The 115343-nt window shown below is 36.2% G+C and carries 100 protein-coding genes and 1 tRNA gene (1 of these 101 running past the window's edge); 59 read left to right on the forward strand and 42 right to left on the reverse strand.

All coding sequences use genetic code 11. From position 1 onward, the window contains the following. Positions 1 to 130: 130 nt before the first annotated feature. The gene (gene lnt / locus AC27VX_RS15760; protein WP_488696571.1) at positions 131 to 1765 is read right to left on the reverse strand and encodes an apolipoprotein N-acyltransferase; all 1635 of its coding nucleotides are present in this window, start codon (positions 1763 to 1765) and stop codon (positions 131 to 133) included. A 55-nt stretch (positions 1766 to 1820) separates the two neighbouring features. Here lnt and AC27VX_RS15765 point away from each other — a divergent pair, with 55 nt between their 5' ends. After that, on the forward strand, positions 1821 to 2234 hold the full coding sequence (locus AC27VX_RS15765) for a VanZ family protein (RefSeq protein WP_300690956.1): 414 nt from the start codon (positions 1821 to 1823) through the stop codon (positions 2232 to 2234). On the opposite strand, the gene proC is transcribed toward AC27VX_RS15765, so the two are convergent. The 4 genes from proC to AC27VX_RS15785 all read right to left on the reverse strand — a co-directional run bounded on the left by proC (position 2224) and on the right by AC27VX_RS15785 (position 5871). Beyond that, a complete protein-coding gene (gene proC, locus AC27VX_RS15770) occupies positions 2224 to 3027 on the reverse strand; it encodes a pyrroline-5-carboxylate reductase (protein ID WP_488696573.1) in 804 nt (267 codons plus the stop codon). The two genes, AC27VX_RS15765 and proC, sit on opposite strands and share 11 nt — an antisense overlap. A gap of 123 nt (positions 3028 to 3150) precedes the next feature. Beyond that, complete coding sequence (murB, locus tag AC27VX_RS15775; protein ID WP_488696575.1) at positions 3151 to 4164, reverse strand: UDP-N-acetylmuramate dehydrogenase; 1014 nt, start codon at positions 4162 to 4164, stop codon at positions 3151 to 3153. A 3-nt stretch (positions 4165 to 4167) separates the two neighbouring features. Then, positions 4168 to 4653 carry a hypothetical protein gene (locus AC27VX_RS15780; RefSeq protein ID WP_300690952.1) on the reverse strand — a complete coding sequence of 162 codons (486 nt, stop codon included), beginning with the start codon at positions 4651 to 4653 and terminating at the stop codon, positions 4168 to 4170. Positions 4654 to 4665: 12 nt separating this feature from the next. Continuing rightward, a complete protein-coding gene (locus AC27VX_RS15785; RefSeq protein ID WP_236855917.1) occupies positions 4666 to 5871 on the reverse strand; it encodes a pyridoxal phosphate-dependent aminotransferase in 1206 nt (401 codons plus the stop codon). Between the two features lie 215 nt (positions 5872 to 6086). Here AC27VX_RS15785 and AC27VX_RS15790 point away from each other — a divergent pair, with 215 nt between their 5' ends. The 4 genes from AC27VX_RS15790 to AC27VX_RS15805 all read left to right on the forward strand — a co-directional run bounded on the left by AC27VX_RS15790 (position 6087) and on the right by AC27VX_RS15805 (position 11107). Further along, positions 6087 to 7877, forward strand: coding sequence for a T9SS type A sorting domain-containing protein (locus AC27VX_RS15790; protein WP_488696578.1), 1791 nt, complete (start codon positions 6087 to 6089; stop codon positions 7875 to 7877). A gap of 133 nt (positions 7878 to 8010) precedes the next feature. Next, positions 8011 to 9195, forward strand: coding sequence for a hypothetical protein (locus AC27VX_RS15795; RefSeq protein WP_488696580.1), 1185 nt, complete (start codon positions 8011 to 8013; stop codon positions 9193 to 9195). Between the two features lie 10 nt (positions 9196 to 9205). Further along, on the forward strand, positions 9206 to 10627 hold the full coding sequence (locus AC27VX_RS15800) for an SET domain-containing protein (protein ID WP_236855914.1): 1422 nt from the start codon (positions 9206 to 9208) through the stop codon (positions 10625 to 10627). 24 nt (positions 10628 to 10651) lie between these two features. Then, positions 10652 to 11107, forward strand: a complete 456-nt coding sequence (locus AC27VX_RS15805; protein ID WP_300690948.1) for a DUF1801 domain-containing protein — start codon at positions 10652 to 10654, stop codon at positions 11105 to 11107. Positions 11108 to 11268: 161 nt separating this feature from the next. Here AC27VX_RS15805 and AC27VX_RS15810 read toward each other — a convergent pair whose 3' ends face one another. The 5 genes from AC27VX_RS15810 to AC27VX_RS15830 all read right to left on the reverse strand — a co-directional run bounded on the left by AC27VX_RS15810 (position 11269) and on the right by AC27VX_RS15830 (position 20373). Beyond that, on the reverse strand, positions 11269 to 12537 hold the full coding sequence (locus tag AC27VX_RS15810; protein ID WP_236855912.1) for a TolC family protein: 1269 nt from the start codon (positions 12535 to 12537) through the stop codon (positions 11269 to 11271). Then, entirely contained in the window at positions 12527 to 15622 is a 3096-nt protein-coding gene (locus AC27VX_RS15815; protein ID WP_300690945.1) for an efflux RND transporter permease subunit, read from the reverse strand. Before AC27VX_RS15815 ends, AC27VX_RS15810 begins: the two co-directional genes overlap by 11 nt. 76 nt (positions 15623 to 15698) lie before the next feature. Next, the gene (locus AC27VX_RS15820) at positions 15699 to 16802 is read right to left on the reverse strand and encodes an efflux RND transporter periplasmic adaptor subunit (RefSeq protein WP_488696583.1); all 1104 of its coding nucleotides are present in this window, start codon (positions 16800 to 16802) and stop codon (positions 15699 to 15701) included. Between the two features lie 176 nt (positions 16803 to 16978). Then, positions 16979 to 19651 carry a magnesium-translocating P-type ATPase gene (mgtA, locus tag AC27VX_RS15825; RefSeq protein ID WP_488696585.1) on the reverse strand — a complete coding sequence of 891 codons (2673 nt, stop codon included), beginning with the start codon at positions 19649 to 19651 and terminating at the stop codon, positions 16979 to 16981. Between the two features lie 23 nt (positions 19652 to 19674). Then, positions 19675 to 20373 (reverse strand): MgtC/SapB family protein, encoded by a 699-nt coding sequence (locus tag AC27VX_RS15830; protein ID WP_236855908.1) that lies wholly within the window; start codon positions 20371 to 20373, stop codon positions 19675 to 19677. A gap of 331 nt (positions 20374 to 20704) precedes the next feature. Between AC27VX_RS15830 and AC27VX_RS15835 the strand changes: the two genes are divergently transcribed. After that, positions 20705 to 21550 (forward strand): EamA family transporter, encoded by an 846-nt coding sequence (locus tag AC27VX_RS15835; protein ID WP_488696587.1) that lies wholly within the window; start codon positions 20705 to 20707, stop codon positions 21548 to 21550. Positions 21551 to 21670: 120 nt separating this feature from the next. On the opposite strand, the gene AC27VX_RS15840 is transcribed toward AC27VX_RS15835, so the two are convergent. Both AC27VX_RS15840 and AC27VX_RS15845 read right to left on the reverse strand, forming a co-directional pair. Continuing rightward, the gene (locus tag AC27VX_RS15840; protein WP_236855906.1) at positions 21671 to 23032 is read right to left on the reverse strand and encodes a HAMP domain-containing sensor histidine kinase; all 1362 of its coding nucleotides are present in this window, start codon (positions 23030 to 23032) and stop codon (positions 21671 to 21673) included. 27 nt (positions 23033 to 23059) lie between these two features. After that, a complete protein-coding gene (locus tag AC27VX_RS15845) occupies positions 23060 to 23764 on the reverse strand; it encodes a response regulator transcription factor (RefSeq protein ID WP_488696589.1) in 705 nt (234 codons plus the stop codon). Positions 23765 to 23973: 209 nt separating this feature from the next. On the opposite strand from AC27VX_RS15845, the gene AC27VX_RS15850 reads away from it, so the two are divergent. Next, on the forward strand, positions 23974 to 24534 hold the full coding sequence (locus tag AC27VX_RS15850) for a YiiX/YebB-like N1pC/P60 family cysteine hydrolase (protein WP_488696591.1): 561 nt from the start codon (positions 23974 to 23976) through the stop codon (positions 24532 to 24534). Positions 24535 to 24686: 152 nt separating this feature from the next. Further along, entirely contained in the window at positions 24687 to 24998 is a 312-nt protein-coding gene (locus AC27VX_RS15855; RefSeq protein ID WP_236855903.1) for a cysteine methyltransferase, read from the forward strand. A gap of 154 nt (positions 24999 to 25152) precedes the next feature. Here AC27VX_RS15855 and murA read toward each other — a convergent pair whose 3' ends face one another. Together murA and AC27VX_RS15865 are read right to left on the reverse strand one after the other, a co-directional pair. Further along, positions 25153 to 26460: a UDP-N-acetylglucosamine 1-carboxyvinyltransferase gene (gene murA, locus AC27VX_RS15860; protein WP_236855902.1), complete on the reverse strand. Its 1308-nt coding sequence runs from the start codon at positions 26458 to 26460 to the stop codon at positions 25153 to 25155. After that, positions 26460 to 27149: a DUF4290 domain-containing protein gene (locus tag AC27VX_RS15865; RefSeq protein ID WP_488696594.1), complete on the reverse strand. Its 690-nt coding sequence runs from the start codon at positions 27147 to 27149 to the stop codon at positions 26460 to 26462. Before AC27VX_RS15865 ends, murA begins: the two co-directional genes overlap by 1 nt. Before the next feature lie 185 nt (positions 27150 to 27334). Here AC27VX_RS15865 and AC27VX_RS15870 point away from each other — a divergent pair, with 185 nt between their 5' ends. Continuing rightward, complete coding sequence (locus tag AC27VX_RS15870) at positions 27335 to 28774, forward strand: alpha-amylase (RefSeq protein WP_236855900.1); 1440 nt, start codon at positions 27335 to 27337, stop codon at positions 28772 to 28774. 63 nt (positions 28775 to 28837) lie between these two features. Here the strand turns inward: AC27VX_RS15870 and AC27VX_RS15875 are convergent, their stop codons facing one another. The 5 genes from AC27VX_RS15875 to AC27VX_RS15895 all read right to left on the reverse strand — a co-directional run bounded on the left by AC27VX_RS15875 (position 28838) and on the right by AC27VX_RS15895 (position 36486). Beyond that, positions 28838 to 30355 carry a RagB/SusD family nutrient uptake outer membrane protein gene (locus tag AC27VX_RS15875; RefSeq protein ID WP_488696596.1) on the reverse strand — a complete coding sequence of 506 codons (1518 nt, stop codon included), beginning with the start codon at positions 30353 to 30355 and terminating at the stop codon, positions 28838 to 28840. A gap of 33 nt (positions 30356 to 30388) precedes the next feature. After that, entirely contained in the window at positions 30389 to 33157 is a 2769-nt protein-coding gene (locus AC27VX_RS15880; protein WP_488696598.1) for a SusC/RagA family TonB-linked outer membrane protein, read from the reverse strand. A 30-nt stretch (positions 33158 to 33187) separates the two neighbouring features. Continuing rightward, positions 33188 to 35200 carry a kojibiose hydrolase gene (locus tag AC27VX_RS15885; RefSeq protein ID WP_488696600.1) on the reverse strand — a complete coding sequence of 671 codons (2013 nt, stop codon included), beginning with the start codon at positions 35198 to 35200 and terminating at the stop codon, positions 33188 to 33190. A 403-nt stretch (positions 35201 to 35603) separates the two neighbouring features. Then, positions 35604 to 36014, reverse strand: a complete 411-nt coding sequence (locus tag AC27VX_RS15890; RefSeq protein ID WP_236855896.1) for a thiol-disulfide oxidoreductase DCC family protein — start codon at positions 36012 to 36014, stop codon at positions 35604 to 35606. A gap of 4 nt (positions 36015 to 36018) precedes the next feature. Next, entirely contained in the window at positions 36019 to 36486 is a 468-nt protein-coding gene (locus AC27VX_RS15895; protein ID WP_236855893.1) for a heme-binding domain-containing protein, read from the reverse strand. 647 nt (positions 36487 to 37133) lie between these two features. On the opposite strand from AC27VX_RS15895, the gene katG reads away from it, so the two are divergent. The 3 genes from katG to AC27VX_RS15910 all read left to right on the forward strand — a co-directional run bounded on the left by katG (position 37134) and on the right by AC27VX_RS15910 (position 41867). Beyond that, complete coding sequence (katG, locus tag AC27VX_RS15900; protein WP_488696603.1) at positions 37134 to 39407, forward strand: catalase/peroxidase HPI; 2274 nt, start codon at positions 37134 to 37136, stop codon at positions 39405 to 39407. 464 nt (positions 39408 to 39871) lie between these two features. Beyond that, positions 39872 to 41173, forward strand: coding sequence for a hypothetical protein (locus tag AC27VX_RS15905; protein ID WP_488696605.1), 1302 nt, complete (start codon positions 39872 to 39874; stop codon positions 41171 to 41173). Between the two features lie 52 nt (positions 41174 to 41225). After that, on the forward strand, positions 41226 to 41867 hold the full coding sequence (locus tag AC27VX_RS15910) for a hypothetical protein (protein WP_488696607.1): 642 nt from the start codon (positions 41226 to 41228) through the stop codon (positions 41865 to 41867). 634 nt (positions 41868 to 42501) lie between these two features. On the opposite strand, the gene AC27VX_RS15915 is transcribed toward AC27VX_RS15910, so the two are convergent. Continuing rightward, positions 42502 to 42572 (reverse strand) — tRNA-Gln (locus AC27VX_RS15915). Positions 42573 to 42945: 373 nt separating this feature from the next. Between AC27VX_RS15915 and der the strand changes: the two genes are divergently transcribed. Further along, a complete protein-coding gene (gene der / locus AC27VX_RS15920) occupies positions 42946 to 44256 on the forward strand; it encodes a ribosome biogenesis GTPase Der (protein ID WP_236855889.1) in 1311 nt (436 codons plus the stop codon). 132 nt (positions 44257 to 44388) lie between these two features. Here the strand turns inward: der and AC27VX_RS15925 are convergent, their stop codons facing one another. Both AC27VX_RS15925 and AC27VX_RS15930 read right to left on the reverse strand, forming a co-directional pair. Beyond that, the gene (locus tag AC27VX_RS15925; protein WP_488696609.1) at positions 44389 to 44871 is read right to left on the reverse strand and encodes a GNAT family N-acetyltransferase; all 483 of its coding nucleotides are present in this window, start codon (positions 44869 to 44871) and stop codon (positions 44389 to 44391) included. Positions 44872 to 45004: 133 nt separating this feature from the next. Further along, a complete protein-coding gene (locus AC27VX_RS15930) occupies positions 45005 to 48925 on the reverse strand; it encodes a Pls/PosA family non-ribosomal peptide synthetase (RefSeq protein WP_488696611.1) in 3921 nt (1306 codons plus the stop codon). Positions 48926 to 49070: 145 nt separating this feature from the next. Between AC27VX_RS15930 and upp the strand changes: the two genes are divergently transcribed. Then, positions 49071 to 49721: a uracil phosphoribosyltransferase gene (upp, locus tag AC27VX_RS15935; protein ID WP_236855886.1), complete on the forward strand. Its 651-nt coding sequence runs from the start codon at positions 49071 to 49073 to the stop codon at positions 49719 to 49721. 1 nt (position 49722) lies between these two features. Here the strand turns inward: upp and AC27VX_RS15940 are convergent, their stop codons facing one another. The 3 genes from AC27VX_RS15940 to AC27VX_RS15950 form a co-directional block, all read right to left on the reverse strand. After that, positions 49723 to 50409 carry an alpha/beta fold hydrolase gene (locus AC27VX_RS15940; protein WP_300690915.1) on the reverse strand — a complete coding sequence of 229 codons (687 nt, stop codon included), beginning with the start codon at positions 50407 to 50409 and terminating at the stop codon, positions 49723 to 49725. Positions 50410 to 50583: 174 nt separating this feature from the next. Beyond that, a complete protein-coding gene (locus AC27VX_RS15945) occupies positions 50584 to 51237 on the reverse strand; it encodes a ComF family protein (RefSeq protein ID WP_488696614.1) in 654 nt (217 codons plus the stop codon). 139 nt (positions 51238 to 51376) lie between these two features. Next, on the reverse strand, positions 51377 to 52861 hold the full coding sequence (locus AC27VX_RS15950) for a helix-turn-helix domain-containing protein (RefSeq protein WP_488696616.1): 1485 nt from the start codon (positions 52859 to 52861) through the stop codon (positions 51377 to 51379). Positions 52862 to 52988: 127 nt separating this feature from the next. Between AC27VX_RS15950 and aceB the strand changes: the two genes are divergently transcribed. From aceB to AC27VX_RS16015, 13 genes are all read left to right on the forward strand, one after another. Continuing rightward, positions 52989 to 54563, forward strand: coding sequence for a malate synthase A (aceB, locus tag AC27VX_RS15955; RefSeq protein WP_488696618.1), 1575 nt, complete (start codon positions 52989 to 52991; stop codon positions 54561 to 54563). 161 nt (positions 54564 to 54724) lie between these two features. Next, positions 54725 to 56005, forward strand: coding sequence for an isocitrate lyase (gene aceA / locus AC27VX_RS15960; protein ID WP_488696620.1), 1281 nt, complete (start codon positions 54725 to 54727; stop codon positions 56003 to 56005). 224 nt (positions 56006 to 56229) lie between these two features. Next, positions 56230 to 56805 (forward strand): OmpH/Skp family outer membrane protein, encoded by a 576-nt coding sequence (locus AC27VX_RS15965; RefSeq protein ID WP_236855880.1) that lies wholly within the window; start codon positions 56230 to 56232, stop codon positions 56803 to 56805. Between the two features lie 139 nt (positions 56806 to 56944). Further along, a complete protein-coding gene (locus tag AC27VX_RS15970; protein ID WP_236855879.1) occupies positions 56945 to 57331 on the forward strand; it encodes an acyl-CoA thioesterase in 387 nt (128 codons plus the stop codon). A gap of 80 nt (positions 57332 to 57411) precedes the next feature. Next, a complete protein-coding gene (locus AC27VX_RS15975; protein ID WP_488696622.1) occupies positions 57412 to 58584 on the forward strand; it encodes a hypothetical protein in 1173 nt (390 codons plus the stop codon). Positions 58585 to 58683: 99 nt separating this feature from the next. Beyond that, positions 58684 to 59061: a hypothetical protein gene (locus AC27VX_RS15980; protein ID WP_488696624.1), complete on the forward strand. Its 378-nt coding sequence runs from the start codon at positions 58684 to 58686 to the stop codon at positions 59059 to 59061. 44 nt (positions 59062 to 59105) lie between these two features. Further along, positions 59106 to 59774, forward strand: coding sequence for a DUF6624 domain-containing protein (locus AC27VX_RS15985; protein ID WP_236855876.1), 669 nt, complete (start codon positions 59106 to 59108; stop codon positions 59772 to 59774). Between the two features lie 84 nt (positions 59775 to 59858). After that, complete coding sequence (locus tag AC27VX_RS15990; RefSeq protein WP_488696626.1) at positions 59859 to 61301, forward strand: serine hydrolase; 1443 nt, start codon at positions 59859 to 59861, stop codon at positions 61299 to 61301. A 72-nt stretch (positions 61302 to 61373) separates the two neighbouring features. Further along, a complete protein-coding gene (locus AC27VX_RS15995; protein ID WP_236855874.1) occupies positions 61374 to 61817 on the forward strand; it encodes a 6-pyruvoyl trahydropterin synthase family protein in 444 nt (147 codons plus the stop codon). A 26-nt stretch (positions 61818 to 61843) separates the two neighbouring features. After that, complete coding sequence (locus AC27VX_RS16000; protein WP_236855873.1) at positions 61844 to 62614, forward strand: UDP-2,3-diacylglucosamine diphosphatase; 771 nt, start codon at positions 61844 to 61846, stop codon at positions 62612 to 62614. A gap of 193 nt (positions 62615 to 62807) precedes the next feature. After that, positions 62808 to 63800 carry a LuxE/PaaK family acyltransferase gene (locus tag AC27VX_RS16005; protein ID WP_488696629.1) on the forward strand — a complete coding sequence of 331 codons (993 nt, stop codon included), beginning with the start codon at positions 62808 to 62810 and terminating at the stop codon, positions 63798 to 63800. Positions 63801 to 63987: 187 nt separating this feature from the next. Next, complete coding sequence (locus tag AC27VX_RS16010) at positions 63988 to 64533, forward strand: hypothetical protein (protein WP_488696631.1); 546 nt, start codon at positions 63988 to 63990, stop codon at positions 64531 to 64533. A 273-nt stretch (positions 64534 to 64806) separates the two neighbouring features. Next, a complete protein-coding gene (locus AC27VX_RS16015; RefSeq protein ID WP_488696633.1) occupies positions 64807 to 65850 on the forward strand; it encodes a S41 family peptidase in 1044 nt (347 codons plus the stop codon). 153 nt (positions 65851 to 66003) lie between these two features. Here the strand turns inward: AC27VX_RS16015 and aqpZ are convergent, their stop codons facing one another. Beyond that, a complete protein-coding gene (aqpZ, locus tag AC27VX_RS16020) occupies positions 66004 to 66714 on the reverse strand; it encodes an aquaporin Z (RefSeq protein WP_300690962.1) in 711 nt (236 codons plus the stop codon). 217 nt (positions 66715 to 66931) lie between these two features. Here aqpZ and AC27VX_RS16025 point away from each other — a divergent pair, with 217 nt between their 5' ends. The 13 genes from AC27VX_RS16025 (at position 66932) to AC27VX_RS16085 (ending at position 83487) form a co-directional block, all read left to right on the forward strand. Continuing rightward, positions 66932 to 67552, forward strand: a complete 621-nt coding sequence (locus AC27VX_RS16025; protein WP_236855869.1) for a DUF5715 family protein — start codon at positions 66932 to 66934, stop codon at positions 67550 to 67552. Between the two features lie 65 nt (positions 67553 to 67617). Further along, positions 67618 to 68397: a hypothetical protein gene (locus tag AC27VX_RS16030; RefSeq protein ID WP_488696635.1), complete on the forward strand. Its 780-nt coding sequence runs from the start codon at positions 67618 to 67620 to the stop codon at positions 68395 to 68397. A gap of 15 nt (positions 68398 to 68412) precedes the next feature. Continuing rightward, positions 68413 to 69036, forward strand: a complete 624-nt coding sequence (locus tag AC27VX_RS16035) for a hypothetical protein (RefSeq protein ID WP_236855867.1) — start codon at positions 68413 to 68415, stop codon at positions 69034 to 69036. A gap of 17 nt (positions 69037 to 69053) precedes the next feature. Beyond that, positions 69054 to 69818 carry a sensor histidine kinase gene (locus tag AC27VX_RS16040; RefSeq protein WP_300690887.1) on the forward strand — a complete coding sequence of 255 codons (765 nt, stop codon included), beginning with the start codon at positions 69054 to 69056 and terminating at the stop codon, positions 69816 to 69818. Then, on the forward strand, positions 69787 to 70464 hold the full coding sequence (locus AC27VX_RS16045; protein ID WP_236855865.1) for a response regulator transcription factor: 678 nt from the start codon (positions 69787 to 69789) through the stop codon (positions 70462 to 70464). The genes AC27VX_RS16040 and AC27VX_RS16045 overlap by 32 nt, the downstream gene beginning before the upstream one ends. A 152-nt stretch (positions 70465 to 70616) precedes the next feature. Continuing rightward, positions 70617 to 71969, forward strand: a complete 1353-nt coding sequence (locus tag AC27VX_RS16050; RefSeq protein WP_488696638.1) for a T6SS phospholipase effector Tle1-like catalytic domain-containing protein — start codon at positions 70617 to 70619, stop codon at positions 71967 to 71969. A 425-nt stretch (positions 71970 to 72394) separates the two neighbouring features. After that, on the forward strand, positions 72395 to 74326 hold the full coding sequence (locus AC27VX_RS16055) for an ABC-F family ATP-binding cassette domain-containing protein (RefSeq protein WP_236855863.1): 1932 nt from the start codon (positions 72395 to 72397) through the stop codon (positions 74324 to 74326). 146 nt (positions 74327 to 74472) lie between these two features. Further along, positions 74473 to 74829, forward strand: a complete 357-nt coding sequence (locus tag AC27VX_RS16060; RefSeq protein ID WP_236855862.1) for a hypothetical protein — start codon at positions 74473 to 74475, stop codon at positions 74827 to 74829. 265 nt (positions 74830 to 75094) lie between these two features. Then, entirely contained in the window at positions 75095 to 77479 is a 2385-nt protein-coding gene (locus AC27VX_RS16065; protein WP_488696640.1) for a TonB-dependent receptor, read from the forward strand. 52 nt (positions 77480 to 77531) lie between these two features. After that, positions 77532 to 78104, forward strand: a complete 573-nt coding sequence (locus AC27VX_RS16070; RefSeq protein WP_236855860.1) for a hypothetical protein — start codon at positions 77532 to 77534, stop codon at positions 78102 to 78104. 136 nt (positions 78105 to 78240) lie between these two features. Next, on the forward strand, positions 78241 to 79575 hold the full coding sequence (locus AC27VX_RS16075) for a trigger factor (protein ID WP_236855859.1): 1335 nt from the start codon (positions 78241 to 78243) through the stop codon (positions 79573 to 79575). Between the two features lie 210 nt (positions 79576 to 79785). Next, positions 79786 to 80472, forward strand: a complete 687-nt coding sequence (locus AC27VX_RS16080; protein ID WP_236855858.1) for a hypothetical protein — start codon at positions 79786 to 79788, stop codon at positions 80470 to 80472. Between the two features lie 153 nt (positions 80473 to 80625). Next, entirely contained in the window at positions 80626 to 83487 is a 2862-nt protein-coding gene (locus AC27VX_RS16085) for a M16 family metallopeptidase (protein WP_236855857.1), read from the forward strand. Between the two features lie 52 nt (positions 83488 to 83539). On the opposite strand, the gene AC27VX_RS16090 is transcribed toward AC27VX_RS16085, so the two are convergent. Together AC27VX_RS16090 and AC27VX_RS16095 are read right to left on the reverse strand one after the other, a co-directional pair. After that, a complete protein-coding gene (locus tag AC27VX_RS16090) occupies positions 83540 to 84124 on the reverse strand; it encodes a DUF3109 family protein (RefSeq protein ID WP_236855856.1) in 585 nt (194 codons plus the stop codon). Between the two features lie 6 nt (positions 84125 to 84130). Beyond that, the gene (locus AC27VX_RS16095; RefSeq protein WP_236855855.1) at positions 84131 to 85036 is read right to left on the reverse strand and encodes a DUF6427 family protein; all 906 of its coding nucleotides are present in this window, start codon (positions 85034 to 85036) and stop codon (positions 84131 to 84133) included. 42 nt (positions 85037 to 85078) lie between these two features. Here AC27VX_RS16095 and AC27VX_RS16100 point away from each other — a divergent pair, with 42 nt between their 5' ends. Beyond that, entirely contained in the window at positions 85079 to 85312 is a 234-nt protein-coding gene (locus AC27VX_RS16100) for a DUF6341 family protein (RefSeq protein WP_236855854.1), read from the forward strand. Between the two features lie 83 nt (positions 85313 to 85395). Here the strand turns inward: AC27VX_RS16100 and AC27VX_RS16105 are convergent, their stop codons facing one another. From AC27VX_RS16105 to AC27VX_RS16125, 5 genes are all read right to left on the reverse strand, one after another. Further along, positions 85396 to 85833: a universal stress protein gene (locus AC27VX_RS16105; RefSeq protein WP_236855853.1), complete on the reverse strand. Its 438-nt coding sequence runs from the start codon at positions 85831 to 85833 to the stop codon at positions 85396 to 85398. A gap of 58 nt (positions 85834 to 85891) precedes the next feature. Then, positions 85892 to 86497 carry a fumarylacetoacetate hydrolase family protein gene (locus AC27VX_RS16110; protein WP_236855852.1) on the reverse strand — a complete coding sequence of 202 codons (606 nt, stop codon included), beginning with the start codon at positions 86495 to 86497 and terminating at the stop codon, positions 85892 to 85894. Between the two features lie 196 nt (positions 86498 to 86693). Beyond that, positions 86694 to 87095, reverse strand: a complete 402-nt coding sequence (locus AC27VX_RS16115; protein WP_236855851.1) for a putative signal transducing protein — start codon at positions 87093 to 87095, stop codon at positions 86694 to 86696. Between the two features lie 3 nt (positions 87096 to 87098). Then, positions 87099 to 87863, reverse strand: coding sequence for a 3'-5' exonuclease (locus AC27VX_RS16120; RefSeq protein ID WP_236855850.1), 765 nt, complete (start codon positions 87861 to 87863; stop codon positions 87099 to 87101). A gap of 85 nt (positions 87864 to 87948) precedes the next feature. After that, positions 87949 to 88662, reverse strand: a complete 714-nt coding sequence (locus tag AC27VX_RS16125; RefSeq protein ID WP_300688608.1) for a CDP-alcohol phosphatidyltransferase family protein — start codon at positions 88660 to 88662, stop codon at positions 87949 to 87951. An 89-nt stretch (positions 88663 to 88751) separates the two neighbouring features. Here AC27VX_RS16125 and AC27VX_RS16130 point away from each other — a divergent pair, with 89 nt between their 5' ends. From AC27VX_RS16130 to AC27VX_RS16170, 9 genes are all read left to right on the forward strand, one after another. Then, positions 88752 to 90680 carry an LTA synthase family protein gene (locus tag AC27VX_RS16130; protein ID WP_488696646.1) on the forward strand — a complete coding sequence of 643 codons (1929 nt, stop codon included), beginning with the start codon at positions 88752 to 88754 and terminating at the stop codon, positions 90678 to 90680. Positions 90681 to 90857: 177 nt separating this feature from the next. Next, positions 90858 to 91274 carry a DUF2147 domain-containing protein gene (locus AC27VX_RS16135; RefSeq protein WP_488696648.1) on the forward strand — a complete coding sequence of 139 codons (417 nt, stop codon included), beginning with the start codon at positions 90858 to 90860 and terminating at the stop codon, positions 91272 to 91274. A gap of 268 nt (positions 91275 to 91542) precedes the next feature. Further along, on the forward strand, positions 91543 to 92523 hold the full coding sequence (locus tag AC27VX_RS16140; protein WP_236855845.1) for a pyruvate dehydrogenase complex E1 component subunit beta: 981 nt from the start codon (positions 91543 to 91545) through the stop codon (positions 92521 to 92523). A 113-nt stretch (positions 92524 to 92636) separates the two neighbouring features. Continuing rightward, positions 92637 to 94631: a KUP/HAK/KT family potassium transporter gene (locus tag AC27VX_RS16145; protein ID WP_236855844.1), complete on the forward strand. Its 1995-nt coding sequence runs from the start codon at positions 92637 to 92639 to the stop codon at positions 94629 to 94631. Positions 94632 to 94698: 67 nt separating this feature from the next. Then, positions 94699 to 95172 carry a Fur family transcriptional regulator gene (locus tag AC27VX_RS16150; protein ID WP_002976876.1) on the forward strand — a complete coding sequence of 158 codons (474 nt, stop codon included), beginning with the start codon at positions 94699 to 94701 and terminating at the stop codon, positions 95170 to 95172. Positions 95173 to 95175: 3 nt separating this feature from the next. Continuing rightward, a complete protein-coding gene (locus AC27VX_RS16155; RefSeq protein WP_488696652.1) occupies positions 95176 to 96915 on the forward strand; it encodes an OstA-like protein in 1740 nt (579 codons plus the stop codon). Positions 96916 to 97012: 97 nt separating this feature from the next. Next, on the forward strand, positions 97013 to 98188 hold the full coding sequence (locus AC27VX_RS16160; protein ID WP_236859527.1) for an aspartate aminotransferase family protein: 1176 nt from the start codon (positions 97013 to 97015) through the stop codon (positions 98186 to 98188). A 188-nt stretch (positions 98189 to 98376) separates the two neighbouring features. After that, positions 98377 to 98763 carry an START-like domain-containing protein gene (locus AC27VX_RS16165; RefSeq protein ID WP_034696870.1) on the forward strand — a complete coding sequence of 129 codons (387 nt, stop codon included), beginning with the start codon at positions 98377 to 98379 and terminating at the stop codon, positions 98761 to 98763. Positions 98764 to 98841: 78 nt separating this feature from the next. Beyond that, positions 98842 to 99657 carry an aminotransferase class IV gene (locus tag AC27VX_RS16170; RefSeq protein ID WP_236855842.1) on the forward strand — a complete coding sequence of 272 codons (816 nt, stop codon included), beginning with the start codon at positions 98842 to 98844 and terminating at the stop codon, positions 99655 to 99657. 79 nt (positions 99658 to 99736) lie between these two features. Here the strand turns inward: AC27VX_RS16170 and AC27VX_RS16175 are convergent, their stop codons facing one another. Both AC27VX_RS16175 and AC27VX_RS16180 read right to left on the reverse strand, forming a co-directional pair. Further along, on the reverse strand, positions 99737 to 100321 hold the full coding sequence (locus AC27VX_RS16175) for an N-acetylmuramoyl-L-alanine amidase family protein (RefSeq protein WP_236855841.1): 585 nt from the start codon (positions 100319 to 100321) through the stop codon (positions 99737 to 99739). 101 nt (positions 100322 to 100422) lie between these two features. Next, a complete protein-coding gene (locus AC27VX_RS16180) occupies positions 100423 to 100971 on the reverse strand; it encodes a YqgE/AlgH family protein (RefSeq protein ID WP_236855840.1) in 549 nt (182 codons plus the stop codon). 24 nt (positions 100972 to 100995) lie between these two features. Here AC27VX_RS16180 and pdxH point away from each other — a divergent pair, with 24 nt between their 5' ends. Then, positions 100996 to 101637 (forward strand): pyridoxamine 5'-phosphate oxidase, encoded by a 642-nt coding sequence (gene pdxH, locus AC27VX_RS16185; RefSeq protein ID WP_236855839.1) that lies wholly within the window; start codon positions 100996 to 100998, stop codon positions 101635 to 101637. A gap of 401 nt (positions 101638 to 102038) precedes the next feature. Here the strand turns inward: pdxH and AC27VX_RS16190 are convergent, their stop codons facing one another. Next, positions 102039 to 102329: an HU family DNA-binding protein gene (locus AC27VX_RS16190; RefSeq protein ID WP_034748416.1), complete on the reverse strand. Its 291-nt coding sequence runs from the start codon at positions 102327 to 102329 to the stop codon at positions 102039 to 102041. Between the two features lie 399 nt (positions 102330 to 102728). On the opposite strand from AC27VX_RS16190, the gene panD reads away from it, so the two are divergent. From panD to AC27VX_RS16230, 8 genes are all read left to right on the forward strand, one after another. Further along, positions 102729 to 103079: an aspartate 1-decarboxylase gene (gene panD / locus AC27VX_RS16195; protein WP_029294648.1), complete on the forward strand. Its 351-nt coding sequence runs from the start codon at positions 102729 to 102731 to the stop codon at positions 103077 to 103079. 3 nt (positions 103080 to 103082) lie between these two features. Further along, positions 103083 to 104165 carry a lysylphosphatidylglycerol synthase transmembrane domain-containing protein gene (locus AC27VX_RS16200; RefSeq protein WP_488696657.1) on the forward strand — a complete coding sequence of 361 codons (1083 nt, stop codon included), beginning with the start codon at positions 103083 to 103085 and terminating at the stop codon, positions 104163 to 104165. Positions 104166 to 104401: 236 nt separating this feature from the next. Beyond that, positions 104402 to 104977: a TerD family protein gene (locus AC27VX_RS16205; RefSeq protein WP_488696659.1), complete on the forward strand. Its 576-nt coding sequence runs from the start codon at positions 104402 to 104404 to the stop codon at positions 104975 to 104977. A 26-nt stretch (positions 104978 to 105003) separates the two neighbouring features. After that, on the forward strand, positions 105004 to 105678 hold the full coding sequence (locus AC27VX_RS16210) for a TerD family protein (protein WP_236855836.1): 675 nt from the start codon (positions 105004 to 105006) through the stop codon (positions 105676 to 105678). A gap of 89 nt (positions 105679 to 105767) precedes the next feature. After that, positions 105768 to 106406, forward strand: a complete 639-nt coding sequence (locus AC27VX_RS16215; protein WP_488696660.1) for a vWA domain-containing protein — start codon at positions 105768 to 105770, stop codon at positions 106404 to 106406. A 19-nt stretch (positions 106407 to 106425) separates the two neighbouring features. Continuing rightward, positions 106426 to 107469, forward strand: a complete 1044-nt coding sequence (locus AC27VX_RS16220) for a TerY-C metal binding domain-containing protein (protein WP_488696662.1) — start codon at positions 106426 to 106428, stop codon at positions 107467 to 107469. Positions 107470 to 107503: 34 nt separating this feature from the next. Beyond that, complete coding sequence (locus AC27VX_RS16225) at positions 107504 to 108772, forward strand: PP2C family serine/threonine-protein phosphatase (protein WP_488696664.1); 1269 nt, start codon at positions 107504 to 107506, stop codon at positions 108770 to 108772. Positions 108773 to 108777: 5 nt separating this feature from the next. After that, entirely contained in the window at positions 108778 to 110289 is a 1512-nt protein-coding gene (locus tag AC27VX_RS16230; protein ID WP_488696666.1) for a helix-hairpin-helix domain-containing protein, read from the forward strand. 96 nt (positions 110290 to 110385) lie between these two features. Here the strand turns inward: AC27VX_RS16230 and AC27VX_RS16235 are convergent, their stop codons facing one another. From AC27VX_RS16235 to AC27VX_RS16260, 6 genes are all read right to left on the reverse strand, one after another. Next, positions 110386 to 110826, reverse strand: coding sequence for a GNAT family N-acetyltransferase (locus tag AC27VX_RS16235; protein ID WP_488696668.1), 441 nt, complete (start codon positions 110824 to 110826; stop codon positions 110386 to 110388). A gap of 52 nt (positions 110827 to 110878) precedes the next feature. Next, positions 110879 to 111661, reverse strand: coding sequence for a hypothetical protein (locus tag AC27VX_RS16240; RefSeq protein ID WP_488696670.1), 783 nt, complete (start codon positions 111659 to 111661; stop codon positions 110879 to 110881). Between the two features lie 28 nt (positions 111662 to 111689). Beyond that, entirely contained in the window at positions 111690 to 112226 is a 537-nt protein-coding gene (locus AC27VX_RS16245; RefSeq protein WP_488696671.1) for a hypothetical protein, read from the reverse strand. 129 nt (positions 112227 to 112355) lie between these two features. Further along, positions 112356 to 113555, reverse strand: a complete 1200-nt coding sequence (gene tyrS / locus AC27VX_RS16250; protein ID WP_488696673.1) for a tyrosine--tRNA ligase — start codon at positions 113553 to 113555, stop codon at positions 112356 to 112358. A gap of 475 nt (positions 113556 to 114030) precedes the next feature. After that, positions 114031 to 114621 carry an NAD(P)H-dependent oxidoreductase gene (locus tag AC27VX_RS16255; RefSeq protein ID WP_300686284.1) on the reverse strand — a complete coding sequence of 197 codons (591 nt, stop codon included), beginning with the start codon at positions 114619 to 114621 and terminating at the stop codon, positions 114031 to 114033. 75 nt (positions 114622 to 114696) lie between these two features. Next, positions 114697 to 115343, reverse strand: the 3' portion of a protein-coding gene (locus AC27VX_RS16260) for a helix-turn-helix domain-containing protein (protein ID WP_488696675.1). 172 nt of this gene lie beyond the right edge of the window; only the last 647 of its 819 coding nucleotides appear in the window; the start codon falls outside the window, past its right edge; its stop codon occupies positions 114697 to 114699.

Here is a 115343-nt window from a genome sequence, read left to right on the forward strand (position 1 = left end):
ATCATTCTATCTTTAGAAAAGCCAGACGTCCAGCTGGCTTTTCTTTTTGTTATTCTAAAATATTAAGACTCTTTGTGATCTGTAAATGATCTGAATTTTTGTGACCTGTTCAGTTTTATTTACTTCTAAGTTATGCCTTATTGGTCTTTCTCTTGAACCATTCAATCAAAAAATAAAATAGTAAAAAGCCCAATGCAAATATTGAAAACCTTGAAAGAAGATCACCTGCTCTGGTATAGAATGTCATCGTGTCGTAAAGATTTACCTTTGCAAATAATGCAGTCTGATCTCCATAAAATGTATCAGCTGTAACTTCCCCTTTAGCGTTGATATGGGCAGATATACCACTGTTGGCAGCGCGCGCAATTTCTCTCCTGGTTTCAATGGCTCTAAGTCTTGCATATGATAAAAGCTGTTTGTGACCTTCGGAAACACCCCACCAGGAATCGTTTGTCATGATTCCAAGGAAATTAGCGCCTTTTTTCACATAGTCTGTGACAAATTCACCGTAGATACTTTCATAACAGATAATAGGAGCCATTTTTCCTTTGTTGTAAGGATTTGAGAAAGCCATTCTCTCTTTGTCTATACTTAAAGATGCAACTGTCCCTCCCAAATTGAGCATTGCATCTCCTAAAACGGGCTTTAAAACCGTCATATAAGGGAATATCTCAACGCCTGGCACAAGTTTGCCTTTATGATAAACCTGAACCTTCTGATCAGGGGCCAGCTGAATAGCTGTATTGTAGCTGGTAACCCAAACTCCGTTATTGATTTGGTAAGCTTCTGCAGGTGCTTTTGCAGCATCAAAATAAAAGCGGTGCGATGAAATTCCTGTTGCAAAAACTGAACCCGGATGTCTGGATAAAAATCCTTTAATATTGTTTAAAAGTAAACTCTTTTCAAAACCGGTTTCAGAAATAGAGCCTCTGCCGGGAAGAGCGGTTTCCGGAGCGATATAATAATCAATTTTTACTGTTGAATTTTTCTCGGCAAGAGCTAATAAATCCTGTTCAATCGTTAAGCTGTCTTTGGAATACTTTTCCGCATAAGGATCAAGATCCGGCTGCAGCATTAGGACATTGACCTGTCCGGAAGGTTTTTCATCAAAATTGTTATACTTGATAACAGAAATAATCATTGGAAAAACAATTAAAGCTGCTACTATAGAAGTGTTTCTGATCAGATCTTTTTTCTTTCTTCCGGCTTCCCAGGTTCTTATGGTATAAAAAATCAGGATATTGATCAGAAGAATCCAAAAGCTTCCACCCGTTGCTCCCAGAGTATCATACCATTGAATCAATTTTGGATATTCAGAAAATGCATTCCCTAAATTCAGCCACGGCCATGTAAGCTCCCATCCCAAATGGAATTTTTCAAAACTCATCCATAGGGCTATAAAGAACCCCAGTCCCCAATAAGTTCCCTGCGCATTTTTATACCAGTGATAGCATTGGAATACCAACGAGTATAAAAGAGAATTAACCAGTACTGGAAATACAACGGCCATCATAGAATGACTTCCGTCTGGATTTTTTGACCCATACAGCCATCCTGTAGTCACTACATTCCAGATGATAAAACAGAGATAAGAAAGTCCGAAAATAACCCATCCTTTCTTTTTATAATCTGAAAATTTTGAAATGCCGTGTTCCATCATTAAAAGCGGAACAAGCGCAAAAAATATAAAAAACGGAACCCCATAAGTTGGCCATGAAACCGACAGCAGCATTGCTGAAATAAGTGTAAGTAGAACGTATTTCATTAATTTATTTTAATACACAAATTTAATGTTTTTGAAATGAATATATTAGCAACCGATGTTAAAGAAAATATATAAAATCATTATTGTGCCCTATGGTCTGTTTTTGCTCTACCTGATGCTTTTGGGGATGGGCAGATTTCAGTATAGAGATCATCTGGTCAGAATAGAACCTGTGTTTTCAACGATAAAATTTATTCAGAATAATATTAATTGGCGATATGCGGTCATGATTACTTTTGGAAATATTATTATGTTCGTGCCTTTTGGTTTTTTGGGATGGCTTTTTCCAGAGCTTAAAAAATTGCAGCCGCTGATATTTAATTTTGTTTCGGCAATTGTCATTATTGAAGCACTCCAGTATTTTACGAGAATGGGAGTGTTTGAATTGGATGATATTATTCTGAACACTTTTGGAGTGTACTTAGGCTGGATACTTTTCAGATACACTGAAAAAACATTTACTGATTAAGTTCTTTCGCACGCTTTTCAGCATTCAGAATTCCCTGTTTCAGAATTTCTTTGAAATTGTTTTCTTCAAATGTTTTTAAAGCCGCTTCTGTAGTCCCGCCTTTAGAAGCTACGTCTTTAATTAACTCTTCAAGGTTTTTTTCAGAATTATTGATAAGATGATAAGCGCCCAGCATGGTCTGTTTTACAAAAAGTTTAGAAAGATTTTCTTCAATTCCCATCTCAACACCCGCTTTAATCATTGCGTCAATGATGTAGTAGAAATAGGCGGGCCCACTTCCTGAAAGGGCAGTTACCCCATCCAAAAGGTCTTCATTTTCCATATAAACCGATCTTCCGGTGCTGTTCAGTAATCTTTCTATATTGATCAGCTGACTGAAAGAAATTCCATCAGCTGCGGTATATCCTGTGATTCCCATTCCCAGAAGCGTAGGAGAGTTAGGCATGGCTCTTACAACGAGTGAGTGGTTTAATGATTTTTGAATTTTCTTAATATTGATTCCTGCCATAATAGAGAGAACCATCTGATTTTCCTTTAAAGTAAATTGAAAGTTTTGAGCTGCCGTCTGGAAATCCTGGGGTTTTACAGCAATAATGATCAGATCGCTATCCAACTCTTTAACTTCATCAAAGGTAGATACTTTAGATTTTGGAAATTCTTCCGCTATTTTGGAAATTTTTGAAGAGCTTCTGATAATAAGATGAAGGTTCTCAGGTTTAATAAGCTCATATTTCAAAAATGATTTTGAAAAGGAAAGTCCCATATTTCCGGCTCCGAGAATAGTTATTTTCATACGATGGTGTTTTTTTAAAAAAGTATTTTATGCTAAAATATCGCTTTTTGTTGAAATAGAGTAGTTTTTAAGATGTGTGATAAAAAAAGACGATTACTGAAATGTAACCGTCTTTTATGTATTTTAAATAATATTGACCTCTCTTTCAAGTTCTATTCCGAACTTTTCTTTGACAGAATTAATGATGTCTGTGGAAAAATCAAAAATTTCTTTTCCCGTTGCATTTCCTGTCGCATTGATGATGACCAGAGACTGAAGTCGATGAGAAGCGACGTTACCAATCTGCTTTCCTTTCCATCCGCATTGCTCAATCAGCCATCCTGCAGGAACTTTTACCACATCTCCATTAGGATATCCCTGTATATTTTCAAAGTTCTGTTTTAAATCCTGGAACTGAGCTAATGGAATAGTAGGGTTTTTGAAAAAGCTTCCGGCATTTCCTATTTCCTTAGGGTCCGGCAGTTTGCTTTGTCTGATGTTGATCACTGCATTTGAAACATCCTGAATGCTTGGGGTATTAATTTTAAGATGCTCCAGTTCGTTTTTAATAGCTCCGTATTCGGTTTTGATGTGGTGATCCTTTGTAGTCAGTTTAAAAGTGACCTCCAGGATTACATATTTTCCTTTTCCTTCCTGCTTGAAAATAGAATCTCTGTAGCCGAACTTACATTCTTCAAGGTTAAATGTTTCTAGTTCAAGAGTCTTTAAGTTCAGAACATGACAGTTTACAAAAATATCCTTGATCTCGGTGCCGTAAGCTCCAATGTTCTGCATGGGAGAGGTTCCTACATTTCCGGGAATTAAAGAAAGGTTTTCCAGTCCGCCATAGTCTTTCTGTAGGCAGTATTTCACGAATTCATGCCAGTTTTCGCCTGCTTTTGCAGTAACAAGAACTTCATGGTTACTGATGTTTTCCTCAGAAATCCCTTTTAAATTAAGCTTAATGGCAAGGCCCTCAAAATCTTTTGTCAGCAGAATATTACTTCCACCTCCTAAAAGTAGTAGAGGAAGACCATGGTTTTTTGAAAAAGTAAGAGCCTCTTTTAGTTCGTCAGTATTGCTGACTTCAATAAAGTATTTTGCTTTGGCATCAACACCGAATGTATTGTAAGGCTTTAAGGAAAAATTTTCTTGCATATTTTATTGGTATTCTTTTGGAAGAATTAGGTCTAGATGTTCTTTAAGCTTTTGCAATTGCTTATAATGTATTGTGTCTGCAAAAGAGTTAACATAGATATGTGACTTTTTCGGGGTGCGGATCTGAAAAGTTTCATCTATTCCGTCTACTGATTGCTGGCTCGGAGAACTCTTTATATAATCAAGATCTTTACTGTTGATATAGGACGTCAATTGTTTCCAGGTATCTGTATTGATAGATGATGCCCATTCTTTGTGAGTATGGTTGGCCGTTGCACCTATTTCTGTAAAGATGGAGTCTTTTTTGACTTTGATGATCCTGTATTCACCAAGTGTACCTCCGATATGTGATACGCTGATAAATGTGATTTCATCCGGATTCTTGTGAAGAACAGTTTGTTTCTGTTTCTTGGAGTCACAAGAAAAAAATACCGACAGCAAAAAGATCGAAAACAGAATTTTCAGATGTATATTTTTTGTTGTCGGCATTATGATATAATTTTACAGGTTAAAATCTGCTCTGTACTTTTTTAAAGCTTCTTTCAGAATTTCAACACTTCTTTTTAAATCGTCTTCTTTCAGAACGTAAGCAATTCTTACCTGTTTTTTTCCTAATTCCGGGTCACTGTAGAATCCTCCTGCAGGAGCTACCATGATGGTTTCGTTATTTAGAGAGTATGTTTCAAGCAGCCACTGTGCAAACTTTTCAGTGTCATCTACAGGAAGTTCAGCTACGCAGTAGAAAGCTCCTCTAGGCTTAGGGCAAATTACACCCGGGATCGCATTTAGAAGGTCTACCAATATATTTCTTCTGTGGGTATATTCTTCTCTTACCGCTCTGATATAAGGCCCGTCATTCTGGTGTGCTGCTGTAGCTGCAATCTGTCCAAGAAGAACAGGGCTTAATCTTGCCTGTGCAAAAAGCATTGCTGCATTACGTATTTTTTGAGAACGGGTCACCATGCAGCCGATTCTTACTCCACACATAGAGTAACGTTTTGATTCAGAATCAATGATGATACAGTTTTCGCTTAATTCCGGGAAATCAAGCATTGAAATCTGCTGTTTTCCGTCATATACATATTCTCTGTATACTTCATCAGAAATAATAACGATATCATATTTTAAAGCAATTTCTGCAAGCTTTTGAAGCTCTTCACGAGTATACAGATATCCTGTAGGATTTCCTGGGTTGCAGATGATAATTGCTCTTGTTTTTTCTGTAATTTTCTTTTCAAATTCTTCTATCGGAGGTAAGGCAAACCCTGTATCAATAGTTGAATGAACCGCCACTACATTCACGTCAAATGTGCTGGTGAAACCATTGTAGTTTGCGTAATAAGGTTCAGGAATAATCACTTCATCACCCTCGTCACATAAAGTGGAAATGGCAAAGTTAAGCGCCTCAGAACCTCCATTGGTAACCATGAAATTGTCCGGAGTTAAATCAGAAAAACCTAATGAATGATAGTATTCTGTAAGGGCTTTTCTGTATTCTATGTTCCCTTCAGAAAGTGCATATTCCAATACTTTTAAATCGATGTTTTTTAAAGCATTTAAAGCCGTTTCCGGAGTTTCAATATCAGGCTGCCCGATATTAAGGTGATATACTTTTATTCCTTTCTGTTTTGCTTGTAACGCAAAGGGAACCAGTTTTCTTACCGGCGACGGCGGCATATGAAGTGCTCTGTTTGAAATATTCGGCATTGTTCAAAAAATTTGTATGACAAAAATAGGATTTAATTTCTCAATAATAAAATTAAGGATTGATAAGAAGTGCATCATTAATTGTATTAATTCAATTAAATTTTGATTCATGAACTGTTGATATTTAATTTGTTTTTGATTTATACTGTATTTTTGTTAAAATAATCTTTTTTGTATTGTTATTTTTCTTAATTTTCGGGTCAAATGTGATTAAAATGATAATAAATTTATTTTCTAGAGTACTGCCTGCAGTTGCTCTAATCTCCGCCTCCGCCTTGATGGCTCAAAATTTTCAAACAATGCCGGTTTCTTCGGGCTTTACAGCTGACGTTATTGCCAATGGCACAGGATCTTCTTCAGTCTCAACCAATACAGATGTTGACGGAGTATCTTTTGCTTTTGTAGCCAGAGATTTTAAGCTTACCTCATCCAGTTCATCAATTGATTATGGTATTCCAGTAGATGGAATCATCAATTCGGTGGTAGGCACCACACCCGGCCTCAGCTATCAATTGGCAGATTTAAACTCCAATAATTCATTGAAGTTATCTGCAGCAGGACAAAACGGGACGCTTGTGTTTACTACACCAACAGCTGCTTTTAAACTGTATATGCTTTCAACCAGTGGGAGTGGCACCTCTGTAGTAAATGTAACAGTAACGTTTACGGATAATACAACACAGTCATTTTCCGGCATTAATCTTTCTGACTGGTATGGAGGATCTAATTATGCTATTCAGGGAATCGGAAGGATTAACAGAGGAAATGATGTTTTAGAGTCCAATACTTCCAATCCAAGATTGTATCAATCTGTTCTGAACATTGATACGGGCAATCAAACTAAACCTATACAAAGTGTTACAGTCACAAAAAGTTCAGGAGCTGGTATTCCTAATATTTTTGCTTTTTCAGCAGAGGCATATACCACTTGTATAGCACCGGTACTGCAAACTGTAGCGGCCCTTACGTCCAATTCAGCTCAGGTTTCATGGACAGTGCCCACAGGTACACAGGCAGCAAGTCATGATATTTATTATAGTACAAGCGGTACTCTTCCAAACAGCAGTACTGTACCTAATTATTCTGGGGTAACAGGTACTTCTTATACAATCAGTAATTTATCATCAAGCACTACTTACAACTATTGGGTACGCACAAACTGCAGCAGTGGAACAGGCCAAAGTGCATGGTCATTTGCGGGATCATTTACAACTCTCTGTGGAACTGTAATACCTTCCTATACCAATAATTTCACAACCTTTCCCGGTAATTGCTGGACGGTTGCTCTTTCCGGAGGTGCTCCTGCTACAGGATCTACTGGAACTACCGCTTACTGGGCACAGCGTAATTTTTTAAATACATCAGCTAACGGACCTTCCGCCAACATGAATCTGTATTCTGTCAATAGGGTAGGTTGGCTTAAAACAGTACCTTTTGATCTTTCAGCAGGTGGATATAGAGTGAAATTTAAGTATGGGGTAACAACTTATTCCGGTACGACTGCTTCTGCAATGGGTAGTGATGATATTGTTCATTTTATAGTTTCCGATGATGGCGGAAGTACGTGGACAATATTGCAGACCTGGAACTCAAGTAATGGCCCATCCAATTCATCTAATGACTATATCTATAATCTAACGGCTAATACAAGTGCCAATACAGTATTTGCTTTTTATGGAAGTTCAGGAACGGTAAATGATTCTCAGGATTACAACTTTTATGTAGATGATTTTACGGTAGAAAGTGCACAGCTAAGCACTTCAGAAGTAGGCCGCCAGGCAAAGACTGCAGCAGTTCATCCTAATCCTTTTAAAGATATCCTGTATTTATCAGATACGAAAGATTTGAGAAAAGTAACGGTAGGAGATGCTTCAGGCAGAATTGTAAAAACTTTTGAAGGTTCTGTGAAAGAACTTAACCTGAGTGAACTGAATTCAGGGTTGTACTTCGTAACGCTTTATTTTAAAGATGGATCGCAATCTACAGTGAAAGCGATTAAAAAATAATTTTTTGAGTTAATAATTTCTGAAGGCAGCTATACACTTTATAGCTGCCTTTTTATTTGGAAATGCCAGGGAATTTATTTCTTCTTGATGTTGATGAAATTGTTATAAATTTGCGCTGAAAAACTAATAACATATGAATAATTTAAAACTACTTTTTTTAATACCCTTATTTTATTCTCAATATTCCAAAGCTCAGAGAATTGATAAAGAAATCATCAGCTTTCAGCTTTTAAAAGATCCTGTTTTTCCCAGCGATATTGCCAACAGAAATTATACAATCACGGTGAAATCACCTTATAATATTTCAAAAGATGATGTTGTAAGAGGGGCAAGAGAAGATTTCCAAAGGCAGGTAGATAACTATCAGGCGAATGTGGATGCTGCTAAAATAGAACATGGAGAACGATTGAAAGACTATGATGCTGAGGTGAAAAAACTTCAGGAAAAATACAAATTGGAGTCCGCGGAATATAATAAATTATCAGCTGTTGAAAAGATTGCAGCCACCAACGGTGCTCCGGTTTTAAGAATCCCTGCAAGACCTGTTCTTCATATTCCTCCCACACCGGTTTATCAGCAGCCTGACTTGAGGGATGCTTTAATTGTAGACAACAAAATTCTTGCTTCTCAAATGGATGTACTTGGCTTCTCAAAAGGGGGAAGCTATCTTGATATTGTCATTGAAATGGAAAGAACAAATTTTCAGGATAACCAGGGTAAAACTTTTGCTAATCAGCCTACTAGAATTATTGGTAAGCAGGATGGTACAGTAAAATTAGATAAAACTTACTTCTCAGATTTTGTAGAAATTGCCAGCGTTCCTTCTAATGAAATAAATCTTAATGCTCAGGAAAAAAGATATTTACAGAGAATAATGGACCGTACAAGGAATATTATTAACGAAAACTTCGGATATCACAGCATCAATTCTACAGTGACTTTGGCAACGGTAAAGAATAAAGGCGACTATGACGATCTGGAAAAAGCATATATCAACGTTACAACCAATTTGAAAAAGCTTCAGGCAAAGTCTGATTATGCTCCGAATAAGGTGGCTATGGAAAATATGCAGAAAGGGACTGACCTTTGGAAAAGCGCTTTGACAAAAATAAATTATAATGACAAGAAAGCACTTTACAATCAGAAGATTGGTGAATATATTTATTTTAACCTGATAAGACTGAATATTGCTTTAGGTAATTACCAGGAAGCGGAGAAATATTTAAATGAACTGCAGGAGCATTTGGTAGATATTAAATTGTCTTATGATGCCAATCTTGAACTGAAAAAATTAGAAGAAAAAATTTATAATAACTAAGGAAAATACTATGATTAAACAAATTATTGTTTCGGCATTACTTACAGCTTCGATATACTCGTATGCACAGACGAAAGTGACAGAGGGAACAAAATTCACAGTGGATGCTAATCTTGAAACTGATGATAAACTGGTACTGGCAGATGATTATAATTCTTATATGTTCAGTGCGATTAATATTGACGGACTTATGAGAAATGTTTTTCCTCATAAGAAATTATTGATGAGAAAGCTTGATCAGAACGGTAGCCTTGTGGATACTTACGTGAAAGATTATGCTAATAAAACCAATGGAGTTCTTCACAATTATCTGGGATCGCAGCAGATTGATGATGACAAATTTGTTGCCTTTACAGAAGAATATTTTGGTAAAGAAAACAGAAAAGAAGTTTTTCAGCATGTTTTCAGCAAAAAAGAAGGCGCATTTACTACAAAAAGTATTGCAAAATATAATATTGAATCTACCAACAAGTCCGGTACAACATATGTAGTTTTTTCTGAAAACGGGAAATATGCTGCTGTTTTCAATGACAGATATTCAAGTAAAAAGACGGATAATATCAATGATGTTCAGGTAATAGACCTGAGAACACTTTCTGTAGTATGGAACAAAGAGATTACATTGAGCAGTGATTATGTAGAGAAATCTTTGACCTTAACGAACTCAGGAAAAATAGTTGTATTGCGTAAGGCAGCAGGCTGGAAAGAATCTTATAAGCTGGAACTGCTTTCTAATAATGAAGATAAAGATCTTGCTTTTGATGATAAGTATATTCCTGAAAAATTATATGCAATCAGCAAAAATGACAATGATTATCTGGTAGCTTTTGGTAGAAAAAATGCTGCGGTTACTATAGGATCAAGTACTTTCGGAACAGTGATGTTCTACGATATGAAAACAGGAAAAGCCGTGATCAGCAACACGAATCTTGCAGGAAGTAAAGATATGAGTGATGTGAAAGTGATCAAAACAATTGTAAAAGGAGATGAGGTGCTAATGGCTGTTCAGCAGGAAACTGTGACAAGACCTATGCCTTCCGGAATGAACCGCTTTCCTGATCCTGTATACACTTTGGATGCCGGTATGCTGATAAAGTTTAACAAAGAAGGAGAGGTGAAGCAGTTTGTTGCAGCCGGAGCATCTACAGGAAAAAGAATTCATGTGGTGGAGGCCGGAGACAAGCTTTATATTTCGGCATTTTACCCTAAAGGAGCATTCGGGAATACAGGTTTTTCTATGAAGACTTTTGATTTTGCTACTTTAAAATCTCAGGAAGTAAGTCTTGATTATAAAGGAAGGAATTTTTTCCAGAATTATGGTTTTGCAGACGGAAATATGATTCAGTATGTACCTAATGTAAACAAAATGATGTTCTTACAAAAGAGCAGCAAAGAGGTGCAGATGTACAGTGTATATAATTTTATAAAATAATCGTATTTTAGAAAAAATTAAAATATGCAGATTCAGGCAGTTTCCATAGAAGATTATATTTCAAAGATTCCTGAGGAAAGACAGGATGCTTTTAAAAAACTTTTTGATACCATCCACAGTAATCTGCCAGATGGTTTTGAAGAAAATCTCAGCTATGGAATGCTGGGCTGGGCAGTGCCGCTGAAAACTTATCCGGAAGGGTATCATTGTACTCCCGGTACCGCTTTGCCATTTATTAATCTGGCTTCACAGAAGAATTTTATTGCATTGTATCATATGGGGCTCTATTCCAGACCGGAAATACTTAATTGGTTTGTGGAGGAATACCCAAAACATTCCAGGAAAAAACTGGATATGGGCAAGTCCTGTGTTCGTTTTAAAAAAGTGGAAGATATCCCTTTCGAGCTGATTGGTGAACTAAGCCGGAAAATGACCGTGGAAGACTGGATTGCTATTTATGAATCTAAATATAAGAAATAAAAAGCTCCGAAATCAATTTGATTTCGGAGCTTTTTTATGTAAAGAAACCGGAGGAATGAAGGAAAAAATAATTTCCGGATGAGTTGAGGGTTAGTTGAATTGGTATTTAAATAGTATACTACTCACTCAAAAAAATCTTTTTCCAACTTCCTGCCTCTATTTTAAAAATTAATATCCCAGATTCCGGCTCTGCGTTCCAGTTCTACTAAAGCTGCCGCATTATCTGCAAGAGCCTGGTAATAATCTTTTCTTATTCCATTGTAGGTTCTTTGGGCATTCAGTACTTCCAGAATAGAGCTTTCTCCTCTTTTGTAGCTGTAAGTGATCCCTTCCAGGATACTTTGGGCTTCTGTAAGCATTCCATTATGAAATTGCTTCACCTGTTTCTGGGTCGCTATATATTGTTGGTAAGCCTGCATTACCTCAGCCCGAATACCTTGTTCTATCTGCTGGTATTCAACTTCTGCCTGAGAATGTGCCATTTCTGCTATTTTCAATCCTGCATTTCTTCTGTTTGAAAATTTGAGTGGAATGCTGAGTCCCAGTTTTACAGCGTTTACAGTAGGAGAAGGGGCGATTTCGTTAGTGGCTTCTGTATGACGTTCAGCACCCGCATTGATTCCCAAATCAATCATACGGTTGGCTTTTTCAAGGCTGATCTGGCTTTTGGCAACTTGTGTATTCTGTTTGGCTGCCAATAAATCAGCCCGTTCGTTGAGCGCCTGGAGAATAATATCATCAATATTAAAATCCCTGTTGAAAGCAGTAAAATCTCCGGAAACATCCCGCCCCGTTATTTTATTATCACTAAGAAATACAGACAGGTTGGTAAGAGACTGCTGTTGGGCACTTTCCGCCTGATACACTTCATTAAGGAGAGACGCTGCCTCTAATTTACTCTGTTTTGAAGTGACTAATGATATGGTTCCCAGCCGATATCGGATGCTATCAGACTTTGCCAGCTGCAGGATGTTTTTATAAGAATCCTGCTGTACTTCCAAAATAGCTTTAGACCGCAAAGCATCAATATATCCTAAGCTGGCATCTGCCCTAAGGTTTCTGAAAAAATCCTGCAGCTGTATTTTACTTAGCTCAGACTGATTTTTAGCCAGGTTTATTCTTGCTTTTCTTTTTCCGCCTAATTCCAAAGTCCAGCCAATAGACGTTCCGTATACGTAGCCCATATTTTTATTCACTCCGTTGTTGGTGGTCTCCACATCCAATTGAGGATCCGGAAACATACCTGCGGTCTGAATAGCTGCTTCAGCCATACTTACATTGTATTTCTGAGAGGCATAGCCAAGATTCTTCTTTCCGACAATACTTAAATATTCTTCAAAACCTAAGAGTTCTTTTTCCTGCGCTTTTATCACGCCTGCCATACTGAAGAATGTTGCAGTTATTATGATATAATAAACTCTAATTTTCATCTGATTCCAAATTTTGTTTTTTGTTACCACGCTCAGCCATGAAATAAATGGCAGGCAGAACAAACAGGGTTAAAATAGTAGAGAACATCAAGCCATATACAATCACTGTTGCCAGAGGGCGCTGTACATCTGATCCGATTCCCGTGGCCAGGGATGCCGGAAATAATCCGATTACTGCAACGGTTGCTGTCATCAGTACCGGTCTGAAACGGTCTTTTGCTCCTTTTGTTACAGCAGTTTTCAGGTCATATCCTTTTTTACGGAGATCGTTGATATGAGAGATCATGATCACTCCATTCTGAATGGCCACTCCGAAGAGCGCAATAAAGCCCACAGCAGAAGATACATTAAGGGACATCCCACGGATATTAAGTGCCAGCATTCCTCCAAATAAAGCCAACGGAACAATAGACATCAGTACCAAAGCCTGCTTGAAATTACCAAATGCACCGTACAGGAGCAGGAACATAATCGCTAAAGCCAGCGGAACAATAAATGCCAGTCGGGAGTAAGCTCTGTTCTGATTTTCAAACTGACCACCCCATTTGATCTGATATTTTTCATGGTCGTATTTGATGTCTTTTTCAATCTTATTCTGCGCTATTTTCAGGAACGAAGAAAGATCGGTACCCCTTAAATTTAATTTTACGGTAAGGTGGCGTTTGTTCATCTCACGGGTAATAGTACTTTCTCCGGTACTTAATTTTACCTCTGCCACCTGTGATAATGGAATTTTGGCTCCGGTAGCTGAAGTCAGCATCAGGTTTCCTATTTTATCAGGAGTATCACGGCTGTCTTCGGTGTAGCGGCACGAAATATCATAAACTTTATTCCCAATGAAGATTTGAGAAATGGCCTTTCCTCCTAAAGCTACTTCAATAAGATCTGCCACATCTGCTACATTGAGTCCATACTGAGCAATTTTATCTCTGTCAGCAATAATCTGCAGCTGAGGTAAAGGAGGTTCCTGATCTATGGCAAGGTCTGCCGAACCTGGGATTTTATTTAAAGTAGATAAAATGCTTTCAGCAATTCTTCGGGTTTCTTTGAAATCTTCTCCATATACTTTTACCACCAGCTCACTGTGGGCTCCCGATATTTTGTCCATTACTCCGTCGATCATTGGTTGTGAAAAACCTACAGTGAAGCCCGGCATTTCTTTATAGTCTGCTGCCAGTTCTTTAATTAAATCTGCTTTTGTCTTTCCGGAAGGCCACTCGTCATAAGGTTTTATTCCCACAGAAACTTCAAAGTGGGAGGCTGTCCAGGGATCGGTTCCATCGTCATTACGGCCTGCCTGGACCATCATATAGGTAATTTCAGAATGTTTTAAAGTTCTGGCTCTTAAAGTGTCGCTCATTTCTTTAGCTTTAGCCAGAGAAATACCGGGTGGTAGCTGTACCTGCAGCCAGATAGAACCTTCATCCAGCTCAGGAAGGAAGTCTTTTCCAACGGTATAAGACAGGATTCCTGCGGATAGTAAGACAATGATTATCGGAATCATTACTCTTTTAGGAGCCTGCATGATTTTGTCAACTCTTTTTCCATACGCGTTACTTATTTTTTCCAGCCATTTATTGTGATATATTTTCTGAGGTTTACGATAGATCACATATGCTAATCCCGGAATCAGAAGCAATGCCACTGCCAGTGCGCCAAATAAAGCATAGCCCACCGTGAAAGCCATTGGAGTAAACAGTTTTTTCTCCACCCTTTCAAAAGCGAATAAAGGAAGATAGGCCGTAATGATAATAATAGTGGAAAAGAAAATAGGTTTAGCTACCTCAATTACCCTTTTCGTAATCGTTTTTTCTTCCAGCGGCTCTTCCGGATTTTCTTCTCTTTTTTTCAGAATAGTTTCCAGCATTACAATGGCGCCATCTACAATGATACCGAAATCAATAGCTCCCAGAGAAAGAAGATTGGCAGGTATATTGGTAAAATGCATCAGGATAAAAGCAAACAACAGAGAAAGTGGAATTGTAATTGCTACCAGTAATGCACCTCTCCAACTCCCCAGAAATACAATCAGCACGAAAATAACCAGTACAATTCCTTCTGTAAGAGTATGAGAAACGGTATGTAAGGTGGTATTGACAAGATCTGTCCTGTCCATGAAAGTATGAATCTTTACGCCGGGCGGAAGTGTTTCATTATTCAGTTCATCGATAGCTTCATGAACCCCTTCAAGCACCTGTGAAGGATTTTGTCCTCTCAGTAAAAGCACGATCCCTTCTACACTTTCAGGATAATTACGTTTCCTGTCGGTATACCCAAGAATTCCTTTTCTTTCAAGGTTTCCATATTTTAAGGTACCTACATCATTCAGGAATACAGGAACTCCGTTTTCGGTTTTAACTACAATTTTTCCAAGATCATCTAAATCTTTTACCAGACCTATTCCCCGGATTACATAAGCGAGATTTCCCCGGGGAAGCATACTTCCTCCCGCACTCACATTATTTTTGGAGATCGTTTCGGTGACCTCTGATAATGAAAGACCATATTGTTCCAGTTTGTGAGGATCAAGTTCAATCTGAAACTGAGTGGTAATTCCTCCGAAGTTGGTAACATCGGCAATCCCTGAAACCTGTTTGATACGGGGGATAATTAGAAATTTCTGCAAATCGGTGAGTTCCCGTAAGCTGTGGTTGTTACTTTCGATAATATATCGGTATACCTCGCCAATAGGAGAAGTAAGAGGATCCAGACCCGGCTGTGCACCATAAGGGAGGGTTACATCAGACAGTCTTTCCTGAATACGCTGTCTTGCCCAATAATCATCAATACCATCATCAAAAACGATTGTAATAATGGAAAGTCCAAAGGTACTTTTGCTTCGCATCACGTGCATTCCCGGTAGGCCGTTCAGAGAACGTTCCAAAGGAATGGTGATCTGTTGTTCTACTTCTTCGGCAGCCAGTCCCGGAACCTGGGTTACCACCTGTGAAGTGACATCGGCAATGTCAGGATAAGCTTCTACCGATAACTTGGTCCAGGAATAATAACCGAAAAACCCCAGTAAAATGAAGAGTGCCAGCATCAGCCACCTCTTCTGTATAGAGAGTGTAAGTAATTGCTTCATTGTTCTTAATTTTTGTATAAAGTGAAATATCTTTTTACATCAGATACTCTATGCCTTTTTCATTGTACATTCTACATTATTTTGCATCCAACATATAAATTCCACCTTCAGTCATAATGGTATCTCCGGTTTTTAATCCTGAGAGAACTTTTGTTGTTTTCTGATCTGTTTCTCCTGTGGTGACTGAACGTTTAGCAAATTGATTTTTACCTGTTTTTATCCACACATATTGAGAACTGTCATTCTGCATTAAAGCGGTAACAGGGATCATAATTGTTTTTTCAGGAGTTGTAGAGAAGTTGACGGTGGCATACATTCCGGGTTTTAATCTTCTGTCCGGATTGTCACATTCGATAAGTACCTTTATGCTTCGGGTGTTTTCGTCGACAATTTCATTGATGTGATAAACTTTTCCGGTAATATTACGATCAGGGTAGGCACTTACTTTTACTGAAACATGATCTCCAATATTCACAAAGCGGATGTCTTTTTCTTTCACATCTCCGGAAATCCATACTTTAGAAAGCTCTGCAATGATAATGACAGGGTCGGAATCATTTTTTAGATATTGGCCATTTACAATTTTGTTAGAAATAATTTCACCGTTTATGGGAGCTCTCACAATCAGCGGGCTTCCGATGCCTCCTCCTTTACTGTTGTAAACTTTTAGGGCCGAAGAAGCATTAGAAAGTGAAGTTTTTTTATTTTTAAAATCTGTTTCTGCTTCATCCAATTCTTTCTGAATTCCTACCCCGTGTTTTACAAGATCCTGCTGGCGTTTGTAATTTTTCTCCGCAAGCTGTACATCATTTAAGGCATCAGTATAATCTTTCTGAACCGAAAAATAATCTGAAGAAAGGATCTCAAAAAGAGGACTGTTTGCTGAAACATTTTGTCCAAGCTGGATAAAGGATTTTGTAATTCTTCCGGAAAACGGACTGGCGATTTCTGCATAATGATTGGGTATTGCCTGAATAGTTCCTGCTGAAATTACACCATCACTGTGTTCCTGTTCGGTAACTGTTTCAGTTTTAATTTTTTTGAAAACAGGATTGTTTTCCGGAATGATGACGTTATCTCCTTTCACCAGAAGATCCTGATCTTGTGAGGTTTCACTTTTGGGACTTTTACAAGAGGTAACAAATGTCAAAAGTACTATCGTTAATACTGTTTTTCTCATATAAAATGTTTATAACCACTAATTTAATTCTAATTTCTTATTTTATTTCAATGTCAGGTGAGATTTTTTGAAAACACCTGAAGTGTTTGTTTTTTGCTGCTGTACAGTGTTTTATATCCCTTCTGATTCGTTCTGAAGTCTTTAGGAATTCATCAGAAAGGATGAAATTATTTATATTACAGCCATTGTCCGAATTTTTTAATAAACCACTGTTTTACGAATTGAGTAAGAATACAATACCCTGTGAGAATGACGGCCAGGTATGGAAAATAACTCAAAGGCAGTGGCTGCATTTTCAGATATACCGCTAATGGAGTAAAAGGAATGAGAATTCCGATCAGCATGATTAAACTGGTTAAAGCAACTACAGGAGTGGCAGCCCAGCTTTGGATAAACGGAATTTTTTTCGTTCTGATAATATGTACAATCAGCGTCTGGGAAAGCAAACCTTCCACAAACCAGCCTGTCTGAAATAAGCTTTGCTGTTCCGGAGTGTTGGCTTTAAAAATAAAGAACATTACCGCAAAAGTCACATAATCAAAAATAGAACTCAAAGGACCTATATACAGCATGAACTTTTTGATGCTGCTGGCATCCCATTTTTTTGGTTTCTCCAAAAAATCCTTATCCATCGTATCCCAGGGGATAGAAGATTGTGAGATATCATATAGTAAATTCTGGGTCAGGATCTGCAACGGAAGCATGGGTAGAAACGGAAGCAAGGCACTGGCTCCAATCATACTGAACATATTTCCAAAATTACTGCTGGCAGTCATTTTTATATATTTGATGATATTTCCGAAAGTTCTTCTTCCATAGATGACACCGCTTCGCAACACCATTAAATCTTTTTCAAGCAAGATGATATCTGCACTTTCTTTGGCTATGTCTGCGCCGGTATCTACAGAAATTCCTACATCTGCTTCTTTAATAGCTGCAGCATCATTGATTCCGTCTCCCATGAATCCTACAGTATGGCCTTTTGATCGTAATATCTTTACAATACGTTGTTTTTGTAACGGGCTTACTTTTGCAAAAACAGAATAGAGGTCCATGTCTCTGCTGAGTTCGTCATCCGTCATATTTTCCAATTCGTCACCAAGCATAATAGTATTAATGGGAATTCCTACGTCATGACATATCTTTTTAGCAACAATATCATTGTCACCTGTGACTACTTTTACTTCTATACCCAGTTTATGTAATGCTTTAATGCTGGGCTCAGCCGAAGGTTTAGCAGGATCAAGAAATCCTATAAAACCAGTAAGGGTAAGGTGATTTTCGTCTGCAACGGAATAATTCAGCGGATGGCCTCCATCAAATTCCCGGATTGCAACCAATAATACCCTTAATCCTTCAGAATTAAGCTTTTCAGACATTTTGATAATCTGCTCTTTCATAAGATCATTCAATGGAACAATATTATCATTCTCAATATGCAGACTATGATCTTCCCCGGGATCTAAAGCATAGTGGCATAAAGAAAGCATTTCTTCTACCGCACCTTTGCAAATCATCAGATGTTTTCCCCTGGAGGTATTTAGAATAACAGACATTCTTCTTCTTTCAAAATCAAAAGGAATCTCATCTACTTTTAGATAGAGTTCATCAGCTTTCAAGAGATTATGAACTTCGGCATGATCCAGTACAGCCTGATCCAGTAGATTTTTAAGTCCGGTTTGATGGAAGCTGTTGAGGTATGCCCATTTCAAGACTTCATCATCCTCAATCCCTCTCACGTTGAGGTGGGTTTCCAATACAATTTTATCAAGAGTAAGTGTGCCTGTTTTATCAGTACATAAAACATCCATTGCTCCGATATTCTGAATAGCATTCAAGCGTTTAACAATCACTTTTTTCTTGCTCATGTTAACGGCTCCTTTTGCCAGATTGGCAGTAACAATCATCGGAAGCATCTCAGGAGTAAGTCCTACAGCTACGGCAATAGCAAATAATAAAGCCTGCACCCAGTCTCCTTTTACCAATCCGTTAATAAGGAAAATAACTGGAGTCATCACCAGCATAAACCGAATGAGTAAAAAACTTACTTTATTTACCCCAATATCAAAAGCTGTTTCGGGTCTTTTGGAAGTAAGACTTCTGCTGATACTTCCGAAATAAGTGAAAATACTGGTATTGGTAACCACCACAGTTGCTGATCCACTTACCACATTAGTACCCATGAAGCATATATTTTGAAGAGTAAGTGGATTTCTGTTCTTGGCATCGTGGATGGGAAAAGCATTTTTTTCTACAGGAAGAGCTTCTCCTGTGAGAATAGATTCACTGATGAAGAGGTCTTTGCTTTTTAAGATCCGGCAATCAGCGGGAACCATGTCTCCTGCAGAAAGTATTACAATGTCACCCGGGACAATTTCTGTAATTTCTATTTCTTCGCTTTCTTTGAATTTTCTTTTGGTAAGACAGCTGGTTTTTACCATTTTCTTTAACGCCTCGGCTGCTTTGTTACTTCTGAATTCCTGAATGAAACGCAATGTAGTACTGAACAGAAGCATTATTGAAATGATAATACTCGTGCTGAGATCTTTTTCTCCGGCAGGTACAAGGATCACATCAATGAATAATGAGATTACAGCAATACAGGCCAGGATATAATTGAACGGATTAAAGAAAGAATGGGCAAACTGTTTTAGCCATGAAGGTGCTTTCTGAGTGGCAATTTCATTCTTACCATAAATTTTCAAACGGTCTTTTACGGTATTCTCACTAAGGCCTTCTTCTGAAGTTTCGAGCATGGCATACACCATTTTTTCATTCTCAGATGCAGCTTCTTTCAATTTTACTAGAGCTGCTGAATTGAGATTTTTGTTGGAAGATTTTTTTAGCATCGCTTCAGTTGTTGTTTCAAATGTTATAAATCGTTTTCTGTCCCTATAATTTCCCAGCTTACCTTGATCACTTTATCTTCGATTGTTAGTCTGCTGGCGGTTTTTTCCATAAAACTGTCCTGAGGAGTGGAGGCATGAACTTCGGCTGTAATGATGGCATTTTCAGGAACACCATTATCATCGCTGGTGAGGGATTTTAATAATATTTTATCATTCCCGCTTAGAGATTGCATCAGCTGAACCCGAACGTGGTTTTCTACCTCACTTTTACATTTAATACTGATCAAATATTCGGTATAATGGTTTCTGTTGCTGAAGGTATTTCCGAGTCTGGTACCCAAAGGACGCAGAATGATATGGGTGAGGATGATAAATCCGCTGGTAATGGCTGCTTCAAGAGGGAAGCCCATCGCGCTGAGGGCTCCTACGGATGCTGAACACCAGATGGTAGCTGCAGTATTGAGGCCGCGGACAGTAAGTCCGTCTTTCATAATAACGCCCCCTCCCAAAAAGCCAATACCACTTACAATATAGGAGGCTATTCTTCCCGTGGCATCACCCCCGATCCTGATAGAAAGAAGAACAAATGCTGCAGAGCCCAGACATACCAGAGTATTGGTACGAAGACCTGCGCTTTTTTGGCGCCATTGTCGTTCAAGGCCAATACTTGCACCAAGGGCAAATGCTGTAAAAAGACGGAGTGTAAATTCTAGTGTGGTCATAACCTTTCTGTTTTATAGCATTCAGCTGGTATACAGAAAGGTATACTGTTGAATACTTAGTTGTTTCGATGATGTGATGAATCGGTATCCATAGTGGTTTTTGTCTACTGCAAAGGTATTGTTAGTCCTATTGGGAAGCTGTTAGAAAAGCTTTAGAATATAATTAGAATATGATTAGAGAAAGAAAGGTTTTAAAGCCGTGAGAAATTTCAAGAGTGGGCTCAGAAATAATTGTTTTTTTAAGATATAAAATTGATAAATTTGAAGACAATCTTTTCTATATTCTCAATTTTGGGGTTTTAGGTTGCTTTATGAATGATAAATTTTACCAATGAAGAAGTTAAACATAGCCATACCCGCAACACTTTTAGCAATTATATGTGTACAAGGTGGGGCCTCTATTGCAAAGCAACTTTTCCCTGCCATAGGGGCGATTGGAACGGTTAGTTTAAGAATCGTGCTTTCTGCAGTGCTGTTAACCTTAATTAACCGGCCAAAATTTCTGCAGTTTAATAAACAGAAATGGAAATACTGTGCCATGTACGGCGTTGGGCTGGCTGCGATGAATCTTATTTTCTATATGGCTATCCAGCGTATACCCTTAGGGCTGGCAGTAACAGTAGAGTTTGCCGGACCTTTGTTTCTTGCTTTGGCGCTGTCCCGGAAATTATTGGATGTTATATGGGCTTTACTGGCCTGTGTAGGAATATTGCTTATCGTTCCCTGGAAAAGTGATCATATAGATTTATTGGGGCTTGGTCTTGCTTTTTTGGCAGGAATGTTTTGGGCTGTTTATATTGTAATGGGTGGGAAAGTTGCTAAAATAATGGATGGAAAAGATGCCGTTACTACAGGAATGCTGTTTGCAAGTCTGGTGATTATTCCTTTTACCATATGGGATGGTGCGGTTTTCAATCTTACACCTGCTATTTTTATGAAAGGTCTGGGAGTGGCTATTTTATCAAGTGCCCTACCTTTTTCTTTGGAAATTATGGCTTTGAAAAGGCTTCCTGCGAAAACCTTCAGTATTCTGATGAGCCTGGAGCCAGCATTTGCGGCTTTTTCCGGCTTGATATTTCTTTCAGAGGACTTATCTTTTTTACAATGGATTTCCATTATGTGCGTAATTGCTGCCAGTATAGGGACTACTGTTTTCAGTAGAACTTCGAAGGGGTAGTGTAGAAAAAAATCACCTATAAAGATTTTAAATACAATCGAATCTCAGCTTGCCTATTCTCTAAGCCACTTTAAAAGCTAAGGCTTTTCTTAAAGGTTTAAAGTTTTACTGTATTCTATATCATGCAATATCAAATATTACTGTAAAAACAGTAGTATTATCGTCTGATACTACAGTGATTGCTGTATCATGCAGATGAATAATTTTCTGTGTTAGAAAAAGCCCGATTCCATGGCCCTTTTCTCTTTTGGAAGTCTCGCTTCTGTAGAAAGGTTCAAAGATGTGTTGCAGGTCTTCCTGTGAAATAGAAACTCCTGTATTGGAGAAACTGATGTAAAGCTTTTTTGTATTTACTGTAACATTTATTGAACACATATGTTCCGGTGAATATTTGCAGGCATTATCAATAAGATTATTGAAAGCAACCTGAAGAAGATATTCATTTCCCTGAATGATCAGCTGATGCTCCTCTACATGGTCTTCAATATGTAAAGAGACCTTGTATCCGGTATTTTCTTTGATAATTTTGGTGTAAGATTCCAAAAGAATCTCGTCCAGACGTACTTCCGAGAAGCTGATCTCATTAGGGTCATAACTCGCCTTGGCAAGATCCATCAAGCTATTGGAGAGTTTGACCATGTTGCGGGCGTCATCCAAGGCATAGCGGATTGTTTGCTGATATTGGTCTTTGGGAAGATCTTTTTCAGAAGCCAGTTCCAGCTCTGTAATAATGGCAGATAATGGCGTCCGGAGTTCGTGTGAGATATTGGATACAAAATGTTTTTGAGAGTCAAAAGAGTTTTCCAGACGCTCCAGCATGCCATTGAAATTTTGGGCAAGCTCATTAAGCTCATCTTTTTCTCCTGTTGTTTTGAGGCGCAGCTGTAGTTTTCCCGCAGTAATTCTTTTAATCTGATTGACCATCTCACTTAATGGGCTTAATGCTTTTTTAGAAAGAAAAATTCCCGCCAGATAAATAAGAATCAGAATACTGATGAAAGATATGATGCTGATGGTAAGTAGATGAGAGAGATAGTCGTAACCGTACTTGTCATATGCTGCAGCTGTTACAGCATAGGATTTTCCAGAATGATGGTAAATCATTCCTACCACCTGTAGCTGATCCAAAAAGAAGCTTATTCTTTTTTGCTGAAATATCCGGGAAAGCATTTCCGGAGTTTCTTTTACATAATCTACTTTTACATCATCGTGGTAGATCAGCTGATGACCGGAGTCATAAATGGCAACCTGAACTTCATTAAGGGTTCTGTTGTTGTTTTTGTAAAGTTTATGCATTTCCTGTTCAGGCAGTGAACTTTGGAAAAACAAATCTGCTTTTGCTATAGCCTCATTTTGCAGCTCGCTGTAAAATGATTTTTCTCTGGCCTCTTTTGATGAATAATAGATTGAAAAACTGTAAACGCCTAAAAGCATTGCGGTAATTAAAGTAAAAAGCAGTGTGAGCCTGGTTCTTATTTTCATCTGTATGTTTTTAGTTCGCCTTGGTGATTACTGTATAATGCCTGTTTCGTAGTCTTTCTTAAGGATAAATCCCATGCCTGCTTTGGTATGAATAAGCTTGCTGTCAAAATCTTTATCAATTTTTTTCCGAAGATAATTGATATAAACATCTATGAAGTTGGTTCCCGTGTCAAAATGCGTTTCCCATACTTTTTCAGCAATCTCATTCCTGGAAAGAACCCTTTCAGAATTTTCCATCATAAACTTCAGGAGGTTGAATTCTTTTGGGGTTAGCTTAATAGGAGTATGGTCTCTGCTAACCGTTTTTTGTTCCAAATTCATTTCAATGCCTTCATATTTGAGGACGAAGACTTTTTGCTGTCTCTGTTGTGAAAAACGCTTCAGCAGAACTTTGATTCTTGCTGTCAGCTCACGCATTTCAAAAGGTTTGGTCATATAATCATCAGCTCCGGCATCAAAACCTTCCAGTTTGTCGTCCGTAGTTCCAAGTGCGGTAAGCATTACCACCGGAAGATTGGGTTTTAATGCTTTTATTTCATTACAGAACTCGAGACCGCTTTTTTTAGGAAGTACAATATCTGTCACTACCAGATCAAAATTTGTCTGCAGAGCCAGTTTCACACCTGTCATTCCGTCATAGGCTGCAGTTACTTCAAACTCAGATTCCTGAAGCCCTTTTGTGATAAGTTTAGAAAGCCTATCGTCGTCTTCAACTAATAAAATATGTGGCATAAAAATGTAGGAATGTTTAGGTTGATGTGAAGAATCGCTCAATATGTTACACAAATGTAATGAATTCTATTTTGTAATTTTGGATCTGAAATAATAATCAGATGTTAGAATTTAAAATATTTTCAAATAAAAAAAGGAAGAAAGTAGCTGTTAAAGGGTTTTTATTCTTCTTATTTACTTTGATGATCAATTGCAGCGCTTATCAAACAATGTCTCTTAAAAATGGAGATTTACTTTTTGTAACTGCAAAAGAGACAGGGCTTTCCGGAGCGATCAATAATGTAACTCAAAAACAGAAAACTGCTTCCTTCGATCATATTGGTATTTTGCAAAAAGAAGGACATACAATATTTGTACTGCATGCCGCACCAAAAGGAGGTTCCCAAAAGCAGTCTTTAAAAGATTTTATTAAAGATCAGGAAGAGGATGGGCAGAAAGTAGTCGTTTATCGTTTGAAACCTGAATACCAAAAAGCTATTCCAACAGCTGTTGAAAGAGCAAACTCAATGCTCGGTAAGCCATATAATTTCAATTATATTCTTGATGAAAGCTCATATTACTGCTCAGACTTTATAGAAAGAGCATTCCGGGAAGAACATATTTTCAAACTGGAACCTATGACCTTCATTGATCCTAAAACAGGAAAAACCAATACCTTTTGGGAAGAATTTTATACAAAGAAAGGTTTAAAAGTACCTGAAGGCGAGCCCGGCTGCAATCCAAATGGGCTGGCAGGTTCAGATAAACTGGAAAGAATACAGGAATTTTAAATCAAAGAGAAGCTGATAAGGCTTCTTTTTTTGTTAAAGTTTAAAAAATATTAGTCCACTAATTTGGTAGACTAATATTTTTTTATATTTTTGTCACAGATTTAATGCAAACAGCAATACGATCAGAAGTGTTTAACCAAAAATGTTTAGCAATGATTACACCTAATACAAGCCTGCAGGTTTTGCAAAATAAAGTAAGCCTGCCAAAAAAAGAATTGATCCTGGAAATAGAATTGAATGGCAAAATGAAGTTTGAGCATTTAATGAATACTATCTACAATCAATTGGGCATCTGTCATAGAGTGTTGTCAGCAAATGTGGAGTATGTAAACGGATACAGTTTTGGTACAGTACAGTTATATATCAATGTCAGTTCAGAAGATTATCAGAACCTTGAGTTCTATTTGACTAAAAATAAACTTTTGAGTACAACGGTGGAGTATCTCTGCCGGAAGTATTCTTAGGGAAGATTCATATAGTTTTAATTACTCGAAGTGTCTGGTATTTTACCAGGCGCTTTTTTATTTTAGGGGATTGATGTTTCTCCCACAGACTATACAACCACAATAAAAAAAGCGTCCGGATCACTCTGAACGCTTTATAGTAATAAAATAATTTTTAAATTCTTTCGATATCAGCACCAATTGCTTTCAGTCTTCCATCGATATTTTCGTATCCTCTGTCGATTTGCTCGATATTGTGGATAATAGATTTCCCTTCTGCAGAAAGTGCCGCAATCAGAAGAGCGTTTCCGGCTCTGATATCCGGGGAAACCATTGTTGTTCCTCTTAACGGAGCTTCCTGGTTTAATCCGATTACGGTAGCTCTGTGAGGGTCACATAAAATGATCTGAGCTCCCATATCAATTAATTTATCCACAAAAAATAACCTGGATTCAAACATTTTCTGATGAACCAGAATACTTCCTTTTGCTTGAGTAGCCACTACTAAAATAATAGACAGCAAATCCGGAGTGAATCCCGGCCATGGTGCATCAGAAATAGTAAGAATAGATCCGTCAATGAATTTCTGAATTTTATAATGTTCCTGAGCAGGAATGTAAATGTCATCACCGCTTTGCTCAAGCTGAATTCCTAATTTTCTGAATGTATTTGGAATAACTCCCAATTGGTTCCAGTTTACATTTTTGATGGTGATTTCAGATTTTGTCATAGCGGCCAGACCGATCCATGATCCGATTTCTACCATATCCGGAAGCATAGTATGTTCCGTTCCTCTAAGGTAATCTACTCCTTCAATGGTAAGAAGGTTAGATCCGATCCCTGAAATATTGGCTCCCATTCTGTTCAGCATTTTGCATAATTGCTGAAGATAAGGCTCACAGGCGGCGTTGTAGATTCTTGTTTTTCCTTTTGCTAATGCCGCAGCCATCACAATATTGGCTGTACCCGTTACAGAAGCTTCCTCTAAAAGGATAAATTTCCCTTTAAGTTCTGTAGCTTTTAAAGAATAGAAATATTCCTCTTCATCATAATTGAACTCTGCACCCAGTTCAACAAGTCCCTGAAAATGGGTATCCAATCTTCTTCTTCCGATTTTGTCACCTCCCGGAGTTGGCATATAAGCTTCTCCATAACGTGCAAGCATCGGACCCATTAGCATAATGGAACCACGCAGCTTTGCTCCGTCTTTTTTGAATTCATCAGACTTTATATAGTCGAAGTTGACCTGATCAGCCTTGAAAGTATAATCTCCCTGACCGTTTTTAATAACTTTTACACCAAAATCACCCAGGATTTCAATCAGTCTGTTGACATCATGAATGTCCGGAATGTTTTTAATTCTTACCTCTTCATCGGTTAAAAGCACCGCACATAAAATTTGTAGAGCCTCATTTTTGGCTCCTTGTGGAGTTATTTCGCCCTGCAGTCTTTTTCCTCCTCTTATTTGAAATGTTCCACTCATTATTTTCTGTTTTTATGATTGTTATTATGCCTTCTTTTGTTAGGTTGGTTTTTGTTATTATTATTATTATTATTATTGTTGTTGTTATTGTTATTTCGGTTGTTACTATTACCGCTGTTGTTTCGGTTATTGTTGCTGGTGTAATAGATTTTACTTTTTTCAAGAGACTCTATTCCTGTAAGATCCAACCTGTTTTCAGACAGTTCTTTCAAATGACGGAAAATTACATCATCTGTTACGTGTTCTTTATTATATACATTATAGGATTTCTTCATATTGTTGGCAATCACTTCGATAAGGGCTTCTTTTTCATCGCCCTGTTCCAGCTCGATTGCTTTTTCTATCAATTGAAGGATACTTTTTCCGTAAAATTTAAAATCACCCTGAAGTTTAGGGTATTCCATTCTTTTAGGTTTTTCTGCCAGCTGCTCTCTTGTAGGAAACGGGTAAGGTGACTCTACATCAAGATCATATTCTGCCAGAATAAAAAGATGATCCCAAAGTTTATGTTTATAATTTTCTTCGTCGCGAAGTTGTGGGTTTCTCTGACCCATAAAATCGATGATTGCCATAGCCATCTCATTCCTTTCTTCTTTGGAAGTGAGTTCTTTACAGCGCTCAACCAACTGTTGTATAATTCTGCCGTATTCGGGCATATGAAGCTGAGTTTTTTGGGTATTGTATTCCATAGTATGCAAATATATGGATTAAAAGAAAAATTGCTTCGAGAATATTTAAAATTTATGATTTTTTAATGAAAAGACCAATAAATTTCCCCTTGATTTATTATTAAAAAATAAAATATATCCCTATTAATTGAATTTGTTTTTAATAAAGTTGTAACTTGTTTGTAATATTAATAATTGTTTTTGCCATGAAAAAATCCTATCTTTTCCTTTATCTGCTGGCTTTTGCTGTTACTAACTCCTGCCAAAGCAGCGATGAATTAATTACAGAACGTTCCCCGCAGGAAGAAGTTCACAATAAAATTGTAAATGTTACGAATCATGATGGGCGGCCTTTCAGTACTGGAGCCGGATCAGGATCTGTACAGGGAAAATTTGTTGCCGGCCCGGGCGGTAGTGTTTTGATGCAGGGGTTTTATTGGGATGTTCCGGATGGAGGGAACTGGTGGAATACAGTGAAAGATAAACTGACCGCATGGTCCAATGCCGGAATTGGTTCTGTATGGCTTCCCCCGGCTTCCAAAGCGCAGAACGGAGCCTATTCCATGGGGTATGATCCCACAGATTATTATGATTTTGGAAATTTTAACCAAAATGGAAGTATTGAAACCCGCTTTGGATCAAGAGCTGAACTGGAAGCCTTGATTACAAAAGCGCATGCTGAAAATATGCAGGTATATGCGGATATTGTGATCAATCATAACAGTGGAGGACAGTCTGAAGCCAATCCATATACAGGAACCAATACCTGGACCAATTTTTCAGGAATAGCCTCCGGAAAATTCCAGAGAAATTATAATGACTTTTATAAAAATGCTTACGGAAACAATGATGAAGGTTCTTTTGGAGGTTTTCCGGATATGTGCCATGCCAATCCTCATGTACAGGACTGGCTTTGGGGAAGAGATGATTCTGTTGCAAAATACTATAAAAATGTAATGAAATTTGATGGTTGGAGGTTTGACTACGTCAAAGGGTTTGGTCCCTGGGTTGTGAATACCTGGAATTCTAAAGTAGGTGGGTTTTCTGTGGGTGAATTATGGGATTCCAATGTAAATACGCTGGAGTGGTGGGCTAATAACGCCAACAGTTCCGTATTTGATTTTGCCGCTTACTATAAGATGGATGAAGCCTTTGATAATGGAAATCTAAATGTTTTGAATGATGATATGATGTGGAAAAGAAACCCTTACAAAGCTGTAACATTTGTTGCCAATCATGATACCGATATTATCTACAATAAAATGCCGGCCTACGCTTATATCTTGACCCATGAAGGCTATCCTACTATTTTTTACAGAGATTATGAGGAGTGGCTGAACAAAGACAAATTAAATAACCTTATCTGGATTCATAACAATAAAGCTACCGGTACCACTTCCATTCTATACACGGACAATGATGAATATATTGCAAGACGTAATGGATATAACGGAAATCCCGGGCTTGTAGTTTACATTAATACTTCATCAAGCTGGCAGGAACGCTGGGTAGAAACTAATTGGAGCAATCAGCAGATTAAAGATTTTACCGGTGCTTCAAGCTGGTATCCTACAACACAGGGCGATAAGTGGGTGAAGATTCAATGTCCGCCAAATTCTTATTCCATCTGGTCCTTAAACCAATAAAAAAGAGAGCATTTTGCTCTCTTTTTTATGAATTTATCCTTTGAAATGATACTATAGATGATTCTAATATCCTGGATTTTGGGTAAGCTTTGGATTTAAAGAAATAGCATCCGCCGGAATAGGAAAGAGTTCTCTGTTAATATTTCCTGAGTGAGGATAAGGAGATGCCGGAAAGTCGTATGTATATTTCAATTCTACTTTTTCAAGTAATTTCCCAAACCTCAGAAGATCTTCTCTGCGGTATCCTTCATGATAGGTTTCCCATCCTCTTTCATTCAGAATATCATCTAATGTCAAAACGGTAAGAGGCAGTAATCCGGCTCTGGTCCTGATGGGATTGATATACTGTAAAGCAGCGGCTGTATTTCCCATCTGAAACTGGGCTTCTGCATACGTAAGATAAATTTCACCAAGACGCATCAGCGGAAAGTCGGCATCACTGTCTTCTCCTTTTGCAATGTTTTCCTGTAAAGGGAACTTGAATGTAATGACGCGGTTAAGATGTTTTTGAACGGTTTCAGGGGCTGCAGGGGTTCCATATACAGGGGTTCCGTCTGCTTTATACTGTACTCCTGCAATAGCAATTCCCTGTTTGGTATTTTTGTCAAATGGTGCTATCCGTTGATCATCAGATGCAAAAGTACTGTAGAAATAATTGGACATTCCATATCCGTTGGAAGCAGATACTCCCTGAATATTAAGGGCATTGCGCAGCTCGCTTTCCAGAGAAAGCGCTACATATTTATTCCCTTTATCAGACTGGTTAATTTGATTGACTGCTAAAATAATCTCAGAGTTTGCATCGATTTTAAATACATCCTGATATCTGGCCTGGAGGCTTGATCCGGAATTATCAATAACGTCTTTTGCATACTGGCTGGCCTTTGTCCAATCTTTGTTATTTAAATAAAATCTTGCTAAAAAAGCTTTTACCGCCCACTTTGTTGGTCTGCCGTAATTGGATGGAGTGGATGGAAGTGTATTTTCAATATTTTTCATTTCAGATTCTACGAAAGATCTTATACTGACTGCTGAAGTTCTTTCAATGCCGCTAGAGAGATTTTCACCACCGGTGATCAAAGGAACAGCTCCAAAGACATTTTGTAATTTATAATAAGCGTATGCTCTCCAGAATCTGGCTTCTGCGACCATAGCAGAATAGGCAGGATCATTCTCTTTGCTGCCAAATGATATAAGTACCTGGTTAGATTGTGCAATCAGTTTGTAGGTTTCGCGGTACATTTCCATGGGTTGATAATGGCCGGAATTCAGGTTGAGAAAATTTTGCATTCCGCCCCATTCTGTAATGGCAAATCCCCAGTTTAAAGTAAACTCATCTGTTCCCGCCTCGGGAGCCAGCTGCCAGTTATTCCCCCGTGAATAACTAAAATACTGTACATATTTGTAAATGCCGTCTACGAGAATTTTGCAGCCGGTTTCGCCCTGAGCTATAAGATTATTCTGAGAAGTTCCGGTATAAACATTTTCTTCAAGCATACTGTCGGAACATGAATTGAGTAGGTTTCCACCGGAGAAAAGAATAAGCCCCAGCCAATAAGTTTTTATAAATTTATTTTTCATTATAGGTTCTATTTTAATCATTAATTAAAGAAATTAGAAGCTTACATTAACTCCCAGAGAATATGTTCTTGCAGAAGGATAACCTCCGAGATCTATTTTCCCTGGCAACATAGGGGTGGGAATACCTTCGGATCTTTCCAGATAGCTTCCATTGGAAGATTCCGGGTTAAGTCCTGAGTATTGGGTCCAGGTCCATAGATTTTGTGCCTGAAAATAAATTCTGAATGAAGAGATGAAATCTCCAAAGTACTCACTGGTGGGTAAATCATATGACAGCGTAATATTTTGTAATCTGACAAATGAGGCGTCCTCTATAAAACGGGAGTTATATGCCCAGTAATTACTGCCTGATCTGGAAGCCGGAGTTCCGTTTGCAGCTGTGAAATATTGAGCTTCCTTTAAAAGGTTATAGGGCTGCTCCGGTTTGGCAACTCCATATTGAGCAGCAGCATAATTAAATAACTTTTGACCCAAAGAGGCTGTGAAAAATACATCAAGCCCAAAACTTTTATATTTAAAAGTATTGCCCAGCCCGGCTGTAAATTTCGGATCCGGAGTTCCTTGGTAACGTAGATCTTTAGAAAGATTCATGCTTCCGTCAGGATTGAGCCCTAAAAAGTCTGGAGCCAAATAGGCATTGGCTCTTTCCCCTTCCCGAAAACCTAATAATTCCATAGCTGACCTTGCAGCAGTCCCGCCATATATTTTATCTACAGTGGTTTTTATGGAAGAGAAGTTGGCATTTGCATTCCATGAAAAATTTTTCTTACGGATTATTCTTGCATTTAATGAAACTTCTATACCAGTTGTTTTGGTATCAGCTGCATTGATCCACTGATGATCAACCCCTCCTTCAAAAGGTAATGAAATAGGAATTACCAGATCTTTTGTCTTTTTACTAAAGGCATCAATACTTCCTGACAGAACTCTGTTGAAAGCTTCGAAATCGACTCCAATATTAAGCTGGCTGGTAGTTTCCCATTTGAAATCTTTATTTCCTGTATAATTGGACAGTGTGGCCCCGCTTATGAGTTGCTGGCCAAGAATTCCGTTTCTCTCTATAAGATAAGTGTTCATAGAAAGATAATTATTGAATCCCTGGTTTCCTGTTTTACCATATCCTGCTCTCAATTTAAGTTCGTTAAGGGTTTTGTTATCTTTTAAAAACTCTTCTTCAGAAATTCTCCATGCTGCAGATACTCCCGGAAACCAACCCCATTTGTTTCCACTGGAAAATTTGGAGGAACCGTCTCTGCGTATTGAAGCGGTAACAGAATACTTCCCATCATAGGTATAGTCTATCCTTCCAAATCCTGAAATAAGGGTGCTTGGAATTCTGTTTGAAAATGATCTGAGTATTGATGCCGATTGAAGATTATAATTTCCGTCTAAAATATCTGTCGGAAATTTTTCTCCATAAGCAATCGTTAATTCATTTTCAAATTTTTGAATGGAATATCCTGCCAGCCCAATGATTTGATGTTTTCCAAACGTTTTGTTATAGTTCAGGAGGGCTTCTGCCAGGTAATTATTATTTCTTGAATTTGAATTGGAGGCAATTCCTCCATGTACCCCTATACTTGACATACCGCTTGCGGGAGCAGAATTAGGCAGAAAGAAATTGTTGACAGAGTTTTGGGTTTCATATCCTAATTTCAGCTGCGGTTTCAGACCATCAAGGATTTCATAGGAAATATCAGTACTTGCATTCAGTTTATCTGATTTTGTGCGGTCTTTAATATTTAAAAAAAGGAGCGGGTTTACATTAAAATCAGAAGACGGATCTGATGCATAAGGATGATCTGCAGAAAGATAAGGAGCGAAAGTAATAGCAGAAGAAACTAAGGAATTTCTGGTATCCCCTTGTATTGCAGGGTTTTTATCTTTGATGAAGCTGGTGAAAATATTGGTATTGATAGCTAACTTATTTTTGGTATAGCTGAGGTTCAATCTTCCGGTATACCTTTCAATTCCTGAATTCTTAAGAACTCCTTCCTGATCAAAATAACCTAGCGAAGCAAAATATTTAATGTTTTCATTCCCTCCGGACATACTTAGAGCATGGCTGCTGATCACCCCTGTTCTCTGGATCTGCTTTTGCCAGTCGGTATTGATCCCTGTGTCTACAGAATTCAATGTTTTACCCATCTTGGTCCAGAAGTTCAGATATTCCTGAGAGTTCATTACCTCGTAGTTTTTTACAACACTTTGCCAGCTGTAATACGTGTCATAGGTTATTTTTGCTTTTCCCGATTTTCCTTTTTTTGTAGTAATGATGACTACACCGTTAGCCCCTCTTGAACCATAAATGGCAGTAGCAGAAGCGTCTTTTAAAACAGCGATACTTTCAATATCATTGGGATTGATAGAATTTAGAGGATTTTTTGCTGGAGCTGAAAAAGAAGCTACGCCGTTGAGTGAGGAACCGTTTGCTGCGGTACTTTCTTCGGATAAGGGAATTCCATCAATAATATAGAGAGGATCAGTGGTACCAAAAATAGAATTTCTGCCTCTGATGATTGTTTGGCTGCCACCACCTGGCTGTTCGGAAGTCTGTTTGAATTGCACTCCGGCGACTCTTCCGCCTATCATCTGGTCGATATTGGCTGTAGCACCGCCGATATTGGATTCAGAAGCTTTAAGATTGGTAACAGCTCCCGTTACATCTTTTATTTTTTTTGAACCATAGCCTATGACCACTACTTCTTCGATCCTGTTTTCCTTTTCCTCAGTTGTTTGAGCAAAGGCAATATCGCTTACCCAAAGGGCAGCTAATGCCAGAGGCAATTTCATCTTTTTCATAATTTGTGTATTTTAAATTTCAGATTTATTTTAGTTTCTTATCTCTATTGTTTTTTCATCGGTTCCAATTCCTTTTATTTTTAAAGATTTCCATTTTTTAGGCAGAACACCTTTATTATATTTTATTCCCTGATCTGTAATTTCCACTCCGCCAAAGCCATAGATGACGGCCTGAAGCATTGCTCCTGCTCCGGTTACAAAATAGGGGTTGTTGCTTTTGGCGGATTCGGAGAAAACACCAAAAGGCGGTCTTGAGTTCGGGATATAGGATTTTAGGAAATAATCATAGGCTTTCTCGGGCTCATTCATTCTGGCATACAGAACGGATAATATTCCCGGGCCCATGGCGGGTCCGTCATTTTTATCCATCTTATCAGCATAATATTCCAAATCTTTTTTTATTTGTTTTTTATCTGTAATAATATGAAGGGGATAGGCTAGCAGATTGACATCAGCCTGTTTTATCGGCTGTCCTTTGTAACCTTTATAGTTTTGAGTAATCCCGTTTTCTGTATGGATCAGCAATTTTTCAGCAACTTCCTGCCATGCAGGATTTACTTTTTCACCCAGAATATGTCCGGCTTTTATCGTGTTTTTTAAGGTTTCTATTGCAGAACCATTAGTAAAAGCATTATCATCAATATGTTGTGCATACTCATCTGCACCTACTACATTTTTAATAGAGAAAGAACCATTATTATTTTTAGTAACCCTGCTCACCCAAAAATCTGCTGTTTCTTTCATCACATTATAATTTTCTTTCAGCCAGTTTTTGTCCTGTGTCACTGTGTAATAGTTCCAGAAAGCAATAGGGATATCAGAAGTGATATGTTGCTCAAAGATACCGGTCAGTGCCCAGGTCGGTGTGGCCTCTTCTCCTGTGTCATCGGATTCCCAAGGGTACATTGCCCCTTTATAGCCATAGATATATGCTTTCTGTTTTGCCTTTTCAAGTCTGTCGGTTCTGTAGTCCAAACATGATTGTGCCATTTCAGGCTGCATGGCAAGTAGAACAGGGTACATCCATAATTCAGTATCCCAGAAAATATGCCCGTTATATCCCTGTGAAGAAAGACCCATTGGAGGAATACTGAGTCTTGAACCTGATCTTATAGAAGAGTATAAGTTATATAGTGCAAATCTTATTCTTTGCTGTGCATCAAGGTCGCCTTCTATTTCAATGTCTCCTGCATTCCATAGGGCTGCCCAGGCTTTTTTATGTCTGTCAAGCATAGAGCCTATTCCCTCCTGCAAAGCAAATATGGGCTGTCTTTCGGATTCGTTCACGGGATCAGTTACATCTTTCGAAGTACATATTCCGCCCGCAACAGCAAACTTGTATTTCTTATCTTTTTTGAGCTTCGTAGTAAAACCCAGTTCCTCATTGATATATTTCAGATCTTCTTTAGGACCGTCAAATAAGAATGTGGTGGAGGCTGCCACTCTGTATTTTCCATTCATGGTCTTAGCCACAGTACCAAAAACCGGCATAAGGAATTCGTTGTCTTTTAATACTCTGTAATTTTTTTTGACATCTTTAAGTTCATCAGGGATACTCATATAATTAAATGCAGATACCTCGATGTCCTTTAGAGGAATAATTTCCACGATAGTCATTGCTGAATAAGGATTAGCCCTGTTAGTTAAGAGGCTATAATTTATATTTGCAAGATCTTTAAATGAAAATGAGGTGGTGGAAATACCTTCTTTCATAGAAATAGTCTGGCTCCATCCGGAAATATTATTTCCGCTAATTTCCTTATTATTAATTTTAATTCTAAGATTTAAGAATTCTATTCCTTTTACAATCCGGCTGATCCCGTTTTCGGGAGAAGATTCATAGACTCCATTCAGGATAATTTCCTTTGTTACTAATGGGGTGTCATTAGTAACAATACCGAATTGTCCGTTGGCCATAGCGACTCCATTATAATTTTCTCTTGAAGTTGCAAGAAGATTCCATTCGTCGGATTTTTTTACCTGTCCTGAATATAAGACAGTACCTATTAAAAATGGGAGGGATAATTTTTTAATAAAACTCATTTGTGTTAAAAACTTTAACATCAAATATATCTTCTATCCTACTAAAAAATCAAGTATGTTTTAAAATAATTGATCTCTGTTTATTTATTTGTGTTTTATGAATTATATTTTACATACATACTATTATTTTCAATGTAATGAATTTATCAGTATTCCATATTTATAGAAATATAAATATGACAGCTACCGTCATTAAAAATAACTTTAACAGTAGGTGCGTTTTGAATTATTTTCTAATAATAATCCCTGATTGTGCATAAACAGATGCTAAGAAATTTAAAATGAAAAATAATTTTACAAATAAAATAAAATTGGCTAATGATATTTTATTAACTATTTTTTTTGTTATAGAATTATTCTTCACCCGAAAAGGTAACTATCTTGCCAGAACTTTATAATGCATCTAGATCTGGATAAACTTTTTCTTCTGATGCTGATCCGGTAAATAACATTTTTGATTGGCTAGCTTCATCCTATTTCTGGAAACAATATCATACATTTTGTCACTTAAAGATTTCGGTAGTATTTTTCCGATAACAGAAAGCTTGTATATTCCGCCCAATACATTGGCGATTTCTAATACTGCTCTTGATTTTATGTGATAATATTGCTTAGGTTTCCAAAGATATAAAGTATTGAATACTTTTGTTTCCAACCCTCTGTCACCTAAAAACTGTTGGCCAAAGTCGGATTGTAGTGAGGCAAACATGAATTTGTCTTTCTTATCTCTTTCCAATATCCATTGAACCCAGAAATTACAGACTCCGCAATCTCCGTCAAAAAATACGATATGTTTATCCTGCCAGTTCTCCATGATATTATTTATTAAACATGATCCCTCTTTCGGTATCTTCCTTTACTCTTTTAAAATATTGAACAAGGTCTGCACGCTGTTCATCCGTCAATTTAGCATCCTGATGCCCTACGTAATAAGACTCAAGCGGCATTTCTTTTTTCTCAACCATTTCAATGCATTCTTCAATCTTATGAAGCTGCCTTTTCGGCTCATATACTGCAAAGGTAGAGAAATTAAGGTGCTTTCGCCCCTCATTAATGTGATTTTTTAAGAACCAGGAAACAGGTGATATACTTGAATACCATGGATATTTGGTTTCATTGGAATGACAATCATAGCACGAAGTCCTCATGATTTTGACTATTTTTTCGGGGCTGTTTTTAATCTTCAAAAAATCCATGCCAGGGGTAGGAGGGGGATTGGTTTTATCAATAGGAAAAAACTGGATCATGATGAATGCTACAAGAAGGACGACAATTATTTTTTTCATAAGAAGGGAATTCATGTTCTGTGACATAAAGGTAGTTAATTTATTTTTTAATATAAATGGAAGTTAAAAGTGCCTGTAAATTACAGCATGACCCTATGGGAATAATCTTGATGAATAGATGAATTTCTGCTGCTGTTTGTTATCTTTAAACAAAATCTTTGATAGAATAGAAAGGATTCCAAATTGTAAATTGAAAACAATATAATTTGCGGAAGTTTAAGAATAAACAGATTAAAATAATTCGTATAATGGAGGCAAGTAGAGAGCTTTTAACTTTTAAGAAATACTGCTTTTTAAAATAACTCTGTACCATAACTTTGCTTATATTGAAAATTTAGCTGAGTTTATGATAAACAACTTATCTCTTCCGGCTTTCCTCTATCTTTCTTCATAATTCTTACGTTGAGTGATTCTAAATTGAGTGATATGTTGCTGTTTTTATTTAAGTTAATTTAAAAAATTCCTAACTTAATACCACAATTTTGTCTGACCTTAAATGCTGTTAGAAATATTTATTTATAGTTTTTAACTATCGCTGAAATAATTATTAATAGATTGTATTTATTAAATAGACGTTGTAAGTTTGCCATGTTCTTACAACAGAAAATTACTTTAAACTGTATTAATCAATAATAAAATAAACGACAATGGAAAAAGATTTGAATGACATCAGTAAATGCCCGTTTCACAATGGAACAATGAAGAAAAATGTAGCTGGTGGGGGAACCCAGAATTCTGATTGGTGGCCTGATAGGCTTAGGGTGGATCTTCTGCGCCAGCATTCATCACTGTCTGATCCCATGGACCAGGACTTCGATTATACAAAGGCATTTGAAAGCCTGGATCTTGAGGCGGTGAAAAAAGACCTTCACGCATTGATGACGGATTCGCAGGACTGGTGGCCGGCTGATTTTGGACATTACGGACCTTTATTTATACGTATGGCATGGCACAGTGCCGGAACTTATCGTGTAGGAGACGGAAGAGGAGGAGCTGGAGCGGGACAGCAGCGTTTTGCACCTTTAAACAGCTGGCCGGATAATGTAAGTCTTGATAAAGCAAGGAGGTTACTTTGGCCAATTAAGCAAAAATATGGAAGAAATATATCATGGGCAGACCTTTTGATCCTTACAGGAAATATAGCTCTTGAATCTATGGGCTTCAAAACATTTGGGTTTGCAGGAGGACGTGCTGATGTATGGGAGCCGGATATGGATGTATATTGGGGTTCAGAAAAAACATGGTTAGGAGGAGATGTTCGCTATGCACACGGTTCTGAAGGGGTTGTAGAACATCACGCTGTACTTCCTACAGATGATAATGCGGATGGAGATATCCATTCCAGAAATCTTGAAAACCCACTGGCAGCAGTACAAATGGGGCTTATTTATGTAAATCCTGAGGGACCGGACGGAAATCCTGATCCGATTGCTGCCGCTAAAGATATTCGTGATACTTTCGGACGCATGGCGATGAATGATGAAGAAACAGTTGCTTTGATTGCCGGAGGGCATACTTTTGGGAAAACCCATGGGGCAGGACCTGCAGATCATGTAGGAAAAGAACCCGAAGGAGCAGGAATTGAACAGCAGGGATTAGGATGGGCAAGCACCTATAGGTCCGGAAGCGGAAAAGATGCTATTTCCAGTGGTCTTGAAGTAACCTGGACAGAAACGCCAACTCAATGGAGTAATTATTTCTTTAAAAACTTATTTGAAAACGAGTGGGAATTAACGAAAAGCCCTGCCGGAGCTCATCAATGGGTAGCAAAAGATGGTGCAGAAATCATTCCTGATGCATTCGATTCTTCTAAAAAACATAAGGCAACAATGCTTACAACAGACCTTTCTTTGAGACTGGATCCTGTTTACGAAAAAATTTCAAGACATTTTTACGAAAATCCTGAAGCCTTTGCAGATGCTTTTGCCAGAGCATGGTTTAAACTTACCCACAGAGATATGGGACCGCGTGCCCGTTACTTAGGACCGGATGTACCACAGGAAGAATTGATCTGGCAGGATCCGATTCCGGAAGTGAATCACGAATTGGTTGATACAAATGATGTAGAAACACTTAAATCGAAAATCTTAAATTCAGGGTTAAATATTTCTGAGCTGGTATCTACAGCCTGGGCCTCTGCTTCTACATTTAGAGGAAGTGATAAAAGAGGTGGTGCGAATGGAGCCAGAATAAGACTGGAACCTCAAAGAAACTGGGAAGTGAATAACCCTGCACAGTTACAGAAAGTATTGGGTGTATTGGAAGGAATTCAAAATGAATTCAATTCTCAAAATGGAGGTAAGAAAATATCCTTAGCTGATCTTATTGTTCTGGCAGGGAGTGCAGCTGTGGAAGCCGCTGCAAGAAATGCAGGACATGAAGTGAAAGTTCCTTTCGCACCAGGAAGAATGGATGCTTCTCAGGCACAAACGGATGTTGAATCTATGGGCTATCTGGAACCAGCAGCTGATGGATTCCGTAATTATCTGAAAAGAAAATTCACAGTACCTACAGAGTCTCTATTAATTGATAAAGCTCAGTTGTTAACGCTTACTGCTCCTGAATTGAGTGTATTAGTAGGAGGGATGCGCGTTTTAGATACCAATTTTGACGGTTCAAAACACGGGGTATTTACCAGCCGTCCGGGAGCTCTTACCAACGACTTCTTCGTCAATCTTTTAGATATGGGAACTCAGTGGAAAGCAATGTCCGAAGATAAAGAACTTTATATGGGAAGTGACCGCTCAACTGGTCAGCCAAAATGGACAGCCACTCGTGCCGATCTTGTTTTCGGATCCAATTCTGAATTGAGAGCAGTAGCAGAGGTTTACGGAAGTGCTGATGCACTAGGTAAGTTTGTAAATGATTTTGTGGCTGCATGGACGAAGGTGATGAATCTGGATAGGTTTGATCTAATATAAATAGCAAGTATCAATTTCATTTAATTACATAAAAAAGGGTGCTCATAAGCATCCTTTTTTTATGAAAATTTGTTTAAATTATTTAGCAATAGTAAAACATTTATCAATACTGATGATGATTTATTTGATCGTTCAAAAAAAATAAAATTCCCAAAATCGCCAGTCAAATTTTATAATTACAAAATAGCAGACGATGAAAATTATTATTTACTTGAAATTGTGTACAGATAGAGCAATACTATTAGATATTCACGGAACAGGCTATGTTTTTTATGATTACAAAAAAATGAACAAGAAAAAATAAACTTTAAAAAAGTAGAGAATTGGGTGAAAGGAATATATTGTAGCAATGGAGATGAATTTTTGACGAATTTGTGAAGCTTGCTGTTAATTTCAGATTTTTTTTAACAAATTTTGGATTATATATATAGCTTTACAAATGAAAATATCAACATAAATGAATCATGGAAAACATTTCTGAAATATTAACTCATTTTAATTTCACTAAAACAAGAAAATCCAAACAGTATTTAATATCATTTTTCAGCCAAAAATCCTTTACTAAAAATGAGACGCTTTATGTTCAACAAATACTGAAACTATTTTTGGCAAATTTTCATATTGTTGATCATTATGAGATTAAAGAAAACAGACTTTCTGCAATTCAAAAGTTTATGGATGAGATTGATGTCAGCCAATATAATTATTTCGCAAGTATTAAGTATCGTGAATATTTTAAAGAAATCAATACTAATATTTCGCTATTGATTGACTTTTTTTATCATTTTGGGTTGCTTTTGAGAAATTTCCAAAAAAAAGAAATCTGCTTGGATTATTTTTCTGAAATTGACAAAATGATTGCTTTCATCAACTCATTACCTATCAATGAATTTTATAATAAAGAACTTGATTTCAAGGAAAGAAAAAATTTTCTTCTCAAAATTACACCCGAAATTGAGTCAGGAAATTTTGATTTATTCTGGGACTTTTTTTATGCGTTTGATGTATATTCTAGTATTGCGAAGGGTATTGAGTTAAATAATTTGGTATTTCCTCAATTTAATTCTGAAAGTGATTTTATCATTGAAAATTTTTACCATTTAGATCTGAATAATGCTGTTAAAAATACTTTGGATACAAAAAATAAAAGTACAATTGTTTTCACGGGAGCTAATATGTCTGGGAAATCTACAACAATGAAATCTTTTGAAGTATTTGCAAAATCTAAGCAAGGGCAAGAAATTATAGGAAAATTTGCAGAAAAAGGACAGGTTATTGCTGGTGTTAAATACGACAAAAGTGGGGAGTACCACAACAAAGGTATGGACTTAACATTTGATAATAATATATCTAAGCAATCATCTGCACAAGGTGCATCGGGTGAAACTACTATAGAAAATAAGAATGGAAGAACAAACTTTACTGTTAGTGTAGAAAATAATAATACACCCAATAGAATTGCTAATCAAATAGAGACATTTGCTCACGAATCTTTTATACATGTATTTCCACAAGCTAAAGATTTTTTTGATGATAAAAAATTTAATCAAAGTAGCGGTTATGATAATAGACTTATAAACTTTTTAAAAGAACCGCAAAATAAGTCTTTCCAAAGCATTAGATATTTTGACCATTATCAAGAAAAGCAAAACCATAATGCAAGAAATCTATATATATTACCAATTTTACAACAATATTATAAATCTGTAAATAAAAATGTTACAAAAGAACAAATCAATAAAAGTGTTGATAGTTTTAGGTATTAATTTACTTTTATTTCTATCAGTTATACAATGTAGTAAAGAGCAAAAAAATGAAGTGAAAATACTTTATTTGAAAAATAGCCCTTACTATTCATTTATATTTGAAACACCAACAACAATATTTTATAGTACTCCACATAGCTCGGAGTTAAAATCTAATACTGTTGAAAATAAAAAAAATATAATTTTTGAAGATGAATTGAAAAAATTTAAACCCTACGATTTACTTCCTGAAAAAAAAGAGTTTGAAAAAATTTATATATCAAATTTACTTGGAGAAACTAATTTTGAGAATGACCATTTATTTGAATATGATGTAGAAATAAACAAAGATGGTCATATTAAATCAAATATTTATTATCCTGAGAATCTGATAGGAAGTTATGAATTTAACATTGATGACTTAACAAAAGACATGATAAGCAAATCATTAAGCAAGTTATCTTCACAAAAAGAAATGACAGCTAAAAATCTAAATAATGTTATTATTCTTAAAAATAAAAATAATACAGAGGTTTTTGGTGGAGATTATTATATAAATAATAGTCTCGAATATTCCTTAATTTTAGCATTAACTAATAAACTCTTATTAGAACAAATGAATAATAAAAAACCTGAAAAAATTAAAAAATTTAAAACACCTACAAATAATTACATTGAGCGTATTCCTTTACCTCCACCCCCTCCAATAAAGTAATTAAGTGTTAAAATTAATTAAAATTAATCATAAGAAAACCTTTGTCTATTTGGCAAAGGTTGTTTTTTAAGGGAAGTTTGAAAATATTATAAATCCAAAAAATTATTTTGACAGTTTCGGGATGGAATGGTATATAGGTAATGCTGTTTCACCCCCCACCACCTCAGTCTCAAAAATATAATAATCCTTTATAGTAGAATTTACTACAATTTAACACCAAAATATATAATGAGTGTACGGATTCAACCCACTTTCTCCCTACCCCTGTCATCAAGTCAAAGAAATTTTACCTCCCCCCACCTAACTGTCAACCTTTTCTCAAAAGTAAGTTTTGTTCTATTTGGTTTTTGTGGATCTATTTTTATTTTCCACTTGCTGTTTTGTATGATTCTCTGCCCCAGACTGTAGGTTTAATAGTAGGCTTTTGACAGTTGTTTTTGTTTGTGCGGTTTGTCCTTAAAAATATTTTAAACTTTAATTTTACAATTAACCCTTTTTTATAATGATGAATAGAAATAATATCAATTATAAGTATTTAGAATTGACCTTGACCTCAACCTTAACCTTTTGTTTGAAAATAGCTAAAATAATAAAGCAACCAACTGATTTACAATTGATTGCTTTATTTTTAATGTAGACCCACAGGGATTCGAACCCCGAATGACGGTACCAAAAACCGGAGTGTTACCGTTACACTATAGGTCTGTCTTGGTTCTGCGAAATTATAGAATTTATTTTAAATATGAAAATCAAAATTAAAGATTAATTAACATCTAAGGCTATAAACGGCTTTACTTATTGATAGCCAAATAATTATTTTTTGATAAAATTTTTCACAAAGAATCTGTTTGCTGAATAAAATAGGTGAAATGGGCAGGCTGTTTCCAAAGTTTTGATTAAAATCACTGTGAGCGATCATAGATGAGTAGGAGCTTCTAGAGTTTGTTATCCATTTTTCTAATTTGAAATATCATTAAATAATAAAATCTTATCTTTGCAAAAAATTGGGCTCCAAAAGTTGGAGTAACCCATTAATAACATATCCTGAGCACAGCAAAAGGATTATTAAATATTTTTTATGTCAAATATTGTCGCAATCGTTGGACGTCCTAACGTAGGAAAGTCAACGCTTTTTAACCGTTTACTAGAAAGAAGAGAGGCTATTGTAGATTCTACAGCCGGTGTAACAAGAGACCGTCACTACGGAAAATCCGACTGGAATGGAGTAGACTTTACAGTAATTGATACTGGAGGATACGATGTAGGTACAGACGATATCTTTGAAGAAGAGATTCGTAAGCAGGTTCAGCTAGCGATTGACGAGGCGACTTCCATTATCTTTATGATGAATGTGGAAGAAGGACTTACTGATACAGATTATGAAATCTACAGATTACTAAGAAGATCCAACAAGCCAATTTATGTTGTTATTAACAAAGTAGATTCTGCTAAGGAAGAACTTCCTGCAACAGAATTCTATCAGTTAGGAATTGATAAATATTATACTCTTTCTTCTGCTACCGGTTCAGGAACAGGAGAAATCTTAGATGATATCGTTAGAGATTTTCCCACTACAGAATATAAAGATCCTTTTGAGGGATTGCCAAAAATTACCATTGCAGGTCGTCCAAACGTAGGAAAGTCTACAATGACTAATGCTTTGCTGGATGTAGAACGAAATATTGTAACAGATATTGCTGGAACTACCAGAGATAGTATTCAGACTTTATATAACAAATTCGGACACGAGTTTGTATTGGTAGATACAGCGGGGATGAGAAGAAAGTCTAAAGTAAATGAAGACCTGGAGTTCTATTCCGTAATGAGATCTATCCGTTCTATCGAATATTCTGATGTAGTAATTATCATGGTAGATGCTACACAAGGATGGGAATCTCAGGATATGAACATCTTCGGATTGGCACAGAAAAACAGAAAAGGTATTGTAATTCTTGTCAATAAGTGGGATTTGATTGAAGACAAGCAGACGAATACAATGCGCGATTTCGAAAAATTAATTAAAGATAAGATCGGTCAGTTCCAGGATATTCCAATCTTATTCGTTTCAGCTTTGACGAAGCAGAGAATCTTAAAAGCGGTAGAAGTGGCTATGGAAGTTTATGAAGACCGTAAAAAGAAGATTAAAACTTCAAAACTGAATGAAGTAATGCTTCCAATCTTTGAAAATACACCACCACCGGCACTTAAAGGAAAATATATTAAAATCAAATATTGTGTACAGCTTCCTACGCCGTCTCCACAATTTGTATTTTTCTGTAACCTGCCGCAGTATGTGAAAGAACCATATAAAAGATTTACTGAAAACCAGCTGAGAAAGCAATTTGGATTTACCGGAGTGCCAATCGAAGTTTATTTCAGACAAAAATAAAAGAACAATGTTCACCAAAAAACAGGCTGTTTCAATGATGAGACAGCCTGTTTTTTATTTTAACCACTAATGGACTCATTCTTTAATTTGTGCATGATGTCCACTTGTTTCTGTGTATTTATTTTTAGCCGGTTACAGCCATTTTTCATATACCAGTCTTACAGGTCTGTAGCCTTGCGAAGCCAGCCAACGCTGCATGGTTTCATTATTACAAAGGGTGTAACGGTAGATTTTTCTGATATTGTGATTTGAATAAGCTTCCTCAAACGCTTTGTTGAGGGCAGAATAAATTCCTTGTTTTCTGTATTCCTTCTTTACATATCCTTCTGATACATATAAGTCATTTGCATCGCCAAGCTCAAAATTGCTGTCATCTTTTTCGTCGATATATCCAAATAGAAAACCTATCGCTCTTCCTTCAATTTCGGCGATGAAGAAAGAACCTTCGTTTTCATCTTCACACTCTGTCATAAAACGGAGATAATTTTCCCGGATCTGACTCCAGTCAGCCGTTTTATCATTCATCTCTTTCTCAGAAATATGAAGTTCACCCACCAGTTCATCTACAATAGGAAGGTGTTCTGCGATTTTTATTTTTTTGATGGAATAATTCATAATACTTTTTTAAGAGGTGAGAATATATTTGTTACTGGTTTAAATGATTATGCTGAATTCTTAGTTTTTAATCTCCGCATCTATAGCCTTAATCATTAAGGTCTCCATTTTCAATTTTCCACTTTTCATTTAATTACTTTCCTCTCAATGGGCTTCCATACCACGAAGTGTCATCAGATAAAACTTCGCCTTTCATCACGAGGGAAAGCGCATCTATATTTACATTATTTCCGATTTCACTGTCATATAAAATAATGGTTCGTGAGTTGATCGTGGTCTGACTGCCTATTTTTACACTTCCTATTTTCATAATTCGGTCTTCAAAAAGGTGAGTCTGAGGGCCGCAGTCTTCATTCAGCATCGTTTCATCTCCAATGGATACCATATCAAACTCTGTAATATCGGTTGTATTAAGCCATACTTTTTTTCCAATTTTTACACCCAGAAATCTCATAAAAAATGGAAGCCAGAATGTTCCGCGCAAAAAATCAAGGAAGAACTGTACGGGAAGTGCTTCATAAATGGTAGTGATTCCTTCACTCAACCACACTTTTGTACTGTACATAGGCATTTCTGCCTTCTTATATTTTCCTATAAATATCCATTTTAGCAATACAGTGAAGAAAAAAGAAGGTAAAGCAACGATCCCTAAATAATAAAACGGTGACAGTAGCAAAAGATAATAAATTTTACCTTCAAGATAAGTACTTGTATAGGCAATAAATAATACACTGCAGATAATGATAACAGTTTGAGGGAGAATAATTCTGATTCCTTCCACAAGAGCTCTTGCCAGTTTAAGACGGAACGGAGGATTATAAGTAAGATGATCCTGGAATCCGTCAGATTTTTGCCTTGCAGGAAGACCTATTGGAGGAGAGCCAAACCAGTCTTTTTCTGATGAGTTTTTTAATTGTTCTTCAGATGGTGCTTTACTCAATACACCAATCAGCATATTGTCGCCCAGTTCATATCCCTGTGGAATAAGTCCGCTGTTTCCTACAAAGCTGTTGTTTCCTATAGAGGTTTTTGATAAAATTAATTTTTCATTTCTTACATCATGTTCCCCGAGAATTACAGCATCAGCAATAAATGAGCCTTCGCCGATTTCCAAAAGGTGATGGGATACATCACTGGCAGTCGATATTTCTGAATTTTTTCCCACTTTTGCACCCATCATTCTGTAGAATTTACTGATATAGACAGAAGCAAAAAGTGGATGTACGATAATCAGTGATAAATTGAAAATCTGATCTTTTATCCATTTTTTGTAATAGGTGAAACTATATACAGGGTAAATTCCCGGTTTCATATTATACTGTAAAATCCTTGTAAGAATGCTTACTACTCCTATAAATAACAAAATGTAGACTGTGGAAAGGATAGGAGCCTGCCATAAGTAATAAAAATTGTAATCAGATGAACGGTCATCCAGATAATAAAGAGTGTAAAGAGTAGGTGCTAAAGGCAAAACAATAAGAAGAGGAAAGAAAAATAATGAGCAGGCATATAAAAGTGCAAATCTGTTTCTTTTTGCTGTAGAAGCCAGTTTTGGTACTTCAACTTCCTCACCCGTTTTTACTCTTACTTTTTCAGCAGGACTTCCGTTCCATACTTCCCCGAATCCTATTCTTTTTCCTTCATTAAGACAGCTCAAATCCTGGAGTTCGCCAAATTTTTCAATCACTGTATCTCCACAGACAATAACGGAAGAACCCAAGTATGCATGAGCTTTAATATGTACTTTTCTTATTCTTAAAATACCATTTTCAACAGAGGCATTATCTATACTGCAGCCGGAACTGGTATTTACATTTTCATCAATTGTCACAAGATCTTCTGCTGAAATAGGCAAAAGGCTCAATTGAGCACTCGGATGAACCTTTACACCCAGCAATTTTAAATATTTAGGATATAAAGGAGTTTCTACAATAAATTCAGAAGGCATTAATCTTTTGATTGTTTTCCACAACCACCATCTGAAATAATACCAACCCCAAAGAGGATAATCTCCTTCTTTTATTTTTCCAATGACCAGCCACTTGGTCAGTAATATAATTGTTGAATAGACTGGTGGAATTAAGGTATACAGTAAAAATGCACTTAATAATGCATAATGTAATCCATATCCATTAAGCTGAAAATAGTAATAGCTCAGATAAGGAAAAAATATCTGAATACTTAGTAACGCAAATACTACCAGGAGGCTAACGCTTTGAGCAATATTACAGGCAATATACTGTAAAGTTGAAACCCGCTGAAAAGGCTCCTGATGAAAGGTTTCCTGAGTTTGTTTACTCTTGAGACATTCACAGTAAGCGGACAGAGGACGGTTTTCATAAATCTCTTTCAATGAGGCTGTAGGAATTCCCGCCTTTTGACGCAGATGGGAAACCAGAGTAGCAGCTAGAAGAGAGTGACCGCCCAGATCTGTGAAAAAGTCCTGGGTAAGATTTATTTCTTTTCCCGGAAAGACCCATTTCAGTGTTTGAAGGAGTCTTTCTTCTATTGGAGCACTGGGATCAATAATGATTTCATCATTCTTTTCATGGATAGTGAAGCTTTCCGGTAAAGGAAGTCTTTTTCTATCGATTTTACCACTTGGCATCCTTGGCATTTCTTTCATTGGCACGATCGAAATGGGAACCATGTACGGAGCCAGAAATTTTGCAAGTTCCTTACGCATTTCATTCTCATCAAATGATGCATCATTACTCATTACAGCATAACCAACCAGCTGGCCCTGCCCATTAGAGTCCTCTTTTACAGCTACAGCAGCAGAAGAAACGTCCTGAAGCTGATTCAGGCGTGCTTCTATTTCACCAAGTTCTATTCTGTATCCCCGGAGTTTGATCTGATCATCTATTCTTCCCTGAAAATCAATAAAACCATCTTCCCTTATAATTACCGCATCACCTGTTTTATAAATAGTGTCACCCGGTAATTCAGAAAAAGGATTAGGCAGAAATTTCTGTTCGGTCAGCTCCGGAAGGTTGAAGTAGCCATTGCTGACACCTGGTCCTGAAATAATCATTTCACCCCTTTCCCCGCGAGGAAGAATATTCATCCCTTCATCTACTATAGCAATATGATAATTAGGAAGTGGCGGGCCAATGGTAAGCTCGTCCTCACTGCTTAAAACAGCCATGTTGGAAGAAACTGTAGTTTCTGTTGGACCGTAGCTGTTGATAAATGTTCTGTAAGGTTTTGCCCACTTTTCCTGAACCTGTTTGGTACATGCTTCTCCACCTGTGTTAATCAACCTGATGTCAGGAACTTCATCAATGATCGCTAAAATACTTGGCACCGCATGAAGTACGGTTATTCCGTTTTTTGTTAAAACTTCACTCAGCTCATCAATTGCTTTTACAGTAGTCGCGTCAGCAACCCAAATTGTTGCTCCGGCAAACAGACTGATCCATACTTCCTCACACCACATATCAAAGGATACAGAAAAGCCCTGATAAACGATATCTGTATTTTTAATTCCTATAAAATCCTGCTCAGAACGAATTAAATGACATATATTTCGGTGAGAAATCGGAATTCCTTTAGGATTTCCCGTACTTCCGGAAGTAAATAATACATAAGCCCAGTTATCTGGAATATGAACTGATTCGGGAAAAGAAACCGTATTTTGAGGTTGTGGTGCAATTTCTAAAGGCGAGCAATGAATATGAGCGTCCGTATCAGAGAAGTAAGTTTTCACATTGATATCTGAAAAAACTTTTTTTATTCTGTCTTCAGGCATTTCGCGGTCTAACGGAATGTAGCTGGCACCTGCTTTTAAAATTCCAAGTATGGCAACGGGAAGTTCAAGACTTCGGGGGTACCATACCCCTACGCAGTCGCCGGGCTGTATGCCCAGGTTTTGCAGCTGCAGCGCAATAGCGTTACTCCAGCTGTCTAATTCAGCGTAGGATATTTTTTTATCTTTAAATATAAAGGCTGTTTTGTCTTTATATTTTTCAAAGGTGGGAACCAATAACTCAGGCAGAGTTTCATCCTTGATAAACTCTGGACTGATCTTTCCTAAAATCAGGCTTTTCATCATTAAAAAATTACTATATAAGGTACTGGGAATATTTTCATAAATATACTTTATTTCTCCTCACACTCAATCTTTCATTTCGTTTTTTAGTTGTAATTTTGCAGGAATTAATATCAATTAACTGAAATTAAAATAAAATAAAATTTTCATGCTTACTATTTTATCGCAAAACTTCTCTCTGGTCAACGAATGGATTAACGAACTTAGAAACGTTGAAGTTCAGCATGACCGAATGAGATTCAGAAGAAATATGGAGAGAATCGGAGAGATTGCTGCTTTTGAAATCAGTAAAGGACTGGAGTATAAAGATGTTGAAATTCAAACTCCTTTAGATACTATAAAGAGTAGAGAAATTGCTGTGCAGCCGGTTATTACAACCATATTAAGAGCGGGCGTTCCATTGTTTGAAGGTATTCTGAACTATCTGGACAGAGCAGACTGCGGATTTGTTGCTGCTTATAGAAAGCACGATGCCAATGACTATTTTTCAATCAAACAGGATTATCTGACGTGTCCGAGTATTGAAGGAAGACCTCTTATTGTTGCCGATCCTATGTTGGCTACCGGAGCTTCTTTAATTGAAGCGATCAAAGATTTATTGACGAATGGAAATCCAACCCAACTTCATATTGTAGCAGCTATCGCTTCAAGACAGGGAGTAGAAACCGTGCAAAATGCATATCCCGACGCTCACATATGGGTAGGAGCTATCGATGAGAACCTGACTTCAAAAGGATATATTACTCCTGGACTGGGAGATGCAGGAGATTTGAGCTACGGAGAAAAACTTCAACGATAATTTAAGAAAGATTCCAGAAATCTTTTATTAGATCCAATAATAAACTTGGTCGTACTTTATCCATCGGATGCTTGGTATCCGGGAGTACGGCCAATTTTGCATTTGGGAGCCTCCTGTAAGCATCAACGCTCTCTTCAATGGTTACCATATTATCTTTATCGCCTACCATGATCTGAACAGGATTGTTTATGGTATTCAGATTATTTTTCAGAGGTGGATTTTTACCCAGATCAATCATTAAATCAGCTACAGCCGGAAGAAGCTGTCTCCATTTTGAACCATGTTGGGATTCTAAAAGCTGTGCGTATTTTGGAACTTTTTCAAGAATGACATCAGGATTAAGCATTTTACTTTCCTTTACGGCTTGTTCTTCAGTCCAGTCAAATTTTGTTCCCAGAGTTATAATAGAGTTTACATTTTCAGGAAATTGTAATGCATAGCAAAGAGCAATATAACCTCCCATGCTATGTCCCAAAATAAAAACGTCTGTTAAATTACGGTCTTTACAATATAAAGCTAATTCTTTATTATATTTTTCTATATTAATTTCATCTGCCGGAAGTTCAGTATCTCCATGCCCTGAAAATAAAGGGGTATGAACTTTGAAATACCTTGATAATGTTTCTAAGTAAGGATTGAAAATATTATGATGCCCTAAGGCTCCGTGTAGTAAAATCAGATTCCGCATTGCTATTTAGTTTTCCGGAAAAATAGGAAAAAGAATTGAATGGTGAAAGGATGAGATAAATGAAGAATGGAAAATTATTAATGGAAAAACTGGAAATTTAGTTTAGTACTGACGTGATCATAATATCAATACATTATAACCCAATTATAATTCTCAACTCTCAATTTTTAACTATTAAGCGTCCATTGCCATCACCAATACACTCAATTTATTATCCCCGGCATTTAAAATTTCCCAGGCTATAGATGAAATGGTATTTCCGGTCGTGAAAACATCGTCAATTAAAAGGATATTTTTGCCGGATATGTTTTTTGTGACAGAAAATGTATTTCCAGTCTCCAGTCTAGTTTTCTTATCCTTTAAAGCCTGTGCTTTTGAATAATTATTTCTTTCGACGAGGTGGTGGTCAAATGGAATATTGTAAAATTTCGATAAAGTTTCTGTGAATAAATGAAGCTGATTGTATCCTCTTTTCTTTAATTTCCTTGGATGAAGAGGTACAGTAACCATAAGATCTGGTTTTTCATTTTTAAAATCCAGACGTTCTGTAGTCCAGTCAGCAATAATCTTTCCGGTTTTTTCTCTGCCTCTGTATTTCAGTTCATGAATGATTTTCCGGCTTAAACTTTCTTCTTCAAATTGAATTAATGCATAAGTGTGCTCAACAGGAAAAAGCAAGCTGCATTTTTCTTTCACAGGATTGTTCTCAAAATAGTCATAGTGAGTGAAATGAATCTGGCTGTAACAGATACCACATACTATAAGATCACCACTAACAATTCTGTTGCAGTGAATGCATCGGTTAGGAAACAATAAGTCTAGGATCATCGCCGTGTTTTTTACTAAGATAAGAAATAGTTTTTTAAATGGAAAGTGGAGAATTGAAAGTTTAAAATTGCCGGTTACAGTGTTAAGTTCTTATGAGCTCATTGTATAAACTTAATTACTTTTTTTCCATTTATCATTTTCAGTTTTCCATTTTTAATTCCCTTCTGATTCTCTCAACTGCACTTTTCATGCTGAGATTAAATTGTTCTTTTTCCAGTCGTACCGGCGGTGCTTGTCTTACTTCGCAGTCTGCAATACTGCAGGATTCGCAGGTAACTCCTACATTGATTGTTTTTAAAGAGGGAGATTTTATAAAACTGATCTTTTTAATAGTTTGAGAATTCAGTAGAATACCAAGGCAATAGCTTCTGTTACTTCCATCAGAAAAAGGGTTCTTTTGAGAGGTAGAAATAACAAGGTAGCTTATTCCCTGATCCTTATAGTGAGAAATCTGAGCATCAGTCAGGGTTTCGTTTTCTTTTAAATGATGAAGGTTTTTCACCGCAACCCATCTTCTGCAATAGTGTTCATTGGTCGCATTGGCATGAGGTGCCTGCTGGTGGTTCAGATGCAGCTCTTTTAAAATCTGAATTTTATCCGACCCTTTCTTTTTAACCAGGCATAAATAAAACAAATCCTTAATACCCATTTCTGCAGAAAGGATATTGGTAAGCCGGTAATAAAATGTCTCAGGAGAATGAGTGAAGCTGTTGATCAGGTTTTCAAAATCTTTCGGCTCCCACTTATTTTGCTGGAAAAATTCTGAAGTTTTTTCCATCACAGATTCCTTGGAAATCAATAAGGCACCAGCAAAATAAGAAGCATAGAAATTATTCAGAATTTCTTCAAAACTGCCGAAATCAAGCCAGGAATAAGTATTGGGACGAACCTTTAATTCCAATACATTAAACCCTATTTCTTTAGTGAGAATGAATGTTTTCTGATCCTTTTCAAGTTTTTTATTCAATAGCAGCAGCTTTTTCTCGGGGATAAAAAGAGAGCGGAGATGATCCAGAGTTCCATATTTTTCAAAACTCTCAGATTGAACCGTATAATTGAATTTGCCTGTAAGAATTTTTTCCAGAATATCAGATTGTAGATTCTTATCTCCCAGTAGTTCATTTTCCTGAATAAACTCACTTACCTTTTCTTCGATTTCCGGGAAATAATTGTCATATAGCTCCTGGAAAGATCTTAACACGGCAAAATAAAACCTTTCTTTTCCAAGATTATAATTCTGAGAAATTTCAATCAAAGCATTGATGAAAGCGGTTACTTTTTTGGGAGCATCACTGATAATACTGATGAGGTTGTTTTTATTGATCCCAAAAAGGTCAAGCGGTATTTCTTTAAAAAAGTCAGACTGTAAAATTTCATTAAAAGGAGCCAGGCTTTTATCAAGTTTTGTAGAGACAAGATCATCAAAAGTGCAGCTGAGAGCTTCTGAAAGTTGAATGATCTTATCATGTTTCGGATATTTTTTCCCGTTTTCAATTTCATTAAGATAGGATTTTGATAATCCGGTTTTTATCGCAAGATCCTGCAAAGACCAGTTTTTCTTTTGTCTCTGTTGTTTCAGTTTCAACCCGAAAACTGTTTTGATAAAGTCACTTTCTGAATTCATTACTCAAATATAAATAATTAGATGCGATTATTCGCATAATAATTTTTTAAATAAATTTAGCGAACGTTCGCTGATTGTGAAAATTTTTATTTAGATTTGTAATGTAAAATCACAAAATCAGCATGTTATGAAAACCCAGGTTCAATTAAAAATAAAGGATCAAAGACAGTTTGAAGAAATTTTCACTCCGGATTTGATAGATTTTCTGATCGCACTCCACCAGAACTTTAATGATAAAAGACTGGATCTTTTAACAGAAAGGAGAAAAAAACAGAAGGATTTTGATCAGGGGATTGTTCCAACGTTTTTGAAAGATACTGAAGAAATCAGAAATAGAAATTGGGTTTGTGCACCATTACCCAAGGATTTACTGGACCGAAGAGTAGAGATTACCGGACCTGTTGACCGGAAAATGATTATCAATGCTCTGAATTCAGGAGCGTTCACATTCATGGCAGATCTCGAAGACAGCAGCTCGCCGACATGGGAAAATTGTATGGAAGGACAAATCAACCTTTCTGATGCGGTCAACAAAACGATTGATTTTGTAAACGAAAAAGGTAAAACTTATACCCTTAATGAAAAAACAGCAGTCTTATTAGTGCGTCCAAGAGGATTACATCTTCCTGAAAAGCATCTTGAAATTAATGGTGAAGAAACATCAGGGTCATTGATAGATTTTGGAATTTATTTTTTCCGGAATGTAAAAAGACTTTTGGAAAATGGAAGCGGCCCTTACTTTTATCTTCCAAAATTAGAACACTACAAAGAAGCCCGATGGTGGAACGATGTTTTTGTTTTTGCTCAAAACTATATGGGTGTGGAAAAGGGAACTATTAAAGCAACAGTTTTAATAGAAACAATCACCGCTTCCTTTCAGGTAGATGAAATTTTATTTGAACTAAAAGACCATAGTGCAGGATTGAATTGTGGAAGATGGGATTATATTTTCTCATTCATTAAAAAATTCAGAAATCTGCCGGACTTTATTGTTCCGGACCGGGATCAGGTGACAATGACTTCTCCCTTTATGAGTGCCTATTCAAAGAGGGTCATTGAGATCTGTCATAAAAGAAACGTTCATGCTATTGGTGGAATGGCAGCACAAATTCCGGTGAAAAATGATGATGAAGCCAATAATATCGCCTTCGAAAAAGTAAGAAGTGATAAAGAAATGGAAGTGAAAAATGGACATGATGGAACCTGGGTGGCCCATCCTGCATTGGTTTCGGTAGCAAAAGAAATTTTTGACCATTATATGCCTGCAAAAAATCAGATTGATAAGAAATTTGAATATCATATCACAGAAAATGATCTGTTGGAACTTCCTAAAGGGGATATAACAGAGAAAGGAGTCAGAAAAAATATCAATGTAGGAATTATTTATCTGGAAAGCTGGCTGACCGGGGTAGGTGCAGCAGCCATTTATAATTTAATGGAAGACGCTGCTACCGCAGAAATTTCAAGAACACAAATTTGGCAATGGTTAAAAAATGAAGCCGTCTTGAGTGGTGACAGAACGCTGACCCGAAATATGATTCTTCAATGGGAAGCAGAAGAAATGGATAATATTGAAAAGTATGTGGGAGAAGAGCGATTCAAAAACGGAAAATTCAATCTGGCGAAAGAACTTTTCAACGAATTAATTTTTTCTGAAAATTTTGAAGAGTTCCTGACCCTTAAGGCATATCCTTTTATTTAGTTGAAAGTTGAAAAATGGAAAATTAGTAATGAAAAATTTAAAAATTGAAATTGGAGAATGGGAAAAACTGACGATTAAGTTGACATAATGATTGACTTATGACTATCAGTTTTCAACCCTCCACTACTCGTAACCCTCTAATCAAACAAAATCCAAATATTATGAAAACAAAACAAGAACAAATCCAGGCTTTAGAGCAGGATTGGCTGACAAACTCACGCTGGAATGGTGTCAAAAGACCCTATACAGCAGAGGAAGTTTTAAAACTTCGGGGGTCATACACAATTGAGTATACCATTGCAACAGAAATGTCTAAAAAATTCTGGAATCAATTAAATAATCAGGATTATGTAGCAGGGCTGGGTGCACTCACAGGCAATCAGGCCGTACAGGAAGTGGATGCAGGCTTGGAAGCGATATATCTTTCAGGCTGGCAGGTAGCTGCTGATGCCAATTTATCAGGAGAAATGTATCCGGATCAGTCATTGTATCCTGCTAATTCAGTGCCCTCTGTAGTAAAAAAGATTAATAACGCTTTATTAAGAGCAGATCAGATACAGTCTGTGAGCGGAACCGGAGATAAAGAATACCTAGTACCCATTATTGCAGATGCGGAAGCAGGTTTTGGAGGAAATTTGAATGCTTTTGAGCTGATGAAGCAGATGATAGAGGCGGGCGCTGCGGCCGTACATTTCGAAGACCAGCTTTCTTCAGCAAAAAAATGCGGGCATCTTGGAGGAAAAGTACTGGTTCCCACTCAGGAGGCTATTAATAAATTAGTCGCAGCACGTCTTGCAGCTGATGTATTGGGTGTTCCAAGTCTTATTATTGCAAGAACGGATGCCGATGCAGCCGACTTACTGACTTCAGACATCGATGACAGAGATAAAAAATTCGTAACAGGAAAAAGAACCTCAGAAGGTTTTTATGTTGTAAGAAATGGTGTAGAGCAGGGGATAGACAGAGGTTTGTCTTATGCTCCCTATGCAGACCTGATCTGGATGGAAACTTCCAATCCTGATCTGGAACAGGCAAAGCGGTTTGCAGATGGAATTCATGCGAAATTTCCAGAAAAGATGCTTGCTTACAATTGTTCTCCTTCATTTAACTGGGCAGCGAGGTTAAATGTTGAAGAAATGTCGACCTTCCGTGAAGAGCTGGCCAAAATGGGTTATAAATTCCAGTTTATCACATTGGCAGGGTTCCATGCCTTGAATACCGCTATGTTTGAACTGGCCTTAGCTTATAAAGAAAGAGGAATGGCTGGATATTCAGAACTGCAGGAGCGTGAATTTGCTTTACAGCAAAAGGGATTCAGAGCAGTGAAACACCAGTCATTTGTAGGGACCGGATATTTTGACGAGGTTCAGAATGTAGTTACAAATGGTTCTTCAGCTACCGTAGCGATGAAAGATTCTACAGAAACAGCACAGTTCCATTAGTCATTTTTTCCATATTTTTTGATGTAAAAACCTTTCTCATTTTTTTGAGAAAGGTTTTATATAATCAGGGTTTAAAGGTTGATTTTTTTTATATGATTTCAGTTTATTTTTGGATTCCATTCCTATTTTAAGAAAGCTTAAAAAAGGCAGGTGATAATTAATAAAAATTTGTTTTATATTTGGCAACGAAAAAAAACAAGCGTTTTTGAAAAAATATATTAAACATGAAGCTAATTAAAGTACTTTTTATTGTAGCAGGATTAACATTAACAGCGAATGCTGCAAATGCACAACAGAAAATTGGAAATGTAAATTCTGATGAGATTTTTGCAAATTTATCTGAAGTGAAAACAGTAAGCACAACTATTGATAATCTGACTAAAACAAAGCAGGCAGAAATTGAAAAACTGATAAGTGAATATCAGACAAAGCTGAAAGCAGCACAGGATAAAGAAAAAACGCTAAGTGAGGCTAATAAAGAAGCCGTAACAAAAGAACTTATTGCAGCACAAACAGATTTACAGAATCTCGGTAAAAGAATAGAGGAATTAAGAGCGCAGGCTGCTAAAGATATTTCTGCCAAACAAAGCGAATTGTTTACTCCTCTTCAGCAAAAAGTAAAAGCAGCTATTTCTGCTGTAGCTAAAGAAAGAAACTTGAATTATGTTTTTGATACTTCATTACAGGACGGTAACAATCTTGTGTATACCGATGGTAGTGAGGATATCACAGCGCAGGTAAAAACGAAATTAGGTGCTTCTGCAACGGCTTCTAAACCGGCAGCAGCTAAAGGTAAATAATAGAATAATTCAATATTGAATATAAAAAAGGAATCAGATCAACATCTGGTTCCTTTTTTTGCAAAAGTGGGACTTTTACATAGAAACGGCTGACGAAGTTTTAGTTTAAAATGATAAATTTGAGTAAACTTCCGGAAGTATGAATTTAATGTATGAAAAACAGATAAAAGTAACAGAAAAACATATTGACCAGAATAACCATGTCAATAATGTTCAGTATGTGCATTGGGTAGAAGAAGTAGCAGCAGAACACTGGGATCTTTTGAAGCAAAAGACAGAATATATGAATGATGCCTGGATGCTTTTGGACCATCATATACAATATAAAAAGCAGGTTTACCTGAACGATATAATCACTGTAAAAACATATCCCCAAAATCCTGAAGGAGCCAAACAGCCGAGAAAGGTAGAGTTTTACTGCAATGGAGAACTTGTGGTAGATTCAAGTACACTTTGGATTTTATTTGATACCGAAACAAAAAAGATTAAACGTTTAGAAAAAGATTGGTTGAAAAAGCTTTTGTGAGTGGTTAAAATTGAAATCAATGGATAGACATTCATTTGAATTTTTTATTTTTGGCTCTTACTACCAAAAAACAAAACACCATGAAATTCTATTATTCGGTCATTTTAATGCTTTTTAGTATCTCGGTCAGCTGTCAGGATAACCTTTACCGGTTTTCGGAGGATGTGAAAAAAACAGTATTAGAAGACTCCACACAATCAGAATCCTGGAGAAGTCAGATGGAAGCTACTTATTATTCAATTAGCGGACAATATAAACCAGCTCTTGAAAGTTGGGACAGGACTTTTGGAAGGGCAAAAAAAATCACAGCTGCCGACAGTTTGAAATTCACAAAGCTAATTCCAGCCAACGCGAAAGATTATATTGTAAAAAAGGCTACTAATGAGCAAGTTGTTATCATCAATGAAGCTCATCACAATGCCAGTCATAGGAATTTTATATCTTCTTTGCTTCAAGGGCTGTATGACAAAGGTTACAGATATTTAGGCATTGAAACATTAGAAAAAGATGACTCTTTAAAGATTAGAAAATTCGCAACACTCAACAGCGGATTCTATTCTCAGGAACCTGAATTTGGTAACTTCATTTATAAGGCACTGAAAATTGGATTCAAAATTTTTCCCTATGAAGCAGAAGGAAACGGTAAAGAAAGGGAAATAGGAGAAGCAAAGAATATCAATGATTTTATGCAAAAAAATAAAGATGGAAAATATCTGATATATTGCGGATATCAGCATGCTTATGAAGGGATTCACAAATCCTGGGAAAAGACGATGGCAGCACGGCTTTCTGATTTAACAGGTTTAAATCCTTTGACTATTGACCAGACCCAGTTTTCGGAAAAAGGCCTTCCTAAATATAATGAACCGTTGCTCAGGCTTCTAAAGAATACCGAGCCTGTTATTTTAACAGATAAAAATCAGAAGGTATATAATGGAGAAGATAAAGAGTTATTTACAGATATTAAAATCATTCATCCCATTACAAAATATAAAAAAGGAAGACCCGGATGGATGCTTACTGAAAACCGAAAATTTTATGAAGTCCCCTCATCAGCAATTTCTCAATATCCTGTTTTAGTTTTAGCCTATAGAAAAGGTGAATTTGAACAGAAAGGTATTCCCGCCGATATTATAGAGCTCCAAAATGCAGAAGACAGCCATTTTCTGATACTTGATAAAGGGAACTATGATATTATAATCAAAGACAGAGAATACAAATTTGTAAACAACTTTGACAAAACAGTGAAATAATTACTACAAGGTGAAATTGTAGAGGTTCAAAAAAATTAAAAAAAGTATCCGGTGGTATTCAGCATAGAGTCAAATACCAATAGTATAGACGGAAATCAGATGAAAAATAAATTAAGGAAAATAGCTGTCAATAATCTGGAATATCTGTATTATATTGCATATCAATATCACTCTGCGACAGAAACCACTACGCTTACGGTAAAAGTATTTTTAAAAGATTATAAACAGACTCCTTTGATCATAGAATTTCTGACTTTTGATGATTACTATATGGGACATCCTTTAAAATCCGGAATGAAATTAATGAATAAAATAAAAGGATTACAAGAGGAAGTGAATCTTAATGAACCGAAATACATAAATCAACTCATTGTACTGGGAAGGAAAAATGGCTGGTCAGGAATAAATACAATCGAAAAGCAAAACGGACTCAGTTATTTGGAAGAATTGGGATTCGAAACAGACCCATTAAAATGATAAGCCTTCCTGTATTCTACTAAACATTATCAAACTATTATCCAATGAAAAAAATACTCTTATTAGGTATAGGCCTTGCCTTTATCAGCTGTGCTACCCATAAAAAAATATCAGATTCAGAACGAGAAAAATTAATCTCTGAATTGGATTACATAAGGGATATCGATCAGAAATATGCAAGAATACCTCCTGCGGAAATGATCAGTAAATATGGAACCAAAGTGGCTTGGAAAATATTTGAAACGAAAAGAGACAGCGTAGGAAAAGACAATCAGAGTAAAATAAAAAAAATGTTTTCTCAATATGGCTATCTGGGAATTAACCAGGTGGGAAAAGAAAATACCTCTAAATTCTGGATTCCCATTCAGCATGCTGATAATGATGTGGAATTTCAAAAGAAGATACTTAGAGTTTTAAAAAAGGAGTCAGAAAAAAATAATGCTCCCAAAAATGAATATGCAATGCTGGAAGACAGAGTAGCCATCAATACAAATCAAAAACAAAGATTTGGATCCCAGGTGATATATAACGAAGAAGGACAGGCAATTCCTAAAAACGGATTGACAGACAGTGCTAATGTTGACAAATTACGTAAAGAATACGGACTCCCTGCATTTAAAGAATACTATAATCAGATGACCACAATGCATTTTGAAATGAATAAAAATAATTTTCTTGAAAAAGGAATTACTGGTCCGAAGCTTTATAAATAAAATAGCATACTGGTAAAATCCGACTCAATGTAATACAATAAAGGCATCGTTTGTCTTTAATAAAGAAATATCAAAGCATCAACAATGAGACAGTCTCTTTTAATCACATTATTTTTGAACCTTTTCCTTGTCGTTTATAGTCAGGAAAAAAAGCAGTCAAAAGCTATTGATGAATACGTAAGAAAAATTATTCAAATGAATGAGATCCCTGGTATCGCTGTAGGCGTTATTAAAAATAATAAAATTGTTTTTGAGCAGTATTATGGGACTGAAACTTTGGAAGATCCTAAAAAGGTAAATTCAAATTCCATGTTCAGGGTATATTCTACCACAAAATTAATAACAAATACTGGCGTTTTCAAACTAATTGAAGAAGGAAAAATAGCCCTGGAAGATAAGCTCCCAAAATATCTGGATCATTTACCGGCAGAATGGCAAAACGTACAGGTTGCAAATCTTCTGACCCACTCTTCAGGACTTCCGGATTGGGTGAATTTTAGCGATATTTCAGTAAATGCAACCAATGCAGAAGTCATTGAACGTCTTTCAAAAGAAAAAATGGAGTTTGAAACTGGAAATGAGTTTAGGTATAATCAGACAAACTATCTGTTACTTGCTATGATTATAGAAAAAGTAACAGGAAAAACCTACGAAAATTTCATTACAGAAATCCAATTTCCGAACGCTAAGAATCGAATGATATTTTCATCTAATTCTATTGAGAAAATTCCCAACAGGATTGTAAAATATATCTACAATACAGATACAAAGCAATATGAAAAATCTAAATTCATAGATGGCTCGAGAGCTCATTCTGCAAATGGGCTAGCTATTACCCTTCCTGCTTTTTTACAGTGGAGCCGTCATTTGGATAAGAATGAATTCCTCAAAGAAGAAACAAAAAGAATGATGTGGAAACCTTTTGATTTCAATAATGGAAAGGATGTTTTTGGTTATGGCTGGGAAATTTCTGAATTCAATAACATAAAATCTTATGGCTTTTCCGGTGGAAATGTGAGCGCATACAGAATTTATCCGGATGATGATATGGCCATTGTAGTAATGTTTAATGGTTATAAAAATAATTCTGTTCACAACCGGCTTATTAATTACATTGCCGGATTAATGGATAAAAGATTGATGAACCCTTATTTGCTTGCAGAATATGCCATCAGCACTCAATATTTCGCTCATCCCAATGTGCAAAAGAAAATCTATGGTTACAGAATAGAAAATGATAAAGTGATTTTTAATTACCAACATCCGGAAAATATGAATGGAGAGTTGATTAAAAATATGTCAATAGCAGGGGCTTTTAATGATTGGAATACTGAGGATCAATCTTATCAGATGGTTTCAAAAGGGAATAATACCTATGAGCTGGTAGTTCCAAAATCACAGTTTGAAAAAGGAAAAACTTATGCCTTTAAATTGATAATTAATAAAGACGGCTGGCTTTCTGCTCCTTACACTGCTTTGAACAATGATGGGACCGATGATAATAACCTAACTTTGAAAATCAATTAAAAATAAACTTAATTATTGTGGTGATAGAAACAGTCTTTTCTGTGTTAAGCTGTTTTGTCATATCTTTGCAATATGATACGTATTACAAAAATTTTTACATTCGAAACTGCTCATGTACTTTACAACTACGATGGGAAGTGTAAAAATATGCATGGACATTCTTACAAGCTGTTTGTAACAGTAAAAGGAAAACCGATTAATGATATTGAAAATCCAAAAAATGGGATGGTTGTTGATTTCGGAGATATCAAAAGTATCGTAAAATCTGAAATCGTTGATGTATGGGATCATTCGGTTCTTGTTAATGCATTGTCTCCACACAAAGAACTGGGGGATGATCTTGAACAGAAAGGGCATAAAGTAATCTACTGCAGTTTTCAGCCCACCTGCGAAAATATGCTGTATGCTATTGCTTCAAAAGTAAAATCGAGACTTCCGGAGGGAATTTCTTTAGCCTATCTTAAACTCCACGAGACAGAAAACTCTTATGGTGAATGGTTCGCAGAAGATAATTAATAATCATATCCAACAAAACTCAGAAGGTGTTAAAAACGACAATCAATTTAGAACCTGGAAAAAAAGTATACTTTGCTTCAGATCAGCATTTTGGCGCTCCCACTCCAGGTGAGAGCAGGGTGCGTGAAGAAAAATTTATACGCTGGATGAATGACATTAAAGAAGATGCGCAGGTTTTATTTTTAATGGGAGATCTTTTTGATTTTTGGCATGAATGGAAGCATGTTGTTCCCAAAGGATACGTACGTGTTCTCGGGAAAATAGCAGAACTTAAAGACAGAGGAATTCATATTTATTTCTTTGTGGGAAACCATGATCTCTGGATGAAAGATTATCTGGAAGAGGAAATCGGATGTACGGTTTTCTATCAGAAACAATATTTCGAAATGGGAGGGAAGCAGTTTTTGCTGGCCCACGGAGACGGATTGGGCCCTGGAGACAAAGGCTATAAGAGAATGAAGAAACTCTTCACAAATCCCGTGGCACAATGGTTCTTTAAATGGCTTCATCCTGATATTGCGATGAAAGTTGCATTATACCTTTCCCAAAAGAATAAAATGATTTCAGGAGAAGAGGATAAAGCTTTTCTAGGTGAAGACAAAGAGTTTCTGATCATTTATTCTAAAGAGAAACTGAAAACTGAGAAAATTGATTATTTCATTTATGGACACAGGCACCTTCCTATGGTACTGGATCTGGAACACAATGCAAAATATATCAATCTCGGAGACTGGATTTCTTACTATACTTATGGTGTTTTTGAAAAAGATTTTGAACTGAAGACTTTTGAAAAATAAAAACAAAAAAATTACCCCTAAAAAGAGGTAATTTTCGAATGAACCGAAATTCATTCTTGTTTTTAATCCATATTCCGTATAAATACTTGCAAGAAGTCTACCAAAGTATAGACTGAATATTAAAAAATTATTAAATAAATTTATTTTATCCATGTAATTGCTTTGTAATGAAGCAATAAGAAGATTGAAAAATATGGAACCTAAAAATATATTCAACATACAGACAGAAGAAGATTTCCTGAATGCATCATTGAAAACATTTCGTTATCAGTATGAAAATGTTGAGATATACAGGAAATTTGTTGATTTTTTAAATGTCAATCCGGATGAGGTAGATCATTTGGATAGAATTCCTTTTCTGCCGATAGAGATGTTCAAAAATCATCAGATTCTTGATAAAAATGTGTCTGCAGATCTTTTCTTTCAAAGCTCCGGAACCACTCAGATGAACCTGTCCAGACATTTCATTGCTGATCCGGAATTATATGAGGAAAGTATTTATAAAAGTTTTGAACAGTTTATAGGAAAGCCCGAGGACTTTATCTTCCTGGGATTGCTTCCAAGTTATCTGGAAAAACAGAATTCATCACTGATCTATATGGTAGATTATCTGATGAAAAAATCAGACAAGCCGGAGAATGGGTACTTTCTTTATAATCATTCCGACCTTTTTGATCTTTTGAACCAGTTAAAGGATAAAAAAGTGATTCTTTTCGGAGTTTCTTTTGCCCTGCTGGACTTTTTAGATTACTGTGATTCCGGGCGAAACGGAGAATCTCTGAATTTTCTTGAAAACCTGATCGTTATCGAGACCGGCGGCATGAAAGGTAGAAAAGAAGAAATGACAAAAGATGAACTTTTGAATATCCTTCAGAAAGGCTTCCAAACCGATAAAATCTACTCAGAATATTCAATGACAGAGCTGTTGTCACAAGCTTATTCACTTGGAAACAATGAATATAAATGCCCAAATTGGATGAGAATCATCATACGCAATGTTGAAGATCCTTTAGCCTATGAAAAAGACGGAAGAACCGGAGCGGTCAATATTATCGATCTTGCCAATACCCATTCCTGTTCTTTTATTGCTACGCAGGATCTGGGTAAAATAGCGGGCGATAAATTTCAGGTGCTGGGTAGAATAGATCATTCTGATATCAGAGGCTGCAGTCTTTTGGTGAGTTAAAAAAGGAGACAATTGTGAAGGGCCGGTTGGATTCCTTTGTGAATTTTTTGTGAATACTGATAATTTACTTTGCGAAATAGAACTAACGATCGGTGATTCAGTAAAATAACCTGAAATCTAGCATCTTGGCTCTTGGCTTCATCATCATTCATACATTTGTCCATTTTGAAAAATATTAAGAATAATAATGCTTAAAATAGAAGAACTTATTCATGCCTACATTCATTCTCATTGCGATTTTGAAAAAGAGATCGTACTGACCAATTACTTTCAGGCCGATTGGGAGGCAGATATTCTTACTATTGATGCAGATGGACTCAGCCATGAAATCGAGATTAAATTTTCAAAGAGTGATTTTAAAAACGATTTTAAAAAATCATATCTTAATAAAGATACCGGAGAGAAATTTCTGAAACACGATAAAATCTCTTGTGGAGATTATGTTTGTAATGCTTTCAGTTTTCTGCTTCCAATGGGGATGGTAGATGCATCTCTTATTCCGGGGCATTGTGGAATCATTGAATTCTATCATAATGCCGATACCTGGGAAACGGAGTTTTATCTCATCCGTAGTCCTAAAAAACTTCATGAAGATTCTTACTGGAAGTTGAATGATAAGGATCTTTTCATCAGAAAAATAGCTCTGAATCTGCTTCAACGTAAAATGGAAATCAAAGGTAAACATGAAGAACTCATTTTCAAAAACCCTTTTGAAATTAAAAAGACAAAGTAGAGGAGCCTTTTTCCACATAGGTTTTCTCATGCTTCTTTTTTACATTAGTAGAGCATAAGCAAGTACATTGCAGAAAATGTCTGGCAAAATTTCTCCCAAAATAAGATCTAAACGATAGCGAAACTTCAAATTACTTAACAATAGGTGTAGAAGGATAAAAATTAATCAAAAGAATGATTAATTATAGTGTAAATTCGTTCCATTAATTTTGTTGATATCAATCAACTCAGTTTCTTATAATACTATAATTTATATCTAATTTCTAAGCTTCCAATGAAAAACAAAATTCTTATATTTTTTATTGTTTTAAGTATCTTCAATTTGCTGAATGCTCAAAAACAAATAGTGTTTAAAAATGACAGTGTTAAACAATATTTAGATAAAACTTTATTGTTGATTCATGATAATGCACTGAATAAAAATAAAATAGATTGGAATGCTTTGAAAGTAGAAGCCTATGAAAAAACGAAAGATGCTGATCATATTCAGGATGCTCTTTTCATATTTCCTTATTTATTTGAAAAAATAGACGATCACCATGGGTGGTTAACCTACAATAATAAAAATTACCGCTGGAATAAAAGTAGACCAAAATATACCAACGAAACCATAAAAAATGCGGTGAAAGATAACGATAAGGTTTATGCAGCATTAATTGATAAAAATACCGGCTATATAAGAATACCCGGAAATAATGATTTCGGGGCAAAAAAAATGGATAGTATCGCAGAAAATATTGTTAACGAAATAGACCAAATAAACTCAAATAAAATAAAAGGGTGGATCATTGATCTTAGACTCAATACCGGAGGAAATATGTATCCGATGATGGCGGGAATCAGTGACCTTAATGGGGATCAGGAAAAAGTGGGAGGTTTTGTAACATCAGATAAAAAATCTGAAGGAGAATGGATATTGAAAAATGGAACGATTTATATTGATGCCAATCAGGTGTTAAAAAGAAAGAAATTGAAAAATTCTGTAAAAAAACAGCTGCCTGTTGCTATTCTGATAAGCGGATATACAGCAAGTTCCGGAGAAATGACAGCTATAAGTTTTATAGGACGGAAGAACACCAAAGTGTTTGGTGAAGAATCTGGAGGATATACGACTACAAATCAGGGGTTCAAAATTGATGAAAATTCAGGGATAAATCTGGCGGTAGGATATGTGATAGACAGAACAGGAAAGGTATATGTTGAAAACATAAAGCCAGATGTAGAAATAACAGGTGGTGATAATTTTAAAGATTTAAATAAAGATAAAAAAATTGCAGTATCTGCGAAATGGATAAAAGAAATGGCAAAACGTCAATAACCCTTTTAGAGAATGATATTTTCAATTTTTTAAATCTTTATACAAGGAGAGATGGATATAATTGACCTTATAAAACATAATGGTTTAAATGACGGATACAAAAAACTACCTCGCCTGAGGTAGTTTTTTGTATGTATTAAAATGGGGTTTTATTTATGCTTCTGCTGTTTCTCTCTGAAGCAGGAATTTGTAGATTAGTCCTCCTACAATTCCGCCCAGAATTGGAGCTACCCAGAACAGCCACAGCTGAGACATGGCAAGTCCGCCTGCAAAAACAGCCTGGGAAAGAGATCTGGCTGGGTTTACAGAAGTATTTGTAATCGGAATAGAGATCAAATGGATTAAAGTAAGAGCAAGACCGATAGCAATACCTGCAAATTTACCATTCGCCCATTTATCTGTAGCACCCATTATAACAATCAGGAAAAAGGCAGTTAATAAAAACTCAGCCAGGAACGCCGCTCCCATACTGAATGCTTTTCCGTTATAAACGGCTTCTGCGTAAAAGTTAGTAGCAAAAGCACCCGGTTTGGAGAAATCTACTACTCCTGCACCATTAAGGATTGTGTACAGGCATCCCGCGGCAACCATAGCCCCCAGACATTGTGCCACGATGTAAGGAATAAGATCCTTGGCAGGAAATCTTCCTCCAGCCAGAAGTCCGAAAGAAACTGCCGGATTGAAGTGCCCTCCCGAGATATGTCCTACCGCATAAGCCATGGTAAGAACAGTAAGACCGAAAGCTAAAGCGACTCCTAAAAGTCCAATTCCGATATCAGGAACACCAGCTGCAAAAACAGCACTTCCGCAACCTCCGAAAACAAGCCAAAATGTGCCGAAAAATTCAGCAAAAAGTTTTTTTATCATGTTGTTTATTTTTTAAATGTAACTCAAATGTAGAATTTAAATTTTAAAGTAAAAAGTTAAATATGAAAAAATATTTCAAAAATAAGGGAACAAAAAATGATAAATTCAACAATTTGGTTTAAAGTTTGTTTGGGATTTAATCAGTCGAGATTATGGTCGGTTTTAGAAGTGAGATAATGGATTTATCTTCATTGGAGAATAAAAAAAATGATTGATGAAAAATTTTCTTTGTGCGGTCTTTGTGCCCTTTATTTATAGTTTACATTATTCACAGGCGGCTAAGAAAGCTTTCCCATGCTATGATCTTACCAGTGTTTTGAAGGTAGAACCTACTGCACTTTATAAACCCCATCTTGATGCCTCCAAAAGTTTCGGAATACAGCTGTTGAAAGATTCCAGAATAGTCCAGAAATATATCAGTAATGGAAAATTCCATAAAATAAAAAAATCAGGAAAAGGATATCAGGTGCAGAGACTTGATTACAGCAGGCCTTATATGGTTTCTAAGGGAAAAGCGACTCTGGAAAAGATGGGATCCAAATTCAGTAAAGATACCAAAGGAGCTATATTCACCGTTTCATCTATTACCCGGACTCTTGAAGACCAATGTAGACTGAGAAGAGTGAATTCTAATGCTTCACTGGGCATAAGCTCTCATAATTATGGCAATTCTTTTGATATTTCTTACATAAGATTCAATAATGTCCTTAAATACAATCCAAAGATGGAAATCGCACTGGAAAAAGTACTGAAGTACTACGCAGATGCCGGCCGTATTTATTATATAAAAGAAAAACAGCAGAGTTGTTATCATATTACAGTGAGAAATTATTAATTAAATTCCTACTTGCACAGCATGTTTAGTTTGTATAATTTTATGCCACTAAAAACCATGCTTATATGACAATAGTAAATATCGAAAACTTAATGCTTCCTTATGAAGAATGTAGGAAAGCTATGAATACTTGGACAGAATGCCTGTCTTCTTTTCCTGAAATAAAAAAAAGAATTCCAACAAATTATGTTTTTGGTCTATCCAAAGAAACTCTTGAGTGGATGAGTAATGTAGGTGGGAAATCACCAGAATTCTGTGCTGCGATAGGAGTATTTCAGGATCAAATTATTCTTATTCTATATCCTTTGAGTGACTCAGGAAAAAGAATAGAGGAAAGAGAATATCCTTACAGCTTTCTTTCTGAGCTTAAAGAAGATTTAAAACTTCAGGAAATTCAGGAATATACTATTGTTAAAAATGCAGTTCTTTCTAAAGATCTCGAGCAGATTGACAGGGATGATAATATGGCGTTTCCTATATCTAATAAACCCATTCTTGAACAGGATACGGCATTAGACTCGATAGAAAAATGGAGGAACGAAGGAATGGACTGGTTCTACAGAGAATGCGGAATTGAAAAAGGAGCAGGAATCTTTAAAAAATTCTATGTTCCGACCGATGATCTCTGCCTTTCAGACGAAGGATTAGAAGGTATTATATGTTCTTTCGGACTTAAATACAATGATATTTATGGGAAAATGCTGGTTACTCTAATTTTTATCTCCTTCCATGAAAATCTTCAAAATTCAGGACGTGCAGAAACCATTTCAAATACATATGACTGGGCGAAACCATGTCCTCCCATTTGCCGTCTTCCTGATGATGGTGTAGGCTGCGAATTTTAAATTATAAAATAAGGAATGGCTGATCTTTACAAAGCAATTTTATTCCTGAACTACGGACTGCTTCTTTCATTTATAGTACTGGGAGCTGCTAAATACCGCATATTAAATCAAAAAGAAAAGCAATATTTTTATTGTATTGCTTTTCTTTTCCTTATAGAATTGGTAAACTTTGTTTTACCTTATGTTTTTAAACTCAATGATACTTCATTCGTTTATCCAGTCTACATTGCCGGAGAATTTTTTCTGCTGACAAGTTTATTTATAAGGAAACTGAATTGGCCTGGATATGTTTCTGGTATTGCAGGTTTAGTGGCAGCAGGTTTTATGATATCGAAATATGGTTTCAATTACCCTGCCAATGCAGATTTTGCAAAGGGAATTTCAAATATTATCATCATTTGTCTTTCCGGATATACACTGATTCGTGAGATTAAAAATGCTTCTATACAGGAACGTTTCCTGTGGGTGGATGCCAGTATTTTTTTCTACTATTCCGTTTCAGTATTTATTTTTATCATTCAGCATCAGATAGCGAATCTGTCGGAAAATGATTACTATACCCTTTTCAGTGCCAATAATATCCTTTCAAGTATTTTGTACTGCTCATTTTTATATACGTTTATCAAATTAAAGAAGTAACTTTAAATATTAACCTTTTGATCCTTATAATTGTTACCATAGCAATTATAGTTTCCTTTATTCTCCTTGCTTACAGAGCTTTTATAACCAGAATTATTAAAGAGAAAAATGTGCAGCATGAGGTAGAAGTTCTTCACCAGAAAAAATTGGTGCTGGAAAATATTAAGGCACAGGAAGAAGAGCGGAAAAGAATTGCGGTGATGATTCATGATGATATTGGAAACCGTCTCAATATTCTTTCCTTATGGCTTAATAATCTTGATACCCAGGGAGATGATTTGATAAAAAAAAATATTTACAGTCAGATGTCTTCCCTGATTGATGCTGCAAGAAGTATTTCTCATTCATTATACCCCGTAAACCTGGAATCCGTAGGGTTGGTTTTGTATGTAGAAGAATTAATAAGCAATCTTTCTCACAAAATAAATATTTCTCTCCAAGTGATGCCCGGATATGAAAAGAAAGACCTTTTTGTAGAAGTACAGCTGTACAGGATCATTCAGGAATTTACCACCAATGTAATCAAGCATTCAACAGCTACAGACATCTGGATTTATATGAAAGACTACCCTGAAAATATGACAGTTGTAATTTCAGATAATGGAGAAGGCTTTGAATATGAAAAGGTAAAAAAAGGGATGGGAATCAAAAATATTGAATCCCGTATCAAATCAATGAATGCAGCACACAAATGGAAGAAAACCTTTTTAAATAAAGGAAGCCGTTTAATTATTAAAATTCCAAAATATAATGAGTTCCCAAATCAAAATAGCCCTGATTGATGATGAACAGCTGATCCTCGAAGGAGTGAAAATGCTGCTGTCCAATGAAAAAAATATATCGGTATGCCTTACCTCGGATAACGGGCCCGATTTTATAGAAAGCCTGGGAATGCTTTCAGAAGATAAGTTTCCTGATCTCGCACTTGTAGACGTTCAGATGAAACCTATGAATGGTTTTGAGCTGGTGGAAATTCTTAAAGAAAAATATCCGGATCTTAAGATTATTATTCTTTCTTCCCATTACAAAACTTCTATTCTCGGATATATGGTAAAGCTGGGAGTCTCTGCATTCCTTCCAAAAAATTCAAATAAAAAAACATTTATTGATGCCATTACCATGGTAGATAAAAATGGAGTTTTTTTTACGGCTGAAGATCATCAGATGCTGTTTAGCTACATGAACAGTACCGCAAAGAAAAATTCACTTTTCGAAACCGAAGATGAATTGTCTGAAAGAGAAAAGGATGTGGTAAAACTGATCTGCCAGGAATTTACCAACAATGAAATCGGCGAAAAACTCTTCATCAGCCCGAGAACCGTAGAAAGTCACAGACAGCGTATTCTCGAAAAGATAGGAGCCAAAAATACAGTGGGAATCGTTATTTATGCCATTGTACATAATATATACTCACTTGAAAAAATATAATCTGATTCCGTAGAAATACGGAATTTTTTATTTAGTAATTTTCACTCTAGTTAAACTTCCTTTTCTTCTGTTATTTTGAAATGTCTCTTCGTGAGATGTTAGATGAGAAAATTAAGATACAGACAAAGTCTGTCATATAAACCAATAAAAGCATGAATGATAACAGAGTGATTTCCATCGGAATTTTCTTTGATGGTACGGGAAATAATGGAGTAAATGCTCTTTCCCCTGATAAACCTTTGAATGATAATGAAAGTTATTTTGGAACCCTTACCAATATTTACAAATTATACAGTTTATTCAATGGAAATAAAAAAATATACATAGAAGGAATAGGAACCATATCCGGCAGTGAAGACAGTAATTTTGCAATAGCAACATGCGCCAATCCTCCTTATGGAAGCGGATATTCTTCTGATGATAAACTTCAGAAAGCAGATGACTTCGTTCAGGAAATAATGAATGGCTCAAACTGTGAGTATCATTTTTACTTATATGGATTCGGAAGAGGGGGAATGCTGGCAAGAACTTTCTCTAACCAGCTTCTGACCTACTACTCTCAGAAGAATTGTAAGGTGAAATTCCTGGGGGTTTTTGATACCGTAGAATCCAAACCCTTTAATCAATATAACTTACGACTGCCTTATCAGGTGGAAAATGCCTTTCATATCTGCGCCGTGAACGAAAGCAGGTTTTTCTTCCCCTTGACAGGTTTTTTTGAAGATTCAAAAATGATGAAAGACCAGAAGTCAGAAGACTATTCATTTGCATGGAAAGAGATTTTTGTTCCTGGTGCTCATGCCGATATTGGAGGTGGGTATCTGGAAGGCCCACAGTCGGTCTATATCTCTACAGATTTTGAAAATATTGATGATTTAAGAGATTACGTTTCAGATATAAGAAATGCAAAAAAAAATAGTGACGGGACTGAAATATGGGATGCTTTACTTACCGGATATCAGATTGATAAGAGAGAGGCTTTATCACAGGCGTTTGTGTGCCGCGATATGGTGTACAATGACCTTTCCAAGGTATATGGGAAATTAATGATGGAAGAAACCAATAGAATGTCTCCTGTATTTGATTCCAATGATGATGCGTATTTCAAAATAAATTATAAGAAACACCCCTTCCTTGAAGACTTTTCTACAGAGTTGAAACAATATGCAAAAGACCTTTCTGTCAATAGTAAACCTCTTTATAATTATAGCAGGCTGGCAGATTATATTCATATTTCAACAAGCTTTGGTTTGTATAGTAGTGGCTTTCGGAACAAAAACGAACATGAAATTACCGCAGAACTCATTAATAACGGATTAAATGTTTCCAGCAGTACCACTGTAAATCAGGATGGACAAGTCAGGTTGTCTGTAGAGCTTCATCTCCCTGAAGATAGTTTTGTTGCAGACTTTCTTTACGGAACCAGTGTCCCGAATAACGACCTCTGGGTTCGTACTATTTTAAAAGATCTTTCGACAATTAAGGTAAACGGAATAAATAGATGACATTAGTCTTTTTAAGTTTTAAATTTAGGTTAGAGGCTGTCTCCAAAGGGAGATGGCCTTTTTTATTTTTAGCACGAAGCCTGTAGTATATTGCTGTCACTGTATGGTAGTCGGTTGTTTATCAGTATGGAATGATTTCTGGATTTTAAATTTGGCGTTGTGTACTGTAGATTGTACTGTTTTATTAGTGTTACATTGGGCTTTCATTCATCAGGGATACAGACTAATTTCTATGGTGGATGATCCAAGAGGTGGCGATGTAGGATGTATAGCTTACATGGGAAAAATGTAATAAATAAGTTCCAAAATGATCCTCGAAAAAATGTTCGTTTTGGGCAGTGTTTTTATTTCTGGGGTATTCATTTCTTTTTCCGTATTTTTGCACCCGAAAATTCATTACTCATTATTAACTTTTAATTTAAAAAATGCTTTCGGTTCAAAGTTTAGGATTACATCATTCGGGAAATTATTTATTTCAAAACGTCAATTTCACCATTAAAAAGGATGATAAAGTAGGGTTGGTAGGAAAAAATGGAGCGGGAAAATCCACTTTATTAAAAATGCTGTCCGGAGAAATTAATTTCTACGAAGGAGAAGTTGTAAAAGAAGGAAGCATTACCATTGGTTTCCTGAAACAGGATCTTGACTTTGTGAAAGGAAGAACTGTTTGGAATGAAACAATGCAGGCTTTCGAGCAGATTAATGCTTGGAAAAACGAGCTTGAAGAAGTTAATCATCAGATGACAATCCGAACGGACTACGAAAGTGACTCGTATACGGATTTGATCAATAAAATGACCGAGCTGAATGACCTTTTAATGAACCATGATGCCTACAATCTTGAAGGTGATATGGAGAAAGTTCTGTTTGGTTTAGGTTTTAAAGCAGATGATTTTCAAAAAATCACTGATGAATTTTCAGGAGGATGGAGAATGAGAATCGAATTGGCAAAATTACTTCTTCAGAAGAATGATATTATGCTTCTCGATGAGCCTACCAACCACTTGGATATGGAATCTATCATCTGGCTGGAAAACTTCCTGAAAGACTATCCGGGTGCAATTGTTCTGGTAAGTCACGATAAGCAGTTCATGACGGCTGTATGTAACCGTACTTTTGACATCAACAATAAAAAAGTTGACGATTATAAGGCTAACTATACAAAATATCTTGTCATGAGAGAAGATCGACGTGAAAAACTGATTCAGGCTAAAAAGAATCAGGACGCGGAGATCAAGCAGATGGAGGATAATATTAATAAGTTCCGTGCAAGTGCTACAAAAGCATCTTTTGCGCAGTCACTTATTAAGAAATTAGATAAAATAGAGCGTATTGAAGTCGATAACGAAGACGTTTCAAAATTCAATATCCGTTTCGTACAGTCTATGGTTCCCGGAAAAGTAATTTTTGAAGCTGATCACCTTGGAAAAGCATACGGGAAAAAACAAATTTTTGATGATGTAGATTTCATCGTTCAGAGAGGAGACAGAATTGCCCTTTTAGGACAGAATGGACAAGGGAAAACAACATTGGCTAAAATTCTGGCAGGAGATATTAAAGATTATTCAGGGATCTGGAATCTTGGGCATAATGTAAACATCGGATATTTTGCTCAGAATCAGGAAGAGGTATTAACGCCTAATAAAACAGTGCTGGAAGAAGCCGAAGATGCTGCTACAGAAGAAACAAGACCAAGAGTAAGAGACTTATTAGGATCTTTCTTATTTCAGGGAGATGCTGTTTCTAAGAAAACAAAAGTACTTTCCGGAGGAGAAAGAAACCGTCTTGCACTTTGTAAACTTTTGCTTCGTCCTTTCAATACTTTGATCATGGATGAGCCTACTAACCACTTGGATATTCAGTCCAAGGAGATTATTAAGCTGGCTTTACAGAACTTTGAGGGTACTCTGATTGTGATTTCGCACGATAGAGAATTCCTACAGGGGCTTTGTGATAAAATCTACGAATTCCGTGATGGAACAATGAAAGAATTCCTTGGAGATATCAATGAATACCTTGAATACAGACAAAAGGAAACTATTAGAGAGATTTCTGCAGAAAAAGCTAAGCTTCACAGTGATGATGTAAAGGCAGAACCTAAGAAAGTAGAAGAAAAACCTGCCGCCAGCAATAACCAATCCTCTAATATTGTTAGCAAAGAACAGAAGAATATTCAAAATAAAATCAAGAAAGTAGAAGAAAAAATTTCTGAGCTTGAAACCAAAGTAGAGGAAATGGAAGCTTCTTTTACTAAAGAAAATCCTTCTGATGAAACTTTAGAGAAATATAATAAAGCTAAAGAAGAGTTGGACTCAGCTTTACAGGAGTGGGAATATTTAGGAACCCAGCTTGATTAAACTAAAATATAAAAGCTTCATAATTCAGAAATTATGAAGCTTTTTTGTAACAATATACAATTCATTTCTACCTATTGTATATCACCATAAAAGTAATTTAATAAAAGTTTAGCCTAACAATTAAATTATTTTCATAATTTTGAAAAATGATTTTTAAAGAAAGCAGAAATTTAAAGAGTTTTATCTCCAAGCTATTGTTTGGGATATACTTTCTTGCGCTGCTTTCTCAAAGCTTTCACCATCATGATTCTTCAGAAAATTTTAAGGGATTTAACCTTAAAAAGACGGAAAATGCAATGACGAAAGCCTCTACTAAAGAGAAAGCTGGCGACTGTCTGGCCTGTCACTTTTTGGCTACCGGACATACCTTAGCTCCTGAAGATTTCAGTTTTACTTTTGAACATTATACACAAGAAGTAAAGCAGATCATTACAATTCAGGAGAAAATCTGGTCTCAGACCAAATTCACATTTCAACTTCGGGGGCCTCCCGCTATTTCATAATCATAGATTCTTATTGGGTTTAAAGTTGTTTACTTTAAAGTTCGATGTTTAATGTTCAAAATTGAATGATTACTGATCAATAATTGATGTTTAACCACAGTTGCTGTATTATTAATTCACTACAATTCTAAGTCATTAATACATTTTACGTTTTAGTATTGTACATCATCGTACAATATACATTTTACAACTTTATAAACCGATCACAACAACTTTTAACGAAAAATGTACCTGATTAAAAGGGTACGCAATCAATCTACATACAATGAAATTGATATATTGCCTTCTGCTGATCTTTTGTGGATCAGTATTTATAAGTGCACAAAAAAATTATACTGTACAGGGTACCGTTCAGGATTTTCATGATAAAACAGCGTTGGAAAATGCGGTCATTAAAATCGGAAACTTTACTGCCAAAACAGATAAGAAAGGTAAATTTTCTTTTGATAAAATCCCTGCAGGGAAGTATACACTCATTGCCCAGCATCCTGATTGCAATGATTATACTGAAAATATAGGAGTTGATCAGGATGTTCATCTGGTAATTACACTTGAACATCATATAAAGGATATTGAAACCGTAACCATCCATGGAAATCATAAAAATAATGGTTCACTGGTTGTTAAAACCCTCAGTAAATCCGATATAGAGAAAAATTCTACGGAAAATCTTGGAAATTTACTGTCTAAAATTTCAGGAGTGACAGCCCTGAAAACAGGAAATAATATTTCAAAACCCGTAATTCATGGACTTTATGGAAGCCGTATCAGTATTATCAACAATGGAGTACGTCTTGCTGAGCAGGAATGGGGAGTAGAGCATGCACCAAATGTTGATATTAATAGCTTTCAGCATATTGATGTCATTAAAGGAGCATCTGCTTTGAAATACGGAAGTGATGCTATTGGTGGTGTCGTAGTTCTGGAACCTGAAATTTTTCCTAAAAAAGATACGATTAAAGGCTCAGTTGCGCTTACCGGGATTTCCAACGGAAGAGGTCTTGGACTAGATGTAGATGTTGCCAAAATCTGGAAAAACGGATGGGCAGTTAAATCAGGAGGAAGTATCAAGAAACTGGGTGACCAAAGTGCTCCCAATTATAATCTGAAAAATACAGGAATGGATTTTTCTTCATTCAATTTTACAGTACAGAATAATACCTATGAAAGAGGAATATCCTTTGATTATTACCTGACTAATCAGAATATTGGGATTTTAAGAGATTCACATGTTGCAACATCCGAAGATTATGATAGAGCAATGACTGCGAATCCTCCCGTTTACTCCGGTAAATTCAGTTATGATATTGACAATCCGCGACAGGTTGTTGAGCATCATATTGCAAAAGTTTCAGCCTTCAAAAGGTTTGAAAATATCGGGAAACTTTCTGCAACCTACAGCTATCAGTATAACCACAGACAGGAATATGATATCAGAAGAGGTGAATTGAATGATACCCCTTCTCTGGATCTTGAGCTGATGACCCATCAGTTTAATATCAATGATTTAATAGAAAGAGAAAAATGGTCTTTAGAAACAGGAATTGATGCAGGTTTTCAAAACAATTATTCCGATCCGGCAACAAAAGCTAGACGTCTGATCCCGAATTATGATAAATATTCTGCAGGAGCCTATTCTGTTTTCAAATATAAAATTTCTCATTCATTTAATTTTGAAGCAGGTGCAAGATATGACTTCACACGTTATGATGTTACCAAATGGTATGACAAAAGTGACTGGGAGAAATTATATGAAGATACGTATCCGCAATTTTATGTAAAAACTGATCAGAACAGAGTTTTGACACGTCCTCAGCTTAATTATAACAATGTTTCTTTCAATGCTGGTTTGGAGTATCGTCCTAACGCCAATTTTGATCTGAAATTTAACTATGCAAAAGTGGGCAGATCTCCGAATGTAGCTGAACTGTTTTCAGACGGTCTGCATCATTCCGCAGGAGTGATTGAAACGGGAGATATGGCGTTGAAAAATGAACAGGGACATCAGTTTAATTTAAATATAGACTCAAAATTTAATGTTCTGAGAGGATTAAATGTTTCTGTAAACCCATATTTTTTCATTACTAAAAATTTTATTAATGAAGTTCCTGTGGGGATAAAAGGTACTATCAGAGGAGTATTTCCTGAGTGGATATACCAACAGATTGATGCAAAAATGTACGGCGTGGATCTGGATGTTAATTTGAAGCTGACAGATCATCTTACCTATGTTGGAAAAGGAAGCTATGTATATGGTCAGGACGATACCCACAATGAACCGCTTATTTTAATGATGCCGCCGAATTTTTCCAATGCATTACAATTTAAAAAAGAGAAATGGAATAACTTCTATTTCACAGTTGAAAATCAAACGTTTTTAAAACAAACCAGATTCCCGATCAGAAATGTTCCGCTGGAACTTTTTGTAAATGGTGATTTGGTGGATAAAGAAATCGATTTGAGTACTCCGCCAAGTGCATTTTCTCTTTGGAATATCCAAACAGGAATCAATATCAGTAAACATCTTTCGGCAGGACTTATTGTAAATAATCTTTTCAATACTTCATACAGAGAGTATCTGAACCGTTTGAGATACTTTGCCGATGAGCCCGGAAGAAACTTTATTTTAAACTTTAGATACAGATTCTAAAGATTTCAAAAAATTATTCAATCAAAATTTTACAATTTTAAAATTCTTAAAAATGAACAAACTATTCAATACTAAAAATATTATCAAATTATTAGCGGCTTTATTAATTACCATTACTGTAGTGACTTCTTGCCAGAGAAATGGATCGGCTGAAGAAGATGATCTTCCGCAGGAAGAACTTACGAATATTGTTCTGTTGGTAACAGATGATGCAGCGGGAACGACTCAAAGTTACGATTACAGTATCGGAGCGGGTGGTACCCCTACCATTCCTCTTAAAGATGGGAAGACCTATACTGTTCAGGCGAAATTCAGAAATGGAAATGAAGATGCTACTCAGGAAATCATTGATGCTAAAAATGAACACTTTTTGATTTTTGATTTTCCAAAGTCTAATATTACATTAGAAAGACTTGACGGAAGTGATTTGAGAAGCGATGGGAAAAGAGTAGGGCTAAGAACAAAATGGACTGTTGTAAAGGCTGTTGATGGAACAGCTCCATTCTTAAAACTAACACTTATTCACTCACCTCAGAGTGTGAATGATGCAAAATCAGGAACAGCGTGGGGCAGTGTAGTAGGGGGAGAAACTGACGCAGAAGCTAAATATAACCTAAGTAATTAGGATTAATTAATCTTGTTTGGGCCACCGGAATTTCCGGTGGTTTTTTATTTAACAACATTTGGCGTTATAAGTTGAGTTTAAATGGGTGATATTGATAAAAAATTCATATTTTTGCAACCTAAAATTTTAATCAATAATGAAGGTTACCGCACAAAACCATGATGACGTAAGTGCATTACTTACAGTAACATTGGAAAAATCTGACTACAAAGAAAAAGTAGAGAAGCAGTTGATTAATTATGCTAAAAATGCGCAAGTTCCTGGATTCAGAAAAGGGAAAGTGCCTTTGAGTATGGTTAAAAAACAATATGAAGCAGGTATTGCTTTTGAAGAAATCAACAGACAGGTTTCTGATGCTTTAAACGGCTATGTTAATGAAAACAAACTAAGATTAGTAGGTCAGCCTGTTCCTCAGCCAGTAAACGAATTGGATTACAATGCTGATCAATTAGAAGTTGCTTTCGAAGTAGGATATGAGCCTGCATTCACTATAGATTTAGCTAAATATGAGGCGCCTCATTACAAAGTAGAAGCTTCTGACAAGGAAATCGGAAAGAGCATTGAAAACATGCAGAAGCGTTTCGCTGAGCAGGTTCCTCAAGATAAAATCACTAAAGATTCTTATATTGCTTTAGAAGTTTCTCAAGTTGTAGAAGAAGATGCTGAAGGTGAGCACCACCACCAACCAAAGAACGTAACTGTTACCGCTGAAAACAAAGAAGCTTTCAAATTGGTAAAAGGTTTGAAAATGGATGGTTCTGTAAAAGTAACGAAAGAAACTCTTGCAGGTGACGAAGAATTAGCTAAAGAATTAGGATTCAGTAAAGCTGAAGTAGAGCACCTGCACCATAATGAAGTAGAAGTAAAAGTAAAAGATTTCTATTCATTAAACCTTGCAGAGCTTAACCAGGAATTATTTGACAAAGTATACGGAGAAGGAAACATTAAGTCTGAAGATGAGCTTAAAGAAAAAGTAAAAACTGAATTAGACGAATATTTCCAGCAGAATGCTGATGTTCACTTTGTGAATAAAGTATTGGAGCAGGTAACTGAGAAAGAAGAAGTGAAACTTCCTGAAGCATTCCTTGTGAAGTGGTTAGTATTCTCTAATCAGAATATCCAGTCTGAAGAGCAGGCTAAGGAAATCTTAGAAGCTGAGAAAAACCAATTGAGATACCAGATCATCGAAGGTAAATTGATGACTGATAACGAAATCAACCTTGACTATGCTGATGTATTGGCACAGGCTGAGCAGTTGGTGAAAAACCAATTGGCTATCTACGGAATCCACCACTTAGGAGAAGAAGAAATTCAGAAATATGCTGTTGAAATGTTAAAAGATCAAGAGCAGGTGAGACAAATCTCTTCTGAAGTTGCTATGGCTAAATTGAAAGATGTAATTCTTGAAAAAGCTACCAAAAAAGAAACTAAAATTTCTCACGACGAATTTTTAGAAGAACTTAAGAAATAATTATATACTGATATAAATATTTGAAAACCGTCATTTTTGGCGGTTTTTTTATGTTTATTCTGAGAACTATTTTCCCGGTTTACAAATATTCTTTTCCTCATTTTCTATTTTCTTCACAGCTATTTATCACTCATTAAGGATCAATTATGATTACCTTATGAATGTATGTCCGGCAATATTCCTATATTTACCTCCTAAATTTTATTACATATGAAAAAGATCATCATTCCGTTTTTCTGTGCTGTATTATTCTCTGTTCCCGCAGCTGCTCAGAAAAAAGGAGCTGTATCTGCAAAAACAGAAGCTGTAACATCAAAACTAACGCCTAAGGATGTTATTGATAATTACTTCAAAGCATCAGGTGGAAAAGATAAATTAGAAGGCATAAAATCTATCATTACTGATAATACTGTAAGTGTGCAGGGAATGGAGATTAAAATGACCACTAAGAAATTAGGGAATAAATTCAAATCTGTACAGTCCGTAATGGGAAAAGAGATGATCCAGCTATTTGATGGTGAAAAAGGATACTTTGACCAGATGGGGAATAAAATGGATATTCCTGCGGATAAAGTGGCTGAACTGAAAAAAGGAAAGCCTGTAGATGCTTTAGCCTTTGATCCTGCTAATTTTAAAAGTGTGGCAGTAGAAAAGCTGGACGGAAAAGATTATAACGTTTTGGCTTCAGATAAAGGTAAATTTTATTTCGATGCAGCAACAGGACTTTTGTATAAGACAGCAGCTGCAGAGGGAAGTGCAACGATTAAAAGCTACATGACTGTAGACGGAATACAGTTTCCTGCAGATGTAGATGCTGAAGGAGGTGGGCAGAAAATGAATATTAAAACAACGAAAGTTGTTGTTAATTCAGGAGTAACTGACGCAGATTTTAAATAAGAATGACTCTTCTATGATATTTAAACCGGGATTTTCCCGGTTTTTTTGTTTTATTGTGTGGTTTTAACTCAATTTTAACGCAAATATGAATTTAAACATTTCTTCAGCTTGTGAATAATTAATACTTTTAGCAGGTAAATAAAATCGGATAACATGAAAAAAACATTATTTTCCTTTGCGGTCATCTTTTTGATGTCCTCAAATACCTTTGGACAGAATATTCCTATGGATCCTTCTGTAAGGACCGGGACTCTTTCCAATGGTATGAAGTATTATATTAAAAAAAACACATTACCTGAAAAGAAAGTAGATTTCCGTCTGGCTATCAATGCCGGATCTATTCTGGAAGATGAGAATCAAAGAGGATTGGCTCACTTTATGGAGCACATGAACTTTAATGGAACCAAAAATTTTCCGGATAATAAACTTGTAGACTTTCTACAGTCTATCGGAGTGAAATTCGGACAGCACCTTAACGCTTATACCAGCTTTGATGAAACCGTATATATGCTTCCTGTGCCGTTGGATAAACCGGGGAATTTAGATGCCGGACTTAAAGTAATGGAAGATTGGGCATTTAATGCGACACTTTCTGATGAGCAGATCAATAAAGAAAGAGGAGTTGTACTGGAAGAGCTAAGATTGGGTCTTGGGCCAGACAAGAGAATGATGGATAAATATCTACCGAAACTTTTATATAAATCTCAGTACGCCGACAGGCTTCCAATCGGTAAAAAAGAAGTTCTTGAAAACTTCAAGCCGGACGTGATCAGAAAATTCCATCAGGATTGGTACAGACCGGATCTTATGGCAATTGTGGTAGTAGGAGATATCAATGTAGATGATGTTGAAAAGAAGATCAAAGATAACTTCAGCAAATATAAAAACCCTTCAAATCCTAGAGAAAGAAAATCGTTTGATTTACCTAATCATAAAGAGACACTAGTAGCTATTGAAACAGATCCTGATGCTACCAGCTCTATGGTGCAGTTTATCATGAAAGATGCTGAAGCGTATAAACCGGATGTAACAGTTGAGCAGTACAATCAAAGTCTTGTAGAAAACCTTTCTACGACAATGTTAAATAACAGATTAAGAGAACTGATCAATTCTACTAATCCGCCTTTTACTTTCGGATCAGTGTATCATGGAGGAACTTATGCAAGAAGCAAAGAGGCTTTCCAGGGATTTGCCATGGTGAAAGATGGAAATCAGCTAAACGGATTGAAGGTGCTGCTGGAAGAAGTGGAAAGAGCAAAAAGATTCGGATTTACACAGTCTGAATTAGACAGGGCAAAATCTCAGGTTCTTTCCAATCTTGAAAGATCTTATAACAACAGAGATAAAACAGAAAGCGGTATGCTGGTGGATGAGTATGTAAGAAACTTCCTGGAGCAGGAGCCTATGCCTGGAATTACCTGGGAATATGAAGACACTAAATCTTTCCTTCCCAATGTTACCCTTGCACAAACCAATGATGTCATTAAGAAAATGGTGAAAGATGATAGTAGAGTAATCGTGATGACGGGTCCTAAGAAAGATAATGTTACGATGCCGACAGAAGCGATGGTTCTGAATACTTTTGAAACGGTGAAGATGGCAGACCTTAAGCCTTATGAAGAAAAAGCTGCCATCAAAAACTTAGTAAAGCCATTCAAATCTGAAGGTAAAATTACAAAAACTGAAACAGATGCCAAATTAGGAACTACCACCTGGACACTGAGTAACGGTGCTAAAGTAACTTTCAAAAAGACAGATTTTAAAGATGATGAAATTGTGTTTACGGCAAGAAGCTTAGGAGGAAATTCAATTATTCCGGATGCTGACTATAACAAAACACAGTTTGCGTTCTCTGCATTATCAGAGGCAGGGGTAGGAGGTTTTTCAAAAGCTGATCTTACAAACTATCTTGCAGGAAAGCAGGTAAGTGTGAACCCCATGATTACACCTCTTTTTGAAGGTGTTTCCGGCAGAACAGCTCAGAAGGATTTAGGAACAGCTATGGAGCTTATGTATGCTTATTTTACAAGTCTAAACTACAATCCGGCTTCATTTAATGCTTTCAAAGACAAGCAATCTGCAATGTTGAGCAACCTGTTGTCTAATCCACAGGCTTATTTTTCAAACGAACATGCTAAATTCATCAATCAGAAAAATCCTAGATTCATCGGTCTTTTCCCAATGGAGAAAGATTGGGCAAATACAGATTATAAAAAAGCATATGACATTTATAAAGAAAAGTTTGCCAATGCAGGGAATTTCCAGTTCTACTTCGTAGGGAACATTGATGAGACGAAATTTAAAAATGAAGTTTTGCAATATATTGCAAGCCTTCCTTCATCAGGAAAAACATCCACATTCAAAGACACGGGATACAGACCTCTGACCGGAGATTATACGAAAGTGTATAAAAAAGGAAAAGACCCTAAAAGTATGGTATCAATCACCTATACCGGAGAGGCTCCTTATAATGAAAAAGAAGCACTGGCTTTATCCGCTCTTGGAGAAGTGGCTACCATTAAGGTTATAGAAAAGCTAAGAGAAGATGAAAGCGGTATCTACGGAGGTGGTGCAAGAGGAGGAATGGTTAAAATACCTTACAGTTCTTACAGTTTCAGCATTAGTTTTCCTTGTGGTCCGGAAAATGCTGAGAAGCTGACGAAAAGTGCTATTACCGAAGTTCAGAAACTGATTGATAAAGGTCCGGAACAGAAAGACCTGGATAAGTATAAAGAAGGAGAGTACAATGACAATAAAACAGAACTTAAAGATAATATGTTCTGGATGAATGCCCTTGTTAAAAATCAATTGGACGGAAGTGACAAATACGAAATTCTGAACTATCAGGATAAAGTAAAGGCGCTTACTGTAAAAGACCTTCAGGATGTTGCTAAAAAGTATCTTTCTAAAGGTAAAATGGTGGCTATGCTGATGCCGGAAGATGGATGGGAAAAAGCTAAAAAAGAAGAAACTAAAGTTGAAGCAGTCAATGTAAAATCAGGAGCAGCCAACTAATCCTTTTTCTATAATATAAAAACCGCAGATCCATCTGCGGTTTTTATAATTTCTAAGAACCATATTCTTTTTTCCACTCATCAGCAGCTTCGCTTAGAACGGCATAGAAATCTTCTCCGTATTTTCTGGTCAGCGGAGTTTTCAAAAACTTATAAACAGGAACCTGAAGTTCTTTCCCTAGTGTACAGGCATCACTGCATACATTCCATTCATGATAATTCAAAGCGGTAAATGCAGAATATTCTGTAACACGAATAGGGTATAAATGGCATGAAATAGGCTTTTGCCAGTCTACAGCACCATCTTCATACGCTTTTTCAATGCCACATTTTGTAATTCCCTTTTCATCAAAGGTTACATAAGCACATTCACGGTCCTCCACCATAGGAGTAACATACATTCCGTCGTGTGGATCAGTAGTCCATGTTCCCTGTTCTTCAAGGGCTTTCACACCTTCCTTAGTCAGGTAAGGCTTTATTTTATCAAAAATACTGTCCAATATTTCAAGCTCGTCTTTGTCCAACGGAGCTCCTACATCTCCTTCCACACAACATGCACCTTTACACTTGGTAAGGTTGCAAACAAATTCTTCGGAAAAAATTTCCTCAGAAATCAATTTATCGTCTATCTGAATCATAATTTTTTAAAATAAATCAAAAACTGTACCTGCTTTAAAGGTCAGTAAACTAATAATTATAAGCCATAAGCTTACCTCCTGCATCCAGTATTTCGGTAAAAATCTCATCATTCTGCTCAGAATAATACTTGAAGGAAATGCCAGAAGCAGCAAATATTCATAAGTAGTATTCATATACAGGATGATGGTAACAAGCTGAGCTAAAGAGAAAACAAGCAGGAAAGTATATTTATATCTGCTTATCGGGCTTTTTTTGTTATAGTTCGAAAAGTGGTCATATACTGCATAAATAAGCATCAGTGTCACAGGGATCAGAGGAAGCAATTCTGTATAATCAGTGATTGGCTTTATTTTCCCAAATGGGAAGTAATCTATATTCCATGAGGTGAACTGAACGAAGTACATCACAGAAAAATAACTGAATGTAATCATTACAATACCCAAAAGAAATCTGAAAATATTCAAACCTATTTTGGCAGAAGTAGCAATCACGTGAATGATCACAAAAACAGCCATGGGCCATGTAGTGGGCAGGAAAATAAAATTCAGCGCAACAATGGCTCCAACCAGTACATAAGATTTTTTTCTGATGTCTTCATCTGCACTGGTCAGGAGAAGCATAAGAAAGGAATTCGTAAGCAGCGAAACCGCGATTCCTATATCAAGATTCCCGGGATAAAGCCCAAAAATGAAAAAAGAATATAAGAATAAGGGCAGATGCGTCTGATAATTAAGTGCAATACTGTGAAAACCAAAATATCCCAAAGCAATTCCCAGAAAAGTAATTCCGGCAATAATTGCTTCATAAGTGTTGAAATTCAGTATGTTAAATATTATTACTACTAATAGAAGAAAACCAATATAAACAGGAATTGAAAAAATATTGCTTTCTTTTGAAAGTAATTTAAACATTTTTTATAAATTTGTACAAAGTTAATTTAAAAAAGGAAAATAATGACGTCTTTCTTTCTATTCTTAAGCAAAGTTTTCAAATGGTCTTTTGGTTTCTATGATACCTTTGGAAATGTGTTAAACTGGATTCTATTTACCGTTTGTTGTGTATTGTTTACATACTGGTGCTACGTATTAGTGGCAAAACTAGGTGGAGACAAAGATAAAGACTATTATTCTCCTACGGAAGGTAAGAACCCTTACTATGATCCGAAAATCTATAAAAAAGAAGGTTAATTAATTGGTTATATAGTAAAAAGCCGATCAAATAATTTATTTGATCGGCTTTTTTATTACTAACGATTAAAATTTTCTTTTGTTTATTCGTGGATGGGTAATACCAGCACAGGGATTTTTGAACTCTTTGTAATCCCTTTTGTAAGGCTTCCTACAAATACATCATAAATTCCGCTTCTGCCGTGTGATCCCATGACGATATAGTCTGCATTTTTTGCTTCGGCATGCTCCAGAATAATGTCTTTGGCAAGCCCCTGTTTCAGCAGGTGTTCACAATCTATATTATGAGTGATAATTCTTTGTTCAATCTTATTCAGCTGAACCAGCTCCTCTCTGATTTCGTTCGCTTCTACTTCCGGAAAATATTGAAATCCCATATCCCCAATGGCAAAGCCGATATCTGATGGAGCTACATGAATCAGATAAATTCTTCCGTTGAGCTGTTTTGCAAATTTTATGGCACCTTCCACCAATTGCTCTGTTTTATCCCCAAAATCTACGGGCAACACAATATTTATCATAACCTTCATTTTGTTACCTAAAGATATGAAAAAATTGTTGGACTTTTATGTTAATAACTTATAATATTCGGACATCAAGGATTTTTTCTTCTTCAAGATAAGCTTCAAGAATGTCATTTTCTTCCACTTTTCCAACCCCTTTTGGAGTTCCTGTAAAAATAAGATCACCTACTCTTAGTGTGAAATACTGAGAAGCAAATGCGATGATGTCATCGAAATGAAATAACATATCTTTTGTATTGCCATCCTGTACCTTTTCTTTGTTTTTCAACAATGAAAAATGAATATTTTCAGCATTGTAGTTTTCTTTTTTAAAGAAATTGCCTACAACCGCAGAGCCGTCAAAGCCTTTGGCAAGTTCCCATGGAAGCCCTTTTGATTTCAGCTCACTCTGCAGATCTCTTGCGGTGAAATCTATTCCCAGACTAAGCTCCTCATAATGCTTATGAGCTGTGTCTTTCTGAATATACTTTCCTCCTTTTGATACTTTCAATACTACTTCCAGTTCATAGTGGATGTCATTTGAAAATTCCGGAATATAAAAATCATTCCCTTTTAAAACCGCTGTGTCCGGTTTCATGAAAATAACAGGATTTTCAGGAATTTCATTTCCTAATTCTTTTGCGTGCTCACTGTAGTTTCGTCCTATACAGATTATTTTCATATTTCTTATTTATATCATGGCAAGAAACAAACGAATCTTGCAAATTTAATTACTTTTTTTGAAGCTATTTCCCGCTTTCCGCTATATCTTTTGTTCCACTGCGTTGCACAAAAGGATGCCGCTGCAATCGGGGCTGGGGTTGAAGTCATAATTCTTAAAATTTCTTAGACCCAGTCATCCAAAAGGACCTTAACGTTTATGAATGATTAAATTCATTTCCGCAATAATAGCAGATAAACTTATGACTCGTCAGAAATGAAATACCAAAGAAACTGGTAGCTTTGTCATCCCTGTAAATATGATTGGAACCACATTTCGGGCATACAAAATCAAACTCCGGATCCTCAATGGTGTGTTCCACTTCCAATGAATATTGCTCATTGTCTTTATAGTTCTGAAGGGCCAGATTGGCTTTTTCCACATCCTCCTCAAAAACCTGCAGCTGAATTCCTCCTACAGCTTGCGAAAGCAGCCAGTCAGACTGGATCAGCTGTTCATTGGCAATAAAGCTGTTGATCCCGTTTTCAGCCAATATCTGTTTGTCCCTGTTGGCTTCAAGGGCAGTTTCATAAAACTTAAAACGAATCAGTTCAGACATCTTTTAAAATTTACCGGTCAATTGAATCTTTGTAAATACTTTCTTCGTGTACAAAGGGAAATCAGCATTCTGAAGCCACCCGAAGTAACCCAAATCTTTTTGGAATACCGCTTTTACCCCCTGACCTTTATACTTTCCAAAATTGAAAACCTCTTCCATTTTATCATTATACCCGATAAATCCTGCAAGGTCAGCATTTTTATTATGGAAAGTGAACTCACTTAATGGCGCAATTTCGTTAGGAATATCTTCATATTTTCCTACCTGTGCATCCAGTACTTCAAACGTTGCCATTACATCAGCTTCTGCTGAATGTGCATTTTCCAATGTTTTTCCACAATAAAACTGATAAGCGGCCCCAAGATTTCTAGGCTCTTTCTTATGGAAAATAGTTTGCGCATCCACCAATCTGAACTTACTTAGATCAAAATCCATTCCTACTCTTAAAAGTTCTTCAGCTAAAAGCGGAACATCAAATCTGTTGGAATTAAAACCACCAAGATCACTTCCCGAAATCATATCCATTACCTTAGAGGCAATATCCCTGAAAGTAGGAGCATCTTTTACATCTTCATCATAAATTCCGTGGATCTCACTGCTTTCTTTGGGAATAGACATTTCAGGATTGATACGCCATGTCTTGCTTTCTCTGGAAGCATCAGGATTTACCTTTAAAATACAGATTTCAACAATTCTGTCTTTTCCGATGTTTGTTCCGGTTGTTTCAAGATCGAAAATACAAAGTGGTTTATAGAGTTTTAAATTCATGTTGATAATTAATAATTTGAAAATGTGTTTATTCGAAAAATGAGATAATGCATTCACCAATATCTCTGAAGAGTTTATATAATTTCTATTTCAACTGTCCCTGAAATATCATTGATACGAATATATAATAAATAACAAGCATCGGAATTCCTACAATCTGAAATAGAGCAAGAATGGCAATACCGCCAGCAAGCAGTACTATTTTTGGATAATTGTCTTTTAATTGCTTGGATTTAAACTTCATTGCCATCATTTTGACAGGGCTGATCAGAAGCCATGAGGTAATAATAGTAAGCAGAATCAGCAGCAATTCGCTGTCAAATAAAAAGCTGAAGGCTCCGGTTTCTTTGAAAGCATAATACAATCCGAAAAGAAGAACTGTATTGGTAGGTGTATTCAGTCCTTTAAAATAATAACGCTGTTCCTCATCAAGGTTAAAAATTGCGAGTCTTAAACAAGAGAATGTAGTCACTACTAACCCGAAATATTTAATTTCAAACGGAAGATGAAGTCCTGATAAGTCACTGCCAAATGGTTCAAGTGCTTTGTACATGACAAGTCCGGGAATTAATCCGAAGCTCACCATATCAGCAAGAGAATCAAGCTGAAGCCCAAGGTTGGAATTTGATTTTAAAGCTCTGGCTACAAAACCGTCAAAAAAATCAAAGACAGAAGACAGAACAAGGCAGATCGCCGTAGTCTGATAATCTCCTAAAATAAGGTGTATTGCACCCACACATCCTGCAAATAAATTAGCAAGGGTCAAGGCATTGGCCAGATTATTTTTTATAAAATCCATAACCACAAAATTACAGTTTTTAAAAATTCTAACTCGAAATAATCTGAACTAAAAAATGTATTAAAATGATTTTGATGTAAATTTGCCATATGAAATTTTTAAAAGGATTTAGAAAACAGGAAGTTCTGGCATTGTTGTACAGGATTTTTTTAGTATATGTTTTTTATCAGATTTCGAGGCTTTTATTCTGGTATTTTAATAAAGATCTGATAAAAGTTGATTCTGTTACAGACTATATAAAGCTTGCTTATCATGGCACGGCTTTCGATACGACGGCTATTTTATATGTCAATTCATTGTTTATTCTTCTCAGTCTTCTGCCTTTGGTAGTGAATACGAAGAAAGGATATCAGAAAATTCTTTTCTGGATTTATTTTATCACCAATGGACTTGCATATGCTATGAATTTCGGAGATTTTATTTACTATAAATTCTCACAGGCAAGACTTACTTCAGCAGTATTTCAGGTGGCAGAACATGAATCCAATGTGTCTAAAACATTAATGATCTCTATCGGGCAACATCCATTTGTTCTGGTTTGGTATATTGTTTTGATGATTATATGGGTTTTCCTTTATAAAAAAGTAAAAGTACACGAAACAAACCCTTCTAAATTACTTCCTTATTTTCTTTACTCTATACTTACCTTATGTATAACAGTGGTATTGGTTGTGGGGGGGATCCGTGGGGATTTTAAGCATAGCACAAGACCTATTAATATGGTGGATGCGACCCGTTTTGTAGAAAATCCGCTTCAGGGAAATATTGTTCTTAACAGTACGTTTTCTTTTTTCAGGACTTTGAATACCAATAATTTTAAAGAAGTTCACTTTGTAGATGAAAAATTTATTAATGAAAATGTACAGCCTTATAAAGTCTATGACAGAAAAGTTGAAAACCGTCCCAATATCGTTATTTTCATTGTAGAATCTTTCGGTAGAGAATATTCCGGGGCTTTCAATAAAGATAAAAATATTAAAGATTACGTTTCCTATACTCCGTTTATGGATAGTCTGGCGGGTCAGAGTCTTATTTTTCCAAATGCTTTTGCGAATGGGAGACAGTCTATTCATGGAATGAGCAGTGTGTTGGCCGGGATTCCCAGTCTTACAGATGCATTTACCGGATCTCCTTATTCTAATCAGAAAATCCAGTCTATAGTTTCTGTTTGTAATGATCTGGGGTATGATACTTCTTTTTATCATGGCGCACCCAATGGTTCTATGGGATTCCTTGGCTTTGGAAATATCTTAGGTTTCAAACATTATTTCGGAAAGACAGAATACAATCATGATGAGGATTTTGACGGGATGTGGGCGATCTGGGACGAACCGTTTCTTCAGTATTTTGCGAAAAACGTAGGAAAGAAGCAGCCTTTTATGACAACAGTGTTTACAGCTTCTTCACATCATCCATTTAAAATTCCGGAGAAATATTCCGGGAAATTTAAAAAAGGGAAAATAGAAATGCATGAGCCGATCCAGTACACGGATTATGCGATCAAAAAATATTTTGAAACGGCTAAAAAGCAGCCTTGGTTTAACAATACAATCTTTGTATTTACAGGCGATCATACGAATCAGATATACTATCCTGAATATGAAAAAGCAATGAACAGATTTGCCGTTCCATTGATTTTCTATTCTCCCAACCCTGCCTATCAGCTTAAAGGAGTGAATCCTGAAATAGCACAACAGATAGATATCTACCCTACATTGGCCGATCTTGTCGGGTACAACAAACCTGTCAGAAGCTGGGGAAGAAGTCTGGTGAGCGATAAAAAATACCCTTTTATCGTTGTTAACTCAGATGGAAGCACAGAACAGTTTATGATCGGAAACTATATTTACCGTTTTGATGGTAAAGAGGTCATCGGAGTATATGACCAGGCAGATCTTGGCCTCGAAAAGAATCTGATTAATCAACTTAAAACGCCTGAAGTAGAAAAAGGCAAGCAGACGGCAAAGGCCTGGTATCAGGACTATATGCACAGAGTGATCAACAGGAAATTAAATTAAGGTAACTAAGCCAAAAAAATAAAAAAATGAAATAACAAAAGATTTCATTTTTTTATTTCCTCAATATTCTTCACTTTATGCGTTGTATAATAAAAGTTTTTGTTTGTTGAAAATTAATTTATATTTTTATCAATACGTAGGAAAGAATATTATATTAAAATTAAAACTATAAGAAATATGAAAAAATTATTGTTAACATTCGCGCTTTCTCTGTTCAGCGTACTTACGTTTGCTCAGATCGAAGGAAAGTGGAGAACGATAGATGATGAAACAGGAAAACCGAAATCTATTGTTGAGATTTTTAAAAAATCTGACGGGAAGTACTACGGAAAGGTTGTTCAGTTGCTTATCACTCCAGAAAACCCTAACTGTGTTGAATGTAAAGACGACAGAAAAAACAAACCTATTTTAGGAATGGAAGTCATAAGAGGTCTTTCAAAAGACGGCGATGAGTTCAATGGAGGTACTATTACTAATCCGAAAAACGGTAAAACATACAAATGTTTTATCATCAGAAAAGGAGATAAGCTGACTGTAAAAGGATACATTGGTATATCTTTGATCGGAAAAACCCAAACTTGGGAAAAGGTGTAGTTTAATCTAAGTTTAAATAGAATTTTAAAACGGTATTTCAGAAATGAGATGCCGTTTTTTTTGAAAATTTGCTTGAGGAAAGTTGTGTTTACATGATTGTTTAGAATTTTTCGGAATTTTAGAAAAAACTACGGAGAACTGAGCGGTCAGGAATAAAAACCGTTTTAAATAAAATTAATATTGAAACTTCTCCTTCAAATGAAAAGCCTTTTTATGATGTGTATAATAAAAAAACACTATTTTTGTAGTCTAAATTTTTCAAATAAATATGGCAGAATATACTTTTCGTGAGGTAATTGCACAGGCAATGAGCGAGGAAATGCGTAAAGACGAATCCATCTTTTTAATGGGGGAGGAAGTTGCAGAATACAATGGTGCATATAAAGCTTCAAAAGGAATGTTGGATGAATTTGGTTCTAAAAGAGTGATCGATACCCCTATTGCTGAGCTTGGTTTTACAGGTATTGCTGTGGGTTCTGCGATGAACGGTAACAGACCAATTGTAGAGTATATGACATTCAATTTCGCTTTAGTAGGAATTGATCAGATTATCAATAATGCAGCAAAAATCCGTCAGATGAGTGGAGGTCAGTGGAACTGTCCAATCGTTTTCCGTGGTCCTACTGCTTCAGCAGGACAATTGGGAGCTACACACTCTCAGGCATTTGAAAGCTGGTTCGCAAACTGTCCTGGATTAAAAGTAGTTGTTCCTTCCAACCCTTATGATGCAAAAGGATTATTGAAAACAGCAATTCAGGATAATGATCCGGTTATCTTCATGGAGTCTGAGCAGATGTATGGAGACAAAATGGAAATTCCTGAGGAAGAATATTACTTACCAATAGGAAAAGCAGAAATAAAGAGAGAAGGTACAGATGTTACTTTGGTTTCTTTCGGTAAAATCATGAAGCTGGCTATTCAGGCTGCTGAAGATATGGCTAAAGAAGGAATTTCTGTAGAAGTTATTGATCTTAGAACAATTCGCCCACTTGATTTTGATACTGTTTTAGAATCAGTGAAGAAAACAAATAGATTAGTTATTTTAGAAGAAGCTTGGCCATTTGGTTCTGTATCTTCTGAAATTACTTACATGGTACAGCAGAAAGCATTTGATTATTTAGATGCGCCTATCAAGAGAATTACAACTCCTGATGCACCTGCACCTTATTCTGCAGCATTATTTGCAGAATGGTTCCCTAAACTTGAAAAAGTAAAAGAGGAAATCAAAAAAGCGATGTACGTAAAATAGTTATAGAGAAAAACTTCCGAAAGGAAGTTTTTTCATTTATTATATTCATGAAGAATAATTCTTGACGTCATAAAATTAGTATAAATTTGCGCGTTTAAAATAAATTGGCTGACATGGCAGACGTTACAGAAGATGGTTATCATTTTGACATAAAGAAACTTTCTTTTATTGGAGTTTTAGTCTCTCTAGGAATTGTTTTTGGGGATATCGGGACATCACCGCTTTACGTAATGAAAGCGATTGTGAATGCAAGATCACAAGGTAGTAATATGCCTTTCAATGAATACATAGAAGGGGCTCTTTCCTGTATCATTTGGACGCTTACCTTACAAACTACCATTAAATATGTGATCATCGCCTTAAGGGCAGATAATAAAGGAGAGGGAGGTATTTTGGCCTTGTTTTCACTCGTGAGAAACCTTAAGAAAGGATGGCTGTATCTTATTGCTATTATTGGGGCAGCAGCACTTATAGCAGATGGAGTGATTACCCCGTCGCTTACCGTGATGTCAGCTATTGAAGGTCTTGAGATCTATAATCCACATACTCCTGTAGTCCCTATTACAATTGGAATTCTGATTGCAATTTTTGTGGTACAGCAATTTGGAACCAGCTTTATCGGGAAGTTTTTTGGTCCCGTTATGGTGGTCTGGTTTTTAGTATTAGGTGGTCTGGGAGTCATGCATTTAAGTGAGAATTTTGAAATTCTAAGATCTTTCAATCCTTATTATGCTTACAAACTTATAGCAAACTCCCCAAGTGCTATTGTTATTCTTGGAGCAGTTTTCCTTTGTACAACAGGAGCAGAAGCTCTTTATTCAGATTTAGGACACTGTGGTGCCAGAAATATCAGAGTAAGCTGGGCATTTGTAAAAGTTATGCTTATTCTAAACTATCTTGGACAGGGAGCTTGGCTTCTGACCAATTATAATAAACCTGGTTTTTCAGTAGTAAACCCATTCTTTGGGATTATGGAAGAATGGATGATTATACCAGGGGTAATTCTGGCAACAGCTGCAGCAATTATTGCCAGCCAGGCTTTAATTACAGGCTCATTTACAATTTTCTCTGAAGCAATGTCTCTTAACTTATGGCCTAATCAAAAAATTGATTATCCTTCAGGAGTTAAAGGGCAGATGTATATCCCTAGAATTAATTGGGGACTTCTGATTTTGTGTATTATTGTAGTTCTCCACTTTAGAGAATCAGGGAAAATGGAAGCAGCATATGGACTTTCCATTACTGTCACCATGCTTATGACCACTGTACTGTTGGTTTTCTGGTTATTAAAACACAGAGTAAGCAAGGTATTGATATTGTTTTTTGCTTTAGTTTATATGGCAATAGAGCTAGGTTTCTTCAGTGCAAATATTATCAAATTCATGGAAGGTGGTTGGATCACGGTTGTACTAGCAGGTTCTATCGGAGTTTCTATGTATGCGTGGTATAACGGAAGACTAATAAAAACAAGATTTATCCAGTTTGTAAAAATAGAAAAATATGTATCTATTCTTAAAGACATGAAGCTGGATGAGACTATTCCAAAATATGCGACCAATCTGGCGTACCTGAGCAGAGCAAAAAGAAACGATGAAGTAGAATCTAAAATTATCTATTCCATTATCAAGAAACAGCCGAAAAGAGCAGATCATTATTTTATTTTAAGTATTGTAAACCAGGAAGATCCTTATACTTTCAGATATACAGTAGACGAAATTTTACCGGGTACGGTTTATAAAATCAATTTCCTTTTAGGATTTAAAGTAGACCGTAGAATCAACGATTACTTTAATATGGTATTGAAAGACTTAATGGCTGACGGGACTATTCCTTCAAGAAGCAGTCACCCTTCATTAAGAGCCCATGATATACCACCGGATCTGAAATATGTGATCATAGATAACACCTATATCAACGATATACTTTTGACTGTAAAACAGAAGATTACCCTTAATATTTACAACTTTGTGAAGTATATCGGAAGTGATGACTTTAAGGCTTGGGGAGTATCTTCGCATAACGTTGAAGTAGAGTCTGCACCTATTACAGAGCTTACTGTATATGATAACAAAATAGAGCAGTCAGGGTACTTTCGCCACAACTCTTAAGTCATATAGTACTTAACCATAATATCTATTTAAATAAAAATCGATAAATTTGTAGATAATTTTTTTAATGGATACGATACAAAAAGAAAAAAATATAGCTTTAATCAAGGACGTGCTAAGGAACTACTTATTAGAAAAGGGGTTTAGAAACACACCTGAAAGATATACGATATTAGAAGAGATTTATAATATGGATCATCACTTTAATGTAGATGATCTGTATCTTCTGATGATGCAGAAGAAATATCATGTTTCTAAAGCTACCATTTACAACACTATTGAGATTTTCCTTGATGCAGGCTTAATCCGTAAGCATCAGTTCGGAGAAAAAACACTGACCTCTTCATCTTATGAAAAGTCTTATTTTGATAAACAGCATGATCACCTGGTGATCTACAAAAAGGACTCTGACAAAGAGATTGAAGAAATTATTGAATTCTGCGACCCAAGAATCCAAGGAATCAAAGAAGCCATTGAAGAAGCATTTGGCGTAAAAATTGATTCTCATTCGCTATATTTCTATGGCACTAAGAATGACTAATTAATGAGAAAAATCCTTTTTCTGTTTATCCTTATTTCCACGCTAAGTTTTGCGCAGGATAAAACCCCCGTGAAGAGAGATCCGTATTTACAGGCCCCTGCACCGCCCAGGCAGCAAGCACTGAAACCGGAAGATAAAGTGAAGATTATCAACGCGGATCAAATCATTAAGGATCCTGCAAAATATGATGGTAATCAATATTTCACAGGTCATGTGCAGATTGAGCATCAGGGGTCTATACTCACAGCTGATGAAGTTGTTTTATACAACGAAGAAAACTTTGTAAAAGCAATCGGCAATACAAGGCTTCAGAATACTGACGGATCTGTAATTACTGCAGGAGAAATGGAATATGATGCCAATACCCAAAAAGGTGTTGCCAGAAAAAATGTGGTCCTTACTGACCCCAAGCAAACTATAAAAACAGATATTCTGTATTATGACAGACTTGCCAGTCAGGCATACTTTAATACTGGTGGAACGATTTCTGACGGGCAGAATGTGACCTATGCCAAAGTAGGGACTTATTTCCTTAGTACAAGAGTAGTAGACCTTACCGGCAACGTAAAGATCGATACCCCGCAGTACATCATAGAAGGACCTAATATCAAACAGAATCAGAATACTAAGATTGCAGATTTTTCCGGACCTTCAACCATTACTAACCGGGCTAATCCTAAGAATAGAGTATACACCGAAAAAGGGACTTATAAAATGGAAACGAAGGAGGCTTTTCTCACCAAAAACCCCAAAATTTTCTATAACGATAAGATCCTTATCGGAGATGATATTTATTACAATCAGATTACCGGTTTTGGGAAAGCAACAGGAAATGTAACCATTGATGATCCTAAGGAAAAGAGGTATATTAAAGGAGGCTATGGAGAAATTTTCGAGAAAAAAGACTCGTCAATGATGACAAAGAATCCTTATGCTGTTAAAATAATGGAGAAAGACTCCGTCTATTTTGCTGCTGAAAAGATTATTTCCTACCAAAGACCGGATTCTCTGGATATCAAAGTAAAGAAAAGCTATTTAAGAGCCTATAAAAAAGCCCGTATTTATAAATCCAATGCACAGGGAAGAGCAGATTCTATTGCCTTTAATGAAACAGATGGAATCATGCATATGTATACCAAGCCAATCCTTTGGAGTGGAGAAAAGCAAGTGACAGGGGATAAAGTAGAAGCTTATTTTAATGTCAAGAACGAAAATATAGACTCACTGAGAGTTATTGGAAATGCTTTTGCCATCAGTAAAGTAGACTCACTGAATCTGAAAGATGAATTCAATCAGGTGAAGGGGAAGTTTATGACGGTATATTATGATAAAAATGATATTAAAGAAGCCAGAGTCGTAGGAAATGCCCAGTCGATAGTCTATGTAGACGATACCGATCAGGAAACTAAAAAACCGGAAAGAATTGGAATTACTCTTTCGGCCTGTGGAATTATCGGTGCTTTATTTGAAGAAAGAGCTTTACAGATTATTTCTTGTAGTATAGGAGCTACTGCAGATACTTATCCCATGAGTAAAATAGAACCTGCACGAAGAAAGTTTGCTGATTTTAACTGGAATACCAAAGACCGGATCAGAAAATGGCAGGATATTTTGGTGGACAGTCCTAATTACGAAGAAGTGAAATATACAGCAGATAATGAACTCTTTGATCATGCACAGGAAGCTGTAGAAAAAGAAAGAGCTAAAGAAGAAGCTAAAAAGCCTAAACGAACCCGAAAATAATGAAAAAAGACCAGATATCACTGGTCTTTTTTGTGGATTAATTTTAACGTTCAATGAATCTTTTATAGCTTTGCTGAAATTTTTGGAGACAATGGAAATGCAAAAAGATTTTTTTATATATCAGGCTCAAACCACAAAATTTGCAGCAGGTTTTGAAGTTGAAAAAGCTGAGGGAAGCTATATTTACGGGACAGACGGAAAGAAATATCTCGACTTTGTAGCCGGAGTTTCTGCCAATACACTGGGACATTCACATCCCAAAATCGTGAATGCGATCAAAGAGCAGGCAGATAAATATCTTCACGTAATGGTATATGGTGAATATGCGCAGGAAAAACCTATCGCATTGTGTAAACTGCTTGCAGAAGCTACTCCTGATCCCCTTGAAGTTACTTACCTTGTCAATAGTGGAGCAGAAGCTATTGATGGAAGTTTGAAATTGGCCAAGAGATATACAGGGAGAGAAGAAATTGTTTCCTTTACAAACTCTTATCATGGGAATACACATGGTGCTTTGAGCGTTTCAGGAAACGAAACCCATAAAAGAGAATTTCGTCCGTTATTACCGATGGTCTCTTTCATTGAATTTAATAACGAAAAAGATTTTGATAAGATCACAGAGAAAACAGCCTGTGTCATCCTGGAAACCATTCAGGGAGCTGCCGGATTCCTTGTTCCTGCTGATGATTATCTGATCAAACTTAAAAGGAGATGTGAAGAAGTAGGAGCTCTTTTGATTCTGGACGAAATTCAGCCAGGTTTTGGAAGAACAGGAAAGCTATTCTCATTTGAGCATTTTGGAATCGTACCTAATATCCTGGTGATGGGAAAAGGAATGGGAGGTGGAGTTCCTGTGGGAGCTTTCATGAGCTCCGTAGAAATTATGGAAAGTCTGTCACATTCGCCAAAACTCGGGCATATTACCACTTTTGGAGGAAACCCATTGATTGCAGCGGCCAGCTATGCTACTTTGAAAGAAGTATTGGAAAGCGGACTGATGAACGATGTAGACGAAAAGGAAAAACTGTTCAGGGAGCTTCTGGTACACCCCAAAATTAAAAATATTAATGGAAAAGGGCTGATGCTTGCCGTTAATCTCGGAACACCTGAATATACACTTGAAGTTGCTAAAAAATGTATGGAAAACGGGCTTGTTGTTTTTTGGCAGCTGTATAGAAACGAATACCTGAGAATCTCACCGCCTCTTACATTATCTATGGATGAGATCAGAGAAGGATGCAAAATAATTCTTGATATACTGAACGAAAATTAATAAAAAAATCTCTCTGTTCCGGAGAGATTTTTTTATGCTTTACATCGCATTTTTTAACGTTTGGACTTAACATAATACAGATCGGGATCCGGTGATAAATATCATGCAGATCATTTAAAAATTTAATTGTTTTTTTGCATAATAAAAAAATTAATTTATATATTGCGGGACGATAAAACAAAGATTATATGGCGAAACATAAAGTCCATTACGAATTTCCAATGCACTGTTTATCAGAGATTTTATACGAATATCTGGCAACTGCAGAAGGATTGTCTGAATGGTTTGCGGATGAGGTAACAGAGAAAGGCGATGATTTCTTTTTTAGCTGGGGTGGAGGCCCTGCTGAAAAGGCCACTTTGATCAGATATAAGCCTGAAGGTTTCGTGCGTTTTAGATGGGAAGAAGATGAAGGAACGAAAAATTTCTTTGAAATGACTATCACAATAGATGATATTACAGAAGATTTAGCTCTGAATATTACAGATTTCTGTGAAGAAGGAGATGAAGAAGAAAACGCAATGTATTGGGAAAATCTTATTGAAAACCTAAGAATAAAATTGGGTGCTGCATAAGGCCGGACTGTATTAAATGATAAAACTGATGAACGATTTATCGTTCATTATTTTTTTATAAATAAATCACATCAAAAATTGAAAAATCGATATTTTACATCAGACGAATTAAATGTAAAGAATAGAGCCTTTCTTTTCGGAGACTCGGTGAAGGTTTCTTTCTTTGTGAAAAATGGTAGATTGATCATGGATGAAGAGTGCTATTTTTTCCTGATGGCTTCCATGAGAAAGATGAGAATGAATATTCCTTTGACTTATACACTGGAATTTTTCCAGCTGCTGTTTCAAAAAGATATTATTGATGGTGAAGGAGTGAAGGATGGCATTATCAATTTCCAGGTGTTTAGGAATAATGACGGACTGACATTGGCAAAATCCACTATTTCCTACTTTTATGAAGTTGTGGAAATGGATGATGTGTTGGCGGTTCATCAGAGACCGCAGGAACTTGATCTTATTAAAGAGATTAATGTAAACAATAATCTTTTAAGCAACCTCAGAGTACATTGTCCGGAGAATATCTACGGAGGAATCTATGCGCAGGAAAATGACCTAGATGATGTAATCCTTTTGAATCCCAATAAAAGGATTGCACGTACAACCACGGGGAATCTTCTTTTTCTGGAAGGCAATGTGATTAAAGTTCCAAAACAGACTGAAGGGGCTTATATCTCTCCCTTAATGGAAAATTTTGTTACTTTTTTACATAAGAACAATCTTGCTGATATTCAGGAGCACGAAATAATTGCTTTTGAATCTCAGAAAGCCGAAGAAATTTTAATGATTTCAGATGAGAAAGGAATATTTTCCGTAGGAAAAATAAGAAATAAAACTTTTGAAAACTCCCGTTTTTTAGAACTGGTAGAAAGCTGGAAAAACAGCTTTAATTCATAAAATTGACAAACCCGGTAAACAACAAAGTTCCAAAAGTCCTTTACCGGGTTTTATTCTGATTAAATCAGAAATTGTTTCTTTATTTATATTCGTTGATTACTTCAATGAATTTCTGTGCGATTTCTTTTTGCCCTTTTTCACTGGTAAGAAACTCCCTGTCTTTTGTATTATTGATGAATCCAAGTTCTACCAATACAGCAGGTGCTTTTGTTTCTCTTAAAATATGAAAATTACTTTCCTCTATTTTATGGGCATTGAATTTTTTATAAATCTTTCCGGCAAGTTCTTTTGAAACCTCAGAGTTTTGAACATATACTTCACACCCATTATTAGGGGTGTCTTTTTGAGCCGAACTGTTCACATGGAGTGAGATGACCATTTCAGGATTAAGCTTGTTAATTTGAGCCGTTCTAGCTGACAGAATAGGGAATATGTCCGTGTCTCTGGTTAAAACCACTTCATACTTATCCTGACTTTCATTAAACTTTTGAATTTCTTTAGCAATGCTTAATGAAATTTCCTTTTCGGTAACATGACCATATACAGCTCCATTATCATTTCCGCCGTGACCAGCATCTATGACAATATACTTTTTGTTCAGAGGAGTAAATGATAAAAACGCAGTAGAAAAAATAGATAAAGCAAAAAGTCTAATACCTTTCATATCAGTGGTTTTGGTTTTCCAAAGAACGGAAAAACTTTCTTTAAAATTGGTTAACAAAATCTTAAAGTTTGTTAATTGTATCAATCCTGACAAAAAGGCTTCTAATTCAGAGAAATATCCTCAGGAGAATTAGCCCAAAGAAGAAATTCTCCACCCAGATTCTGCATTATTGATTTCCAAAGCGTCTGATCGTTTGGAAGTGTATAATCCAGATTGTAAACATCTACTACCGTCCACATTTTCTTTTGAACCTCTGTATCCAGTTGATTGGGAGACCACCCGGAATACCCTGAAAATATTTTTATGTTCTGAATATCCAGCTCACTGCTCAGAACAGCATTAATGATGTTTTCAATGTCTTCTGTAAGATAATACTCATCGGCAATATCTGTATAAATTTCGGTAACCTTTGGACCCTTTACAATAAAGAATACCTTGTCGTTTTCTACAGGCCCTCCATCGTATACTTCGATTTTAAAATCAAAAAAGTCTTTGAATTTACTACTCATCTGGCTATTCTTTTTATTTAATATCAAACCAAATGCACCGCTTTCATTATGTTCAATAACTAATACGACCGATCTGGAAAAAATATCACCGGAAATGTCAGGCGTCGAGATTAATATTTTACCTTTGTATGAGTGATTCATACTCAAATTTAATAAAAAATATTTATGGAAAACCTGCACGACAAAAGAAAAGTGTACGAGAAATCCCAACTTATTGAAAGTGAGATAAAACAAAATCCAATTGAGCAATTCAGAGACTGGTTTTTGGAGGCAAGTGAGAGTCCGATGATCTCGGAAGCTAATGCTATGGCTGTTTCTACTCTGGAAGATGACGGTTGTCCACGGACCAGAATGGTACTGCTTAAAGCATATACCCATGAAGGATTTATTTTTTATACGAACTACGACAGCAAAAAAGGAAAGGCAATAGAAAACCACCATAAAGCCTGTCTGCATTTTTTCTGGCCCAACCTGGAAAGGCAGATTATTATCAAAGCTGATCTGGAAAAAATAGCTGAAAATCTAAGTGACGGATATTTTCACTCAAGACCAAAAGGCAGCCAGTTGGGAGCGGTCGTTTCTCCGCAAAGTCAGGAGATCCCTAACAGAGAGTTTTTGGAGCAAAAATTAAAAGAGCTGGAAAAAGAATACGAAAACAGTGAGATACCAAGGCCTGCCAATTGGGGCGGATACCTGGCAAAACCCTACGAAATTGAATTTTGGCAGGGAAGACCCAACCGTCTTCATGATCGGATCATTTACCGGCTAAATGGACTCGATTGGGAGGTTTCCAGACTGGCACCCTAATCTTTTTTAGTTCAAAGTTGAAAATGGAGTGCTGAAAGTTATTTTTAGCATCTGTTTACTAAAGATTTATTCCTATAACATAAATAGTAAAGACTATTAGAAGCGGGCTTTTAGCTCGCTTTGTTTTTTTGTTTATTTTATGTTCCTGACAAAAAAGCTTTAGCCGAAAACTTAGATTCTGTTATTATTTCAGTTTTTATAAAGGGTTGGGTTTAAACCTTTACTTTATGAGTTTGCCTTGAAGGTTGAATATAGAGTGTGTAAATCGAATCTGTTGTTCTGTAGTGATCTTAGCTGAAATTAATATTTAAAATATCCTTATTGGGATTAAAGATTTAAAATTTTTGCATAAAAAAGGCCGTTTCGTAGAAACAGCCCTTGAATTTTCGTAATCTGAATGATTATTTTTTCTTAACACCAGAAACTGCATTAGATAAATCAGCTCCAGCTTTAAATTTAGCAACTTTTTTAGCCGCAATTTTGATTGGTTTCTTAGTTGCAGGGTTGATACCTTGTCTAGCTGCTCTCTCTGCTACTGAGAAAGTACCGAAACCTACTAAAGACACTTTACCGTCTTTTTTCTTTAGAGTAGTAGTTACGTTACCAATGAAAGATTCTAAAGCGGCTTTTGCTGCAACTTTAGTGATACCTGCATCTTTTGCGATTGCGTCGATTAATTCAGACTTGTTCATAATTTTTAATATTAAAGTTAGTTCGTAATTATAGCAAATATAATACTATTTTCTAATTGTGCAATTTTTTTATTAAAACTTATATAATTTTTTTGCTTTTCGCTGAAAATAGTTAAAATATGATAATTCGTGTTTTCACGAAAAACCTACGTTACGCGTTACTAAAATCATGCCAAATGCTTATGTTTATTGACTTTAGCAAAAACTTAATATTATTTACTGTATTTATTAAATCCTAAATTGGATATAAAGTATTGATATTTTTAAGCATATGATTATTAAGTTTATAAGCAAAATTAAAATTCTTTATGTTTTGTGAAATTAAACACCTGTGTTGGTGGGAGTTTTTTAATACTAACAAAGACCTGATTTATTAATTTTTATTAATAAATTTGCACCATGTTAATAGAAGTTTTCAAGTCTAAAATCCACAGGGTGAGAGTTACAGCCTCTGACCTTAATTATATAGGAAGTATAACAATAGATGAAGATCTTATTGAAGCTGCCGGATTGGTAGTGGGAGAAAGGGTCTATATTGTGAATGTAAATAACGGAGAGCGTTTTGATACCTACGTTATCAAAGGGAAAAGAAAATCGGGGGAAGTGTGTCTGAATGGGCCTGCTGCTAGAAAAGTACAACGGGATGATATCATCATCATCATTGCGTATGCACAGATGACTCCGGAGGAAGCAAAAGATTTCCAGCCGAAAATAGTTTTCCCGGACGAAAAAACAAATCTTCTTACTTAGTACATGGAGAAAACATCAAAAAGTCCATTAAAATCAATACTTACAATAGTAATATCGCTTGCTTTTGCAGGCTTTTTTTTATGGCTGGCCTTAAGGGGGCTCGATTTTAAAGTGATCAGCCAGTCACTGGCTAAGGCTAATTATCTTTGGGTATTGTTTGCTTCTGTATTTGGGCTCCTTGCTTACTGGTTCAGAGCAATTCGCTGGAACCTGATGCTGGAACCAATGGGACATCGTATTTCAAATTCCAATTCTCTTTGGTCCATATCATTTGGGTACCTGATGAACCTTACCATTCCCAGAAGTGGTGAGCTGGCGAGAGCTACTGCTTTATATGGAGTGGAAAAAGTGCCGGTAGATAAATCTTTTGGGACAATTATTCTGGAAAGAGTGGTAGATCTTGTATGTATGATGGGATTTTTACTTCTAACAGTGATTTTTAAATTTAATGCAATACTTGCTTTTTATCATTTTGTAATGGATAAGAAGGACGTGAAGGACGAATTTGTTCCTAACTTTTTTGAAGAGCAAATGATGAAATTGGGAGTAAGTGATTTTGATTCATTTTATTTATGCGTTAAAATTGCTATTGCGATATTGGTTTTAATTGGGTTAGGCCTTCTTTATAAATATAAAAAAGAGAAACTTATCAATTTTGGAAAAGGAATTCTTCAGGGGCTCACTTCTATCTTTAAACTAAGAGAAAAAGGAAAATTCATCCTTTATACATTAGGAATATGGGTTTGCTATTATCTAGCAGCTTATCTTGTCTGTTTTGCGCTTCCTGAAACATCGGGCTTCAGCGCTGCTGACGGTTTCTTCATTATTGTTGTGGGGACATTGGGAATGATTATTCCTGCAAGTGGAGGAATCGGCGCGTATAACCTGGCAATGAAGTTTGGTTTTATGGCACTATTTATTTCGGTAGGGAAAAATGCTGACCTGGGTGGTGAAATGGGGCTTACTTATTCCTTTATTTCTCTGCCGTTACAGATTGTTATTATGCTTGTGATGGGATTGATTTCTATACCTATGCTGGCGAAAGCAAGAAATATTGCCGCTTCAGAGAAGGATTTTAAAAATTAATACAATACATTTTGTAAAATATCAGGTTCAATTTTTTAATTGAGCCTTTTTTTATGGTATACTGCGGTCTGCAATGATGTCATTAATAAACTTTGAACAGTAAGACTGGAAATTTAGAAACTTAAGAGAAAATAGCCTGAATGGAAGTATTTTGATGATTTTTCATGAAATAAATTTGGTCAGTTCGTAAATCAAATCTATCTTAATGCAAAAAATAAATCATAATATAAAACACTATGGCAATTAATCTACAGAAAGGGCAGAAGATCGATATAGGATTGACGAAATTGACGATTGGATTAGGTTGGGACCCTAATGAAGGAACCGGTTATGACTTCGATTTAGATGCTTCTGCAATCATGATCGATGCTGACAGAAAATTAGTAAGCGAAGAGTATTTTGTTTTTTATAATAACCTTCATTCTCCGGATGGAGCTTTAAGTCATACCGGGGATGATCCTAATGGTAAAAATAGTGATGGAGATGATGATGAGGCTATTGTTGTCGATCTTGAGAAAGTAGATTCAAGAGTAGAAGAAATTCTTTTTGTGGTCACTATAGAAGATTTCGAAAGAAGAAGACAGAATTTCGGACAGGTAAGAAACTCTTATATCAGGGTCGTGGATAATAATTCAAACCAGGAAATTGCAAAATATGAACTGGATGAAGATTTCTCTATTGAAACAGGAGTTGAGTTCGGAAGACTTTATAAAAGAAACGGAAGCTGGAAATTTGAAGCTTCAGGAATAGGGTATAGAGCAGATCTGGGCTTCTTCCTTGAGAAATACTATAAAGGGCAAATCATCAAATAAAAATCAAATAACACAAAACGACAGATATGGCAATTAATTTACAGAAAGGGCAAACGATAGATCTAAGAAAGAATGACAGTGGAGAAAGTGTGTATGATCTTTCAAAGGTGACGATTGGCTTGGGATGGGACGTAAGAAAGCAAGGAGGTTTCTTTGGTAAAATATTCAATAAAGAAGCTGAGTATGATCTTGATGCTATCGCTTTTCTTTTAGATGGTAACGGGAAAGTGGCTAATCTTGGAAGAACAGTACAGACGAATGACGGAAGACAGATGGGGCTTTATCAGGGAGATGTTGTTTTCTTCAATTCTATGCAGCATCCGAGTGGAAACATATGGCTGACGGGAGATAACAGAACCGGTGCGGGAGATGGAGATGATGAGCAGATCATTGTAAAACTGGATCAGCTGGATCAGAGCTATCAGAAAATTGTATTTGTTGTTACCATTTATCAGGGGAGAAGCAACAATCAGCATTTTGGAATGATTGAAAATGCATTTATCCGTGCTGTGGATGCTAAAGGAAAAGAAATTACAAAATACAGTCTTTCCGGAGATTCAAGTATGAACGGAATGTGTGCAATGGTTTTTGCTGAAGCGTACCGTCATAATGGTGACTGGAAATTCCGTGCCATTGGAGAACCCCATAATACAGATAATTTTATCGATATTCTGAGACAGCAGTACTCTTATTCTAATTAGATTTTACATTTCTATATAATATACTATAAGCCGGCTTGAAAGTCTTCGACTTCCTCCGCCGGCTTCAGAATTAATACCTGCCTTATAAAATGACCAGAAGATTATTAGCCTACTTTTTATTAGACACTTCCGGTTCTATGAACGGAGAACCAATTCAGGCACTCAATAACGGATTCAATGGATTGATCAGTATGCTTCGTGCAGATCCGCAGGCAATGGACAGTCTGCATCTAAGTGTCATTACCTTCGATAGAGAAGTTAAAAATACTGTACCATTGATAGACCTTGCCAGTTTCTATCCAATGGAAATTACCTGTCCGGATAGCGGCCCCACTCATACGGGAGCAGCATTGGAAATGGTGTCAGAGCTTGTCAGGAAAGAGCTTGTGAAAGAATCCGCTGATGCAAAAGGAGACTGGCAGCCGCTGCTTTTTATCTTTACGGATGGGAAGCCTTCGGATATTCAGAAATACAGACAGATGATCCCTGTGATCAGAGGACTTGAATTTGGAGCCATTGTAGGATGTGCAGCAGGACCTAAAGCAGATGAAAAATTCCTGAAGGAACTTACAGATCACGTCGTAAAACTGGATACTACAGATGCTATTACCCTTTCTTCTTTCTTCAGATGGGTAAGTTTTTCCATTACACAAGGGGGACATTCACAGCACACAGGAGAAAATATTCCACTTCCTCCACCACCATCGGAGCTTACTATTATTATTTAAAAAAATTGCCTTTACCATTATGAGAAGATTGCCCATTTATTTTTTAGTAGACGTCTCCGAGTCTATGGTAGGAGAGCCTATAGAACAGGTACAGGAAGGTATTGCCAATATCATCAGAGAATTAAAAAAAGACCCGTATTCATTGGAAACGGTTTATATCTCAGTGGTAGGCTTTGCAGGAGAAGCTGAAGTGATTATACCGCTTCAGGATATTATCAGTTTTTATCCTCCGAAAATTCCAATTGGAAGCGGCACCTCACTTTCCCAGGGATTGATACAGGTAATGGATTGTATAGACAGGGATATTGTAAAAACAACCTACGAAAGAAAAGGAGACTGGAAGCCTATTGTTTTTCTGTTTACGGATGGCGTTCCTACTGATGATGCTACAAAAGCGATCGAAAGATGGAACAACAAGTATAGTGGAAAAGCCAATACGATTGCCGTATCAATAGGTGAAAATACAAACTATAAGCTTCTGGGTTCTTTAGCAGATCATGTACTTCTATTTAACAATTCTGATGAGAATTCATATAAAGAATTTTTTAAATGGGTTACAGATTCTATTAAAACTACCAGTCAGAGCGTTACCGAAGCGAAAAAAGAAGGAATCAACCTTTCAAAGATTGACTCTCATATTCTGGAAAAGATAGATCCTGAAATGGAACAGAGATTTCCTGACAATAATTTTGTTGTGCTGAACGGAAAATGTTCAGAAACTCAAAAATTATATCTGATGAAGTTTAAAAAAACATTTGCAGAATCCAGTATACCGGGAATGTCTACCAGATATTACAGACTGGATGGCGCTTATAAAATCGATGAAAAAGCGTACTACCGGTTATCCTCTTCTAAGAAGAATAATCTTAAAATATCCATAGAAGAACTTCAGGGAGGAACTTCGTGTCCGCATTGTGCAAACCCTATTGCACTGGCAACCTGCTCTTGTGGAGGAATTCATTGTCTGAACGGGGAAGGCTATAATAAATGCCCGTGGTGTGGAACATCAGATTACTATGGTTTCTCCAGTGAAGGGTTTGATATCAACAGAACGTTGGGATAACGGAAAGAATATGAAATAAAAAAAGAGCTTGCTTATGAAAATACCTTCATTCTATTTTGGAGCTTCAAAAAAAGCTATGGAAAAATCTGTTGTTTACAAAGAAAAAGAAGAATTTAAAGAAGTGCATTGGGTTTTAAAAAATGCAGCTTCAAATAAGCTTTATGAATTCAGTTTTGACATGGAATATTTTCCGAATATAAGAATTCAGAATATCGGGAACCTTGATGAAACCGGACTTGTATTTAAAGACAATAAAATTTCAGGAACTCCCGTTGTCAATAATGTTTATCACCTGGATATTGAATTTTACCATATTGATGATGAAAAAAATATTGACATAAAAAAAGTAGATTTGTTTGTCAATGCAGACCCTAAAGATTTGTGGAAAAATATACCTTCTGATCAAACCGCAGCCTTTTATAAAGCGGACGAAGACTCATTTAAAGGAGCTTTTTTAGACCGAAAGATTGTTGTTGTTTCAAAAAGAGGCCGTTCTCATGCCCATGAAGGTAAATTCCGGGAAGATGACTTTGCAGTGAGTAAACTTCCTTTGGAATGGAATATTATTTCTGTTTCTGACGGTGCGGGTTCCGCCAAATTTGCAAGAGAAGGTTCCAGATTAGCAACCATTTCAGTGAATGAATTTTTCAGTTCAAAAGAACGACTGAAAGAAATTGAAGACCGTCTAAAAATTCTTTATCAGACTGAATATTCAGAGGAAATCCATACACAGGTAAAGAAAGAAATTATAAACCTTTTGTATAAAGGTGTTTTATACACGTATAGTACACTGGAAAAAGCGGCTGCAGATAATGATTTTGCAGTCAGTGAGCTCAATGCAACTCTTATTTTTGCCTTAGTTAAAAAGTTCAGCTTTGGATATGTAATGCTGACTTTTGGAGTGGGAGACTGTCCGATTAATCTGATCAATACTGATTTTTCTGAAGTGGAACTTTTAAACAGAATAGATGTCGGTGAGTTTAGTGGCGGTACCCGTTTCATTACCACGAAAGGAATTTTTAATGAATCAGTTGCTACCCGTTTCGGAATTACCTGTGTAGAGAATTTTTTATATCTTGTTTTAATGACGGATGGAATTTATGATCCGAAACTGGGAACAGAAAGTAAACTGGAAGATATAGAAAGCTGGAAAGCGTTTTTCAATGATCTTTCCGGAAATAATGAAGACCGTGTTCAAGTCGATTTTATGAGAGAAGCTTACATTGATAAACAGCTTTTACAATGGACGGATTTCTGGAGCCGGGGAAATCACGATGACCGTACACTGGCGATAATCTATTAATACCCATGAAAAAGACCATTAAGGTTGTTTCTGTTCTGGATACAGCCAAATATTATGAATATGTAGATGAAAGCCCTATCCGGGGTGGGGTGAAAGATGTTTATTTTTCTCCCGATAGAGACTATGTGGTGGCTTTTTACCGAAATCCATTAGATGAAGGGCAGAAAGAAAGGATTATGAGAATTGTTTCCACATATCTTCAGAATATACAGAACGGAAGCGCTTCAGAATACTTTTTGAATGAAATATTCAGATGGCCTTATGATATTGTTGAAAAAGGAAAACTGACGGGAATTGTAGTACCTGTGTATCATAAGAAGTTTTTCTTCAGCAAAGGCTACATTGGTTCAGATAATATTCAGGGACAGGATAAAGTGGGTAAATGGTTTACGGCTCCTATGTTCAGAAATCCGCAATATCCCTTAAGGCTGGATCAATCGGAATTGGGGGACTGGCTGAGTTATTTTCAAATTGCCATTAATATCAGCCGTGGAGTGAAGAAACTGCATCAGATGGGACTTGCCCATTCGGATCTTTCCTACAATAATATTCTGGTGGATCCCGTTACCAAATCTGCCTGTATTATTGATATTGATGGATTAGTGGTTCCTAAATTATTCCCTCCGGAAGTGATCGGAACTGCTGACTTTATCGCTCCTGAAGTTTTAAAAACTCAGCATTTAAGTCTTCAGAATCCCGAAAGGCACCTTCCCAACCAGAAAACAGATTTACACGCTCTTGCAGTTCTCATCTATATGTATCTTCTGAGAAGGCATCCTTTACGGGGAGGAAAGATATGGGATCTCGATTCCGAAAAAGATGAAATATTGTCAATGGGTGAAAACGCAGTGTTTATAGAACATCCTGAAGATCCTTCCAATCATGTAAAAGCGGATCATCTCAGGAAATGGGATGCTTTTTGGGGAGATCCTCAGAAGATTTCTTATACCGTAACGGGGCCTTATCTTTCCGAACTGTTCAGGAAAGCTTTTATTGAAGGTCTGCATGATCCTATCAGGCGCCCCACAGCCAATGAGTGGGAAGCAGCTCTCCTGAAAACGGTAGATCTTATACAGCCCTGTCACAATACCGGGTGTACAGAAAAATGGTACGTCTTTGACAATACCAGTAATCCGCACTGCCCTTTCTGCGGGACACCTCATCAGGGTACATTACCTGTTTTAGATCTCTATTTTAAATTTGATGATGAAGTATGGAAACCGGAAAATCACAGACTGATGGTTTACCATAATCAGTACTTATTCAAATGGCATGTTTCCAGAAAAGTCATCCGTAATGAGAATCTTACGATGCAGGATAAAATGCCTGTAGGATATTTCACTTTTCATCAGGGGAAATGGGTATTGGTGAATCAGGCTTTAAGAGGGATGAAGGATATTACAGAACAAAAGGAAATCCCTCCGGGGTCTATGGTAGAGCTAACGGATGGGAAAAAAATATTACTCTCCAGTGAAGAAGGAGGAAGGCTTATCTATGTTACCATGGCGAATCAGTAAACAATTATTAAATAGATCAATAGGAACGGGCTTTAGCCCGTTTTCAATTAAATACACATTCAACGGCTTTAGCCAAAACTTAAATCATCGTCAATTCTATTGCTTTTCAGTTTCCATAAAATAAGAATTCTGATCTTCATCTACAATTTTGAATCCTAAACTAGTATAGAGATGCTGGGCTTTATTGGTTTTTAAGACACTTAATGATACTGTTTTTCCTGCTAACGAAGCTTCATCCAGGATATCAGTCAAAATCTTTTTTCCAAGTCCTTTGCCCTGTTGAGCAGGATCAATCTGAAGCTGCAGGATATCAATATTGGTAAATGTTCTGTCTACCTTTAGAAGCCCGATGGGTTGATTGTCTAAAAGAATAATGTTGGCTTTTTCAAACTGATAGAGAATTCTTTGCATCGTTGTTTCCCTGTCGGTAGAAAGCCCTGATACTTCATAATGAGGAACCATGGTTTTCGTTCTCAGATCAAAAAGGAAATCAAGGTCTCTTTCGGTTGCTTGTCTGTAGGTAAGTGAAGTATTCATATTTTCTTGAATTCCAATTTCAGGCCAGATGATCAGTCATTCTGAAAAAAAATTAATAAGAATCTAAGATAACGATTCTGGGATTTTTTTCAACATTAATTCTCATCTTCATTTCAATGGCTTGTTTAAAAAACGAATAAGCATAATAGATCGTCTGTGCATAAGGACCTTTTTCATCAACGGAACAGTCTTTTATGAAATCACACTCATTTTCAATTTCTTTAAATAGGATGAGTTTATTTTGATAATCAGCCGTTACATGCCGGATGACATCCTCTTCACTTTCTGTAAACTCATAATCATAACCGTCCATTTTTTTATCTAAGATCATTTTCATCAGTAGAATCATATAATCATTAAATTGTAAAAAATCTGTTGAATCTATATTAACACCGCCGTCACTTTGTCCTGATTTGTAATTTTCCAATTCATAAATAGGGAAATAATGAGTATAATTTCCATATTGAAACATATAGCTGGTACAAACCGTTGAGGTAGGAAGTTCATACAAAAGGATGAGCCCGTAACGGTCATACAATTCTTCAAGATATTTTTCTCTTATAGAATAATCTCTTCCTTTCAATTCCGAATACACCTCCTCAATGAGAAAAAGAACAATCTCAAACAGTTCATCAGCCGTTATGGTATTAATATCATTTTTGACTTTTTCTAACACTTTTTCAAAGATAACATCATAGGTTCCTATTTCTTTTTTTCTCTCATCCAAAAATGCCTTGAATGTTTTTGTATGAAAGGTTTTATGTTGAAGATCCTCATAAAGGAAAGAAGATGCTTTTTCCTTATTAAACATATAAATTGAAGTATGTCTTCCCATTTCCCTGTTGTAATTCTTTATGACTGCTTTAGCTCAATGTAATATTTTTCTGGTTGATGTAGGCTTCATCAACAATTTCTTTTTCAAAATGATCCGGATACAGGGTGATTTTTATAAATTCTTCATCACTGTAGAAGCCTCTTAACAGAAGTTCATTACCCACTATTTGTATTTGGGTTGTGAGATTTTTAAGAATGATTTCCTCGCAGTTCAGGGTTTGAATATTAAATATAAATAATCTTTCTCTGTGCTTATCCTGATATTTAATGATCAGATAATGCTCGTAAAAATACAGGCGCGCATTGCTGTAAGGGTTGTTAATAGGAGGTCTCCAAGTAAGGAGTGTTCTTTCATTTATTCTGATATGGACCTGTTCTTTTCCTGCCTCATTATACTGCCACCAAGCTAAAATACCGTAAGAATTGACAGCAGTTTGATAAACTGATACTGAGTTTTCTGCTCCAAAATTATCTGTCCATACAATTTTTTCCTCTGTAATTTCGGTTTTAATATTGTTCATGAACAATTCTTCATCAATCAGATTGAGAATTTCAGCCTGCGTCATTGTTGTGGTATTTAATAAAGACGAAGATATTGAAAATTATAATATCTCAATAAGAATAGCAAAGTGAATTGTAAATGATCCAGTCACTTTGCTTTCTGTTTTTCTTGGAAATTTTCTGATCGTGAATTTTTATACCAGCTTAAAAAACTTTCGTTTTCCCATCTTTATTTTGATTCCCTCCACAACTTCAATCATTTGCTCAGGCTCTACTATTTTAATGGTATCGATCTGAACACTTCCGCTTTCAATAAGTCTTCTCACAGCCGATTTGCTGAGGTCATTTCTAAGGTGATGACAAAGCTCCAGAACCGTAGTTCTGTTTTGTTGGAGTTTCAATGAATGAATAGGCACAGGTTCAAAAGTTTTACTATCAAAATTTTTATTCTGAAACTGGTTATTAAAGAACTGCTCAGCATTTTCAGCATCTTTATGATGGTGATATTGGCTGATGATGTTTTTGGCAATAAGTTTTTTAATATTCATGGGATTTTCACCCTTTTCCATTCTGGCTTTCAGACTCTTTTTCCTTTCAGCCGAAAAATCTGTGGCAAGATCAATAAATTCATCAATAAGACTGTCCGGAATCGACATCGTTTTTCCGAACATTTCATTAGGCTTATCAGTAAGTCCGATGATGTTGTTTAATGATTTGCTCATCTTTTCCTTTCCGTCTAGACCTTTTAGTAAGGGCATACACATCACAATCTGGGCAGGAAGATGATGGACCTCCTGAAGCTGCCTTCCCATCGTACAGTTGAAAAGCTGGTCTGTACCGCCCATCTCAATATCACATTCGATTTTTACAGAATCAAAACCCTGAAGAATAGGGTATACCAGCTCATGCACAGCAATAGGAGTATTCTCTGTAAACCTTTTATTGAAGTCATTACGATGCATCAGTTGGGCTACTGTCACTTTAGAAAGCAATTGAATTACTTCTGAAAAATCAAGTCTGTCCAGCCAGTCAGAATTGAATACGATCTTTGTTTTTTCAATATCAATCACTTTAGAAAGCTGATCGATGTAAGTCTGTGCATTATGTTTTACCTCTTCAGCACTCAATGGTTTCCTCGCTTTGTTTTTTCCTGTGGGATCTCCAATTCTTGCGGTAAAGCTGCCTACCACAATAATAATCTGATGCCCCAGATCCTGGAACTGTCTGAGCTTTTTAAGGACTACAGCATGGCCTAGGTAAAGGTCCGGAGCAGTAGGATCAAATCCTAATTTGATAGATAACTTTCTGTTCTCTTTGTCGGCTTGAGCTAGCTTTTCTTCCAATCCATTTTCAGGAAGGATGATAGCCGTATTTTCTTTCAATGTATGAAGCATGCTTTTAAATTTTTAAATGAAAAAGCCCGGACAGTACCTGTCCGGGCTCTATATATATGTTAGATTATTTTATTGTTTTACAGATATAGAAAGTCTTCCCGAACGATAGCTCGGAGTATAATATTCACTGAAGAATGGAAGACGCAATATGCTGTTTAAATGTTTCATTGTACTGCCAGTATAACAGGGATTTCCTGTATTCCAATATTTAAACCATTAAGACGCAGTGCTGGGTTATAACAAGATTTGTTTTTTAAAAAAACTTAACCGTTTACGAATCTCAATGGTTTAAAATAAAGGTTCAAAACAATTTTACTTGCCATTCCTGAAGCTAATTCCATGCCATAAATCCTTTAAATGCAAAATATAAAATGAAGATGTAAAAAACACTGATTTATTTTTTTAAAATCAACTTATAAGTTGTAAACCTAAAAGAGATAACGGTTTGTTTTTCAGATGTTATACCTGTTGATGATTAAGAATTAAGACTCACTTCTGCGTATATATTTCTGATCCGGTCTTTCCATATCTCTAAATTTTCAGAAGATGCTTTATCAGCTTTATCAAAAAATAAGTGTTGAATGATTTCCAATCCGGAATATATAAAAATCCCGTGGTCAGAAGTTAAAGTTAAAGCTTTGTCCATTCCCATTCGTTCATACTCTTCATGAGATTTTCCATGGGTATTGATAATAACTGTTTTTTTTCCTTTCAGAAGCCCTTTCTGTATACCCTGATCATAGCGGTAAGCGAAGCCGTAACTGAAAACGCGGTCTATAAATCCTTTCATAATAGCAGGCAGCCCCGTCCACCAGATAGGATAGATAAAAGTAATCTGTTCTGCCCAGGAAATATGTTCCTGTTCCCGTTGTACATCTTCAGATACTTTTCCCATACGCTGTCCATGCATATCAGCTAAAGAGAGAACGGGATCGAAACCGATCTTATACAAATCCCTGATCACCACTTCATGACTTTGGGATTGAAGGTTCTCAACAACAGTATTTAAAAGACTATGATTTAAACTGTTTTCATTGGGATGAGCGTAGATAATTAAATGTCTCATTGCTTTGTTTATTAAAATTAATGAGACAAATGTAGAATTCTGAACTATTCGGAAATTGTAAGAAAACGAAATGAATTATTCAGACTTTGGATTGCAGATTTCCTGCTGAAATTTCAGATATTGTGAAGGGGAAAGGTTGATGAAATGTTTAAAATCGTGGATGAGCTGGCTTTGATCATAGTAGCCGCACTGATCGATAACAGTAAACCATTTTAACTTATTTTGCTGTTTTGTTTCTTCTTCAATGATTTTTATGGCTTTTAAAAAACGTTTATACCGGGCAAGCTCTTTCAAAGAATAGCCAAACTGTTCTTTTTGTTTTCGTTGAACATTTCGTTCCGTCTGATGGGTTTGCTCTGCAATGACCTTAACAGGACTTAAAAGATCATTTTCAAAGCTGCTTAAAAGATGACTGGTAGCGTCCTGATACTGTAGATAAGGTCTGCAAAATTCTAAAATATAACTTACCTGCTCAACCGTAGAATTTATTTCAGAAAGCCGATACCACAGATCAGTAAAGCAGTTATCATTCAACAGTTCATCGGGATGCTTTATCAGATTTTCGACAGATACTTTTCCAAAAAATCTGAAGAAGGAATCATCTTTGAAATTGGCCACAAGAATAGAGCTTCTGGCAGGAAGGGTATATTCAAAAGCTTGCCTTACAGGCCCGAAAACAATAGATTTATCAACATAGATTGTCGTTTTTTCATGGGCAGACA

It is taken from the genome of Chryseobacterium sp. 14P4.3.2, assembly GCF_057799275.1.

Excerpts from the sequence above, each read along its gene's own strand:
- AC27VX_RS15865 (WP_488696594.1), bottom strand. The coding sequence starts at position 27,149 with ATGGAATACAATACCCAAAAAACTCAGCTTCATATGCCCGAATACGGC.
- AC27VX_RS16190 (WP_034748416.1), bottom strand. The coding sequence starts at position 102,329 with ATGAACAAGTCTGAATTAATCGACGCAATCGCAAAAGATGCAGGTATC.
- AC27VX_RS16070 (WP_236855860.1), top strand. The coding sequence starts at position 77,532 with ATGAACAAACTATTCAATACTAAAAATATTATCAAATTATTAGCGGCT.
- AC27VX_RS16055 (WP_236855863.1), top strand. The coding sequence starts at position 72,395 with ATGCTTTCGGTTCAAAGTTTAGGATTACATCATTCGGGAAATTATTTA.
- murB (WP_488696575.1), bottom strand. The coding sequence starts at position 4,164 with ATGCAAGAAAATTTTTCCTTAAAGCCTTACAATACATTCGGTGTTGAT.
- AC27VX_RS16115 (WP_236855851.1), bottom strand. The coding sequence starts at position 87,095 with ATGTCTGAACTGATTCGTTTTAAGTTTTATGAAACTGCCCTTGAAGCC.
- AC27VX_RS15980 (WP_488696624.1), top strand. The coding sequence starts at position 58,684 with ATGAAAAATAAATTAAGGAAAATAGCTGTCAATAATCTGGAATATCTG.
- AC27VX_RS16050 (WP_488696638.1), top strand. The coding sequence starts at position 70,617 with ATGAATGATAACAGAGTGATTTCCATCGGAATTTTCTTTGATGGTACG.
- AC27VX_RS16085 (WP_236855857.1), top strand. The coding sequence starts at position 80,626 with ATGAAAAAAACATTATTTTCCTTTGCGGTCATCTTTTTGATGTCCTCA.
- AC27VX_RS15855 (WP_236855903.1), top strand. The coding sequence starts at position 24,687 with ATGATTACACCTAATACAAGCCTGCAGGTTTTGCAAAATAAAGTAAGC.
- pdxH (WP_236855839.1), top strand. The coding sequence starts at position 100,996 with ATGGAAAACCTGCACGACAAAAGAAAAGTGTACGAGAAATCCCAACTT.
- AC27VX_RS16145 (WP_236855844.1), top strand. The coding sequence starts at position 92,637 with ATGGCAGACGTTACAGAAGATGGTTATCATTTTGACATAAAGAAACTT.
- AC27VX_RS16215 (WP_488696660.1), top strand. The coding sequence starts at position 105,768 with ATGACCAGAAGATTATTAGCCTACTTTTTATTAGACACTTCCGGTTCT.
- AC27VX_RS16005 (WP_488696629.1), top strand. The coding sequence starts at position 62,808 with ATGGAACCTAAAAATATATTCAACATACAGACAGAAGAAGATTTCCTG.
- AC27VX_RS16110 (WP_236855852.1), bottom strand. The coding sequence starts at position 86,497 with ATGAAAATAATCTGTATAGGACGAAACTACAGTGAGCACGCAAAAGAA.
- AC27VX_RS16010 (WP_488696631.1), top strand. The coding sequence starts at position 63,988 with ATGCTTAAAATAGAAGAACTTATTCATGCCTACATTCATTCTCATTGC.
- AC27VX_RS15795 (WP_488696580.1), top strand. The coding sequence starts at position 8,011 with ATGAATAATTTAAAACTACTTTTTTTAATACCCTTATTTTATTCTCAA.
- AC27VX_RS16225 (WP_488696664.1), top strand. The coding sequence starts at position 107,504 with ATGAAAATACCTTCATTCTATTTTGGAGCTTCAAAAAAAGCTATGGAA.
- lnt (WP_488696571.1), bottom strand. The coding sequence starts at position 1,765 with ATGAAATACGTTCTACTTACACTTATTTCAGCAATGCTGCTGTCGGTT.
- AC27VX_RS16235 (WP_488696668.1), bottom strand. The coding sequence starts at position 110,826 with ATGAATACTTCACTTACCTACAGACAAGCAACCGAAAGAGACCTTGAT.
- AC27VX_RS16140 (WP_236855845.1), top strand. The coding sequence starts at position 91,543 with ATGGCAGAATATACTTTTCGTGAGGTAATTGCACAGGCAATGAGCGAG.
- mgtA (WP_488696585.1), bottom strand. The coding sequence starts at position 19,651 with ATGCTAAAAAAATCTTCCAACAAAAATCTCAATTCAGCAGCTCTAGTA.
- proC (WP_488696573.1), bottom strand. The coding sequence starts at position 3,027 with ATGAAAATAACTATTCTCGGAGCCGGAAATATGGGACTTTCCTTTTCA.
- AC27VX_RS15785 (WP_236855917.1), bottom strand. The coding sequence starts at position 5,871 with ATGCCGAATATTTCAAACAGAGCACTTCATATGCCGCCGTCGCCGGTA.
- AC27VX_RS15815 (WP_300690945.1), bottom strand. The coding sequence starts at position 15,622 with ATGAAGCAATTACTTACACTCTCTATACAGAAGAGGTGGCTGATGCTG.
- aceB (WP_488696618.1), top strand. The coding sequence starts at position 52,989 with ATGAAAACCCAGGTTCAATTAAAAATAAAGGATCAAAGACAGTTTGAA.
- AC27VX_RS16105 (WP_236855853.1), bottom strand. The coding sequence starts at position 85,833 with ATGATAAATATTGTGTTGCCCGTAGATTTTGGGGATAAAACAGAGCAA.
- AC27VX_RS16025 (WP_236855869.1), top strand. The coding sequence starts at position 66,932 with ATGAAAAATTTTCTTTGTGCGGTCTTTGTGCCCTTTATTTATAGTTTA.
- AC27VX_RS16125 (WP_300688608.1), bottom strand. The coding sequence starts at position 88,662 with ATGGATTTTATAAAAAATAATCTGGCCAATGCCTTGACCCTTGCTAAT.
- AC27VX_RS16220 (WP_488696662.1), top strand. The coding sequence starts at position 106,426 with ATGAGAAGATTGCCCATTTATTTTTTAGTAGACGTCTCCGAGTCTATG.
- der (WP_236855889.1), top strand. The coding sequence starts at position 42,946 with ATGTCAAATATTGTCGCAATCGTTGGACGTCCTAACGTAGGAAAGTCA.
- AC27VX_RS16095 (WP_236855855.1), bottom strand. The coding sequence starts at position 85,036 with ATGTTTAAATTACTTTCAAAAGAAAGCAATATTTTTTCAATTCCTGTT.
- AC27VX_RS15985 (WP_236855876.1), top strand. The coding sequence starts at position 59,106 with ATGAAAAAAATACTCTTATTAGGTATAGGCCTTGCCTTTATCAGCTGT.
- AC27VX_RS16100 (WP_236855854.1), top strand. The coding sequence starts at position 85,079 with ATGACGTCTTTCTTTCTATTCTTAAGCAAAGTTTTCAAATGGTCTTTT.
- AC27VX_RS16175 (WP_236855841.1), bottom strand. The coding sequence starts at position 100,321 with ATGAAAGGTATTAGACTTTTTGCTTTATCTATTTTTTCTACTGCGTTT.
- AC27VX_RS16155 (WP_488696652.1), top strand. The coding sequence starts at position 95,176 with ATGAGAAAAATCCTTTTTCTGTTTATCCTTATTTCCACGCTAAGTTTT.
- AC27VX_RS16045 (WP_236855865.1), top strand. The coding sequence starts at position 69,787 with ATGAGTTCCCAAATCAAAATAGCCCTGATTGATGATGAACAGCTGATC.
- AC27VX_RS15810 (WP_236855912.1), bottom strand. The coding sequence starts at position 12,537 with ATGAAAATTAGAGTTTATTATATCATAATAACTGCAACATTCTTCAGT.
- AC27VX_RS16150 (WP_002976876.1), top strand. The coding sequence starts at position 94,699 with ATGGATACGATACAAAAAGAAAAAAATATAGCTTTAATCAAGGACGTG.
- tyrS (WP_488696673.1), bottom strand. The coding sequence starts at position 113,555 with ATGCTTCATACATTGAAAGAAAATACGGCTATCATCCTTCCTGAAAAT.
- AC27VX_RS15930 (WP_488696611.1), bottom strand. The coding sequence starts at position 48,925 with ATGATGAAAAGCCTGATTTTAGGAAAGATCAGTCCAGAGTTTATCAAG.
- murA (WP_236855902.1), bottom strand. The coding sequence starts at position 26,460 with ATGAGTGGAACATTTCAAATAAGAGGAGGAAAAAGACTGCAGGGCGAA.
- AC27VX_RS15840 (WP_236855906.1), bottom strand. The coding sequence starts at position 23,032 with ATGAAAATAAGAACCAGGCTCACACTGCTTTTTACTTTAATTACCGCA.
- panD (WP_029294648.1), top strand. The coding sequence starts at position 102,729 with ATGTTAATAGAAGTTTTCAAGTCTAAAATCCACAGGGTGAGAGTTACA.
- aceA (WP_488696620.1), top strand. The coding sequence starts at position 54,725 with ATGAAAACAAAACAAGAACAAATCCAGGCTTTAGAGCAGGATTGGCTG.
- AC27VX_RS16160 (WP_236859527.1), top strand. The coding sequence starts at position 97,013 with ATGCAAAAAGATTTTTTTATATATCAGGCTCAAACCACAAAATTTGCA.
- AC27VX_RS15945 (WP_488696614.1), bottom strand. The coding sequence starts at position 51,237 with ATGATCCTAGACTTATTGTTTCCTAACCGATGCATTCACTGCAACAGA.
- AC27VX_RS15830 (WP_236855908.1), bottom strand. The coding sequence starts at position 20,373 with ATGACCACACTAGAATTTACACTCCGTCTTTTTACAGCATTTGCCCTT.
- AC27VX_RS16210 (WP_236855836.1), top strand. The coding sequence starts at position 105,004 with ATGGCAATTAATTTACAGAAAGGGCAAACGATAGATCTAAGAAAGAAT.
- AC27VX_RS15805 (WP_300690948.1), top strand. The coding sequence starts at position 10,652 with ATGCAGATTCAGGCAGTTTCCATAGAAGATTATATTTCAAAGATTCCT.
- katG (WP_488696603.1), top strand. The coding sequence starts at position 37,134 with ATGGAAAAAGATTTGAATGACATCAGTAAATGCCCGTTTCACAATGGA.
- AC27VX_RS16230 (WP_488696666.1), top strand. The coding sequence starts at position 108,778 with ATGAAAAAGACCATTAAGGTTGTTTCTGTTCTGGATACAGCCAAATAT.
- AC27VX_RS15820 (WP_488696583.1), bottom strand. The coding sequence starts at position 16,802 with ATGAGAAAAACAGTATTAACGATAGTACTTTTGACATTTGTTACCTCT.
- AC27VX_RS16255 (WP_300686284.1), bottom strand. The coding sequence starts at position 114,621 with ATGAGACATTTAATTATCTACGCTCATCCCAATGAAAACAGTTTAAAT.
- AC27VX_RS16165 (WP_034696870.1), top strand. The coding sequence starts at position 98,377 with ATGGCGAAACATAAAGTCCATTACGAATTTCCAATGCACTGTTTATCA.
- AC27VX_RS16200 (WP_488696657.1), top strand. The coding sequence starts at position 103,083 with ATGGAGAAAACATCAAAAAGTCCATTAAAATCAATACTTACAATAGTA.
- AC27VX_RS15995 (WP_236855874.1), top strand. The coding sequence starts at position 61,374 with ATGATACGTATTACAAAAATTTTTACATTCGAAACTGCTCATGTACTT.
- AC27VX_RS15940 (WP_300690915.1), bottom strand. The coding sequence starts at position 50,409 with ATGCGGAATCTGATTTTACTACACGGAGCCTTAGGGCATCATAATATT.
- AC27VX_RS16130 (WP_488696646.1), top strand. The coding sequence starts at position 88,752 with ATGAAATTTTTAAAAGGATTTAGAAAACAGGAAGTTCTGGCATTGTTG.
- AC27VX_RS15880 (WP_488696598.1), bottom strand. The coding sequence starts at position 33,157 with ATGAAAAAGATGAAATTGCCTCTGGCATTAGCTGCCCTTTGGGTAAGC.
- AC27VX_RS16035 (WP_236855867.1), top strand. The coding sequence starts at position 68,413 with ATGGCTGATCTTTACAAAGCAATTTTATTCCTGAACTACGGACTGCTT.
- AC27VX_RS16080 (WP_236855858.1), top strand. The coding sequence starts at position 79,786 with ATGAAAAAGATCATCATTCCGTTTTTCTGTGCTGTATTATTCTCTGTT.
- AC27VX_RS15870 (WP_236855900.1), top strand. The coding sequence starts at position 27,335 with ATGAAAAAATCCTATCTTTTCCTTTATCTGCTGGCTTTTGCTGTTACT.
- AC27VX_RS15780 (WP_300690952.1), bottom strand. The coding sequence starts at position 4,653 with ATGCCGACAACAAAAAATATACATCTGAAAATTCTGTTTTCGATCTTT.
- AC27VX_RS15965 (WP_236855880.1), top strand. The coding sequence starts at position 56,230 with ATGAAGCTAATTAAAGTACTTTTTATTGTAGCAGGATTAACATTAACA.
- AC27VX_RS16120 (WP_236855850.1), bottom strand. The coding sequence starts at position 87,863 with ATGAATTTAAAACTCTATAAACCACTTTGTATTTTCGATCTTGAAACA.
- AC27VX_RS16205 (WP_488696659.1), top strand. The coding sequence starts at position 104,402 with ATGGCAATTAATCTACAGAAAGGGCAGAAGATCGATATAGGATTGACG.
- AC27VX_RS16075 (WP_236855859.1), top strand. The coding sequence starts at position 78,241 with ATGAAGGTTACCGCACAAAACCATGATGACGTAAGTGCATTACTTACA.
- AC27VX_RS16245 (WP_488696671.1), bottom strand. The coding sequence starts at position 112,226 with ATGACGCAGGCTGAAATTCTCAATCTGATTGATGAAGAATTGTTCATG.
- AC27VX_RS15950 (WP_488696616.1), bottom strand. The coding sequence starts at position 52,861 with ATGAATTCAGAAAGTGACTTTATCAAAACAGTTTTCGGGTTGAAACTG.
- AC27VX_RS15835 (WP_488696587.1), top strand. The coding sequence starts at position 20,705 with ATGAAGAAGTTAAACATAGCCATACCCGCAACACTTTTAGCAATTATA.
- AC27VX_RS15885 (WP_488696600.1), bottom strand. The coding sequence starts at position 35,200 with ATGAGTTTTATTAAAAAATTATCCCTCCCATTTTTAATAGGTACTGTC.
- AC27VX_RS16060 (WP_236855862.1), top strand. The coding sequence starts at position 74,473 with ATGATTTTTAAAGAAAGCAGAAATTTAAAGAGTTTTATCTCCAAGCTA.
- AC27VX_RS15845 (WP_488696589.1), bottom strand. The coding sequence starts at position 23,764 with ATGCCACATATTTTATTAGTTGAAGACGACGATAGGCTTTCTAAACTT.
- AC27VX_RS15890 (WP_236855896.1), bottom strand. The coding sequence starts at position 36,014 with ATGGAGAACTGGCAGGATAAACATATCGTATTTTTTGACGGAGATTGC.
- upp (WP_236855886.1), top strand. The coding sequence starts at position 49,071 with ATGCTTACTATTTTATCGCAAAACTTCTCTCTGGTCAACGAATGGATT.
- AC27VX_RS15875 (WP_488696596.1), bottom strand. The coding sequence starts at position 30,355 with ATGAAAAATAAATTTATAAAAACTTATTGGCTGGGGCTTATTCTTTTC.
- AC27VX_RS15905 (WP_488696605.1), top strand. The coding sequence starts at position 39,872 with ATGGAAAACATTTCTGAAATATTAACTCATTTTAATTTCACTAAAACA.
- AC27VX_RS16135 (WP_488696648.1), top strand. The coding sequence starts at position 90,858 with ATGAAAAAATTATTGTTAACATTCGCGCTTTCTCTGTTCAGCGTACTT.
- AC27VX_RS15790 (WP_488696578.1), top strand. The coding sequence starts at position 6,087 with ATGATAATAAATTTATTTTCTAGAGTACTGCCTGCAGTTGCTCTAATC.
- AC27VX_RS15850 (WP_488696591.1), top strand. The coding sequence starts at position 23,974 with ATGTCTCTTAAAAATGGAGATTTACTTTTTGTAACTGCAAAAGAGACA.
- AC27VX_RS15895 (WP_236855893.1), bottom strand. The coding sequence starts at position 36,486 with ATGAAAAAAATAATTGTCGTCCTTCTTGTAGCATTCATCATGATCCAG.
- AC27VX_RS15800 (WP_236855914.1), top strand. The coding sequence starts at position 9,206 with ATGATTAAACAAATTATTGTTTCGGCATTACTTACAGCTTCGATATAC.
- AC27VX_RS15970 (WP_236855879.1), top strand. The coding sequence starts at position 56,945 with ATGAATTTAATGTATGAAAAACAGATAAAAGTAACAGAAAAACATATT.
- AC27VX_RS16240 (WP_488696670.1), bottom strand. The coding sequence starts at position 111,661 with ATGGGAAGACATACTTCAATTTATATGTTTAATAAGGAAAAAGCATCT.
- AC27VX_RS15990 (WP_488696626.1), top strand. The coding sequence starts at position 59,859 with ATGAGACAGTCTCTTTTAATCACATTATTTTTGAACCTTTTCCTTGTC.
- AC27VX_RS16030 (WP_488696635.1), top strand. The coding sequence starts at position 67,618 with ATGACAATAGTAAATATCGAAAACTTAATGCTTCCTTATGAAGAATGT.
- AC27VX_RS16090 (WP_236855856.1), bottom strand. The coding sequence starts at position 84,124 with ATGATTCAGATAGACGATAAATTGATTTCTGAGGAAATTTTTTCCGAA.
- AC27VX_RS15975 (WP_488696622.1), top strand. The coding sequence starts at position 57,412 with ATGAAATTCTATTATTCGGTCATTTTAATGCTTTTTAGTATCTCGGTC.
- AC27VX_RS15765 (WP_300690956.1), top strand. The coding sequence starts at position 1,821 with ATGTTAAAGAAAATATATAAAATCATTATTGTGCCCTATGGTCTGTTT.
- AC27VX_RS16180 (WP_236855840.1), bottom strand. The coding sequence starts at position 100,971 with ATGAATCACTCATACAAAGGTAAAATATTAATCTCGACGCCTGACATT.
- AC27VX_RS16015 (WP_488696633.1), top strand. The coding sequence starts at position 64,807 with ATGAAAAACAAAATTCTTATATTTTTTATTGTTTTAAGTATCTTCAAT.
- AC27VX_RS16065 (WP_488696640.1), top strand. The coding sequence starts at position 75,095 with ATGAAATTGATATATTGCCTTCTGCTGATCTTTTGTGGATCAGTATTT.
- AC27VX_RS15925 (WP_488696609.1), bottom strand. The coding sequence starts at position 44,871 with ATGAATTATTCCATCAAAAAAATAAAAATCGCAGAACACCTTCCTATT.